This is a genomic window from uncultured Campylobacter sp. (assembly GCF_937980635.1).
Lineage (GTDB): Bacteria > Campylobacterota > Campylobacteria > Campylobacterales > Campylobacteraceae > Campylobacter_B.
Genome location: NZ_CALJPG010000009.1, coordinates 1 through 115,343, shown reverse-complemented (window position 1 = coordinate 115,343; position 115,343 = coordinate 1). Strand labels below are relative to the sequence as shown.

Annotated in this window: 109 protein-coding genes, 1 tRNA gene and 1 pseudogene (1 of these 111 running past the window's edge); 46 read left to right on the top strand and 65 right to left on the bottom strand. The window is 47.0% G+C overall.

Going from position 1 to position 115,343, the window contains the following annotated elements; all coding sequences use genetic code 11:
* The 7 genes and pseudogenes from Q0460_RS01930 to der all read right to left on the bottom strand — a co-directional run.
* A protein-coding gene (locus Q0460_RS01930) for a PFL family protein (protein ID WP_299084179.1) crosses the window boundary here: on the bottom strand, positions 1–1,116 show its 5' portion. Its footprint begins 222 nt before the window's first position; the window shows 1,116 of its 1,338 coding nt (coding positions 1–1,116); its start codon is at positions 1,114–1,116; the stop codon falls past the left edge of the window.
* Positions 1,117–1,125: 9 nt separating this feature from the next.
* Complete coding sequence (locus Q0460_RS01925; RefSeq protein ID WP_005871308.1) at positions 1,126–1,392, bottom strand: ACT domain-containing protein; 267 nt, start codon at positions 1,390–1,392, stop codon at positions 1,126–1,128.
* A 54-nt stretch (positions 1,393–1,446) separates the two neighbouring features.
* Positions 1,447–1,650 carry a hypothetical protein gene (locus Q0460_RS01920; protein ID WP_299084176.1) on the bottom strand — a complete coding sequence of 68 codons (204 nt, stop codon included), beginning with the start codon at positions 1,648–1,650 and terminating at the stop codon, positions 1,447–1,449.
* Between the two features lie 19 nt (positions 1,651–1,669).
* Positions 1,670–1,948 (bottom strand): hypothetical protein, encoded by a 279-nt coding sequence (locus Q0460_RS01915; RefSeq protein WP_299084173.1) that lies wholly within the window; start codon positions 1,946–1,948, stop codon positions 1,670–1,672.
* Between the two features lie 10 nt (positions 1,949–1,958).
* Positions 1,959–2,927, bottom strand: coding sequence for a tryptophan--tRNA ligase (trpS, locus tag Q0460_RS01910; protein WP_299084170.1), 969 nt, complete (start codon positions 2,925–2,927; stop codon positions 1,959–1,961).
* Between the two features lie 487 nt (positions 2,928–3,414).
* Positions 3,415–3,909 (bottom strand): annotated as a pseudogene (locus Q0460_RS01905) (shikimate kinase); the annotation flags it as partial.
* Positions 3,896–5,281 carry a ribosome biogenesis GTPase Der gene (gene der, locus Q0460_RS01900; protein ID WP_299084167.1) on the bottom strand — a complete coding sequence of 462 codons (1,386 nt, stop codon included), beginning with the start codon at positions 5,279–5,281 and terminating at the stop codon, positions 3,896–3,898. The pseudogene Q0460_RS01905 and the gene der, both read right to left, overlap by 14 nt.
* Positions 5,282–5,912: 631 nt before the next feature.
* Between der and Q0460_RS01895 the strand changes: the two genes are divergently transcribed.
* The 18 genes from Q0460_RS01895 (at position 5,913) to Q0460_RS01810 (ending at position 23,228) form a co-directional block, all read left to right on the top strand.
* A complete protein-coding gene (locus Q0460_RS01895; protein WP_299084164.1) occupies positions 5,913–6,818 on the top strand; it encodes a DMT family transporter in 906 nt (301 codons plus the stop codon).
* 6 nt (positions 6,819–6,824) lie between these two features.
* Complete coding sequence (locus tag Q0460_RS01890; RefSeq protein ID WP_299084161.1) at positions 6,825–7,757, top strand: DMT family transporter; 933 nt, start codon at positions 6,825–6,827, stop codon at positions 7,755–7,757.
* Positions 7,758–7,919: 162 nt separating this feature from the next.
* Positions 7,920–8,696: an acyl-CoA dehydratase activase gene (locus Q0460_RS01885; RefSeq protein ID WP_299084158.1), complete on the top strand. Its 777-nt coding sequence runs from the start codon at positions 7,920–7,922 to the stop codon at positions 8,694–8,696.
* Complete coding sequence (locus tag Q0460_RS01880; RefSeq protein WP_299084155.1) at positions 8,693–9,802, top strand: double-cubane-cluster-containing anaerobic reductase; 1,110 nt, start codon at positions 8,693–8,695, stop codon at positions 9,800–9,802. Before Q0460_RS01885 ends, Q0460_RS01880 begins: the two co-directional genes overlap by 4 nt.
* 72 nt (positions 9,803–9,874) lie before the next feature.
* The gene (locus Q0460_RS01875) at positions 9,875–10,735 is read left to right on the top strand and encodes a substrate-binding domain-containing protein (RefSeq protein ID WP_299084152.1); all 861 of its coding nucleotides are present in this window, start codon (positions 9,875–9,877) and stop codon (positions 10,733–10,735) included.
* Positions 10,728–11,504, top strand: coding sequence for a 4Fe-4S binding protein (locus tag Q0460_RS01870; protein ID WP_298954786.1), 777 nt, complete (start codon positions 10,728–10,730; stop codon positions 11,502–11,504). Before Q0460_RS01875 ends, Q0460_RS01870 begins: the two co-directional genes overlap by 8 nt.
* Positions 11,504–12,331 (top strand): radical SAM protein, encoded by an 828-nt coding sequence (locus Q0460_RS01865; protein WP_299084233.1) that lies wholly within the window; start codon positions 11,504–11,506, stop codon positions 12,329–12,331. Before Q0460_RS01870 ends, Q0460_RS01865 begins: the two co-directional genes overlap by 1 nt.
* Before the next feature lie 260 nt (positions 12,332–12,591).
* Positions 12,592–14,142: a flavocytochrome c gene (locus Q0460_RS01860; RefSeq protein ID WP_299084150.1), complete on the top strand. Its 1,551-nt coding sequence runs from the start codon at positions 12,592–12,594 to the stop codon at positions 14,140–14,142.
* 226 nt (positions 14,143–14,368) lie between these two features.
* Positions 14,369–14,809: a cytochrome c3 family protein gene (locus Q0460_RS01855; protein ID WP_002952455.1), complete on the top strand. Its 441-nt coding sequence runs from the start codon at positions 14,369–14,371 to the stop codon at positions 14,807–14,809.
* The gene (locus Q0460_RS01850) at positions 14,806–15,477 is read left to right on the top strand and encodes a NapC/NirT family cytochrome c (RefSeq protein WP_299084148.1); all 672 of its coding nucleotides are present in this window, start codon (positions 14,806–14,808) and stop codon (positions 15,475–15,477) included. The genes Q0460_RS01855 and Q0460_RS01850 overlap by 4 nt, the downstream gene beginning before the upstream one ends.
* Positions 15,478–15,759: 282 nt before the next feature.
* Entirely contained in the window at positions 15,760–16,881 is a 1,122-nt protein-coding gene (gene proB / locus Q0460_RS01845; RefSeq protein ID WP_299084145.1) for a glutamate 5-kinase, read from the top strand.
* A 48-nt stretch (positions 16,882–16,929) separates the two neighbouring features.
* Complete coding sequence (locus Q0460_RS01840; protein ID WP_299084143.1) at positions 16,930–17,193, top strand: EF-hand domain-containing protein; 264 nt, start codon at positions 16,930–16,932, stop codon at positions 17,191–17,193.
* 242 nt (positions 17,194–17,435) lie between these two features.
* The gene (locus Q0460_RS01835; protein WP_299084140.1) at positions 17,436–18,695 is read left to right on the top strand and encodes a glutamate-5-semialdehyde dehydrogenase; all 1,260 of its coding nucleotides are present in this window, start codon (positions 17,436–17,438) and stop codon (positions 18,693–18,695) included.
* A gap of 385 nt (positions 18,696–19,080) precedes the next feature.
* The gene (locus Q0460_RS01830) at positions 19,081–19,824 is read left to right on the top strand and encodes an amino acid ABC transporter substrate-binding protein (protein WP_299084137.1); all 744 of its coding nucleotides are present in this window, start codon (positions 19,081–19,083) and stop codon (positions 19,822–19,824) included.
* Positions 19,825–19,917: 93 nt separating this feature from the next.
* A complete protein-coding gene (locus Q0460_RS01825) occupies positions 19,918–20,667 on the top strand; it encodes an amino acid ABC transporter substrate-binding protein (protein ID WP_297905416.1) in 750 nt (249 codons plus the stop codon).
* Positions 20,664–21,332 (top strand): amino acid ABC transporter permease, encoded by a 669-nt coding sequence (locus Q0460_RS01820; RefSeq protein ID WP_299084134.1) that lies wholly within the window; start codon positions 20,664–20,666, stop codon positions 21,330–21,332. Before Q0460_RS01825 ends, Q0460_RS01820 begins: the two co-directional genes overlap by 4 nt.
* On the top strand, positions 21,332–22,066 hold the full coding sequence (locus tag Q0460_RS01815) for an amino acid ABC transporter ATP-binding protein (RefSeq protein WP_299084131.1): 735 nt from the start codon (positions 21,332–21,334) through the stop codon (positions 22,064–22,066). The genes Q0460_RS01820 and Q0460_RS01815 overlap by 1 nt, the downstream gene beginning before the upstream one ends.
* 25 nt (positions 22,067–22,091) lie before the next feature.
* Positions 22,092–23,228: a PLP-dependent aspartate aminotransferase family protein gene (locus tag Q0460_RS01810; RefSeq protein ID WP_299084128.1), complete on the top strand. Its 1,137-nt coding sequence runs from the start codon at positions 22,092–22,094 to the stop codon at positions 23,226–23,228.
* A 356-nt stretch (positions 23,229–23,584) separates the two neighbouring features.
* Here Q0460_RS01810 and Q0460_RS01805 read toward each other — a convergent pair whose 3' ends face one another.
* From Q0460_RS01805 to polA, 4 genes are all read right to left on the bottom strand, one after another.
* On the bottom strand, positions 23,585–24,574 hold the full coding sequence (locus tag Q0460_RS01805; protein ID WP_299084125.1) for a DNA adenine methylase: 990 nt from the start codon (positions 24,572–24,574) through the stop codon (positions 23,585–23,587).
* Positions 24,571–25,263 (bottom strand): restriction endonuclease, encoded by a 693-nt coding sequence (locus tag Q0460_RS01800; RefSeq protein WP_299084122.1) that lies wholly within the window; start codon positions 25,261–25,263, stop codon positions 24,571–24,573. Before Q0460_RS01800 ends, Q0460_RS01805 begins: the two co-directional genes overlap by 4 nt.
* The gene (locus Q0460_RS01795) at positions 25,263–26,054 is read right to left on the bottom strand and encodes a DNA methyltransferase (RefSeq protein ID WP_299084119.1); all 792 of its coding nucleotides are present in this window, start codon (positions 26,052–26,054) and stop codon (positions 25,263–25,265) included. Before Q0460_RS01795 ends, Q0460_RS01800 begins: the two co-directional genes overlap by 1 nt.
* Before the next feature lie 96 nt (positions 26,055–26,150).
* Complete coding sequence (gene polA / locus Q0460_RS01790; protein ID WP_299084117.1) at positions 26,151–28,967, bottom strand: DNA polymerase I; 2,817 nt, start codon at positions 28,965–28,967, stop codon at positions 26,151–26,153.
* 144 nt (positions 28,968–29,111) lie between these two features.
* Here polA and Q0460_RS01785 point away from each other — a divergent pair, with 144 nt between their 5' ends.
* The 5 genes from Q0460_RS01785 to Q0460_RS01765 all read left to right on the top strand — a co-directional run bounded on the left by Q0460_RS01785 (position 29,112) and on the right by Q0460_RS01765 (position 32,115).
* Positions 29,112–29,456, top strand: coding sequence for a hypothetical protein (locus Q0460_RS01785; RefSeq protein ID WP_299084115.1), 345 nt, complete (start codon positions 29,112–29,114; stop codon positions 29,454–29,456).
* 17 nt (positions 29,457–29,473) lie between these two features.
* A complete protein-coding gene (locus tag Q0460_RS01780) occupies positions 29,474–30,649 on the top strand; it encodes a peptidase M50 (protein ID WP_299084112.1) in 1,176 nt (391 codons plus the stop codon).
* Positions 30,646–30,951 carry a metal-sulfur cluster assembly factor gene (locus tag Q0460_RS01775; protein ID WP_299084109.1) on the top strand — a complete coding sequence of 102 codons (306 nt, stop codon included), beginning with the start codon at positions 30,646–30,648 and terminating at the stop codon, positions 30,949–30,951. The genes Q0460_RS01780 and Q0460_RS01775 overlap by 4 nt, the downstream gene beginning before the upstream one ends.
* A gap of 76 nt (positions 30,952–31,027) precedes the next feature.
* The gene (locus Q0460_RS01770; protein WP_299084106.1) at positions 31,028–31,444 is read left to right on the top strand and encodes a hypothetical protein; all 417 of its coding nucleotides are present in this window, start codon (positions 31,028–31,030) and stop codon (positions 31,442–31,444) included.
* The gene (locus Q0460_RS01765) at positions 31,444–32,115 is read left to right on the top strand and encodes a hypothetical protein (protein WP_299084103.1); all 672 of its coding nucleotides are present in this window, start codon (positions 31,444–31,446) and stop codon (positions 32,113–32,115) included. Before Q0460_RS01770 ends, Q0460_RS01765 begins: the two co-directional genes overlap by 1 nt.
* A 95-nt stretch (positions 32,116–32,210) precedes the next feature.
* Here Q0460_RS01765 and Q0460_RS01760 read toward each other — a convergent pair whose 3' ends face one another.
* The 7 genes from Q0460_RS01760 to Q0460_RS01730 all read right to left on the bottom strand — a co-directional run bounded on the left by Q0460_RS01760 (position 32,211) and on the right by Q0460_RS01730 (position 39,344).
* Positions 32,211–33,653, bottom strand: coding sequence for a Ppx/GppA phosphatase family protein (locus Q0460_RS01760; RefSeq protein WP_299084100.1), 1,443 nt, complete (start codon positions 33,651–33,653; stop codon positions 32,211–32,213).
* On the bottom strand, positions 33,654–33,899 hold the full coding sequence (locus tag Q0460_RS01755; RefSeq protein ID WP_005871264.1) for a YfhL family 4Fe-4S dicluster ferredoxin: 246 nt from the start codon (positions 33,897–33,899) through the stop codon (positions 33,654–33,656).
* Between the two features lie 49 nt (positions 33,900–33,948).
* Positions 33,949–35,196, bottom strand: coding sequence for a HAMP domain-containing sensor histidine kinase (locus Q0460_RS01750; RefSeq protein WP_299084097.1), 1,248 nt, complete (start codon positions 35,194–35,196; stop codon positions 33,949–33,951).
* 38 nt (positions 35,197–35,234) lie between these two features.
* On the bottom strand, positions 35,235–35,906 hold the full coding sequence (gene hsrA, locus Q0460_RS01745) for a homeostatic response regulator transcription factor HsrA (protein ID WP_005871260.1): 672 nt from the start codon (positions 35,904–35,906) through the stop codon (positions 35,235–35,237).
* A gap of 76 nt (positions 35,907–35,982) precedes the next feature.
* Positions 35,983–36,300 (bottom strand): dihydroneopterin aldolase, encoded by a 318-nt coding sequence (locus tag Q0460_RS01740; RefSeq protein ID WP_297942626.1) that lies wholly within the window; start codon positions 36,298–36,300, stop codon positions 35,983–35,985.
* Complete coding sequence (gene plsY / locus Q0460_RS01735) at positions 36,297–37,040, bottom strand: glycerol-3-phosphate 1-O-acyltransferase PlsY (RefSeq protein WP_299084095.1); 744 nt, start codon at positions 37,038–37,040, stop codon at positions 36,297–36,299. Before plsY ends, Q0460_RS01740 begins: the two co-directional genes overlap by 4 nt.
* A 12-nt stretch (positions 37,041–37,052) precedes the next feature.
* The gene (locus Q0460_RS01730) at positions 37,053–39,344 is read right to left on the bottom strand and encodes a DUF87 domain-containing protein (protein ID WP_299084092.1); all 2,292 of its coding nucleotides are present in this window, start codon (positions 39,342–39,344) and stop codon (positions 37,053–37,055) included.
* Between the two features lie 94 nt (positions 39,345–39,438).
* Here Q0460_RS01730 and Q0460_RS01725 point away from each other — a divergent pair, with 94 nt between their 5' ends.
* On the top strand, positions 39,439–40,362 hold the full coding sequence (locus tag Q0460_RS01725) for a methylenetetrahydrofolate reductase (protein ID WP_299084089.1): 924 nt from the start codon (positions 39,439–39,441) through the stop codon (positions 40,360–40,362).
* A 948-nt stretch (positions 40,363–41,310) separates the two neighbouring features.
* On the opposite strand, the gene Q0460_RS01720 is transcribed toward Q0460_RS01725, so the two are convergent.
* The 6 genes from Q0460_RS01720 to Q0460_RS01695 all read right to left on the bottom strand — a co-directional run bounded on the left by Q0460_RS01720 (position 41,311) and on the right by Q0460_RS01695 (position 44,642).
* Positions 41,311–42,309, bottom strand: a complete 999-nt coding sequence (locus Q0460_RS01720) for a beta-ketoacyl-ACP synthase III (protein WP_299084086.1) — start codon at positions 42,307–42,309, stop codon at positions 41,311–41,313.
* Positions 42,306–43,304, bottom strand: a complete 999-nt coding sequence (gene plsX, locus Q0460_RS01715; protein WP_299084083.1) for a phosphate acyltransferase PlsX — start codon at positions 43,302–43,304, stop codon at positions 42,306–42,308. Before plsX ends, Q0460_RS01720 begins: the two co-directional genes overlap by 4 nt.
* A 4-nt stretch (positions 43,305–43,308) precedes the next feature.
* Complete coding sequence (gene rpmF / locus Q0460_RS01710) at positions 43,309–43,455, bottom strand: 50S ribosomal protein L32 (RefSeq protein ID WP_005871250.1); 147 nt, start codon at positions 43,453–43,455, stop codon at positions 43,309–43,311.
* 18 nt (positions 43,456–43,473) lie between these two features.
* Positions 43,474–43,827 (bottom strand): hypothetical protein, encoded by a 354-nt coding sequence (locus tag Q0460_RS01705; protein WP_299084081.1) that lies wholly within the window; start codon positions 43,825–43,827, stop codon positions 43,474–43,476.
* 9 nt (positions 43,828–43,836) lie between these two features.
* Positions 43,837–44,250 (bottom strand): nucleoside-diphosphate kinase, encoded by a 414-nt coding sequence (gene ndk / locus Q0460_RS01700; RefSeq protein WP_177388469.1) that lies wholly within the window; start codon positions 44,248–44,250, stop codon positions 43,837–43,839.
* 107 nt (positions 44,251–44,357) lie between these two features.
* The gene (locus tag Q0460_RS01695; protein ID WP_005871245.1) at positions 44,358–44,642 is read right to left on the bottom strand and encodes a DUF362 domain-containing protein; all 285 of its coding nucleotides are present in this window, start codon (positions 44,640–44,642) and stop codon (positions 44,358–44,360) included.
* Positions 44,643–44,822: 180 nt separating this feature from the next.
* Here Q0460_RS01695 and Q0460_RS01690 point away from each other — a divergent pair, with 180 nt between their 5' ends.
* The 3 genes from Q0460_RS01690 (at position 44,823) to Q0460_RS01680 (ending at position 49,451) form a co-directional block, all read left to right on the top strand.
* On the top strand, positions 44,823–45,419 hold the full coding sequence (locus Q0460_RS01690; RefSeq protein WP_297961236.1) for a peroxiredoxin: 597 nt from the start codon (positions 44,823–44,825) through the stop codon (positions 45,417–45,419).
* Between the two features lie 331 nt (positions 45,420–45,750).
* On the top strand, positions 45,751–48,483 hold the full coding sequence (locus tag Q0460_RS01685) for a pitrilysin family protein (RefSeq protein ID WP_299084077.1): 2,733 nt from the start codon (positions 45,751–45,753) through the stop codon (positions 48,481–48,483).
* The gene (locus Q0460_RS01680) at positions 48,483–49,451 is read left to right on the top strand and encodes a putative transporter (RefSeq protein ID WP_299084074.1); all 969 of its coding nucleotides are present in this window, start codon (positions 48,483–48,485) and stop codon (positions 49,449–49,451) included. The genes Q0460_RS01685 and Q0460_RS01680 overlap by 1 nt, the downstream gene beginning before the upstream one ends.
* Positions 49,452–49,797: 346 nt before the next feature.
* Here Q0460_RS01680 and Q0460_RS01675 read toward each other — a convergent pair whose 3' ends face one another.
* The 11 genes from Q0460_RS01675 to gatC form a co-directional block, all read right to left on the bottom strand.
* A complete protein-coding gene (locus Q0460_RS01675) occupies positions 49,798–50,904 on the bottom strand; it encodes a cytochrome d ubiquinol oxidase subunit II (RefSeq protein WP_299084071.1) in 1,107 nt (368 codons plus the stop codon).
* Position 50,905: 1 nt separating this feature from the next.
* Positions 50,906–52,429 (bottom strand): cytochrome ubiquinol oxidase subunit I, encoded by a 1,524-nt coding sequence (locus Q0460_RS01670; protein WP_299084068.1) that lies wholly within the window; start codon positions 52,427–52,429, stop codon positions 50,906–50,908.
* Between the two features lie 2 nt (positions 52,430–52,431).
* A complete protein-coding gene (locus tag Q0460_RS01665) occupies positions 52,432–52,638 on the bottom strand; it encodes a DUF4492 domain-containing protein (RefSeq protein WP_005871229.1) in 207 nt (68 codons plus the stop codon).
* Between the two features lie 323 nt (positions 52,639–52,961).
* Positions 52,962–53,747, bottom strand: coding sequence for a shikimate dehydrogenase (locus tag Q0460_RS01660; protein ID WP_299084065.1), 786 nt, complete (start codon positions 53,745–53,747; stop codon positions 52,962–52,964).
* Positions 53,747–54,778, bottom strand: a complete 1,032-nt coding sequence (locus Q0460_RS01655; RefSeq protein WP_299084063.1) for a hypothetical protein — start codon at positions 54,776–54,778, stop codon at positions 53,747–53,749. The genes Q0460_RS01660 and Q0460_RS01655 overlap by 1 nt, the downstream gene beginning before the upstream one ends.
* Positions 54,779–54,872: 94 nt before the next feature.
* Complete coding sequence (locus tag Q0460_RS01650) at positions 54,873–56,120, bottom strand: serine hydroxymethyltransferase (protein ID WP_299084061.1); 1,248 nt, start codon at positions 56,118–56,120, stop codon at positions 54,873–54,875.
* A gap of 2 nt (positions 56,121–56,122) precedes the next feature.
* Positions 56,123–57,616, bottom strand: a complete 1,494-nt coding sequence (gene lysS, locus Q0460_RS01645; RefSeq protein WP_299084057.1) for a lysine--tRNA ligase — start codon at positions 57,614–57,616, stop codon at positions 56,123–56,125.
* A 1-nt stretch (position 57,617) separates the two neighbouring features.
* The gene (locus tag Q0460_RS01640) at positions 57,618–58,085 is read right to left on the bottom strand and encodes a Fur family transcriptional regulator (RefSeq protein WP_005871221.1); all 468 of its coding nucleotides are present in this window, start codon (positions 58,083–58,085) and stop codon (positions 57,618–57,620) included.
* Positions 58,082–58,759: a CvpA family protein gene (locus Q0460_RS01635; RefSeq protein ID WP_100067315.1), complete on the bottom strand. Its 678-nt coding sequence runs from the start codon at positions 58,757–58,759 to the stop codon at positions 58,082–58,084. Before Q0460_RS01635 ends, Q0460_RS01640 begins: the two co-directional genes overlap by 4 nt.
* The gene (locus Q0460_RS01630; RefSeq protein ID WP_005871218.1) at positions 58,759–59,841 is read right to left on the bottom strand and encodes a type IV pilus twitching motility protein PilT; all 1,083 of its coding nucleotides are present in this window, start codon (positions 59,839–59,841) and stop codon (positions 58,759–58,761) included. Before Q0460_RS01630 ends, Q0460_RS01635 begins: the two co-directional genes overlap by 1 nt.
* A gap of 10 nt (positions 59,842–59,851) precedes the next feature.
* Positions 59,852–60,139 (bottom strand): Asp-tRNA(Asn)/Glu-tRNA(Gln) amidotransferase subunit GatC, encoded by a 288-nt coding sequence (gene gatC, locus Q0460_RS01625; RefSeq protein ID WP_291939991.1) that lies wholly within the window; start codon positions 60,137–60,139, stop codon positions 59,852–59,854.
* A gap of 116 nt (positions 60,140–60,255) precedes the next feature.
* Here gatC and Q0460_RS01620 point away from each other — a divergent pair, with 116 nt between their 5' ends.
* From Q0460_RS01620 to hisG, 5 genes are read left to right on the top strand one after another with little or no spacing between them, the layout of a single operon-like run.
* Positions 60,256–60,807, top strand: coding sequence for a hypothetical protein (locus Q0460_RS01620; protein ID WP_299084054.1), 552 nt, complete (start codon positions 60,256–60,258; stop codon positions 60,805–60,807).
* Positions 60,807–61,820 (top strand): L-seryl-tRNA selenium transferase, encoded by a 1,014-nt coding sequence (locus tag Q0460_RS01615; RefSeq protein ID WP_299084051.1) that lies wholly within the window; start codon positions 60,807–60,809, stop codon positions 61,818–61,820. Before Q0460_RS01620 ends, Q0460_RS01615 begins: the two co-directional genes overlap by 1 nt.
* A 49-nt stretch (positions 61,821–61,869) precedes the next feature.
* Positions 61,870–62,142 carry a hypothetical protein gene (locus tag Q0460_RS01610; RefSeq protein ID WP_299084048.1) on the top strand — a complete coding sequence of 91 codons (273 nt, stop codon included), beginning with the start codon at positions 61,870–61,872 and terminating at the stop codon, positions 62,140–62,142.
* Entirely contained in the window at positions 62,129–62,749 is a 621-nt protein-coding gene (locus Q0460_RS01605) for a type III pantothenate kinase (RefSeq protein WP_299084044.1), read from the top strand. Before Q0460_RS01610 ends, Q0460_RS01605 begins: the two co-directional genes overlap by 14 nt.
* The gene (hisG, locus tag Q0460_RS01600; protein ID WP_297924251.1) at positions 62,746–63,357 is read left to right on the top strand and encodes an ATP phosphoribosyltransferase; all 612 of its coding nucleotides are present in this window, start codon (positions 62,746–62,748) and stop codon (positions 63,355–63,357) included. The genes Q0460_RS01605 and hisG overlap by 4 nt, the downstream gene beginning before the upstream one ends.
* An 805-nt stretch (positions 63,358–64,162) precedes the next feature.
* On the opposite strand, the gene dnaE is transcribed toward hisG, so the two are convergent.
* From dnaE to putP, 8 genes are all read right to left on the bottom strand, one after another.
* Complete coding sequence (dnaE, locus tag Q0460_RS01595; protein WP_299084039.1) at positions 64,163–68,296, bottom strand: DNA polymerase III subunit alpha; 4,134 nt, start codon at positions 68,294–68,296, stop codon at positions 64,163–64,165.
* A gap of 95 nt (positions 68,297–68,391) precedes the next feature.
* The gene (locus Q0460_RS01590) at positions 68,392–68,538 is read right to left on the bottom strand and encodes a hypothetical protein (protein ID WP_299084036.1); all 147 of its coding nucleotides are present in this window, start codon (positions 68,536–68,538) and stop codon (positions 68,392–68,394) included.
* Between the two features lie 79 nt (positions 68,539–68,617).
* Positions 68,618–69,298, bottom strand: a complete 681-nt coding sequence (locus Q0460_RS01585; RefSeq protein WP_295151179.1) for an amino acid racemase — start codon at positions 69,296–69,298, stop codon at positions 68,618–68,620.
* Between the two features lie 28 nt (positions 69,299–69,326).
* Positions 69,327–70,637: a dicarboxylate/amino acid:cation symporter gene (locus Q0460_RS01580; RefSeq protein ID WP_299084031.1), complete on the bottom strand. Its 1,311-nt coding sequence runs from the start codon at positions 70,635–70,637 to the stop codon at positions 69,327–69,329.
* Positions 70,638–70,886: 249 nt separating this feature from the next.
* Positions 70,887–70,963: transfer RNA gene (locus Q0460_RS01575), tRNA-Ile, on the bottom strand.
* A gap of 254 nt (positions 70,964–71,217) precedes the next feature.
* Entirely contained in the window at positions 71,218–71,874 is a 657-nt protein-coding gene (locus Q0460_RS01570) for a YccF domain-containing protein (RefSeq protein ID WP_299084028.1), read from the bottom strand.
* Between the two features lie 714 nt (positions 71,875–72,588).
* The gene (locus Q0460_RS01565) at positions 72,589–73,932 is read right to left on the bottom strand and encodes a DUF2130 domain-containing protein (RefSeq protein ID WP_299084025.1); all 1,344 of its coding nucleotides are present in this window, start codon (positions 73,930–73,932) and stop codon (positions 72,589–72,591) included.
* Entirely contained in the window at positions 73,925–75,433 is a 1,509-nt protein-coding gene (gene putP / locus Q0460_RS01560) for a sodium/proline symporter PutP (protein WP_299084022.1), read from the bottom strand. The genes Q0460_RS01565 and putP overlap by 8 nt, the downstream gene beginning before the upstream one ends.
* 169 nt (positions 75,434–75,602) lie before the next feature.
* Between putP and Q0460_RS01555 the strand changes: the two genes are divergently transcribed.
* The 8 genes from Q0460_RS01555 to Q0460_RS01520 all read left to right on the top strand — a co-directional run bounded on the left by Q0460_RS01555 (position 75,603) and on the right by Q0460_RS01520 (position 82,084).
* Positions 75,603–76,265, top strand: a complete 663-nt coding sequence (locus Q0460_RS01555) for an amino acid ABC transporter permease (protein ID WP_291940149.1) — start codon at positions 75,603–75,605, stop codon at positions 76,263–76,265.
* Positions 76,258–76,986 (top strand): amino acid ABC transporter ATP-binding protein, encoded by a 729-nt coding sequence (locus Q0460_RS01550; protein ID WP_299084020.1) that lies wholly within the window; start codon positions 76,258–76,260, stop codon positions 76,984–76,986. The genes Q0460_RS01555 and Q0460_RS01550 overlap by 8 nt, the downstream gene beginning before the upstream one ends.
* A gap of 11 nt (positions 76,987–76,997) precedes the next feature.
* Positions 76,998–77,738 (top strand): basic amino acid ABC transporter substrate-binding protein, encoded by a 741-nt coding sequence (locus Q0460_RS01545; RefSeq protein WP_299084017.1) that lies wholly within the window; start codon positions 76,998–77,000, stop codon positions 77,736–77,738.
* Between the two features lie 59 nt (positions 77,739–77,797).
* Entirely contained in the window at positions 77,798–78,331 is a 534-nt protein-coding gene (locus Q0460_RS01540) for a hypothetical protein (RefSeq protein WP_299084015.1), read from the top strand.
* The gene (gene thiE, locus Q0460_RS01535) at positions 78,328–78,942 is read left to right on the top strand and encodes a thiamine phosphate synthase (RefSeq protein WP_299084012.1); all 615 of its coding nucleotides are present in this window, start codon (positions 78,328–78,330) and stop codon (positions 78,940–78,942) included. The genes Q0460_RS01540 and thiE overlap by 4 nt, the downstream gene beginning before the upstream one ends.
* Positions 78,929–79,705, top strand: coding sequence for an undecaprenyl-diphosphate phosphatase (locus Q0460_RS01530; protein WP_299084009.1), 777 nt, complete (start codon positions 78,929–78,931; stop codon positions 79,703–79,705). Before thiE ends, Q0460_RS01530 begins: the two co-directional genes overlap by 14 nt.
* Positions 79,706–79,727: 22 nt before the next feature.
* The gene (locus tag Q0460_RS01525; protein ID WP_299084006.1) at positions 79,728–81,551 is read left to right on the top strand and encodes a phosphoethanolamine transferase; all 1,824 of its coding nucleotides are present in this window, start codon (positions 79,728–79,730) and stop codon (positions 81,549–81,551) included.
* Between the two features lie 290 nt (positions 81,552–81,841).
* Positions 81,842–82,084, top strand: coding sequence for a hypothetical protein (locus tag Q0460_RS01520; protein WP_299084003.1), 243 nt, complete (start codon positions 81,842–81,844; stop codon positions 82,082–82,084).
* 37 nt (positions 82,085–82,121) lie between these two features.
* On the opposite strand, the gene Q0460_RS01515 is transcribed toward Q0460_RS01520, so the two are convergent.
* The gene (locus Q0460_RS01515) at positions 82,122–83,462 is read right to left on the bottom strand and encodes an aminotransferase class V-fold PLP-dependent enzyme (RefSeq protein ID WP_299084001.1); all 1,341 of its coding nucleotides are present in this window, start codon (positions 83,460–83,462) and stop codon (positions 82,122–82,124) included.
* Positions 83,463–83,536: 74 nt separating this feature from the next.
* Between Q0460_RS01515 and Q0460_RS01510 the strand changes: the two genes are divergently transcribed.
* Entirely contained in the window at positions 83,537–84,373 is an 837-nt protein-coding gene (locus Q0460_RS01510; RefSeq protein ID WP_299083998.1) for a DUF234 domain-containing protein, read from the top strand.
* On the top strand, positions 84,370–84,768 hold the full coding sequence (locus Q0460_RS01505; protein ID WP_299083996.1) for a hypothetical protein: 399 nt from the start codon (positions 84,370–84,372) through the stop codon (positions 84,766–84,768). The genes Q0460_RS01510 and Q0460_RS01505 overlap by 4 nt, the downstream gene beginning before the upstream one ends.
* On the opposite strand, the gene Q0460_RS01500 is transcribed toward Q0460_RS01505, so the two are convergent.
* The gene (locus Q0460_RS01500; RefSeq protein WP_299083994.1) at positions 84,736–85,476 is read right to left on the bottom strand and encodes a hypothetical protein; all 741 of its coding nucleotides are present in this window, start codon (positions 85,474–85,476) and stop codon (positions 84,736–84,738) included. The genes Q0460_RS01505 and Q0460_RS01500 overlap by 33 nt on opposite strands.
* An 88-nt stretch (positions 85,477–85,564) precedes the next feature.
* Here Q0460_RS01500 and efp point away from each other — a divergent pair, with 88 nt between their 5' ends.
* On the top strand, positions 85,565–86,131 hold the full coding sequence (efp, locus tag Q0460_RS01495; protein ID WP_005871146.1) for an elongation factor P: 567 nt from the start codon (positions 85,565–85,567) through the stop codon (positions 86,129–86,131).
* Between the two features lie 277 nt (positions 86,132–86,408).
* Here efp and Q0460_RS01490 read toward each other — a convergent pair whose 3' ends face one another.
* Complete coding sequence (locus tag Q0460_RS01490; protein ID WP_255349569.1) at positions 86,409–86,642, bottom strand: SelT/SelW/SelH family (seleno)protein; 234 nt, start codon at positions 86,640–86,642, stop codon at positions 86,409–86,411.
* Positions 86,643–86,787: 145 nt separating this feature from the next.
* A complete protein-coding gene (locus tag Q0460_RS01485) occupies positions 86,788–87,498 on the bottom strand; it encodes a metallophosphoesterase (protein WP_299083991.1) in 711 nt (236 codons plus the stop codon).
* On the opposite strand from Q0460_RS01485, the gene Q0460_RS01480 reads away from it, so the two are divergent.
* Positions 87,467–87,811, top strand: a complete 345-nt coding sequence (locus tag Q0460_RS01480; protein WP_299083988.1) for a hypothetical protein — start codon at positions 87,467–87,469, stop codon at positions 87,809–87,811. The two genes, Q0460_RS01485 and Q0460_RS01480, sit on opposite strands and share 32 nt — an antisense overlap.
* A gap of 107 nt (positions 87,812–87,918) precedes the next feature.
* On the opposite strand, the gene Q0460_RS01475 is transcribed toward Q0460_RS01480, so the two are convergent.
* The 18 genes from Q0460_RS01475 to Q0460_RS01390 all read right to left on the bottom strand — a co-directional run bounded on the left by Q0460_RS01475 (position 87,919) and on the right by Q0460_RS01390 (position 113,348).
* Entirely contained in the window at positions 87,919–88,971 is a 1,053-nt protein-coding gene (locus Q0460_RS01475) for a GDSL-type esterase/lipase family protein (protein WP_299083986.1), read from the bottom strand.
* Positions 88,964–90,274 (bottom strand): DUF459 domain-containing protein, encoded by a 1,311-nt coding sequence (locus Q0460_RS01470; protein WP_299083983.1) that lies wholly within the window; start codon positions 90,272–90,274, stop codon positions 88,964–88,966. The genes Q0460_RS01475 and Q0460_RS01470 overlap by 8 nt, the downstream gene beginning before the upstream one ends.
* A complete protein-coding gene (locus tag Q0460_RS01465) occupies positions 90,275–91,834 on the bottom strand; it encodes an MBOAT family O-acyltransferase (RefSeq protein ID WP_299083980.1) in 1,560 nt (519 codons plus the stop codon). It lies immediately after the preceding gene.
* A 1,458-nt stretch (positions 91,835–93,292) separates the two neighbouring features.
* Positions 93,293–95,575, bottom strand: a complete 2,283-nt coding sequence (metE, locus tag Q0460_RS01460) for a 5-methyltetrahydropteroyltriglutamate--homocysteine S-methyltransferase (protein ID WP_299083977.1) — start codon at positions 95,573–95,575, stop codon at positions 93,293–93,295.
* Positions 95,576–95,931: 356 nt separating this feature from the next.
* Positions 95,932–96,516: a hypothetical protein gene (locus tag Q0460_RS01455; protein ID WP_297881510.1), complete on the bottom strand. Its 585-nt coding sequence runs from the start codon at positions 96,514–96,516 to the stop codon at positions 95,932–95,934.
* A gap of 251 nt (positions 96,517–96,767) precedes the next feature.
* The gene (locus Q0460_RS01450; RefSeq protein WP_299083974.1) at positions 96,768–98,948 is read right to left on the bottom strand and encodes an STT3 domain-containing protein; all 2,181 of its coding nucleotides are present in this window, start codon (positions 98,946–98,948) and stop codon (positions 96,768–96,770) included.
* A 534-nt stretch (positions 98,949–99,482) separates the two neighbouring features.
* Positions 99,483–99,857, bottom strand: a complete 375-nt coding sequence (locus Q0460_RS01445; protein WP_299083971.1) for a hypothetical protein — start codon at positions 99,855–99,857, stop codon at positions 99,483–99,485.
* 161 nt (positions 99,858–100,018) lie between these two features.
* A complete protein-coding gene (locus Q0460_RS01440) occupies positions 100,019–101,047 on the bottom strand; it encodes a multidrug effflux MFS transporter (RefSeq protein WP_299084230.1) in 1,029 nt (342 codons plus the stop codon).
* Positions 101,048–101,637: 590 nt separating this feature from the next.
* A complete protein-coding gene (locus Q0460_RS01435) occupies positions 101,638–102,849 on the bottom strand; it encodes a saccharopine dehydrogenase family protein (protein WP_299083968.1) in 1,212 nt (403 codons plus the stop codon).
* Between the two features lie 1,057 nt (positions 102,850–103,906).
* Positions 103,907–104,392 (bottom strand): hypothetical protein, encoded by a 486-nt coding sequence (locus tag Q0460_RS01430; RefSeq protein ID WP_295151131.1) that lies wholly within the window; start codon positions 104,390–104,392, stop codon positions 103,907–103,909.
* A 42-nt stretch (positions 104,393–104,434) separates the two neighbouring features.
* Positions 104,435–105,064, bottom strand: a complete 630-nt coding sequence (locus tag Q0460_RS01425) for a LysE/ArgO family amino acid transporter (RefSeq protein WP_299083965.1) — start codon at positions 105,062–105,064, stop codon at positions 104,435–104,437.
* Between the two features lie 12 nt (positions 105,065–105,076).
* A complete protein-coding gene (locus Q0460_RS01420; RefSeq protein ID WP_299083962.1) occupies positions 105,077–106,015 on the bottom strand; it encodes a hypothetical protein in 939 nt (312 codons plus the stop codon).
* Positions 106,012–106,629 (bottom strand): hypothetical protein, encoded by a 618-nt coding sequence (locus Q0460_RS01415; RefSeq protein ID WP_299083959.1) that lies wholly within the window; start codon positions 106,627–106,629, stop codon positions 106,012–106,014. The genes Q0460_RS01420 and Q0460_RS01415 overlap by 4 nt, the downstream gene beginning before the upstream one ends.
* Before the next feature lie 239 nt (positions 106,630–106,868).
* The gene (gene fdh3B / locus Q0460_RS01410; protein ID WP_299083956.1) at positions 106,869–107,426 is read right to left on the bottom strand and encodes a formate dehydrogenase FDH3 subunit beta; all 558 of its coding nucleotides are present in this window, start codon (positions 107,424–107,426) and stop codon (positions 106,869–106,871) included.
* Between the two features lie 9 nt (positions 107,427–107,435).
* Positions 107,436–110,357: a formate dehydrogenase subunit alpha gene (locus tag Q0460_RS01405; protein ID WP_299083953.1), complete on the bottom strand. Its 2,922-nt coding sequence runs from the start codon at positions 110,355–110,357 to the stop codon at positions 107,436–107,438.
* Between the two features lie 10 nt (positions 110,358–110,367).
* A complete protein-coding gene (locus tag Q0460_RS01400; RefSeq protein ID WP_297882827.1) occupies positions 110,368–110,565 on the bottom strand; it encodes a twin-arginine translocation signal domain-containing protein in 198 nt (65 codons plus the stop codon).
* A 252-nt stretch (positions 110,566–110,817) separates the two neighbouring features.
* Positions 110,818–111,666, bottom strand: coding sequence for a hypothetical protein (locus tag Q0460_RS01395; RefSeq protein ID WP_299083951.1), 849 nt, complete (start codon positions 111,664–111,666; stop codon positions 110,818–110,820).
* Positions 111,666–113,348, bottom strand: a complete 1,683-nt coding sequence (locus Q0460_RS01390; RefSeq protein WP_299083948.1) for a 4Fe-4S dicluster domain-containing protein — start codon at positions 113,346–113,348, stop codon at positions 111,666–111,668. Before Q0460_RS01390 ends, Q0460_RS01395 begins: the two co-directional genes overlap by 1 nt.
* A 166-nt stretch (positions 113,349–113,514) precedes the next feature.
* Between Q0460_RS01390 and selA the strand changes: the two genes are divergently transcribed.
* On the top strand, positions 113,515–115,125 hold the full coding sequence (gene selA, locus Q0460_RS01385) for an L-seryl-tRNA(Sec) selenium transferase (RefSeq protein ID WP_299083945.1): 1,611 nt from the start codon (positions 113,515–113,517) through the stop codon (positions 115,123–115,125).
* The coding region (locus Q0460_RS01380) for a GTP-binding protein (RefSeq protein WP_299083943.1) at positions 115,118–115,343 on the top strand (226 nt) is incomplete at its 3' end. The genes selA and Q0460_RS01380, both read left to right, overlap by 8 nt.

Sequence of the window (115,343 nt, the reverse complement as noted above, 5' to 3'; positions counted from 1 at the left end):
CTCGGGCGTATCCTGCGGGATCGCGATCATATCAAGCCCCACCGAGCAGATCGCGGTCATCGCTTCGAGCTTTTCTAAATTTAACGAGCCTGCGCGCACCGCGGCGATCATGCCCTCATCTTCGGAGACAGGGATAAACGCGCCGCTAAGCCCGCCTACTTGGTTGCACGCCATGACGCCGCCTTTTTTAACCGCGTCGTTTAGCAGCGCAAGCGCAGCCGTTGTGCCGTGCGTGCCGACGCGCTCTAGGCCCATCTCCTCAAGCACGCGCGCGACCGAATCGCCCACGGCAGGAGTAGGAGCTAGCGAGAGATCGACGATGCCAAATTTCACACCCAGGCGCTCGGATGCCATTTGACCGACGAGCTGTCCGATGCGCGTGATCTTAAACGCAGTCTTTTTCACGGTCTCGGCGACCATGTCAAAGCTCGCCCCGCGCACCTTCTCAAGCGCGCGCTTAACGACGCCTGGGCCGCTAACGCCCACATTTATGACGACTTCGGCCTCGCCCACGCCGTGAAATGCGCCAGCCATAAAGGGATTGTCCTCGACGGCGTTGGCAAATACGACTAGCTTTGCGGCACCAAGACCCGAAAGCCGCGCGGTTTCTTTAATCACGCGCCCCATATCGGCGACCGCGCTCATATTTATGCCGGTTTTGGTCGAGCCGATATTAACGGACGCACAGACTTTCTGCGTCGCGGCGAGCGCGGCGGGAATGGAGTCGATTAAAATTTTATCGCCCTTTGCGTAGCCCTTTTGCACGAGCGCCGAAAAGCCGCCGATAAAGTCGATACCGACCTTTTTGGCAGCTTCGTCCATCGCTTTAGCAAGCGGCACGTAGTCTGCGGCGTTTGTCGCAGCGCCGATGATAGCGATAGGCGTTACGCAAACGCGCTTATTTACGATCGGGATGCCAAGCTCGGCTGAAATTTCATTGCCGACCTTTACTAGATCGCGCGCTTTATCGGTGATTTTTGCGTAAATTTTCTCCGCCGCTTTGTCGATATCTGGATCGATGCAGTCAAGCAGACTGATGCCCATCGTGATCGTGCGGATGTCGAAATTTTGCTCCTCGATCATCGCGATCGTTTCGGTTACGTTTTTGATGTCCATCTGCGCGCCTTAGATGTTGTGCATGGCGTCAAATATCGCCGAGCTTTGGATGTTGATTTTAACTTTTAGCTTTTCGCCTAGCTCGTTTAGCTCCTCTCTTAGAGCTGTGAAGTCCTGCTTTTCCTCGCTGGAAACCACCGCCATCATCGTAAAAAACTCGTCCAAAACCGTCTGGCTGATGTCGTCTATGTTTAGCCCAAGCTGCGCGAGCTTAGCCGAAACGCCCGCTACAATGCCAACCTTGTCCTTGCCGATCACCGTTACGATCGCTTTCATTCTTACTCCTTTTTAAAATTTATTTAGCTATTTTGAGCGCGGAAGCCGTTAAAACTACTGAATTTTGCCGCCGTTTGAAATTATCAGCGCAAACACGATTGCGACCAAAGCGTAAAATACTACCGCGAGCCATATCGCCCATCTATTCACGCCGCCGCCCTTTCTTAGGGCTTCGTCGTCCTGTTTATCCAATAGCGCGACAAATCTATAGCAAACGAAATATTTCGCCATAGTTCCACTACTGACACTAACCGCCATTCCTATACTTCTATCATATTCATCCAAAAACGGAACGAAGCAGGTAGTCACCACAACGGCAAATAGGGCTGCGGCAATTTTGTACTCCTTGCGGTACAGAAAAAAGAACAGCGTGCCGAAAAAAGGCCCACCAACTCCACGTGCTTACGTAAGTTAGTTCGCGCTGCTTGCCGGCGGCGAAAAATTTCTCGCAGGCGCGTGCGTAAATTTCAACCTTACTCGGGGTTTGCAAGAAAATTTCCAGTTTCTGCCGAAGCAGCTTACCGTCAGATAAAATTTCTCTAGCGTAATCCGTCATCTCACCCTCCTTAGCGATAAATCCCCACGGCGGCGCGAACCTTTTGCATCAATGAAGCAGCCGTCGCGGCCGCTCTTTGCGCGCCCTGTCTTAGCATCTCGTCTAAAATTTCGCGGTGACTTTGATAGTATTCGAATTTATCTCGCGCGTCTTTGAAGTAGCCCTGCACGAGCTCGTTTAGATACGCCTTGAAGTGCCCGTGCCCCTCGCCTCCGCGCTCGTAGCGAGCCCGCAACTCCGCCTGCTCCGCTTCGTTTAAAAATAGCTTCGCGATGTTATAGACATTACATCCGCGCCACTGCTTAGGTGCTTCTAGCGGCTCGGAGGTCGTTACGATACTTGAAATTTGCTTCTTTAGCGTCGCGGCATCTGCAAAAATATCGATCGTATTGCCGTAGCTCTTGCTCATCTTCGCGCCGTCCGTGCCCGGCACGATCGCCACTTCATCATTTACGCGCGCTTGCGGAATAGTTAAAATTTCGCCGTGGGCGTTGTTAAATTTAAGCGCGATGTCGCGGGCGATCTCGACGTGTTGGATCTGATCCTTGCCCACGGGCACGACCTCCGCGCTGTATAGCAGGATGTCCGCTGCCATCAGCACGGGGTAGCTGAACAGATCGTGCTTGCTCTCAAAGCCCTTGGCGATCTTGTCTTTGTATGCGTGCGCTCGCTCGAGTAGCCCCATCGGCGTATATCCGCTTAAAATCCAGTAAAGCTCCAACACCTCTTTTACGTCGCTTTGCACCCAAAACACCGTCTTTTTCGGATCGATCCCCAGAGACAAAAACGCCGCGGCGGCCTCGTAGGTGGAATTTTTTAGCTTTGCGCCGTCGCTTACGGACGTGAGCGCATGGTAGTTTGCGATAAACATAAACATCTGTTCTCCCGCGTTTTGCGCGTCTACCATCTGCTTGATGCTCGCGAAGTAGTTACCCAAATGCAGCTTGCCGCTGGGCTGAAGACCCGTTAAAATTCTCATCGTTGCTCCTTTAAATCAAAATCAAATCACCGTCTACGAAGCCCGCGGCAACGTGCTTGCACTTAAAAATTTTTGCATCTGGCATCTGCTCTCGTAGCTCGCGCAAAGCCTGCACGAGCATTTTTAAAACCTGCCGCCACGAAAGCTCGCTTAAAAATTCAAGCTGCAAGCGCGAGCTTTGCGGATAAAACTCATCCTCGTCCTCGCACGCCCAGTCGTCGTCATCCGCGTCATAACTGCTCGATCCCGCCAGCTCAAGCGCGTAAGGCTCGTAAAGATCGAAATGCCACGCGATTACGCGCTTTGGAATTTGCTCGCGCTCTAAGCCCTCGATCAATTCGCGCAGCTTTTGCTTTAGCGCCTCTTTCTTTTCAAGCTTATCGCCTTTGCCCTCTTTGCCGTGCGGCTTGGAATTTTTGCCGCCGCCCGGGCACTTTTGTTTAGACATCTTTTTCCCCTTTAAATTTAGCCCATCGCAGGCGGAGCAAATTTCTTTTACGATCTTTTTTACGCTTTTATTTTCGACATCAATTACTATGTCGGCCTTTTTTTCATACGCCCCGTCTCTTTGGGCGTGCAGCGCTGCGGCCTTTTGCAGATCCGCTAACAGCGGGCGCTTGGCAAATTTTTTCTCCGCGTTCTCGCTGTTTTTTAAGCGCTCGATTATCCCCTCAAAGCTTGATTTCAGATACACGACGGTGCCGATTTTGTTTAAATTTTTCACGGCGTAAAAACCGCCGCCCGTAGATATCACGGCGCAGTGGACGGACTTTTCTAAAAATTTCGCAAGGCTCGCTTCCATCTTTCTAAAGCTCTGCTCGCCCTGCTCTTTAAAAATTTGCCCGATCTTTTTATTGGCGTAGCTTTCGATCATATCGTCGCAATCAAGCGCGAACATCCCGCTTTGCACAGCCAGCGCCCGTGCTACCGTGCCCTTACCGACCCCCATAAAACCGATGAGCACGATGTTACCTCTCTTCATCGCCCTCACCTTTTTTGCGCGGTAGCAGTACTAGCGGACTACCCGAAAGAGCAAAGCTCGCGCGCAGTCTGTTCATCAAATAGCGCTTGTAGCTAAAATGTAGCGCACTTGGGCGGTTCATTACAAGAGCGATCTTCGGCGGCGCAAAGCCGATCTGCGCGGCGTAGTAAATTTTAACCGATTTGCCCCGCTCGCGAGGTATCGGATGCGCCTTTATCGCGGCTTCTACCGCTTCATTGATCCTTGCGGTGCCGAGCTTGCGCGTGAAATTTGAATAAACCTCCAAAATGAGCGGGTAAATTTTATGGATCCGCTTCCTGTCTGTCGCGCTGACGCTGATGATCGGCGCATAGGAAAGAAATTTAAACCTATCGCGCAGATCGCGGCAAAACTCGTCGTAATCGCGCTCGCAAAGATCCCATTTGTTTAAAATTATGATGAGCCCGAGTTCAAATTTAGCCGCAAGCCCCGCTATGCGCTCGTCCAGCTCGTTTAGCGGCTCGCTTGCGTCAAGCACCAAAAGCGCGATGTCGGAGTTTTGTAAAATTTTTTCGGTACGATTTAGCGCGAAACGCTCGATGCCTTCAATCTTACCGCGACGGCGAATGCCCGCTGTGTCGATAAACTCTAGCGTGCGTCCCTCAAATTCTGTGCTTTCGTTCACCGGATCGATCGTCGTGCCCGCATAATCGCTCACGACCGAGCGCTGCGAGCCCACAAGCGCGTTTAGAAGGCTTGATTTACCGACGTTTACCCGCCCGATGATACCCACGCCGATGGTTTTACTAGCATAAAATTCCTCGTCGCGCGCCTCTTTCGGCTCGCCCTCGTCGTTAAAGCCCTCTATAAAATCATCAAAAATTTCATCCTCGTCCTGCTGCGCGGGCGCAGGGTCCAAGAAGCCATAGATCCACTCTTTCAGCTCGTCGATGCCGCTGTTGTGCGAGACGGAGATCGGGAAAAATTTAACGCCGAATTCGTTAAACTCCCAGCTGCGCTCCTCGTCGCGCTTGCCGTCGATCTTATTGACCGCTAGGGCGATGGGCTTACCGAGCTTTTGCAGTGAGAAAAATATCCGCCGCTCATCATCGCTCGGAAGCAGCTTGCCGTCCGTCATAAAGATTATCAAATCCGCGCTCTTTGCCTCGCTTAGCGTCTTAGTCTGCACGCGCGCAAACAGCTCGGAGGTGTCGTCCAAGCCGCCCGAATCGATCACGCGCACGCGGCGATCGAAAATTTCGGCTTCGGCTCTATTGGTATCGCGCGTCGTGCCCGCAACGTCGCTGGTAATAGCGATGCGAGCGCCCACTAAGCGGTTAAAAAGGCTCGACTTGCCGACGTTGGGGCGCCCGATGATGATCAAACTTTTCACGTTCGTCCTTGTAGTTTTTGGCGCGATTATAACCAAAAATAGATTAAAGCCAAATTCTACGCGCTCGCTCGCGTAAAGGAGCGCCTAAATTTAGCGAAATTTTATCGCGGCACTAGCGTAACGCCGCTTAAATAAAAGGCCTCAAGGCTTGCGATCCGTCGCCGCAGACGATGCGGAGCTGGGGCGATGCGTAAATTTTATAAAATTTTAAAACCGAAGTCTGAGCGCGAAAAACTAGCAACTGAGGCGCGGAACGAGCACAACCGCGAGAAAACATAAAAACCCGCAGCTGCGCAAATTTTACTACTTTGCTCAAGCAAGCGGCGGCGCGCAGAGCAGAGGGTCGGTAAAAATCGCAAAAGCAGCGCCCAATATCCAAGCGCGAACTAGCGCCTGTGAGTGAGAAACGCAAATGCAAGTGTCAATGTGCAAAAAAACTAGCCGTCGTACTCAAACATGCAAAACCGGACGATCACACCCAAGCGCGCAAAAGTAGGCGGCGCGGCAAGATTAAAAGTGATGGCGCAGCGAGAAATAGAAGCAACGGAGCGGCGAGGGCGAGATTAAAAACGGCGAAATATTAAAATTTAATCATTATGCGTGTATAATTCCGCAAATTTAAAGGGTCGCGATGAAATACAACAACTTCTTGCTGCACCATCTAAGCGTGTATTATATGCTGATGGCGTGCTTTTACAACTCTCTTACGGGCGTTTTCGCCAAGATTTTGGGTGCGCAAATTTCATCGCTTGAGGTCGTGCTCTTTCGCAATCTGCCCGGACTTCTGATCCTGCTTTATAAAATCAAGGCTCGTCCCCGCGCGGCGTGCTTCGCAAACAAAGGGGGTCATCCTTTTACGCTCGCGTTTCGCGGCATTATCGGGATTTTGGGGCTAATGGTGTTTTTTTATAACATCGCTAACATCAGCCTCGGCGAGGCATTTACCTTTCAAAAAACGGCGCCCATTTGGACGGCGATCATCGCGTATTTTACCCTCGGCGAAAAATTCGGCGCGATGGGATGGTTCTCGGTCTGCCTCGGATTTGCGGGGATCGTTTTGGTGATTCAGCCGCAGTTTGGCTTGCAGCCGAGCGATATTTTTGGAATTTTAAGCGGATTATTCGCCGCGATGGCGCTTACCTCCGTGCGCGGGCTACGTAAATACTATAGCTCCGATACGATCATCCTCTCGGCGCTTCTTGCCGGCACGCTGATGCCCGCAGCGCTTATGATCGCGGCGGAATTTATAGATGCGCCCGCGCTGAGTTTTATGCTTTGCAAATTTAAAATTCCAAACGCGCAGGGCTGGCTCTTTGCCGTGCTTTTGGGGCTGCTGGGGCTATTTTATCAAACCTACGTCACCAAGGCCTACGCCGCGACGCGCAAAGCGGGCATAGTAGCTACGATCAGCTACACAGACATCATCTTTTCGACGCTATTTGGGCTGCTGCTAGGCGACGCCCTGCCCGGTTTCATGGCGCTTTCGGGCATGGCACTCATCATCGTCGCGGGCACACTTGTGGCGAACCGAAAGTAGGACGGCGTGAAGCAGAAATTTTACTCCGCGTTTTGGTTGAAACATCTGGGCGTTTATTATATGCTAGTAGCGAGCTTTTATTTCGCGCTAAACGGCGCTTTAGCCAAGGTCATGGCGGAGCATATGAGTAGCGCCGAGATCGTGTTTTTTCGCAACGTCGTAGGCATCGGCATCGTGCTGTTTTCGCTAAGGCGGGTAAAAAATCTGGGCCCGGGCGGCAAGCCGTGGCTACTCGCGTTTCGCGGCTTTATCGGCAGCTGCGGTATCTTAGCGACCTTCTACAATATCGCCCACATCGATCTTGGCACCGCTTTTACCTTCCAAAAAACGGCGCCCATTTTCACCGCGCTATTTTCGGCGTTTTTCTTAGGCGAAAAGCTAAGCTCGCGTGGCTGGTTTGCGATACTGCTGGGCTTTGGCGGAATTTTACTCGTCGTGCGCCCGCACATCGGCATCAGCGTAACCGACGCAGTGGGAATTTTCGGCGGCATGTGCGCAGGGCTTGCATACACGAGCGTGCGCGAGCTCCGCAAACACTACGCCACAAACCTCATCGTGCTGGTTTTCGTCTCGTCCGCTACCTTTCTGAGTGCTACGATGATGATAACGGGCTGGGTGCTTGAGGGTAGCGAGGCTAAAATTTTAGGGCTTTTCAGCGGGGCGGATTTGGCGAGGCTTGCTTACTTCAACCCGCCAAGCCTTTTTGACTGGGTGCTCGTGGCGCTTCTGGGTGTCAGCGGTATCTACTTTCAAATTTACATGACGCGCGCCTACGCCGCTTCACGCAAAGCGGGCATAGTCGCCGCGATCAGCTACAGCGACATCCTATTTAGCATGGCACTCGGCATTATGCTAGGCGATCATCTGCCCGGTCCGATCGTGCTAGCAGGCATTGCGGTGGTGATTTTAAGCGGAATTTTAATCGCCCGCGAGCGCTAAATTTAAATCTAAATTTAAAACCAATTCAAATGCGGCGCAAAGCTAAATTTTATCCGCGTCGCAAGCCTACGCTAAATTTCAGCAGTCTAAAAGCTTAAAAAGACTAACATTCAAATCAAAGTTCTACGGCGTAGAAATATTTTTCGACGGATTTAAAATTTTATGCATTTTATCGGTATCGACATCGGCTCTACCTCGTCAAAGGTCGCCGTTATGGACGAACGCGGCGAATTTTGCGAGCTATTTTTGCTGCCAAGCGGCTTTAGCGCGGTCAAGGTCGCGCGCCAGATCAAGCAAGCCTTAGAGCAAAAAGGCTACGCAGGGGGCTTCGTGACGGCTACGGGCTACGGGCGCGTGAGCGTAGAGTACGCAAATTTGAGCATGAGCGAAATTTTATGCCACGGGCTTGGGGCACACTTTTTATTTGAGCAAGACTGCACCGTCATCGATGTGGGCGGGCAAGACACCAAAGCGATCAAAATAGAAAACGGCAAACCAGCGGATTTTATCATGAATGACAAATGCTCGGCGGGCACGGGCAAATTTTTAGAGATCAGCGCGGGTCGCTTAGGGCTTGAGCTAAGCGAAATTTACAAAACCGCTCGAAAAAATCCCGCGATTAAAATTAGCTCAACGTGCACTGTTTTTGCAGAAAGCGAGATCGTCTCGCTAAGCGCAAATGGGGCTGAAACTAGCGAGATCGCCTACGCTATCGTGGATTCCTCCGCGCACAAGGTCGCCTCACTCATCAAACGGCTGGAAAATCAAATTTACTTTTTAAGCGGCGGGCTTAGCAACGTGCCGCTCTTTAAACAGCTTCTAGGCGAGCATCTGGGGGCTGAAATTTTTACTCACGAAAACGCAATCTACTGCGGCGCGATGGGCGCTTCGCTTATCGGCGCACGCAAAGCAAACGAAATTTCAAAGGAGACGAGATGAAGATGGATTTTGACGCGCTTAAAAAGCGTAACGCAATGGCTCTGCACGATCTAAAAGAGCAAGGCAAACACGTAGTTGGGATGTTTTGCACCTATTCGCCGAAGGAGCTTATTTACGCCGCGGGCGCCGTGCCGGTTGGGCTTTGCGCCTATGACGAAAGCCCGATAGATGCCGCTCATGCCGAGCTTCCGCGCAATCTTTGCCCGCTAATCAAAGCAAGCTACGGCTACGCGGTTACGAAAAAATGCCCCTATATGAACGCTAGCGATCTCGTCATAGGTGAAACGACCTGCGACGGCAAGAAAAAGATGTATGAGCTGCTTGCAAAGCATAAGGACGTCCACGTACTGCAACTGCCGAATATGACTGGCGGCAAGAGTTTGGAGCTTTTTACCGATGAGCTTAGGAAATTTCGCAAAGTTTTGGAGCAAAAATTTAATACGAAAATCACGGATGAAGCGCTGCTAGATGCGGTGCAAATTTATAACGAAGAGCGCGATGTTATGTTGGAGCTTTTAGAGCTTGGCAAACTAAATCCTATGCCGGTAGCGGGCAGCGAAATTCATCAAATTTCATTTGCGAGCGACTTCATATACGACAAGCAGGAGAAGCTTAAAATGATACGCGCCTACATAGCCGCCGCAAAGGAGATGATCCCGCCGAAAACTCGCAAAAAGCGGATCATTATCACAGGCTGTCCAAGCGGAGGCGTGTATGAAAAGGTTATCAAGCAGATCGAAGATCTTGGCGCGGACGTAGTGGCATTTGAAAACTGCTCCGGCACCAAAGGCTATCAAAACCAAGTGCAAACGAAGGGCGATCTGGTAGCAAATATCGCCGAGCGCTACCTCAAAATCCCATGCTCGGTGATGTATCAAAACAACGCTAGAAGCGATATTATCAAGGAATTTATCCGCGAATATCAAGCAGACGGCGTCATCGACGTCGTGCTAAGCGGCTGCCACACCTACGCGATCGAAACGAATAAAATAAAGGAGGCGAGCCGCGAAGCGGGAGCGAACTATATGTCGCTAGAGACTGATTATTCAAAACAAGACGTCGGGCAAATTCGTACGCGCTTAGAAGCCTTTATAGAGCTACTTTAATCGATGCTGTTTGAAATTTCAAAATGAAGAATTTTCTAAATTTAAAAACAAACCAAAGAAAGGAGAGATTGCATGAAATTTAAGGAGATAGACGAATCTCGTCGCGGCTTTTTAAAAGGAGCTTTGGCGGCAGCCGCCATCGCCGGACCGGAAACGATGCTCGCTGGCTATACGCCGTTTAAGCCAGATTCGCTGCAGGTTTGGTCGTGCGGAGGACTGTCCGAAGCATTTAACGAGCTAAACGCCATTTATGAGTCAAGAACGGGACATAATATCCAGTACACGGGCGCCTTTGCGGGCGCGCTCGGAAAGTCGTTGCTAGCCTTGCAAAGCAAGACGGAGGTATTCGGCGCTCGCGTTTTGGAGCTGTCTCAAAAACTGCGTAAGGCTGGGCTTAGCCTCCGCTTTAGACCGCTATGTTTTACCAACTACGTTTTAGTAGTGCCAAAAGGCAATCCCGCGGGCATTCGCGATCTGAAGGATTTGGCAGAGCCAGGCGTAAGGGTGATGCTGCCGCTAAGGGCATCGCCTCCTGGTAGCGGACCGGTAAAGGGAATTTTAAAAAATTCAGGTCTTACCGAGTCTGTTATGAAAAATATGGTCGCCAACGGCTCATGCGTCATCCAGATGATGTGCGATCTCGTAGATGGCAAGGGCGATGCGTCCATAATCGAAAAGCGCCTAACGACGCACGATAGATTTAAAGACAAAATCGAATATATGCCGATCGACGAGAAACTCATCCCGCCGGGGCCGCTTACCTTTACGCTAAATATTATGAAATACGTAAAAGACGAGAAGCTGGCCGACGACTTCTCGGACTTCGTCTGCTCCGTGGAGGGGCAGGAAATTTTCGAGCGACACGGCTTTACCTCCATCCATTCGGCGCGTGGGCTTGAACTCATAGAAAGGTTTGGTGTAAAAGATGTTTAGTATAGTAAATATGGCAAAGATGAAAAAAGTCTCTAGGCTAACTAAAATTCGTCGCTTAGTGCAGCTGATTTTTATCGGCGCGATCGGGCAATGGGCTTATTACGGGATTTTTAGATGCCCTTTTATAGTGCCTTTCGTAAACTGCCAATCCTGTCCGATCGTCACGTGCTGGGGGCGGATCGCGACCGTGTTTTTCGGCTTTTGGCTATTTATCCCCGTGCTGGTTATTTTCCTCGGGCGCGCGTTTTGCGGCTGGCTTTGCCCGGGCGGATTCGTAAATCAAATGCTCGGCAAATTTGCCGCTTTTAAGCTTAAGCTAAAAAATAACAGGAAGCTAAGATATGCGCAGATAGGCATGGTTTTAGCTGTTTTGCTTAGCGCGGGCGTGTATTTTATCTACGGCAACCCCCGCGTTATGATCCCTATCCGCACCAGCGACGAGTATCTCAACGCCGTTATCATGTCCTTTAAATTTTCCGACTGGTACTGGGCGGTTCGCACTGCCGTAGTCGTAGCCCTCATCGCCGCGTCCTTGATCGTCGCAAATTTATGGTGTCGCTTCGCCTGTCCTAGCGGCGGCATAATGGAGCTGCTGCGTAAAATTTCAATATTTCGCGTTTATAAAACGAGTGCCTGCGATAACTGCAACGCTTGTTTGCGCAAATGCGAAATGGGCACGAGACCGGACGAGATGAACTGCACGAACTGCGGAGATTGTATGGACGTTTGCCACGCGGACGCCATAAAATTCGGAAGGAAAAAAGATTGATGAATTTTTTCGCCAAACCCTCCTTCGATAACCACCCCTGCTTTAGCAAAAAAGCATCCGCCGCCTACGGGCGCGTGCACCTTCCAGTAGCGCCGCATTGCAATATCCAATGCAATTTTTGCAACCGCATCTACGACTGCGCAAACGAAAATCGCCCCGGCGTAACGGCAAAGGTGCAGAGCCCGGATGAGGCCGTAAGATACGTGGAAAATCTATTTAAATTTAGACAAGATATCTCAGTCATCGGTATCGCAGGGCCCGGAGATCCTATGTGCGATGCCGACAAAACTTTGTCTACCTTTGAAAAATGCAAAGCCCGCTTCCCTCACGCCCTGCTTTGTCTATCCACAAACGGCCTAGCTCTGCCCGAGCACGTGGATGATATCGTGCGCATCGGCGTGAGCCACGTGACGGTAACGGTCAATGCCGTAACGCCCGAAGTGGGCGGCAAAATTTATGACTGGGTACGCCACGGAAATAGAATTTACCGCGGCGAAGAGGGCGCTAGAATTCTTCAGGCGCGCCAAGAGGAAGGGATCCGCAAGCTAAAAGAAGCCCGCATGATCGTCAAAATCAATACGGTCGTAATCCCCGGCGTAAATATGGCTCACGTACCCGAAATCGCGAAAAAAGCCAAGGAGTGGCAGGCCGATATCATGAACTGCATGGCGATGATCCCCGTGCATGATACCCCTTTTGCAAATATCAAATCGCCCTCGAATGAAGAAATTCGCGGCATGCGCAAGCTAATCGGCGGCTCTATGGCGCAGATGACTCACTGCAGCAGATGCCGTGCCGACGCATGCGGTAAGCTTTGCGAGAAATAAAGACCTGCTTTTGCGGGTCTTTTATCCAGCGCAGGATACACGCTCTCATAGCGCATAAATTTTATGTAGAGATTTAAATTTAAAATTTGTCTAAATTTAGAGCTAGTAGGCAGCCGATAAGCGGCTTTTTAGCGGCGGCGATTTTAAAATTTAAAAACAATTTTTAAATAATATTATTTTGCTTTTATTTAACTTTTGGTACAATAACTCCAAAATTAGGCATCAAAAAAACCGTATAACGGTAAAATAAAGGAGACATCATGGAAAACGTTTCAAGACGTGATCTGCTCAAAATGAGCCTAGTTGGCGCGAGTGCTTTAGCGCTCGGCTCCGTAAACGCAAATGCTGCGGTTAACGCTAAAGACGTCAAATTTGACGAGGAGTGGGACGTAGTTATCGTTGGTTCCGGTTTTGCAGGACTTGCGGCCGGTATCACCGCAGCCGAAAAGGGCAATAAAGTCCTAATCCTAGAAAAGATGGGACGCGTCGGCGGTAACTCCGTAATTAACGGCGGTATATTTGCCGTTCCAAATAGCGACAAACAAAAAGCCGAAGGTATCAAAGATAGCAACGAGCTATTTATCAAAGACTGCCTAAAAGCCGGTCGCGGCCTAAACCACGTAGATCTAATCGACACCATCGCTACTCGCGCGCAAGACGCATATAAACTAACTCTAAAATGCGGCGCTAAATACATAGATAAAGTTACTCACGCAGGCGGGCACAGCGTACCTAGATCGCTTCAGACCGCTAACGGCTCGGGTTCGGGTATCGTTCAGCCGATGGTAGAATACTTTAAAAACCTACAAGGCTGCGAGCTAAGACAAAGAGCTAAATTTGACGAATTCGTCCTAGGCGAAGATGGCGGCGTAGACGGCGTGATCATCAGAGAGGATTATAAATTTGATCCAAAGAGCCAAAAAGACGACGCCGAAAACACTACCGGAACTAAAAAAGTTATAAAAGCTAAAAAAGGCGTAGTACTAGCAGCAGGCGGATTCTGCCGCGACGTATTTTTTAGACAGGTACAAGATCCGTCTATCTTGCCTACTACGGATAGCACCAACCACCCGGGCGCAACCGCAGGCGCTATGAAAGAGGCGTTTAGGATCGGCGCAACTCCAGTGCAACTTAGCTGGATACAATTTGGTCCATGGGCATGCCCTGACGAAAAAGGCTTTGGCGTAGGCTCTATGTTTAACGTAAACGGAAGTTTCCGCTACGGAATTTCAGTTGATCCAAGAACCGGCAAACGCTATATGAACGAGCTAGCAGACCGCCGCACGCGCTCTCAAGCTATGTTTAAAGTAATAGACGCAAAAGCCGATATCTATCCTATCAACTTCTGCGATTCTGAGGGCGTAAAAAACATGGTCATACCTGAGCACTACACCAAACCGCTGGAATCTGGCGTACTAAAGAAATTTGAAACCCTAGACGAACTAGCGGCTTTTTATAAAATCCCTGCCGCAGAGCTAAAAAAGACCGTCGAGAGATATAATAGCTTCGTCAAATCAGGCAAAGACGAAGACTTCGGTAAGCCTATGGATAAAACCACTACAAACGGCGTAGATATCTCTAAACCGCCTTTCTACGCTATGCGCGGTACGCCAAAACTTCACCACACTATGGGCGGTATCGATATCAATACCAAAGCTCAGGTTATCTCGCTACAAACCGAGATGCCTATCCCAAGACTATTTGCCGCAGGCGAGATCACCGGCGGCGTACACGGAGCTAGCCGCTTAGGTAGCGTGGCGATCGCAGATTGTCTAACGTTTGGTATGATAGCCGGTGAGAATATAGGCTAATTTGCGGCGTCTTTCGGACGCTTTTTGCGGAGCTTGCTAAAATTTTGCTTGGCAGACTATTTTGTCTAGCCTGCGCAAAATTTTAGCCGCGCAACCCCAAAAATCGCCTCGAAATACTTGCAAATCTTATTTCGTATCGCAGGTCAAATTCGGCTTGCGGTACTTTTAAATTTGAAGCCGAATTTGTAGTTAAATTTGCAAACTAGGCATCCGAAAGGAAATTCGCATGAAACATAAAGCGTTTCTCGCCTTGTGCGCATCTATGCTGCTATGCTCTTTTGCATTTAGCGCAGGCGCACCAAGCGCAAAGATAACGTCTTTAGTAGATCTTAACGTCACCGATGAACTGCGAGCCAAACACCCTTTAAAACCTCACCACGAAAAGCTAAGCTTCACCTGTCTTGATTGTCACGAAGGACAAGGAAACGACGCTAGTAAATTTAAATCTATCGGCGATAAAGGCTGTATATCCTGTCACGGCGACAAGAAAAAGATAGCTAAAAGACTAGAATACATGGATCTGCTAAAAGCAAATCCCCACAACTCGGTTCACGACGGCCCTACGCTATACTGCGACGAGTGCCACAACGAGCATAAAAAATCAACCAATATGTGCACGGAGTGCCACGAACACGAAGTTCCACAATGGATGGGGGTAACGCCATGAAAATTTCAAAGAAAGTACTAGCGCTTATTATATTAGTAAGCGGCATTATAGGGTTTTTAGTCGTACTGCCCGTACATTACGCCCTAGAAGAAACTAGCGGAGAGAAGTTTTGCGTAGTGTGCCACGAGATGGATCCTATGGTTATAGCTTATAGTAACGACGTTCACAGCGGCAAAGGCAAAAGCGGAGTAAGGGCTAAATGCGTAGACTGCCACATACCTCACGACAACCTAGCCAAATACGTCCTAGTTAAAGCTAAAAACGGATTGATGGAGGGATATATTCATTTCTTCAAAGACCCGGAGGCTATAGACTGGCATAAAAATAGAGAGAAAAGAGAGCACTTCGTATTTGATAACGGTTGCGTTAGTTGCCATACGAATTTGGTGGATAATAAGCTAACCTCAGCCCAGGCTCAAAAGATGCACGCTCACTATCAAAGCTTGCTAAATACCGATAAGCAACTAACCTGCGCTAGCTGTCACGCCGAGGTAGGCCACAGCGGGCTAAACAATATGCTAAACTACTGGAAGCCTGAATACAAAATCTACGAAAAGAAAGCCGCAATCAAAAAAGAAGAGATAAAGAAGGCATATTTCGGGGAGGATTATGTGGGGCCGAAAGAGGTGAAGACTGAAGATAAAGAAGGCAATGCCACCAAAAAGTAGGCTAAAATGAAGAAAATTTTGCTCGTTAGCGACGACGTGGAGATGCAACTAAGTCTCAACGCCGCGCTTTAGCAAGGATCCGGTAAATTTTAAATCAGTAAAATTTCGCGCGATAACGGGAGTTTATCTCCCGTTACGATCTTCGTAGACGGACTATCTCTACGCTTTATTAGAATTACTCGGGAATAAATTTAAACCAAAAGCTCGCATCTACTCAGCTCAAAACATAAAATTTAAAATAAGCCGTTTTCGATATAATTTTCAAAAATTTCGGAGCGGAAAATGGGTAGAAAAGAGCTTCTGGGCGGCGCAAAACGTATCGTCGTAAAAATCGGTACTTCGACGCTTACCAATGCGGACGGTTCGCTAAATGAGCGGCTCATCAAAAGTCTAGTCGCGCAAATTTGCAAGCTAAAAGATGCGGGCTTTTGCGTGGCTTTGGTAAGCTCGGGCGCCGTGGGCGCGGGCATGGGGCTGCTAGGCATCGCGCAAAGACCTAAAATTTTAAGCCGCAAGCAGGCTCTGGCGGCGGTCGGGCAGGTCGCGCTGATGCATCTTTACGAGCGGCTGTTTTGGGCGCATGACCGCATTATCGCGCAGCTGCTGTTAAGCCGAGGCGATTTTAGCGACAGGGCGCGCTATCTTAGCGTGCGAAACGTCTGCGCGGAGCTGCTCTCGCGCGGCATCGTACCGATCATAAATGAAAACGACCCCGTCGTAGCAGATGAACTCAAAGTGGGCGATAACGACACGCTAAGCGCGCTAGTAGCGGGGCTAATCGATGCTGATCTGCTCGTGATTTTAAGCGATATCGACGGGCTGTACGACAAAAATCCGAGCGAGCACGCGGACGCAAAACTTTTAAGCTTTATTGAAGAAATCGACGAGCGCGTCGTCAAAATGGCAGGCGGCGAGGGCAGTAAATTCGGCACGGGCGGCATGGCGACCAAGATCGCGGCGGCGCAAATGGCAAATCAGATCGGCACTAGCCTGATCATCGCAAACGGGCGTACGGACGGAATTTTGCTTAAAATAGCGGCGGGCGACGAGGTCGGCACCCTCTTTAGCGCGGGCGCGGCGCGGCTTAGTTCGCGTAAATACTGGCTCGCATACGGCGCGATTAGCAAAGGCGCGGTGATTATCGACGCAGGGGCGGCAGAGGCGATAAAATCGGGCAAAAGCCTGCTTGCGGTCGGGATTGCCGAGGTGCGCGGTGAGTTTGAGCGCGGCGAGATCGTAAACGTCTGCGCGACTGACGGCAAGCTGCTGGCACACGGTATTAGCAACTATTCAAGCTGCGAGCTTGCGCGCATAGCGGGCGTAAAAAGCGATGAGATAGAGCAGGCTTTAGGCTACAAAAGCGACGATGACGCGATCCACGCGGATAATATCGCGCTGCAATGAAATTTTAGCCGTGTTCTGTGCGTTTAAAATTTCAAACGGAAGGCGAAGATGAAAAAGATTATATTTTTTGCGCTACTTTTGACGGGCGCGGCGTGGGCGTGCAAAGAGGCAAATCCCTCTATAATTTTTATAGCGGCTAACGACGAGGATCAAGGCGGCACGCTAAACCGCGCCGAGTGGGAGAAAGCGGTAGCCCCAAAGAATATTAAGTTTAAATTTTCGGCGCAAGGCGCGGCGTGGGCGGCGAAATTTAACGAACTGGACGCCGATAAAAACGGCGAGCTAGACGTTCTTGAACTGTGCGGATATTAGCCGGCGGATTATGTAAAAGCGCCCTGCGCGAATTGGAACGAGAAGGTTGGGCATAATGCCGGGCGAGTAAGCGAAATTTTGACGCAAGAAAATCCGAAATAAAATGGCCTAAAGCGCGCTAAATTTAAGCCGTCGCGCGCGGATAAAAATAAGACGCGCAGGAATTTTGGACGCGATACAAGCGACGCTCGCGGCATTTTTATACGCAGCATGCGATTTGATTTATAGAGTAAGGAGCAAAAATGAACGAAATTTTAGAGATCTGTAAGCGCGCAAAAGACGCTTGCGGCGAGCTTTTGAGGCTTGGTAGCAAGGCTAAATTTGAAATTTTAAACGCCGTGGCGGATGAGCTGCTCGCGCAAAAGGACGCGATAAAAGCGGCAAACGCCAAAGACCTTGCAAACGGCGAGAAATCGGGCTTGAGTGCGGCGTTGCTGGACCGCCTAAGGCTAACCGACGCCCGCATCGAGGCTATGGCGCAGGGCGTGCGCGAGGTGGCGGGCTTCGCCGAAGTCGTGGGCGAGAATCTAGGCGGCTGGAGCCATCCAAACGGCATGCAAATCAGCCGCGTGCGCGTGCCGCTGGGGGTGCTTGGTATCATCTATGAGAGCCGTCCAAACGTCAGCATCGACGCGGCGGCTCTGGCGCTAAAAAGCGGCAATGCAGCGATCCTGCGAGGCAGTGCTAGTGCGCTAAATTCAAACATCTTTTTAGTAAATTTATTTAACGAGGCGGGGGCGAAATTCGGCTTACCGACGGGTGCAGTGCAGCTCGTGGAGAGCGCCGAACGCGAAGTCGTAGCGCACATGGCGAAAATGAGCGAGTATATCGACGTTTTGATACCGCGCGGCGGCAAGAGCTTAAAAGATTTTATCGCGCAAAACGCGACCGTACCGATCATCATGACGGGTGAGGGAGTTTGCCACATCTTTGTCGATGAGAGCGCAAATTTGAGCGAGGCGGCAAAGATAATCAAAAACGCCAAAACCCAGCGTCCAAGCGTTTGTAACGCCGTTGAGTGCGTGCTTTTGCATGAGCGCGTGGCGGGCGAAATTTTGCCTGAGCTTGTGCGCGAAATGCCAGAGGTCGAGTTTCGCGTGAGTTCGGAGCTTTTTAATGCGTGCGAGTCGGAGCTGCGAGGTGCTAAAAACGTCAAACTTGCAGGAGAGAGCGACTTTGGTGCCGAGTTTTTGGATCTCGTGCTAGCCGTACGCGCCGTGCGGGATACGAACGAGGCGATCAGCTTTATAAACGCGCATTCCAGCGGACATTCGGACGCAATTTTGAGTGAAAACTACGCAAACATCGAGCGGTTTTTAAACGAAGTCGGCAGCGCGATCGTCTACGCCAATGCCTCGACGCGCTTTAGCGACGGCAGCGAGTTTGGATTCGGCGGCGAGATCGGCATCAGCACGCAAAAGCTGCACGCCAGAGGGCCGATGGGGGTGAGAGAGCTCACGACCTATAAATACGTCGTCCGCGGAGGCGGGCAAATTCGCTAGCGGCTCGTCTTTTTCAAAAGGATCATCTTGCGAGCGCTTTTGAGAGAAATTTTGCTTCTCTTGCGCTCGCAACTGCAAGCAGAAGTCTAGCTTGCGCAAAATTTTAGCTTCTAACTCAAAAAATCGCCTCAAAATACTTGCAAATTTTATCTTATATCGCAGGCTGAATTCCCTCTGTGATACTTTTACCTAATAAACTTGAAATTTTATAAATCACCTCTGTCAAAATTTTAAAAATATATGAGCTAAAGTTTTGTCATGCAGGCGAAATTTTGTATCACGTCTTACTAAAATTTAAAATTTTTAATAAAAATTATATATTCCGCACGATATAATCGCGCATCTGCTCGCAGCGCGAGCGATAGCTAAATTTCAAGGAGATTCAATGAAAATATTTAAAGCCCTGCTCGCAACAGCGCTGATCACCGCTACCTTAGGCGCTAAGACGCTTAAAGAGGGCACGCTCGTAATAGCCACGGAGGGGACTTACTCGCCGTATTCTTTCTATGACGAGAAAAATAATCTTACCGGCTTTGATGTCGATATCGCTCGCGCACTAGCAAAAGAGCTAGGGCTAAAGGCGGAATTTTTAACCGCGCCGTGGGATGCGATGCTCGCGGCATTTGACGCAGGCAAAGCGGACATAGCGATGAATCAAGTAAGCATCACGCAGGAGCGCAAGAAAAAATATAATTTCAGCGAGCCTTATACCGTAGCTTACGCTGCGCTGGTAGTGCGAGCTGATAACGAGGAGATTAAGAGTTTTGCGGATCTTAAAGGCAAAAAAAGCGTCCACTCCGCTACCAGTAACTGGGCTGACATGGCGCGCAGCTATGGCGCCGAGGTCGTTACGGCAGACGGATTTAGCAAGGGAGTGGAGCTCATCATAGCTCGTCGCGCAGACGCTACGATCAACGACAATATCACATTTTTCGACTATATGAAGCAGCGCCCAAACGCCCCACTAAAAATCGCAGCTCAAGGCAATGAGCCGATCTATTCAGCTGTGCTGCTTAAAAAGGACGACGAGCTGACGGCGCAGATAAATTCCGCGCTAAAATCGCTAAAGCAAAAAGGCGTGCTGAAAGAAATTTCACTTAAATATTTCGGCAAAGACATTACGGAGTAAATTCTACGACCGCTTAGTTGAAGCGTGGAATTTTAAACTTGGTTGGGCGGGATTTCGTATTTTAAATTTCGCTCATAAAATTTTGGAGGAATTATGAAAAATTTAATAAAAACTTTGCTTGCGTGCGCGCTTTTAATATGCGGTGCAAACTCTAAAACGCTACGCGAAGGTACGCTTAAAGTAGCTACCGAAGGCACCTTTTCGCCATTTTCGTATTATAACGACAAAAATGAGCTCGTAGGATACGACGTAGATGTCGCGCGCGCAGTCGCCGAAAAGCTTGGTCTAAAAATAGAATTTCTAACCGCGCCTTGGGATGCGATGCTTGCAGCATTTGATGCAGGCAAGGCAGACGCTGTGTTTAATCAAGTAAGCATCACTGATGAGCGCAAGAAAAAATATGAGTATTCTGTGCCCTACACCGTCGTTTACGGCGCTATCATCGTGCATAAAGATAACAACGACATTAAAAGCTTCGAGGATTTAAAAGGCAAGAAAAATGCAGACTCCGCTACCAGCAACTGGGCGCAAGTCGCTAAGAAATACGGCGCGCAAAACGTAACCGTCGATAGTTTCGCTAAAAGTATGGAGCTACTGATCGCTCGCCGCGTAGATACCGTCGTACGCGATAATACCGTATTTTACGACTTTTTAAAGCAGCGCCCGGACGCTCCGATTAAGATCGCTGCAAAGCTAAAAGACGTCGATTATAGCGCTGCAATCGTGCAAAAGGGCAATAAAGAGCTCGCAGATCAAATCAGCAAAGCCTTAAACGAACTCAAAGCCGAAGGCAAGCTAAAAGAAATTTCGCTTAAATATTTCGGCAAAGATGTGAGTGAATGAACGAAACAAGCAGAATTTTAGAGCTTGTTAGCAGCTCGCTAGAGCCGATGGCGCTAGCCCTGCTGCAAGTTACGATCCCGCTTACGATAATCTCATTTCTGCTCGGGCTCGTGCTTGCGGTGCTGACGGCGGTCTCGCGCATCGCAAATTTTAAAATTTTAAAGCAGCTAAGCGAAATTTATATTTGGATTTTTCGCGGCACTCCGCTTTTGGTACAGCTTTTTATCGTGTATTTCGGGCTTCCAATCATCGGGATCACTCTTGATGTTTGGGCTGCTGCGATCATTACCTTTAGCCTAAATATCGGCGCTTACGCTTCAGAAGCGGTGCGAGCTGCGATCCTATCGGTGCCAAAGGGGCAATGGGAAGCGGCTACCTCGCTAGGCATGAGCTACGCTCAAATTCTGCGTCGCATTATCGCTCCGCAAGCAGCGCGCATATCGCTGCCGCCGCTATCAAATATATTTATCTCTACGCTTAAAGACACTTCGCTCGTAGCCTCGATTACGATGGTCGATATGTTTATGGTCGCTCAACGTATCGCCGCACGGGCATTCGATCCGCTTACGTTATACGTGCTGGCGGCGCTATTTTATCTAGCAGTTTGCACCCTTCTTACGTTCTTACAATCCAAGTTAGAGCGACGATTTTCAAGGTTCGTGTGATGATAAAATTTACGAACTTAACTAAGCGCTTCGGCGATCACGTCGTGCTAAATGGGCTAAGCTTAGAATTTCGCGACGGGCAAACGACGGTGATTTTAGGAAGCTCCGGCTCCGGCAAATCCACGATGCTGCGCTGCATAAATCTGCTCGAAATTCCAAGCGGCGGCGAGCTACAGCTAGGCGAGTTTAAGATAAATTTCGACGCTCCGCATAAAACAAGCGAGTATCATCCGTTCCGCGCTCATACGGGCATGGTTTTTCAAAGCTTCAATCTCTTTCCGCACCTCAATGTCTTGCAAAACGTCATCGAAGCACCCGTACACGTGCTAAAACAGCCACGCGAGCTTGCCGAGGCAAATGCAATGGCGCTGCTAAAAAAAGTCGGTATGGCAGATAAAGCTGGCGCGTATCCGGCTCGCCTCTCCGGCGGTCAGAGCCAGCGTGTAGCGATCGCGCGGGCGCTTGCTATGCAGCCTGAGTTTTTGCTGCTGGATGAGCCTACGAGCGCGCTTGATCCCGAGCTTGAGGCGCAGGTGCTAAAGACTATTGCAGAGCTTGCCGCAGAGGATCGCTCGCTTATCATCGTCACGCACAATATGGGCTTTGCACGCAAGATCGCAGATAGAATTTTATTCTTAGACAGCGGAGTTATCGCATTCGACGGCGACGCAGAGGAATTCTTCGGTAGCAACGACGAGCGCATAGCTAAATTTATCGGAGCGATGAGCTTTTAAATCCATTAAATTTTAAGGAGAAAATATGAAAATAGATACCCTAATCGTAAAGGGCATAGAGGCCAAGTCCAACCCCCACAATGCGGTAATTCCGCCGATATATCTAGCCAGCACCTTCGTGCAAGAAAGCCTGGATGATTTCGGCAAATACGCTTATTCGCGCGGCGCAAATCCTACGCGCAACGCCTTTGAAGAGCTTTTTGCAAAATTTGAAGGCAGTAAATACGCCTTCGCGCTAGCCTCGGGTATGGCGGCTACGAGCGCTGCCTTTGCGCTGCTTAAAAGCGGAGATCGCGTGCTGTTAAATAACAACGTCTACGGCGGCACCTATCGCTACGTAAGCGGGATTTTTAAAAATCAAGGGATCAATTACGACTTGGTGGATGATCTAAATTTGATCACCGAAATTCCAAGCGACGTTAAAATGGTCTTCATCGAAACGCCCTCAAATCCGCTTTTGCGCGTAACCGACATTGAGCGCATCAGCGAGCTCGCGCATAAAAACGGCGCGCTTGTGGTGATGGATAATACCTTTTTAACCCCGTATTATCAGCGCCCGCTAGAGCACGGCGCAGACGTCGTAGTTTATAGCGCGACCAAATACATAGGCGGACATGCCGATCTGATCGCCGGCATCGTTACAACGAACGACGATGAGCTTGCTGCAAGAATTCAGTTTATGAAAAACACTCTGGGCGCGACGCTATCGCCTACCGATGCGTATTCGCTAATACGCGGACTTAAAACGCTAAGCGTGCGCTTCGACCGTCAGAGCGAAAATACGCTAAAGATAATAGAATTTTTACGCAGCAATCCCGCGGTAGAGGCGGTGAATTTCGCAGGCTCACATTCTACGAGCGAAAAAAAGATACAAGATCGCCAAGCTAGCGGCATCGGAGCGGTCATCTCGCTGGTGCTTAAGCCGCAATACGACTATAAAACCTTTGCGCGCAGCCTTGAGCTATTCGATCTGGCGGTTAGTCTGGGCGGCGTAGAAAGCCTGATCTGCCATCCTGCGTCGATGACGCACGAGAGCTATCCGCGCGAGCTGCAAGAGCGCATCGGCATCAGTCAAAATTTGCTGCGCCTAGCCATAGGCATCGAAAACGCGGACGATCTCATAGCGGACCTTGCCGCCGCGTTAGAAAAATCTAAAAAATAGGCGGCGCGAAATTTTCGTAAGCTCGCGGAATTTGCGCTAGCGCGAGCTTGATATTCTTTGTCTAGAATTTTACTTAGTAAGGATTTTTTGGATGCATAAGCCAAAAACCGTGAGCTTGTAATTTTAAAATTTCGATTTTGAGCTTGCGGCAAGTAAAATTCTAGGCTTTTCACCTATCGTGAATGGAAATTGTAATTTATAAAGCTCGCTAAATTTTTATAAAAACATAAAAATTTTATAACTTTGCCTAGTCTTTAAAATTTTAGAGTAAGTAAAATTTCATACAAATTCTCCTTGGAGGCAGAATTCTACTATTAAAATTTACCGAACTTATAAAACCTTGTCGTCCCAAAATTTTAAAATTTCTCTAAAATATGTAGGTATTCTAGAGTAGAGTTCGCCTTATGATTGCGATTTTGCTCCTTATCGGCACGAAACCTTTGGTACTGCCTCTTTACTAAATCATATCTGCCATATCTGCTTAAAATTTCTCGAATCTGCACCTCGCTCATAAGACCTTCATTGTTGTAGCTTAAAAAAATATATTTAAAATTTGCTTTTTTGATCAAATCCTCAAATACCATCATCACCGTTCGCTTCTTACACCAAAGCGATTTTTTATACTCTCTTAGCCCTGTTTTACCGCGCGGCACGAAGTCGTCGTAGAGCGTAATCGTATTTAGCAAATGGTAATTTGCTCCGTATTCGCGATGATTATACGGCGGGTCAAGATATAAAATATCACCAGAAATTTTCTCGATTAGTTTATTTACATCTGCCATATACACTTCATTTTGCCGCAATGACGGCGTAAATTTCGCCAAACTAAAATTTAGAGGTTTTATAGCTGCTTTTTTAAAAATTTTTAAAAAAGCACCGTAAACGGATGCTGTATTCGCCACCATATCGGCACTTTCAAGCAAGCTCGCAATCATAGCGAAATACTCATTTGAGTCAGGCTTAAGCTCTGAAATTCCTTGTCTAATTGCATCGATTCTGCATGCGTTTTCATCACTAAAATATTGTCGTCCATTGCCGCCACCAGGTGCATAAAATTCAAAAATTTTACCTTTTTTAGGTGGTAAATTAGTGTATTTATTCACTAAATTTTCTAAGTTGTTTTCGTCTAAGTCATTTTTTATATAGTGGTTATTTAAAGCGTAGCTATAAGGCTCTATATCGTTTGCGATTAACTTTTTAACACAATTTTTAAAGTATGTACCGACTACGCCCGTACCCGCGAACATATCGCAAAACGTTAAATTAGATAAATCGCCACCCACGACCGAGCTTATACTCTCATCCAAAAAACCGAGCAATGAAAATTTTGAGCCAATATAGTTCATTGCTCGTCTTGATATAGCTTGGTAAAAATAAACTCACTAGTATGCCTGGCTGCTTCATCTGCGATTTTTCTCACGCACTCTTTACGATATGCCACTGGATCATACTGATAACAGCCTACACAACCTAGATCATCCGTATAATCTTCACTTCCCGCATAAAAGTCATAAGGATTACCAAGCAAATTTTTAGCCCTCCAACGTTTATTTGTTTCTCTACACTTTTTACAAATTTGACGCTTTATATCATTTGCAGCTTTACAAAGTGGCTGAAAATCATCTAATCTTTGCGTAGCGGTATCGCTTACTCGCCAATCGTTTTTTCTGCCGTCTTTGTGGTCTATCTCTATTTTTGTATTTTCGCTAGTGCCATTTATACCTAGCATCACGCAATTTCTTGTCTTGTAAAAATTCTTTATATCTTGCCTAATATTTTGATTAAAATTTTGGGCTAAATTTAGCCCATTTAATCTAATAGCATCAATTGAGTTACCTCTTGTTCGACTTTTATCAAATTCAACGATATAATTTTTAGCTAATGTTGAATTCGCCCTACACCAGCTACCACCATTTCCAAGCTGCAATTCTTTATAAATTCCTATGAACTCGCCTACGCTCACCCATCTAGAAACACCATTTTTATTTGGCCTTGCAAGTTCTAAGAAAAGCTCTGTTTTAGTAGTTTTACTCATCAAAACTCCTTTTTAAAAATCAAAATATACTCATGCTTAAAAATATAATAGTCATTTTTTAATGCACGATACCGCCAAATTCCGCCCGCTCCGAGTTTACCGCGATTACCTTCGATATTTTTTACGATTACACCTTTTAATCTAGTTTTAAAATTTCTCTTTATCATATCAAGGCATAAAAACGATAGCAGTACAACCTCGCTATTTTTATAAATATCACCGATAATGACGGCAAAATATCTGTCTTTAGCTAGAAAATTTAAAGAATTTTCGCAACTTTTCCTAAATCCAATCAAAAACTCATCTATGCTTTTGCAGTTTGATAAGTCCGCCGGATTTTGGGTAAATCTGACAATATCATGATACGGCGGATGAAAAATCGCGAATGCCACTTGCTTTTGCCCTAAGAAATCAAGCGAATTTTGTATATAGATTTTAGCTGAGGTACTGGCATTGTCGCATAAATTTAAAGCAAAAAAATCTTGCGAACTACCGCTCATTTTAGCCTTTACATAGTTTAAAATTTGCTCATTTATATCAAGTCCGATGAACTTTCGTCCTAACTTTTCGCATTCAAAAAGACTTGTTCCACTACCGCAAAACGGATCCAGAACCGTTTCGCCTTTTTTAGTATAACGAGAAATCAACTGATACGCTACTTGCGGCACAAAATTTCCATGATAGACATTTTCGTGTTTTCCGCTTTTTTCGCGGCTTTGGATTAGCCACAAATCATCCGTCCAAACATCGCTTTCGTGCCAGTTTGATAAATCAATATCGTTAAATTTCATCTTTTACCTTAAATTTTTCACAATATACCTAAATCGCGCTGAAATTTTTACTAATCATCCAGGGTAAAATTTCTCTGCGCTTTAAATTTAGCGGAGCTACTTCAGCTCGCCCCAGCGCTTTGCGATGTTTAGGCTCGTCTTAAGCGGCACGTTCAGGCTCGCCGCGCTTTGCATTATCTCCTGCGCGCGCTCGCCGAAGCTCTGCGCCAAATCGTCCCGCACCTCGAAGATCAGCTCATCGTGGATCTGCAAAATTAGCCGCACCTCATCGTTTAGCAGCGGCGAAATCTCAACCATCGCCTTTTTGATGATGTCGGCGGCGGAGCCTTGAAATTTCGTATTCACCGCCTCGCGCTCGTAGCTCGCATAGACCATGTTGTTACGCGCGTTTGCGAAATCGAAGTAGCGCCTGCGCCCAAAAAGCGTGCTTACATAGCCGCTTTCTTTCGCGTCCGATTTTATGCTTTGCAAAAACTCCTTGATCGTGGAAAACGCCGCGAAATAGCGCTCGATATAGCCTTTCGCCTCGGCGCGCGCGATACCTAGGCTATCGCTTAGCTTACCCGCGCCCATGCCGTAGATAAGGCCGAAATTTATGCTCTTTGCGATCGTGCGGTGCGTGGGCTGTGCGTCGCCGAAGATGCTGATCGCCGTGCGCGCGTGAATGTCCTCATCCGCCCTAAACGCCGCCAAAAGCGCAGGATCGCGCGAGAAGTGCGCTAGTAGGCGCAGCTCAATCTGCGAGTAATCAAGCGAGATCAGCGAGTAGCCTTCGTCTGCTAGAAAGCAGTCTCGCACGTCCTTCGCAAACGTACCGCGCGCGGGGATATTTTGAAGGTTCGGATTTTTGCTCGCTAGCCGCCCGGTGGCCGTGCCGGTCTGCAAGAAATTCGATCTGACGCGGTTTTGCGCATCGGCCAGGGCAAGCTGCAGCAGCGGCTCGCAGTAGGTGCTTTGCAGCTTAAACAGCTCGCGGTAGTCTAAAATTTTACCCACCGCGGGATGCAGCGCCGTAAGATCCTTCAGCACGCTTTCATCGGTGCTATAGCCCGTCTTCGTGCGCTTCGCCGCAGGAAGCCCAAGCCGCTCGAAAAGCACGGCACCGAGCTGAGCGGGAGAGTTTATATTAAACTGCTCGCCGCAAAGCTCATAAATTTCATCCGTGAGCGCTCGCAGGGACTTTTCGTTACGCACGATAAGGCGCTTTATCATCTCTACGTCGATCTTGATGCCGCATCTTTGCATCTGCCAAAGCACCCGCACGAATGGGAACTCAAGCTCCTGCGCGAGCTTAAAAAGCGCGTGCTCTAACAGCTCCTTTAGCTTAAAATACAGCCTCAGCGTCACCCACGCATCCTCGCTAGCATAGATTGTAGCGGCGTCCAGCTCTACAGAGGCGAAGGTCTCGCCCTTTTTGACGACGTCGCCGAAATGCACGGTCTCATAGCCTAGATAGCGCGGCGAGATAGAGTCCATCCCCACAGCGTTTGCGGGATCGAGCAGCCACGCCAGCACCATCGTATCGGCAAAGCGCGCAGGCGGCTCAATGTTAAAATTATTTTTCACGATCTCAAAATCGTATTTTAAATTTTGCCCCACGACATATCCGCGAAACAGCGAGCCGATCGCAGCCTTTGCCGCGTCCGAAGAAATTTGAGCAGGAGCGCCCAAATAGCTATGCGCGAGCGGAACGTAGTAGGCGCACTCCTCGTTAAACGCAAACGAAAACCCCACGATCTTGGCGCTTTTGCTGTCGATGCTAGTAGTTTCCGTATCGAAGCTCACTAAGGTCTCGGCGTCCACTCCCTCGCACAGCCTTGCAAGCTCCGCGGCATCGGTGATACAAATAGACTCAAAGGGCGTTTTAAAAGCGCTCTCACAGCTTTGTCCGCCGCAAACAGAGCCGCCCGGGATAGAATTTTGCCCGTCTAGCCCCCCTACGGCAGCGCCCAAGATAGAGCCACCGCGAGACAGCTCTGCGCCCGCGCCTTCTCTACCCGCGCTTAAAACGGAGCTTTTTGTGCTTGTGCCTTTGCCCTCGCCCCAAAGATCAAGTCCGTTCTGCTCTTGCAAGCTTAATGCCGAAAGAAGCCTATTTAGCGCGTAATCTTTTAAAATTTCGCGAATTTTAAAAAGCGGATTTTGCTGCGGAAATTTCGCGTCCTCCAAAGGCGGGATTTCCAGCTCGTCGTAAAGCGTGGCCAGGCGCTTGCTTATGTAAGCGCTCTGCCTACCTTCTATCAGATACTCGCGCTGTTTGTTTTGCGGCAGGCGGTCTAAATTTGAATAGATCTCATCGAGCGAGCCCCATTCGTCTAAAAGCTTCTTCGCCCCCTTATCGCCGATGCCGCGCACGCCCGGGATATTATCGGCGCTGTCGCCGCAGATCGCTAAAAAATCCACGATCTGCTCGGGATAGACGCCGTAGCGCTGCAAACACTCATCCCTTCCGTAAAGCATCTTTTTGCCGTGACTGTAAATTTTAACGTTTTCGCCGATGAGCTGATACAGGTCCTTGTCGGAGGTAACGATGTTGATTTTATGCGTGGCGCCGTGCTTTTTAACGACGCTTGCGATGAGATCGTCCGCCTCGTAGCCCTCGCGCCCGAGCGAGTAAAGCCCCATCTTTTCGATCATCTCGATGCAGACGGGCAGCTGCTGCAAAAGCGCAGGCGGCGGGGCTTGGCGGTTAGTTTTGTAGTTCGGATCGATATCCGAGCGAAAGGTCTTGCCCTTGCTATCCAGAGCGAAAATTATATAATCGCTCTTAAATTCCTTCGAAAGATTTGCGATAAAGCTCGCAAACCCGCTCACCATGCCGCTGGGTTTGCCGTCTTTGGTTTTAAGCCCGCTCATAGCGTAGTAGAGCCTGAAAAAAAAGCCGAACGTATCGATGATCGTGATGGTCTGCATAATGGTCCTCGGATTTAAAATTTTAACGCGTAGTGTATTAAAATTCGGCTAAATTTACAAATTCCAAATAGGACTTGACCTACCTCATTTCAAAATTTTAAAATTTGCTATATAATCGCGCGAAATTTTAAAAAAGGATCAAGTATGGATTTTTTCACAGACTGGCAGGAGTTTGACGCAGCGGGCGCTACGGTGAAATTTTATAAAAAATCGCAAGACGGCGTGGAGTACATCGGCTTTGATTCGCGCAAATGCGTCCCGCCCGAGCCGATGGTAAATGCGCTGGTGGCGCTAAATTTCGTAAAAGACGAAACCAAAAAGGTTATCATGGTCAATCATAAATTTCCGATGGGGCTAATCCCGAAGATCGAGTCTAAATTTGACATTGCCCGCGAGGATCTGGACGGCGACGCGGTCAAGCTCACCATCAGTCTAAAGCCCGGCGCGGTCAATGAGGGCTTCGACACCGACGCGAAGTGCCACGGCTAAAGGGCTTTAAAATTTAGATGAATATCACAACCTTTTCGCCGCCGTTTCGCATCGTAGGCGGCTATTTCATCTGCGGCTTTATCTTTTTGCTGCTAAGCGCGGCGAGCTTTTTAAAGGCCGATTTCGGCGCGATCCAGGCGCCGCAGACGGCGAGCTTTTTTCACGTATTTTTGCTGGGATTTGTAATCAGCATAATCATCGGAGCGCTCTATCAGCTCACCTCCGTCATCATCCAAAAGGAATTTTTCACCGTCAAATTTGCGTTTTTAAATCTCCTCGCCTACGGCGTGGGCGTGGCTCTGCTAAGCGCGGGATTGCTGCTTTCAAGCATCCCTTTGATGCACGCAGGCGGCGCCGTTTTGCTGCTTAGTCTATTTTATTTTACGATCTGCTACGCGCTAAGCTTCATCGGCACGCCCAAATGGAGCTTCCCCGCCGTAGCACTTGCGATCTCGGCTGCGTTTTTGGCGGTAGGGATCAGCCTTGGCTTTGCGCTCGTGCTAGCGCTTAGCGGCGTGGAGATTTTCGGAGTGTATTTTTCAGAAATTTTATCCTATCACATATACTTCGTGCTGGGCTTTGTGTTTTTCGTCATCGTAGGCGCTGCGTGCGTGCTGCTGCCGATGTTTAGCCTGGCGCACGATCTAAGCTTCGCACTAGCAAAAGCTTCGCTGGCGCTGTATCTGCTCGCGGGGCTGTTTTTGCTAAAAGACTTTGGAATTTTCATCGCATTTGCCGCGCTTGCGAGCTTTGCAGCTCAGGCGATCTACATCCTAGCCAGGCGAGTGCGAAAAGCGATCGATTATTGGAATTTAAACGTCTACATCTCGCTGGCGGCTTTGGGATTTAGCGCGGCATTTTGGCTCATGGGTCGCGCAGATGCGGCGGCGTTTGGGCTGCTATACGGCTTTTTATTCGCCTTCATCGTCGCGCACCTTTATAAAATCGCGCCTTTTCTCATCTGGTACCACTACGTCTCGCCCTTCGTCGGCAAGCGCAAAATCCCTATGCTGGAGGATATGATAATCAAAAAGATCGCCTACGCAGCCTGCGTGCCGAACGTCTTAGCGCTTGCGTGCGCGGGCTTTGGAGCGCTAACGCCTGCGGTTATCTTGCAAGCGGCAAGTATAATTTTGGTGCTAATCAACATCGTAAATATCTTTAACTACATAAAATTCGGAGAGGAAAAATGAAAGTAACGAAGGAGAAAATTTACGAGGCGCTTCGCGCCGTGGTGGACCCCGAGGTGGGCTTTGACGTCGTGTCGCTAGGGCTCATCTACGATGTAGCGGTAGATGAGGCGAACAACGTCAAAGTCACGATGACGCTATCGACTCAGTCGTGCCCGCTGCATGAGATGATGGTGGAATGGGTGCGCGCAGGTGCCGAGAGCGTGGATGGCATCGGTGAGGTGGAGATTGATCTCGTCTTTGAGCCGATGTGGAATATCGACATGGCGGAGGATCACGTCAAAGAAGCGCTCGGTAGATTTTAAACAGCTTTGCCGCGCCCCGTAGTTTAAGCTTTGAGATTCTAAAATTAGACTTCAAATTTATACTTAGGGGGCTGCTATGAAAAAATTTACCGACGGCGAGAAAGAGATCCTGCTTCAAACGCACGGGCTTAGTTTGATTTCAAAGACTCTACAAAACGGCAAAGAAAGGCTGAGCTCTAAAGAATTCGCAAATTGCGATGCCTTGCAAAAAGCTTTCGTAAAAAAGCAAGTTGATGTCCTAAAAAAGGGCTTCATCTACGAAAACAAAAAAGCAAAATTCGGCGAAGCAATAGCGCATGCCTATATCGGCGGCGGATACAGCGGGGCGCTTGGATTTGCCGAGTTTGAGGATAAATTCTACGTTTATAAATGTAATTTTGACGAGCATGGCTGCGATTATTTAATCGTGCTGGACGGCGAACTAAAAACTCTTGCGCAAATTAAGCTACCAAAAATTTTAGCGTGGAAAATGACCGCTACCAAAAAGCTTTAGTGCTTGATTTGGACCACGAATTCTTTCTTTTTGACGGAGAAAAATTCAGCAGGCTTTTTGAAGCCTGGGGTATCACAGGAGGAGGCTTTAGCTCTGCTCTAAGCGGCAATGGCGAAATTCTAGCCTGTAGCACGAACGGAATTTTAGCTTTCGGAAGCGACAAGAAGCTAAATTTTAAAACGGATTTTTCGGTAAAAACGATAGGCTTCGGCAATAAAATTTGCGCAGCCTGTGGGGGTGAAGGTGGCAAAAATATCGCCAGGCTCTACCGCCTAAAAGACTTCGCCGAGCTTTGCCGTATCGAATGCGACGTGGGCTATATCCACTCCCTAAACGTGGGGCTCATCAAGAATGATGCGATTTTAGTCATAAATAACGGCTTTGATGAGCTGTATTTTTGGGACGTCGCAAGCAAAAAGCGTCTAAGCGTACCAAAAACCTTGCCAAGAAGCGTGATGAGGTTTGCCGCAAACGATCAAATTTTTCTTACGTATTTTTACGGTGGATTTAAAGCATTCAGCTTGGAGGATTTTCGCCTCTTAGGCGAGTTTGAGTGCGAGCACTGCGTCAAAACTGCCGCTATTGAAATCTCGAGCGAGCGCCTTTACGTTCGCACCGACTACGGATTTTTTAGCGTCTATTCTTTAGCCAAGAATGGAATTAAAATTTAAAAAGCGCTATTGATAGGGATTTATCGCCCGCTTCAAGCTCCTAAAATTAAACAAACTCCGCCCGCCTTAAACTTACGCGACAAGCAGGGCGCCATTTAAAAGAATTTTATCGCAAAAATTGCGGGTTTTGCGAGCTTTTTAAGGCTTCCTTTAAGCATTATCAAATTATCCGCGCCGGAGATTTTAAGAGTGGAATTTTCAAAGCTAAATTCTAAATTTTTTAGCGCGTTTTCGCTTAAGAGGCGCGCAAGCTCCAAAATATAGCTCAGCCAGGCGAGCTTGCCGGCATCGGGCAAAATCGCGCTCAAAGGCGCGAACGTAGCTCCCAGCTCGCGCTTTCCGTGCATCGAGATGATCGCGGCTATGAGCGCTTTTTCTTTGTGCGTCGTGCGGTAGTTCAGCCCGCCGAGCACCATATCCGCGCTGGTTTCGTGCTTGGCATAAAAGCCGATCGCCCGCCCGATCTCGCAAAGCGATGCTGCGGTTTGTAGAATTTTAATATATTTTTCGCCCAAGCCGTGTAGAGGCAATAGCGCGCAAAACAGTGCTTTCGCAAACTTCGGAGCCTCGCTCGGCTCGGAAGCGAAGCGATCTTTAAGGCTTCTTAGGCTCGGATTAAAGCCTCTAGGCAGGTTTGCGCCGCGCAGAATCGAGCTTAAAAACGCCCCCTCGCGCACTCCTACGCCGCTGGTGATGATCTTTTTCGCCCCTAGGCGCCTTACGATCTTATCAAAGATAATGGCGCCCTCTCTTATCGTGTCGTAGCGGTCTTTTTTGATCGGGAATTTCGCCAGATCAAGCGTCTTTGCGCTCATCAGCTTGGCAAAAAACGGCGCGTATTTTTCGTAATCGTAGCTGAAATTATGCACGATCTTTAGCGGATGGTTTTGTAGGCTCATCACGGCGCCCGAGAGCGCTCGCGCGGAGCCGCCCATTACGATTAAATTTTGCGTGCGAAATTCGGCACCTACCTGCGAGATCGCGCTGTTTATGTATTTCTCCAGCCCCTTTGTGTCGCCGCGGTCGAAAAACAGCTCCTTTAGCCGCACCGTGCCTAAATTTAGAGAAATTTTATTTTCTATCCTGCCGTTTTTGATGTAAGCAAGCTCGGTCGAGCCGCCGCCGATATCTAACGTAACGCCCTCGGAAAAGTCGCTAAGCAAATTTTGCGCCGCATAGGCGCCTAGATACGCCTCCATCTGCCCGTCTATCTTGCGGATCGCAATGCCAGTTTGCTTGCGGACGAGATTTATAAACTCGCTCCCATTCGGTGCATCGCGAAGCGCGGATGTACCGATGCAAAGCACGCGTTTGGCTTTGTAATTGCATACCAGGGTTTTAAATTTTTTAAACGCCAGCAGGCATTTTTGCATCGCTTCGGGAGTTAAAATTCCGCCGTTTTCGTAAGCGCCTTCGCCTAGGCGGATCTTGATCTTGTGCTCGGCCAAAATGAAAAATCCGAGCCTACTCGTGCGCTCGAAAATCACGGCTCTGGCGGAATTTGAGCCCAGATCTATGACTGCGACGCGCTTGGGCATTTAAATTTCCATATGGACGTGTTTGTATTTCAGCTCGTCCGCCGTCTCGATATTATCGGGATCGGTGATGATACACTCGACGGGACAAACCACGATACAAGCGGGCTCGGAGTAATCATCTACGCACTCACAGCATCGATCGGCGTCTATGATGTATATCGGCTCATCCTCAAAAATAGCTTCATTAGGGCATTCCTCGCGGCAAGCGTCGCAACTGATGCATTCTTTTGTAATCAACAATGACATATAATTTTACCTTACGAAAAAATTTATGGCGTTTATACCATAAAAAGCTTCATTTTGTTTTAAAATAGCGGAATTTCGGGCTATTTCTTAAATTTTTTAGCGGAAGTTTGAAAATCGCGACAATTAGCGAGCGCCCTTTGTCGTTTTTAAGATCCACTTGCGCACCCATCGCTTGAGCAGCATTTTTGGCTAAAAATAACCCAAGCCCAGCTCCCGGTTTGCCGCCGTAGCGCTTAAAAGGCGCGAAATAATCGATCTCTTCGTTAAGCGGCTCGCCTTTGTTTGCAACTTGCACGATGAAATTTCCGTTCGAAATTTCGCTCTCGATCAGTACTTTTTCGCCGTCCGGAGAAAATTTTATGGCGTTTTGGATAAAATTTTGAATCACGTGCATAAAGAGACTTTTCTGCACCGAAATTTCAAGCTGTTCAGGCTTAAGATCCATCGTCAAGTCCTTGCCTGCCGTACGCGCTAAAATCGTGAAATTTACGCACAGCTCCTTGAGATAGGCGATCATATCGATCTGCTCGGGCGCCTCAAACTGCGCCCCCTCCTGTCGCCCGATCTCTAGGATGGAGCTGATCATCTTATTCATACTATCGATCGAGTCGTTATTGTTTTTAAGCGCCTCGATATATTTCTCACTCTCGCGCGGCTTAATTAGCGTAACTTCGTTTTTGGTTTTCATCACCGCAAGCGGAGTTTTAAGCTCATGCGCGATGCCGATAAAAAGCTCTTTTTGATACAAAATGAAGGTCTCGATGCGCTCAAGCAGGCGGTTTATGCTGTTTGAAAGCGGGCTAAATTCACTTGGAATTTCCGCTGCGTCGATCGGCTTTAGAAATTTCTCATCCACCGAAGCAAGCCTTTGGCTAATCAGCTTAATCGGCATCAGCAGCATGCGCGAGAGAAACATCGCGTAAAACACCACCAAAAATATCATAGTCAAATTTACTAAAATTATGTCGATGAGTATTTGATTTACGATGTTTGCATAGACGCTCACGTCTGCTTTAATGCTTAAAATTTTATCCTTACCATAAGGATAGTGCAGCTGTAAATAGCTCCTGCCATCCTCGAAGCTTTCGATAAATTTAGGTTTATTGATACTTTCGTTTTCGATGATTTTGCTTTCGTATTCACCGGATGCGTCTTGTAAAAAAGATGAAATTTTCTCAGACGGCACGGAGGCGTCTACGATTTTTTGCGCTCTTTGGATTAAATTTTGAACGGGAGTTTCAAAGATGGTAATTCTCATATAATTATAGAGCATTACCGAAAAAATGACAATTAGCATCAACGAAGCGGATGCTAATTGTATTACAAAGCGGACTCTTAGGCTTTTTGTGGAAAGCAAAATCTATATCCGCGTCTGCGAACGGTCTCGATCGTAGAGATATTTAGAGGCTTATCCATTTTCTGCCGAATTTGATTGATCGCTACTTCAATGACATTTGGCGTAACGAGCTCGGGCTCCTCCCAGATAGCGTCTAGCAGCTGCTCTTTGCTTACGATCTGATCGCTGTGGCGCGCCAAGTGAGTTAGCACCTCAAACGGCTTGCCCTTAAGCTCGATCTCTTGACCCAAGTAAGTAATTTTTTCCTCATCAGGATCAATGATAAGATCGTCGATCTTGATGATATTTGAGCCACCGAAGCGAAGTCTAGCCTCAAGGCGTGCTACTAAAACATCAAAGTCGAAAGGTTTTTTGATAAAATCGTCCGCACCCGCGCGAAGCGCTTTGATCTCACTTTCTTTATCGTCTTTTGCAGATAACACGACGACGGAGGTGCGCGCGGATTTTTGCTTAACTAATGCGATGAGATCGATGCCGTTGCCGTCAGCTAGCATCCAATCGGTTAGCACCAAATCATAATTTCTAATGCCGATATAATACTCTGCGTCCTTAAAACTCTCGGAAGTATCCGTCTGATAGCCGAACTCCATCAAGCCCTCCGCTATCGTCTTGTTTAAAGTCACCTCGTCCTCGACTATTAAAATTCTCATTTAATTTCCTTGCCTTAAAATTTTGCGGCGATTTTAACATATTTTAAGCAAAATTTCAAGATTTTTTAAAGAAATTTTAAAATTTTATCTCTATTTCCGCGCCGACGCTCGCATCTTGTAAAATTTCAGGTTTTAAAATTTTCATATAAAAATAATCCATCGATCGAAATTTTGAGTGAAACTCCTGCGCGAAGTATCTTAGCGCGTCCTCCACGAGGCGAAATTTTTTCTCGCGAAGCTCCGCTTTGATATATTCGCAAACCCGCGCGTAGTCAATAAATTCCTCCGCCCCGAGCTTTGCCCACACCCACACGCGCTGCTCACGTTTGCGCTCAAAATCCAGCGTCCCGATTATCGCGCCGAATTCCAGCTTTTCGATTAAAATTTTAATCATACTACGCGCTTTTCCTCGCCCTTAAGCAGCCTGGCGATATTCGGCGCGTGCTTGTAAAATACGATGAAAACTATCAGAAAGATCGGCGCATGAGTGTTGATCGCCGGCATCTGCGGATGGATCACGTAGCTTGCGATAACTAGTGCAAGCGCCGCTGCGAGCGAGGCTACGGATGAAATTTTAACAGTCTTGCCGACTATAAACCAAACGGCAAGCGCGATGATAAGCTCGATAGGAATGAAGCAAGCAAGCACGCCGGCTCCCGTCGCAATGCCCTTGCCGCCGTTAAATTTCAGATACGGGCTAAAGCAGTGCCCAAGCACCGCAAAGACCGCCATGCTCCACAGCACGTTTTCATCAAAGCCTAAAGCTCGCGCGATCAGTATCGGCAGGACGCCCTTTAGCGCGTCGCAGGCGACCGTGAGGATCGCGAGTTTTTTTGCTTTTTGCGGATCGCGAGTTTTTAAGACGCGAAGGACGTTGGTGGCGCCTATGGAGCCGCTGCCCTCGCTTTTGATATCCACGCCGCCTAGGTATCTGCCGATCAAAAGCCCAAAGGGGATCGCAGCGATCAGATACGCAGCAAAGTAGCACCAAAAATTCGGCGCCGTAAATGTCCTATATAAAATTCCAAGAATTCCGCTTCCTAGAATTCCATGCTCATCTCCTAGAAAATATTTTGAGCTAGGATCGCAGAGTGCGGCGTATACGATATTTAAAATTTCACTAAGTTTATCCATAAAATTCTCCCTTTAACTCTTCCAAAGTAGCGAAATTTTCTCGTCGTAGATGTCGGTTTTCTTCGGCGAAATTTCTTTCGTTTCGAGTTTAATATTTTTTAGATCCAGGCTCTGTTTTAGCGCGTCCACTTCAGCCTCAAATTTCTGCGTAAGCACTTCCAGCTCCTCTTGTAGCGCGCTTAGGCTATTTTCGGCATTTTTAGCTTCGCTTCGTTCGTTTAAAATTTTATGCGCGCTCTTGGCGCCACTGATCGCTTTAGAGATATTGCTAGCGCTGCGCGAGCGGCCTAAAAACGCGCCTAAGATCGCGCCGCCTATGTTTAGCGCGGCATCCACGCCGCGACTTAGCACGTCACCCTTTTCCTTCTCATACTTTTCGCTAGCACGCGAAATTTTATCCTCAAGGCGCGCCTTTTCCTTTTCAAATTTAGCCGTGATCTCATCGGTTTTGACCTCTAAAGCTTCGTTCGCCTTATCGCCTAGGCGCACGAAAAATTCCTCCCTGCTCTCGCCCGGTTTTGAGAGCAGATCAAGCGCGCTAAAAAGCTCGAGCTTTTCGTTGCGGTAGATCCACTCCTTAAAGCTTTTAAGCTGAGCGTTTAAATTTTTTGCTCCCGCGATAAAGCTAGGAAGCGCGCCGTAGAGCGAGCCCGCCTGCTCCTGTCCGCTTAAATTTGCAACTTCTCGCGTGCTCGCCTCGCTCCAATCTATTTCGCTTGCGTCCGAAAGCGCGAGTAGATAGGTGCGCTGCTGCGTAAAATCGACTCCTTTATCGCAAAATCGCATCTTTGCGCTTGCATACAGATACGGGCTTAGCTCAAGGCTCGCGCCGTAGCTGTAAAGCTGTGAAATTTCAGTAGAAACTACGGGTTTGGCGGCGCCGGCGGATTTGACGCCTTGCATGGCGCCCGACACGGACGAAATTTCAGCCTTTTTGTCTTTCATTAAATTTGAAATTTGCTCGTTACTTAAAGGGCCTTTTAGATAGCTTAGCGCAAAGCGCGTCTCGATCACTCGCAGCACGTCCTCGTTGATGTTTTTTACCAAAAAGCTTCGCTTTTTGAGATTTGAAATTTTCTCCATCAGAACGCTTTTGTCGATCGGATTTGAGCCGATGCCGCTTAGACCGCTGATGACGCGCTCCTTATCCTGTGCGGTTTGCAAGCGCCCGATAAACCATGTACCGATGTTGCTAAGCCCCTTATAATCGAGATCGACCGGGTTTTGCGTCGATAGAACGCAACCAAGACCGAACGCGCGAGCCTGCTTTAGCAGCGTAAGCATCGGGGTTTTGCTCGGCGGATTACCGTTTGGCGGGAAGAAGCCGTAAATTTCATCCATATAAAGTACTGCGCGCAGCGAGCTGGTGCCGCTGGTGGTGCGCATCCATTTGATCATCTCGCCCAAAAGCAGCGTGACGAAAAACATCCTCTCATCGTCGTTTAGATGCGCGATGGAAAATATATTCGCCCTCGCCCTGCCGTTTTCATCAAAGAGCATCTTGGCGATATTTAGCCGCTCGCCCTCGCACCAAAGCTTAAAGCTCGGGCTTGCGATGAGCGCGTTAATCTTCATCGCAAGCGCCATTCGCTTATCACTCGGAAAGAAGGTATTAACATCGAAAACGCCGATCTTATCGAAAGGTGGGTTGCCGATCTGCGCGATGAGATCCACCACGCTCACCTCCTCGCCCCTGCTGAAATGATAGGTTAAAATTTGGCTGATTAGTAAAAATTCCGGCGAGCTAAGATTATCGCTACTAATCCCCGCAAGGCTTAGCACGCTAGTGGCGATGCCGCCTACGTAGTTGTTCAAATCCTCTTCGTTTAAGCCCTGCGGCGCTTCAAAGTCGCTTAGCAGGCTAACGCCGAGCCCTGCGCTTGATTTGGGTGTATAAATTCTAAAATCGGCGCTGTTTTTCAAAAGCTCCACCCGCGCCAGATCTTGATATGAGCCCTCGATCCCCTCGCGCCAAGTATTTGCAGTCTGTTCGGCGTACTCGCGCACGCTAAGACCTTTGTTTTGCGCCTCGGCCTCGTCGATATAAGGCTCAAAATCCTCAGCCCTCATCTGCGGAAAGGTAAGAGCTAAATTTGCCAGATCGCCCTTTGGATCGATGATGATGGACGGGATATTATCGATCGCGGCTTCCTCTAGCAGCGTGATGCCAAGTCCCGTTTTACCGCTGCCGGTCATTCCGATGATAAGCGCGTGCGTCGTCAGATCCTTGTTTTTATAAAAAAACGGCTCGCCGTTTTCAAGCCCTAGATAAAAAAGCTTTAAATTTTCTTGAAGCGTTTTCATTGCGTTCCTTAAATTTGCAATTTGCTCGGCATTATATCATTTAAATTTTTAAATTTAAATTTGCTAAAATGCGCGAAAAATCAAGGAATGGCAAGTGTTAAAAGAAAAAATTAGAAACGGAAAAAGCGGAATTCTACTCTATGGTATCGTCCCGCCTAAAATCACGTCCTCTCAAGACGAGCTCGAGCACCTAGGTACGGCGTGGTCGCAACGCCTAGGTGAATGTGAATGCGACGGCATCGTCATCTACGATCTACAAGATGAAAGCGCGCGCACGAAAGATGAGCGGACCTTCCCTTTTGTGCATACGATCGATCCTGCGCGCTACTACACGCAGTATCTACACACCGATAAAGAAGCGATCATCTACCGCGCGGTAGGCAAATACGACGAGGCAGAATTTTGCGAAATTCTAAGACATGCCGCAAGCGGGCTGGGTGTTTTCGTGGGGGCGAGCTCTAAAAACGAAGAATGCAAACTGCATCTAAGCCACGCCTATGAGCTCAAGCGACTCGTGGCGCCGCATCTTTGTCTAGGCGGCATCTGCATTCCTGAACGCCATGAAAAGAGCCGCGACGAGCACCTAAAAATCGCGGAGAAGACTGCGGACGGGTGCGAATTTTTTATCACCCAGGCGGTTTATAATGTGCAAAACGCCAAAGATTTTATCGATGATTACGCCGCTTTGGAGTGCAAAAAAGTGCCTATAATCTTTACTTTCACGCCGTGCGGCAGCCTAAAGACACTTGAGTTTATGAAGTGGCTTGGTATCTCGGTGCCAGATTTTTTGCAGCAACGGCTGCAAAGTAGCGTCGATATCTTGCAAAGTTCAACAGCGCTGTGCGCGGAGATGTTTGATTTCATCTACAAATACGCCCTCGCAAAAGGGGTGAGCGTAGGCGCGAACATCGAGAGCGTAAGCACCCGCCGCGTCGAAATCGAAGCCTCGCTCAGCCTACTAAAAGAGATCAGAAAAATTATCCTTAAACACGAGAATTTGGGATTTTACGTTATTTAAAATTTAAATCGGGTACACGAGCAACACTCTAGATAGTCCAAGCTAACGGAGGAATTTTAAATAATTTCGGATCGCTTTCTAAAAAATAAATCTAAATTTTATCCGAATGGAATTTGAACTTAAAATTTATAAAAAATTGCCCCAATAATATACTTTAATAACTGTCGTCCATAATTGTGAGATGATATTTTGTGCGAAATTTTTCAATGCTTACAATGGCATTGAACTAGACCTACCATCAAAACCTATAAACTGCTGTAGCTTTCGCAATAAAGCTAAGTTCATTGACCGCTTCAGTCTGTAGCTATAGCGTGGCTGCGCCCTCCTGCTCGCCGCTATCTATATAGAGATAATATATATTTGTATAACGGGAGATAGCTGGAGATTTTTAACGCCCTATAGATATTAGAGATACGACGCTTCTTCACTCATGGCATAGCGATCCTTTATCGCCTCGTTCGCGGTATTTAATTAAATTTACTAGCATTTATGCTAAATTTCAAATCTAAGGCAATTTGATGCTTGCTGTTGTGAGCGTTTTGGTATTTGAATTTTATTCTACAGCCTATGTGTAGGTCACTCAAAAGATCCACCATACGCCGCCGTAAAAATACTTGTCGAGCTTTGTAGCCAATTAAAAGCCGTTAATGCAGAATCGGCTGAAATTAACACCCATTTAAGCTATCGCATATTTGATTTCTTTTATATTCTACAAGCCCGCCACCAAAAAGCAGCAGACCTAAGACTAACGTCGTTTTACTATCTCACGCAGAAGCCGATATGCAAACTGCACAAGATTATAATATGCTTTTAATCGCAAACACTTCATTTTAAAATTTTGAAACCCGACTCGGAATAAATATAAATTTGAAATTAGTTTTGTAAATAAGCTTGGAATTTTAACTCTTAAATATAGCGAAATTCAAAGATAATAAAATTTAAAAAGCGCTAGTTTGTGCTCTTACCGCCAAATTTCAAAAGCGCGCTGCCCCACGTAAAGCCGCCACCGAACGCATCAAGTAGCATGAGCGAGCCGTTTTTGAGTCTGCCGCTCTCGTAAGCGTCATTTATCGCCATCGGGATCGACGCCGAGCTCGTATTGCCGTACTTGCCGATCGTAAGCACGCACTGTTCGTCGCTAAATTCTAATCTCGCCTTTACTGCCTCGATAATGCGCAAATTAGCCTGATGCGGGATGAAAAGATCAACCTGCTCGGGCGAAATTTTATTTTTCTCCAAAATCTCCACGACGTCGTTACTAAGCGTCGGTACCGCAATTTTAAAGACCTCGCGCCCCGCCATCTGCATGAAGCCTAGTTTTTCGTCGATGATTTTTTGGCTGAGCGGATTGACGCTGCCTGGGGCTGCGGTGATGAGAAGATCGCCCTTGCTGCCGTCGCTAGCAGTATGAATGTCGATGATTTCGTTATCGTCACACGCCGCGATAACCGCAGCGCCTGCGCCGTCGCCGAAAAGTATGCACGTAGCGCGGTCGCTCCAATCGACTATCGAACTTAACTTTTCCGTGCCGATTATCAACACGTGTTTTTTGGCGCCGCTTTCGATGAGGGATTTTGCAAGCTCTAAAAGATAGATGAAGCCGGTACAGGCGGCATTTATATCAAACGCCGTGATGCCGAAGTTCAAACCCAGTTTATTTGCGATGACGCACGCGGTCGAGGGCATACAGAAATAATCGGGTGAGATCGTGGCGCATATTATTGCATCAATCGCGTTTTTTTGCAAGCCGCTACGCTCGATCGCAAGCGCTGCAGCCTTCATGCCCAGATCGCTAGTAGTCTCGCCCTTCGCGATGCGGCGCTCATGAATGCCTGTGCGCTTGACGATCCATTCATCAGTCGTTTCAACCATTTTTTCAAGATCGAAATTAGTTAAAATTTGACTCGGCGCGTATGCTGCGATCGAGATCATCGAGGCTTTTTTCATTTTTGCTCGTTTGTAGAAATTTCGCTTTCTATCGCGGAGTTGATTTTAGAATCTGCAAATTTAAGCGCTTGAAAGATCGCGTTTTTAACGGCTTTCGGGGTGCTTTTGCCGTGGCTTATGATGACGCATTCTTTGACGCCTAAAAGTGGCGCGCCGCCGTATTCGTCATAATCCGTACTTTTTTTGATAATTTTAAAGACACGCTTCATCAAGATGGAGCCTGCGATGGCGATAGGGGATTTTTTAGTTTCGTTTTTAATAAGTTTGCCGATAGCGCTTGCGACACCTTCGCTGGATTTTAGCATAATGTTGCCGATAAATCCGTCGCACACGACCACGTCTACCGAGCCGTCAAAAATTTGATTGCCTTCTACATTACCGATAAAATTTTGCATCTTCTTAAGCATATGAAAGGTTTCTTTTGTTACCTCGTTGCCTTTACTATCCTCCTCACCGTTGGATAATAAGCCGATGCGTGGCGCATTTAAACCCATAATCTCCTTGGCATATGCTTCGCCCATAATCGCGAATTGAAACAAATTCTCTGGCTTACAATCCACATAAGCGCCCACATCAAGCACCAACGTGCGTCCACCTATGGAATTTGGCATCAGCGTAGCAATCGCCGGGCGCAAGATACCTTTGAGCCTTCCTATGCGAAGCGTCGCAAGGCTCATCGTAGCGCCGCTATGTCCTGCTGATACCACGGCTTTGCAAGTGCCGTCTTTTACTAGATCGACCGCTTTAAAGATGCTGCTTTCTTTGCGTTTGAGAGCGTCGGTTGCGCCCTCTTTCATCTCGAAAACTTCGCTTGCAGCTACGTAAGTGATATATTTCTCAAGACCTTGATCTTGTGGAATAAAAGGCTTGATTTGCGCTTCGTCGCCTACCAAAAACGCATTAAATTTACGCTCTCGCAGCGCATCTACAACTCCGTTTATTATCGGCTCGCAGCCGAAATCACCGCCCATCGCGTCTATAGCAACGGAAATCATCGGATTAATATTCGCCCGTAGTTTTGTTTATTCTATGCGGAATTTTCCAGCTTCCGTCTTTATCTTTGACGGGAATCGGAAGGGTCACTTTGTAGTGAGTGCGTCTTTTTGCCGCACGAGTTTTACTAACTCTTCGCTTTGGAACTGCCATTTTTTCTCCTTTATAAATTTAGTTCTTGCATTCTTCGCAATAAAAATAGTCGCTTTTGAAAGCTTCCGTTTCGCTTCTTAAAATTTCATCCAGATCAACTTCGGCGCCGAAAAACTCCATAACGTCCAAGCTTTCGTGCCTTTCGTCGTTAAAAACGCCCTCGCTTAAAAGCAAATTTACGCTCTCGTTTACGTCAAGATCAAATTCTTTGCCGCAGCGGTCGCAAATGTATGGAATTTTGCCCTTAATTTCGCCCTTACACTCGATAAACTTAGAGTCTTTTCGTTTTAAATTTCCGCTAAGCTTAAGCCCGTCCCTCGAAATTTCAAACGGCACGGGCGATGCGGAAATTTTAGCAAAAGAGATCTTCACGCGGCACTCTTAACAAATTTCTCTTTTTGCAAAGAAAAATGCGATCTCGGTTTTTGCGTTTTCTAGGCTGTCACTACCGTGAACGGCGTTAGCGTCGATGCTGTCCGCAAAGTCTGCTCTGATCGTGCCTTTATCCGCTTTTTTCGGATCGGTAGCGCCCATTAGCGCGCGATTTTTAGCTACAGCATCATCGCCTTCTAGCACCATTACGACCACCGGACCGCTAGTCATAAACTCAATCAGATCCTTATAAAAAGGGCGATCCTTGTGAATTTCATAAAATTTACCCGCATCTTCGGCGCTTAGGCATAATTTTTTAGCCGCTGCGATTCTTAGTCCGTGGCTTTCGAAACGATCAATAATTTTGCCGATAACGCCCTTTTTAACGGCATCAGGCTTAATAATAGAAAGCGTTTGCTGCATATAATCTCCTTAAAGTGAAAGGCGGATTGTATCGAAAAATAGGTTAAAATTTATTTAAGGATTGAATGAATTAAAATTCCGCGCATTTGATCGCGGAATTTTACCTGCTAAGCAAATACCGGGGTATCTCCGCTGCGTAGATCCGCACCTATACTATCCCTGCTAGGTTGGCCCGCTACGATGTCGCTCCAGACGATACAGCCGTCGGTCGGACAGGCGCTAGCGCAAGCCGGCTCGTCGTTGTAGCCTACACACTCGACGCATTTATCGGCATATACGTAGTAGCTATCCTCGCCGCTTGGGTTATCGCTATCGTCCACGATCGCATTTACCGGGCACTCGTCAATGCATGAGCCGCAGCTAATGCAAATATCGGTAATTTTTACAGCCATTTTTTCTCCTTTATCAAAAAATGAAGTGTGATGATAACATACTAAATTTAAAAAATGATAAAATTTAATATTATCAAGCAAATAAATTTTATTATATAAAAATTTTCATCAAATTTCAGCAAATCTAAAGTTTTAAAATGTATAATCGCCATCATAAATTTTATTAACAAGGAGAAACAAATGATAGTAACCAACAAAGCCGTTGATTTTACGGCAACTGCGGTTTTAGGCAACAACGAAATAGTCGAGGATTTCAACCTCTATAAAAATATCGGCGAAAAAGGCGCGGTCGTATTCTTTTATCCAAAAGATTTTACCTTCGTCTGCCCGAGCGAGATCATCGCATTCGATCACAGATATCAAGATTTCAAATCCAAGGGCATAGAAGTTATCGGCGTTAGCTGCGATAGCGAGTTCACCCATCTTGCGTGGAAAAATACTCCCGTAAACGCAGGCGGTATCGGCAAAGTGCAGTTCCCGCTCGTCTCAGACATCACGAAGGACATCGCGCGCAGCTTCGACGTGCTGTTCGGCAACGCCGTAGCGCTTCGCGGCAGCTTTCTACTTGACAAAGACGGTACCGTCCGCCACGCCGTGATCAACGACCTACCGCTCGGCCGCAATATCGATGAGATGCTTCGCATGGTCGATACTATGCTATTTACAAACGAGTACGGCGAGGTTTGCCCTGCAGGCTGGCACAAGGGCGATGCAGGGATGAAAGCGGATCCTAAGGGCGTCGCAGAGTATCTAGACAAAAACGCGAGCAAACTATAATTTGTGAAATTCTTCGCGCTGGCGTACAAATTCTAACCGCGTAAAGTTTAAGCTTAGCCTTACGCGGGCTATTAAAGCTCTCAAAGCTTTCTAAATTCCGCTGCCAAAATTTTAAGTCGCGGCGGAATTCCAAAAATTCCAAAAATTCCAAAAATTCCAAAAATTCCAAAAATTCCAAAAATTCCGTTTCTTGAAAATCTGCAAGTAAAATTTCAAAACCGCAAGTAAAATCCCAAATCCTTGGTAAAATTTTACCCATAACAAAGCTCGCAAAATCATACTTTAAACTAGCTTTTGTTACAATCGCGCGTTTTTAAATTCAAGGACAATTATGAAAAAGCTTATATTTTTTATCTCCGCCCTGCTTTGCTCTTTGAGCCTTTACTCCGCAGACGCTAACCCGGACGCGCCGCTTAAGCTCGATCCTAGCGTCGTGCACGGCGAGCTGGCAAACGGCGTGAAATTTTATATCCTCAAAAATGATGTGCCGAAAAATAGCGCTCTTTTTTACCTCAACGTAGCCGCGGGTAGTGTCGATGAAAATGACGACGAGCAGGGCTTGGCGCATTTCGTCGAGCATATGGCATTCAACGGCAGTGAGCACTTCGATAAAAACGAGCTAGTCCATACCTTGCAGCGTCTGGGAGTAAAATTCGGCGCCGATCTCAATGCGCAAACAGGCTTTGAAAACACCACCTACAACATCCAAGCCCAAGTAAGCGACAAGACGCTAAAAGACGTATTTTTAGTGCTGCGCGACTACGCAGGCGGCGTGAAATTCGACGAGAACGAAACGCAAAAGGAAAAAGGCGTCATCTTAGAAGAAGCAAAAAAAGGCTTTGAGAGGCGCTTTTACGAAAAGCGCGCCACATATTTATACCCTAATTCCATATTTTCAAGACGCTTTCCGATCGGACAAAATGAAATCATCAAAGGCGCCACCGGCGAGCAACTAAAAAAATTCTATGCGCGCAACTACCTTCCTAGCGCCATTAGCATCATAGTCGTAGGCGACGTAAACATTGAGCAGATTAAAAACCTAATCAAGCAAAATTTTAGCTCTCTTTCTGCGCACGGCGAAAAAATCCCGCGCGATCTTAGCCTACGCCCATTTGAAGGCGGGCTAGCAAGCACCGTAGAGCCCGAGCTCGGCGTCAATGTCGCTAGCGTGCTTTACGCAGGCAAATATGAGCCGCTAAGAAGCTACGGTGCGCTTAAAAATGAGTGGCTGCAAGCCTACGTATCGAGGCTGATGGAGCTTGGATACGATGCGATGAATGTGAATGCCAAAATTCCGCTTAAAGCCTATTTCGGCTCGGACGATCTGTTTAAAAACCGCAGACTATACAGCATAAGCGCAAATATTTTTAATTTCGACGCCAACGCCACGCTAAGTAGTCTTTTTAGCGCGATCAAAGGGGTACGCGAACACGGATTTAACAATGACGATTTTGATAGCGTTAAGGCGGAATTTAAACATCAAGTGCAAGCCGATCTACTTAAGAACGATACACAAAGTGCGCAAATAGAGGCACTACTTGATTTCGTACAAAACGGCAATGTAAAGCTTAGCAAGCAAGACGAGCACGATCTAAGCCTCAAGGCCTTAGAAGAAATAACGCTAGCAGATGTTAATAAATTTTTCTCAAAGATAACGGATGGAGCGAGATTTACGGAGATTATCTCAGCAAAGGATTTGGGCATTAGCCAAAAAGATGCGGAGCTGCTCTACGAAAAAGCGGTGCCGTTTAATTTCGCTGCTTCGAAGCTTGCTTCCAAGCAGCTTGCGGGAGCAGATCTAAAAGAGACAGAATTTAAAGCACAAAAAGGCGCTAGCGGCACTGAAATTTTGGTGTTTAAAAACGGCGCGAAGGTAATTTTAAAGCCTCTTAAAAGCGAGAAAAATAAAATTGCCCTCGCAGCCGTTAAAAAAGGTGGCTACGCGCATTTCGGCAAAGCTCGTGGCGAAATTCTAACCGCGCTGCTAAACTCGGGCACCATAGGTGAGCTAAACGAATACGAAGCGGGACGCTTGACCTCAAAATTTGATTATAAGCTAAGATTTAGGATGGATGACGCGGACTGCGGTTTTAGAGGCGCAGGAGCGGATCTGGAGGCGATGGCACGCGAGCTTTACGCAAGATTTAGCGAGCCGCTAATTCATGCAAGCTCACTTACAAAATACAAAACCGACGCGCTTTCGGCGATCGCGCTGCGCGACGAGACGGTGGAATTTAAATTCGGCGAGCAAATTTTAAAATCTCTATATTCGGGAGATACGGCTCGCAAGCAGCCGCTTAGCGCAGATGACGTAAAGAGCGCAAATCTTGCCGATTTACAGCGCGATGCGGATGAAATTTTTTCAGGTGCTGGAAATTTTATCTTTGTGCTTAGTGGCGATTTTGAGCCTGCACGCGCAAAACAAATCCTAGCCAAATATATCGGCAATCTAAAGTCCGGCACAAGCAGCGCTACACCTAAAACTTTGATGCTAAATACTTCTAGCGGCGAGATTGTGCAAGATTACGGCGATAGTGATAAAAGCGAAGTTCGGATGATTTTTTCAAACTATGAGCTGCAAAATTTTGACTTTTCAGACACTTATAAATTTCAAGCGTTAAAAAGCGTGCTAAGCAATCGCATCGTCGAGCAGATCCGCGAGGCGCGCGGACAAATTTACTCGGCGATGGTGCATAGCGCCTATGTGCGTGAGCCACAAATCGCAGCGAGCTTGAACGTATCGTTTTCTACCGAGCCGAAAGATGCCCGTGCCGTTGCAGCAAGCGTGAGTGAAATTTTAAAACAGATCGAAAGCTCCGGTGCGAAAGATAGCGAGCTGGCAAATTTCAAAAAAGCACAAATTTTATCGACCAAAAGAGCTGCGCAGACGAATGATTTTTGGCTTGCTAATATCACTGCACACGAGCTTTACGGCTATCCGCTCTATGACGAAAAAAGCTATGCGGCAAGCATAAACGCAGTAAAAAGCGCGGATGTGCAAGAAGCGGCGCAGATGCTTCGCGAGCATCTATTTACGGCAATCTTAAATCCAAAGGAGCATTGATGTTTGCTTCGTTTTTTAAAAGCAAAAAATGGGCATTTTGGGCATATTCCGGAATATTTTTTCTAATTGCAATCAATTGGTATCAAACTACTTTAAATGTGCGAATAAACGAATGGTATCGCGCGTTTTATGATATGTGCCAAAACATAGATCGTCATACACTAAATGATTTCTATACACAGATGAAAGTTTTTTTATGGATAGCGATGCCCTACGTAGTCTCTGCGATTTCAGAACGATATGCAGCTCGTATTTGGACATTTAAATGGCGGGAAGCGATGACCTTTTCTTATTTTTCATACTGGAAAAAGGTAGGTAAAGATATCGAGGGAAGCTCGCAACGTATCCAAGAAGATATCTTTCGCTTCTCAAGAACTATCGAGGAAATGGGTACGAGAGTGCTTTCGGCAGCTATGACACTGTTTGCATTCATACCTGTGCTATGGGGGCTTAGTAGCAACGTTCCTTTTGAATTTCTAAAAAAAATTCCGGGCTCACTTGTTTGGATTGCACTTGCAATCAGCATCGGTGGGCTAATAATTTCTTGGCTGGTTGGCTGGTATCTACCGAGACTGGAATACAACAATCAAAAGGTCGAGGCGGCCTTTAGAAAAGAACTTGTTTTTGCGGAGGAGGATAAGATAAATTACGCAAGCGAGGAAAAAATTCTTTTATTATTTGATAAGATCAAATATAACTATTTTAAACTGTATCTGCATTACTGCTATTTTGATATGTGGTTCAACTCATTTTCGCAGTTTCTAATGATCGTACCTTACTTGATAATGGGTCCTGGGTTATTTACTAAGGTAATTACGCTTGGAGTTATGGTGCAGGTAAGTAACGCTTTTAATCAAGTGCGCGGAAGTTTTAGTATTTTTATGAATAACTGGACGACGATCACGGAGCTCCGCTCAATCCATATGCGACTTAAAGAGTTTGAAAAAAATATCGACTACAAGGGCTAGATAAAATTTCGCCCGCACCTTGCGGCCCTAGATTTCGCTTTTTAAATTTAAAGCGAAATTCCGGGCCGCAAGCTTTTAAAATTTCTACGCTTTTACTGCTCTCTTTTTTCTTGATGAGTAATGTTTAGCTTTATAAATTTATAGCTCGCGATTAGCAAGATCATCCAAATCGCGATGAAAACTAAAGATTTGACCATTTTTAATCCTTAAAATTTTTTATAAATGCGGCGCGTAAAAAGCGCCACCGATATGAAATTTAACCAAGCGCAAAAGCACGCAGTGCCGCGCACGCAAGCAGCTTCTCGCCGCCACACGGCGCGCGGAAGCCGCGCTAGAGCGGGCGCGCCTAATAATGCTCGTTTATAAGCTCCTCTTTATCAAGCTTCTTCGCATCCATTGCGCGCCAAACATAGCTGATATAACCCAGCACGAAAGGCACTAGAAACGATACGTAAAACATCGTCTTAAGCGTATAGAGGCTCGAGCTTGCGTTGCTTATCGAAAGCGAGCTTTGCAGGTCGAAATTTGACGGGTAAAACGCCGTGTGATTTAGTCCTAGGATCAAAAATACGCTCGTTACAGCGCATACGACGCCCATGCCGTAGAAAAATACTCCGCGCACGCTGCTTGTAAATGCGCCTTTTACGATGCCCGCCAGCACCAGCACGACGCCCAGCAGCAGCAAGACTAGCGCCGCAGGCAGGCTTAGGTAGTTATGCAGATACTTAAAGCTCTCAAGGCTTACTACGCCGTCGGCGCCGACTGCATAGCCCTGCTTTAGCAAGACCCATACCAAAAACGCGATGAAAAAAACCAAAAACGCGCTAGCGTTAAATTTAAGCGAGGCTTTGAGCTTGGCGATCATTTCAGGCTCGGCAATATTATTCATCAAATATAAGCTCGCTCCCGTCCTAGCGCAGAAAAATAGCGCAATTCCCAAGATGTAATTAAACGGATTTGCTAGCGCTTCAAGCCCGCGAGCGGAGTTTTTCCACTGCACGAAATTATTCTGCCCCAGCGCAAACTCGCTGCCGCTAAAAAGCGTCGAGACGATGATACCAAGCAGGATCGTGCCCAGCGAGCCGTTTATGAAAAGAAAGGCTTCATAAGTTTTAGCACCCAAGAAATTATCGGGCTTTTTTCTGTATTCGTAGGCGACGGCTTGGATTATGAAGCAAAAAAGCAGAGCCATCCACGCCCAATACGCCCCGCCGAAGCTGGTCGCATAAAACAGCGGAAACGCCGCAAAGCACGCTCCGCCGAACATCACGAGCGTAGTAAACGTAAGCTCCCATTTTTTGCCGATGGAATTTATTATAAAATCTTTCTCGGTCTCATTCTTCGCCAGCGTAAAAAGCAGCGTCTGACCGCCCTGCACGAAGAGCATAAAAACCAAAATTCCGCCCAGAAGCGAAACCACGCACCACCAATAAATTTGAAAAATTTCGTGCATCTTAAAATCCTATCTTTATCTGTTTTAGCATGATCTTTATCTCGGCTATGAATAAAACCGTAAATAAAACCGCAAAGAGCATAAACGAGATCATTATGTTCGTCCCCGCCAGGCTAGTAGCCGCGATGCCCACCGGCATAAGATCCTGTATAGCCCACGGCTGGCGTCCTACTTCGGCTACTATCCAGCCCGCCTCGCACGCGACGTATCCCAGAGGGATGCTAAATACGCAAAGCCATAAAATTTTCTTGTATTCGGCGAGATTCTTTCGCATCGCCAAAAATAGCGTCACGAAAAATAGCAAGATAAAATAGCTTCCCAGAGCCACCATCACGTGAAAGCTATAAAAGGTAAGCGCCACGGGAGGGACGATCTGCTTCGCGTCGTCAAGGTAACCGTAGCCTAGGTTTTGCATATTTTGGTTGCCGAATAAAATTTCGTGCGCCTGCTGCATCGCCGCGGTGTCATTCGCGTCTTTGGCGAGCTTGTAATCCTTCAGTGCTTGCAGGGCGATTTTGCCTTTTTCGATCTTTTTATCCGCGCCCTCAATGCCAAATTTTTCGTTTCCAAATACCAAATCATCGATGCCCGGAGTGAAATTATCAAGTCCTCTCGTAGCCATCAGTCCTAGCGCGTAAGGCGCCTTGATCTCAAATAAAAACGGCTCCTTGTCGTCTCCGGGAAGTTTGTTCGGATTTAAAACTCCCGCCGCGACGATACCTGCATTTACTTCGCCCTTATACAGACCCTCCATCGCCGCAAGCTTCATCGGCTGCTTTTGCGCGACCTGATAGGCGCTCTCGTCGCCGCTAAATAGCACAAAAAGCGAGCTTAGCATACCGAAGCTTGCCGCCACGATGAAGCTTTTTTTAGCAAGCGCGAAGTCTTTGTTTTTTAGCATATAAAACGCCGAAATTCCAAGCACGAATAGCGCCGCGGTAATGTAGCCGCCGCCGACGGTATGTAAAAATTTAGCCACTCCGAAGTGAGATAGCGCGATATCTAAAAAATTGCTCATCTCGTTACGCACCGTATCGGGATTAAAGCTCGTGCCTACCGGGTTTTGCATCCAGGCGTTCGCTATTAGAATCCAATATGCGCTTAAATTTGATCCGATCGCCACGAGCCAGGTCGAGAGAAGGTGAAATTTCTTACTCACGCGGTCCCAGCCGAAGAACATTACGGCAAAAAAGGTAGCCTCCAAGAAAAACGCGAGCAAGCCCTCGATCGCAAGCGGCGCACCGAAGATGTCGCCCACGAACCAGCTATAATTCGCCCAGTTGGTGCCGAACTCAAACTCCATTATGATGCCCGTCGCGACGCCGATGGCGAAATTTATACCGAAAAGGCGAAGCCAAAATTTAGTGATCTTGAGCCACTCCTGCTTACCGGTCGCGACATATAGGCTCTCCATAAACGCCACGATAAAGCTAAGCCCCAGCGTTAGGGGCACGAAAAGAAAGTGATAAAGCGCCGTGAGCGCAAACTGCGCCCTCGACCAATCCACGCTAGCAAGCTCTTGCATTCCTACTCCTTAGTCAAATTTTTATAGATGAAATCGATTTTTTCTTGATCGGTTTTAAATTTAGAATCCAAGTTTTCGTCGAAAATGAAAAATTTAAGTAGCACAAAAATTATAAATAGCTTGATCAAAATCACTGCCCATAGCGTTTTGCCAAGCTTCATAGAAGCAAATCCGTGCGCGTAAAATTTTAAAATTTTGCCGAAAAACATTAAATTTTAACCTTTAGCAATTATTAGTTTATATTTTTTATTATATAGTAATTAATTAAAATCTAACTTTAAATTTTAAAAATTTCGCGCTGATTTTATCCTATTTCGGAAAAAATTCCAAACTCTGCCGCGACGCGCCATAGCGCGCGTTTTCAAAAACCGAGCGGTCTCGCCGCTTTTTAGATTAAAATTTTGCTTCGTTTCAGGCGGCGTAAAAGATAAAGCTAGCGGTGTCATCCCGCTTTATGCGGTAAATTTAAAGCAAGGCAAAAATTTTAATCGTTTGAGCGATATAAAATTTAGCGCCGCATCCGGCTCTAAATTTAGCGAAGATTTGCGGCGTAACTCATAAGCTTAATTATCTCTTGGAGATCAAATTTGCCGCCGAAAAAGAGATTGAAAGCAAGCGCGCCCTGATTTATAAGCATCTCCTTACCGTCTTTTGCTGGTAGATTTTTTGCGCGCGCGGCTTGTAAAAACGGAGTCTGCTTGCCGTAGATGGCGTCAAAAGCAAATTTAGCGCGGGATAAGATTTCATCTATTACCCCCTCGGGCGCAGGCAGCGCGTCATCTTTGAGCCCCGCGCCGGTGGCATTGACGATCAGATCGTAGTCTTTGTATTTGAAATTTTCATAGGTAAAAAACTCCTCGCAGCCGAAGTCAAAATCTTTTGCGCTGCGGTTTAGGATGTCAAATTTCACGCCGTTTTCGCCTAGCGCGTAGCCGATCGCTCGCGTCGTGCCGCCCGCACCTAAAATAAGTGCATTGCGAATCTCGCCAAAGCCCAAGATCGCGCAGAAAAAGCCTTGCGCGTCGGTGTTAAAGCCGTGCAGCGCGTTGCCTTTTAGCACTAGCGTGTTTACCGAGCCGATCTTCTGCGCCGCCTCGCTTAGGATGTCGCATGCTTTAAATGCGTCAAGTTTAAAAGGGACAGTCACGTTCGCGCCCGTAAGCTCTAAAGCTTCAAATTTAGCTCGCAGCTCCTCGCCGCGTTGCAGCAAAACTCGCCCATAGTAGGCGTCCAGCTCCAAAAATTTTATCGCGTAATTATGAAGTAGCGGCGAGAGAGAGTGGGCGATCGGGTTGCCGAAAACCGCGAATCTGTCCACTATTTCACTCGGTAAATATACGCGCCGCTGTTGATTGAGCGCATATCGCTAAGCGCCTTTTGTAGCGTCTCGCCCTCAAAAGGTCCGACTAAAATTTTAGTCACACTCTTGCTGCCGACGTGAGTTTGCAGAGCGATCGGATTATAGCCTTTTTTAGTGATTTTTTTGGTATCAGATCCATTTGGATCGTAGGCATTGGATGCGAAAACCTGCACATAACTGCCGTTTGCCACGCTGGTGCTGGTGCTCTTTGCTGCAACGCCAGCCTTTACGCTCTCACTTTTAGACTCTGGTTTGCTAGCTTCTTTTTTAGGCTCGGGCTTAGCGGGCTCTTTCTTGGTCTCAGCTTTAGCATGTTCCTTTTTAGCTTCCGTTTTTGAAAGCTCTTTTTTTACTTCTGCTTTTGCTTGTTTTTCAGGTTCTTTTTTAGGCTCCACTTTCTGCTCGACTTTTCTAATTTCGGTTTTAGAAGGTTCTTTTTTTATCTCGTCTTTTGCAGACTCTTTTTTAGGCTCGGACTTTTTTACGTCTGTTTTTTCAGACTTTTTGGCTTCGTCTTTAGGCTCAATCTTTTTACTTTCTATTTTAACTTCGGATTTTTTTGGCTCTTCTTTGATTTCGGGCTTTTGGATTTCTACTTTCTGCGCTTCAGGCTGAGCGCTTGCGACGACCTTACTTTCGGAATTAGGTTCCTGGGTTTTTATCTCTACTTTGGTTGGAGCTGCAGATGCTGCATTGGGTTCTGATTTTACCTCTACAGGCTCAGGCTGCGAAGGCTCAGGCTTTTGAACTTGTACGGCAGGCTTTTGCTCCGCTTTGGCAAGCTCTTCTTCACTAGGCATAGTAAGACCTGCGTTGGTATCAATATCGTCTTTATTAATAGCCTTCATTATGATTAAAATGATTAAGAATAAAACTACGACGCCGGCTGCGACGGTAAGACCTTTTTTTAAATTCGCGTTCTTATCGACATTGCCGCTATTGATCACTATGTCGTCTATGCTGCTCATATCGAAATTTTTGTCGTTCATACTCTCTCCTAAGATTATTATTTGCTTTGTAAATTCTACCACGCAAAATTTACGAAATAAATAATTCGGGTAAGCTTACCCGAATTTATTAAATTTAATACATCGCGCGGTCGTAGATGATAAAGCGGTGCGCCAAATCCCGCACCTCCTCTTTAACCTGCGCCTGAAGCTTGGAATTTGAGATGTCGCTTAGTACGTCAGCGATTTTATTTCCGATAAACTCAAATTCTTTCTCCTTCATACCGCGCGCCGTAAGTGCGGGGCTGCCGACGCGGATGCCGCTGGTGACGAACGGGCTGCGCGTCTCGCCCGGCACGGTGTTTTTATTCGTCGTAATACCTGCGTTTTCAAGCGCGGCGCTAGCGTCCTTGCCGCTAAAATCTCTATTTAAAAAGCTCATTAAAATCAGATGGTTATCGGTGCCGCCGCTAACGAGATCAAAGCCGCGCCCGACCAGCGTTTCGCCCAAAACTCTAGCGTTTGCCTTGACCTGCTTGGCGTAGACCTTCCACTCAGGGCTTAGATTGTGTTTAAAGCCCACCGCCTTTGCAGCGATTACGTGCATTAGCGGGCCGCCTTGGATACCTGGAAAGATCGCCGAGTTGATCTTTTTAGCAAATTCCTCGTCGTTGGTCATTATGATGCCGCCTCGCGGACCGCGAAGCGTCTTGTGCGTGGTCGAGCTTACGACGTGGCAGTGCGGAAACGGATTAGTATGTTCGCCCGCGACGACGAGCCCTGCGACATGCGCTACGTCGGCGAAAAGAAACGCGTCCACGCTATCAGCGATCTGTCTAAATTTAGCAAAATCTATCTCGCGCGTATAGGCGCTTGCGCCGCAAACGATCATCTTTGGTTTTACGATCTGAGCGATCTCAAGCACCTTATCGTAGTTTATGCGACCGTCAAGCTCCACGCCGTACTCGAAGCTCTCATACATCTTTCCGCTGCTTGAGACCTTCGCGCCGTGCGTCAAATGCCCGCCGTGGCTAAGAGCCATGCCTAAAATTTTATCGCCCGGTTTCAAAAACGCGGCATATACGCCTTGATTGGCTTGGCTGCCACTGTTTGGCTGGACGTTTGCAAACTCACAGCCGAAGAGCTTTTTGCAGCGATCGATCGCGATCTGTTCGATCTCGTCTACAAACTCGCAGCCGCCGTAGTAGCGCTTGCCGGGATAGCCCTCGGCGTATTTGTTCGTTAGCACCGAGCCCATCGCCTCCATTACCTCGGGATAGGTAAAATTTTCGCTCGCAATCATCTCCAAATAATCGCACTGGCGGGCAAGCTCTTTGTTGGTTAAACTAAAAATTTCATTATCGAATTTTTCTAAATTTGACACATTCACTCCTTCTCTAAATTTAACGGCCTCATCGCAGGGAATAAAATCACGTCGCGGATCGATTTTTTATTCAGCAAAATCATCGCCAAGCGATCGATGCCGAGCCCCCAGCCGGTAGTCGGCGGCATCGCGTAGCTAAGCGCGCGAACGTAATCCTCGTCCATCTCGTGCGCCTCGTCGTCGCCAGCATTTTTAGCGTCGATTTGAGCCTTAAATCTGGCGTATTGATCGATCGGATCATTCAGCTCATTAAAGGCGTTGGCTAGCTCTTTGCCTGCGATGTAAAGCTCAAATCTCTCGGCTATCTGCGGATTTTCATCGCTTCTGCGCGAAAGTGGGCTGATCGAGATCGGAAAATCTACGATGAAGGTCGGATTTATGAGCTTAGCTTCTACGTAATTATCAAAAAGTTCGCTCTGCAGGTGGCCTAGATCGAGCTTTTCACTGACTTCAAATTTATCCTCTTTGAGCTTTGCGATGATCTTTTCGCGATCATTTACGATCTGCGGCTCGATGCCGCCTATCTGAGTAAGCGCGTCAATATACTTTATGCGCGCAAAAGGCTTTGAAAAATCTATCTCGCGCTCATCGTAGGTTAAAATTTCACCCAGCCCGAGCCTCTTAAACAGCGCTTTAAATAGCTCCTCGGTTAGGTTCATCGCGTCGTTATAATCATGCCACGCCCAGTAGAATTCTATGCTGGTAAATTCCGGATTGTGCGTCAGATCCATGCCCTCGTTGCGGAAATTTCGGTTGATCTCAAAGACCGCCTCCATGCCGCCTACGACGAGGCGCTTAAGATACAGCTCCGGCGCGATACGCAGGTAGCGATCGACGTCGAGGGCGTTGTGGTGCGTGATGAAAGGCTTAGCGTTCGCGCCGCCCGCGATTGGGTGCATCATCGGCGTTTCGACCTCTAAAAATCCATGCTTTTCAAAAAAGCTGCGAATCTCGCTAACGATGATCGAGCGCTTAATAAAATCCGCGCGGATCTCGGGGTTCATTATCATATCGAGGTATCTTTGGCGGTAGCGCATCTCGATATCGACAAGGCCATGAAATTTCTCCGGAAGCGGGCAGATCGCTTTAGACGCGAGCGTTATTTTGCTGGCATGGATCGAAAACTCGCCTGTTTGGGTGACGAAAGCGTATCCGCGCACTAAAATTATATCGCCTACTTCGAGATTTTTCTTAAATTTAGAGTAATCCTCCTCGCCGATACTGTCGCGAGAGTAATAAATTTGAATATTACCGCTTTGATCTTCTATGTTTGCAAAGGTGGATTTGCCCGCGACGCGCTTTAGCTTTAACCTTCCGGCAAGGCTTATCTCCTCGCTCGCTTTTTTATCCTCGGTATCTTTTATGTAGCCGAATTTTTCTTTAAACTCGGCTATGCTCATATCTTTTTTTAGAAAGTGTGGATAAGGATTAGCCCCTAAATTCCGAAGTTCCGATGCCTTATCTATCCTTTGGATTTCTAACTGGCTATCAAACAATCTACTTCCTTTTCGCCGCGCATTCAGGGCAAATTCCATACAGCTGCATCATGTGCCCCGTAAGCGTAAATCCGTGCTCTTTGGCGACGGCAAGCTGTTTGCGCTCGATAGTGGCGTCTTGAAATTCTATGATCTTGTTGCAGCTTTTGCAGATTAAGTGGTCGTGGTGAGGCTTGTTGGCAAGCTCAAATTTCTTGCCCTGTGCGCCAAATGAGATCGACGTCGCCATCCCCGAATCCTCTAATAAATTTAAGGTGCGATACACCGTCGCTATGCCTACGTTTAGCTCCGGAAATTTCGCTTTGATCTCGTTGTGAAGCGCCTCAGGTGTGAAGTGTTTGTTATTGTTATAAAGCGTGCGGAGCAAAACCTCGCGCTGCTTAGTATATTTTAAACCGCTAGCGGCAAGCGCCTTTTTAAACTCAACAATTAGAGCGTCAAACTCTAAATTTTCGATTTTTGCATTCATAATTTTGTCCTTTCTGTAGAATTTACTTCTGAACTGGCGTTAAAATCGCTAGGTTCAGTGCTTTGATTTTGATCCGAGTTCATACGGGCGGTAGAATTCTGATCTTTTAAGAGCTTATCATCCATCTTAGAACCGATAGAATCCAAGCTTTGTTTGATCTTCGGATCGTCTTTGAGATTTAAAATCCAATTTCCTATTTTTAAAAAAATCGGCGCAGTTTTGCTGCTTTCAAAATACTTTTTGGTCTGTTCATTCATCGACATAGGACCGCTTGCAAGCGTAACGATAACGGCAAAAATCAAGAAAATTTTACTTACGCTAAACACGAAACCGCCGATCTTATCGACAAATCCGAGTCCGCTCCATTTAAAGAATTTTGAAATAATTTCGCCTATAATCAGACACGAGATCCATACGCCAAAAAGCACAGCGATAAAGCCGATTAGAACCTGCGTCGTATCACCTGAAAGCACGCCGTTTGCATTCTGTAAAGCGGGAATTTTGGCTGCAATCCACTCGCCTGCCATAGTTTTATAACGCATCGCGGCAAAAAGACCGCCGATGAGACCCAAAATTCCAAAAATTTCTTTTACAATGCCGTTGGTGATACCGCGCAGTCCGAAGAGCACTACGAGTACTAAACAGCCGACGTCGAACCAATTAATACCTTCCATCAAGCACCCACCACGCCTATTAACTCTTGCAGGTTAGTCGAGTACCTAAACGCCGTATCTTTTGAAATTTGATTTGCACGGATCGCTTTAACCATCGCTTGAGTTTGAGTTATCATACCGGTAGATTGCTGATTTAGCTGCATTTGAGAGTAAATTTGATGCACCTTGTTTTCGCGGATTAGATTTGCTACGGCATTGTTATTGAGCAAAATTTCATGGATCGCGATACGTCCGCCGCCAAGCTTTGGCAAAAGCGATTGCGAAATGACCGCGGTAAGTGATACGGAGAGCATATTTCGCACTTGGAGCTGCTCGCCGCCATCAAAGCTATCGATAATACGGTTGATCGTCTGCATCGCGGAGTTGGTGTGCAGCGTACCAAATACCAAGTGACCGGTCTCAGCCGCGGTAATGGCAATCGAGATAGTCTCTCTATCGCGCATCTCACCCACGAGGATAATATCCGGGTCCTCACGCAAGGCAAATTTTAACGCATTAGCGTAGGAATGGGTATCAGTGCCGATATTTCTGTGAGAGAAAAGTGCTTTTTTATTGGTATGGACGAACTCAACCGGATCTTCAACGGTGATGATGTGTTTGCGCTCTTTTTCGTTGATCTCGTTTAGCATCGCGGCAAGAGTAGTTGATTTACCGCTACCAGTAGGCCCGGTAACCAAAATCATACCTTTTTCGTGCTTAACTACCTCTTTAAAAATCGTAGGGGCTTTTAAATCGTCCAGACTAGGAATATCGATAGGAATAATACGAAATGCAGCAGCCAAATCGCCGTTCATAGTGTAATAGTAATTGCCACGGAAGCGTCCGATATTAGGAAGCTCAATCGCAAAGTCGAGCTCTTTATTTTCCTCGAGCGCACTTTTTTGAGCATCGGTAATGAGCGCGTAGCAGATATACTCGATATCCGTGCCCTTAAGCGGGTCCATGGCAAGTGGGCGCAATGTTCCGTCGATACGTATTTGAGGCGCCGAGCGCGAAACTAAGTGGAGGTCGCTCGCTTTGTTAAAAACGACGGTTTTTAGTAGAGTTTCGATATCTACTAAATTTCTTTGAACTTCTTCCATAAAATTCCTTTCAATCTATGATTTTCGGTACTACGAAGTAGCCGCCTTCGGACTGCGGAGCATGCTTTAAGACGCTTTCTGCAACGTCGCTTTTGCGTGGAATATCTTTGCGAAACGGAGTACCGCCTTTCAGCGTAGTGATAGCCGCCTCGCCGCTTTGTAAATCCAGCTCATTTAAAATTTCTACAAAATCTACGATATTATTTAATTGCCCTTTAAATTCTTCTCGCTTAGCATCCGGAATTTTAAGAGCAGATAGCCTTTCCAGCTTACTTAGCAAGGCGTCGTCTATTATCATAACTTTCCTTTTTCTGATAAATGCGACATTATATCATAAAAATTCTTTATCTTAGGCGGTATTTAAAATTTTTTATGCTACAATTACGCCGATTTTCTCAAATAAAGGACTAAATTTTGGCTTTAAAAGACGACATCGAAGGCGTGAAAAAAGAGATTGGCACAGAAGAGCAGTTTCTAGAAAGCGTCATAAAAAGCGAAATTTTCGTAAAAAAATACAAAAAGCCGCTGATATTTTTGGCTGCGGTTTTGATCGTAGCGTTTATCGGATATTACGCAAATGAATTTCTAAGTGATCGCCGCATAGCAAGTGCTAACGCGATCTATGACGAGCTGCTTAACAAGCGCGATGACGCTAAGCTAGCCGAGCTTAAGCAAAAAGATATAAATCTATACGCTCTTTATATTTTGCAAAACGGCTCTGCAGACGAGCGAGTGGCGCTAGAAAATACCCAAGGCATCGATGTTATGCTAAAAGAGATAATAAATCTACAAAACGGCAAACAAGGCGGAGTGCTACTCGCCGATTACGATTCTTTGCTCAAAGGCTACGACCTGCTAAAAGAAGGCAAAATCGAGCAAGCTCACGCAGAGCTAGATAAAATTCCGCTCAACTCGCCCGTTCGTCAAATCGCACTTGCTTTGAAACACTATGGAGGCAATAAATAATGAAAAAAACGCTGATATTTACGCTTTTACTATCGTTTTTATTTTTAGGCTGCTCGACGAAGCGCCAGTATTTCGAACCTAGCGACGAAAACATCACAGGTGATATGAAATTTAATGGCTCACTGCCATCGGAAATCGTAGCGGTTAGTAAAGATGGTGCGACGCTAAAAGACGGCGAAGTCATCTCTAAAAACGGATTGGTGAAAAATTTCAAAGTCTTAAAAAGTGAGAAATTTTTAGGCGAATATGACGGAAATTTCGTCGTAACCGATATCAATGGCACGCTTAAAGTAGTTAGTGGCACAGGCGCCGTAAAATTTGAAAAAGCCCTAGGCAGACAAGCGCTCAGTGCAAATATACGCGGCGATGATTTGGCTTTAGTGATGAGCGATGATTCGATCATGCTTATCAAGCTAAGCTCGGGCGCAGTGGTACTTGATCATAAAGTAGGCGATGCATTCGCAATCGATTCGCGCGTGGCGTCACCAATATTTATCAACCAACTTATCGCTTATCCTGCGTTAGATGGACTAGTCAGCATCGCAGAAAACGTAGGTGGGCGCTCGGCACGCGATTTTGTCGTAAGCAACCAGCCGTTTTTTAACAACATTATCGCCTTAGAAAACAAGGGCGATAACCTTTATGCTGTGACCGCCACTAGGCTAATGCTGGTAAGTCCTGCGGGCAATAAAAATCATAACGTAGACATCAAAGACGTGATTTTTAGCGGCGATAGAATTTATCTTTTCTTAAAAGACGGCAGAGTCGAGCTACTTGATCGCGGACTAAATTTGATCAAATCACGCAAATTCACCTTCGCACAGTTTAGCGGCGCACTGCTTAGCGGCGGCTATCTGTATATCATCGAGCGCAACGGCTACGTCATCCGCGTGGACGAAAATTTAGAGGGACAAGCGATCTACGAGCTAAATGGCGAGTTTGAGGATAAGTCTTTTATCGCAGGCAGCTCATTTTACTACGACGATAAAATTTTAAATTTTGATGCTAGATAAAATTTCAAAACTTTGCGTTCGCGAAGACCTTTTGCTTCAAAAATTCCAAATGCTAGATATCGCTAGCTTCACGCGCTCACGATCATACGGCGCGTATTTTGGCGTGGATCTGAAAAGCTACAACGTCCTTTTGTTTATGCGCGACGCAAAATCTCGCTTTGTAATGCGCGATGCGGAATTTCTACTCTCGCTCGCAAGCGACATTAGCGCAAGCCTAGGCAAGGTCGTGAAAAAGCGCGTGCTGTTTTACAACTCGCAGATGTGCTCTAAAAGCGCGAAATTTTTAAAAGAAAACGGATTTAGCCTCTATGCTTTTGTGTGACGTAGGAAATTCCAGGGTTAAATTTTATAAAGGCGGCGTAACGCAAAGTATGCCTGTAGCGGAGTTTATGAGGTACGAGCCGAGGGAGCAAATTTTTTTCATTAGCGTCAATGATAGTGTGAAAAAAAAGCTAAAAAACCCTCTGCTTGTTGATCTGGCACCGCACTTTGAGCTAAAAACCGCCTACCGTGGGCTTGGGATCGACCGCATAGCGGCGTGCTCGGCGGTGACGACGGGCGTCGTCGTCGATGCGGGCAGCGCAATCACCGTGGATTTGATGTTTAAAGGCTCGCACCTAGGCGGATTTATAATGCCCGGTATCGGCACACTTTTAAAATCTTTCGCGAGCATCGCGCCCGTGCTGGATGTCACGCTTTCAACCAATATCGATCTGGACCCGCTACCGCAAAAGACCGTAAACGCCGTAAACTACGGGATTTTAAAGCCTATCGTGCTTACGATCGAAAACATCGCGGGCAATAATAAAATTTACTTCACGGGCGGCGACGGAGCCTATCTAATGCGGTATTTTCGCAACTCGATCTTTGAAAAGGATCTGATCTTTAAATCGATGGTAAGCTTGATCGCAAAAAAGGGGCTCGCATGATAACCATAGCGCTACCGAAAGGCCGTATAGCCGACGATACACTTAAAATTTTCAAAACCATCTTCGGGCTTGATTTTGCCTTTGAGGATCGCAAACTCATAATGCAAGAGGGCGATTTTAAATTCCTCTACGTCCGCAACCAAGATATCCCTACTTACGTTATGGGCGGTGCGGCGGATATCGGCGTAGTGGGGCTTGACGTGCTTGAGGAGCATCGCCCCGACGTACTTACGCTGCTCGATCTTAAAATCGGAAAATGCCGCGTCTGTGTGGGCGTACATGCGGGCACTCAGCTAAACTACGGCGCTCCGAGCCTTAAGATCGCTACGAAAATGCCCAACATCACTCGCGAATACTTCGCCTCCAAGGCCGTCGCCGTAAATATCATCAAACTCTACGGCTCGATCGAGCTAGCCCCGCTCATAGGGCTTGCCGACGCTATCGTCGATGTCGTGGAGACCGGCGCTACGATGAAGCAAAACGGGCTGCAACCCGCAGAAACCATAATGCAAAGCTCGGCGCACCTCATCGCCAACAAAAACAGCTTCGTGCTAAAGCGCGATGAAATTTTAAATTTAAGAGATAAACTAGCCCGCACGATCGCGTAAATGCTCGCTTGCCCTGCCACGCAGTGCTTGCGGCAGGCGCGGCATATTTTGCGTGAGAATCATCACCACTTTGGCGCGCTGTCGTTTAAAAAACCGCTGCTGCGTATAGAATTTTACGGCAGCAACCAACCGCACCGATTAAATTTAAACAATTGATTTATCAAGAAGCGTAGGCACTTTACCTAGCCATACAGCGTAAAATTTTAAAATTCTGTCGCTACAAATTTTAAAATTTAGCCTAAATTTACAGCTCGCGAAATTTCAAAACACAAACCTCCGCAGCGTAGAATTTTAAAATTCCAAAATCCCACTCTGTATTTCGCGCGGTAAAATTTTACGCTACGCGCAGAGATATGCCAAAGCAAAACTTCGCAAAATTTTAGCTTTAAATTTGAAAGCGCGCATACCGTTTGTCGAACCGACAGCAAACTACCGCGACGACAAACTACGCTCTGCTGAAGCATGAAAGCGAGCTGTCATTACGGAAATACAAGCGGCATATCACAAGCCTTACCAACGCAATGAAGCAGAGGCAGTCTATATTTTTGTAAATTGAGAGCACAATAAAATTCCGCCGCTATAAACGCAATAAATTTATATATCACGGACGATCTGCGTGGTTTTAGTTCTTGCGTGCAGCACAATAGAATTTTATGCTAAGCAAGCCTGGGTTGTCGAAAACCACCTTACTTTATTATCTCGGCCGCGCCAAAAAACTATGACTGTTTGCGATGCCAAAAGCTACTTACGTGCAGAGCGGACAAGAATAAAATTTAACCGATCCAGCGCGACGAAAGAGCCGCACCTACGCCGCGATGATTTCGCGCACCTTTTCGGTGAAATTATCGCTCACGATGTATTCGGTCGGATAAACTAGCACCTCGCTGCCGTTGCGGATCCGTAAAATCAGCCGCTTGGTGTTTTTTAGCGCCGTGTCGCAAAAGGCGAGGTGGTAAATTTTATAAATTTTCTCGCGACTAAGCTCGCCCAAGCTTAGCTCAAACTCGAAATCCTGCGCGTTTTTGCGCTGTGCCTCGCGCTCTTTGCGCGCCTTAAAAGCGGGATCTTCCGCAGCAAAACCGCCCCTTCGCTCCGCGAAATTTCCTCCGCCGAAGCCTCCAGCTCGTTCGCCGCCGAAGCCGGAATTACCGCCATTAAAGCCTCCGCGCTCCCTACCACCGAAGCCTCGCACCTTACTAGGCACGTAGCCATCGATATTTTGCGCGGCATCTAGGGTTAAAATTTCATCCAAATAAATTTGAAATTTCCCGCCGTAAGGGGATGTATTTTTGCTAAGCCGCGCCCAAAACGCCATCGGGCGCTCCAGCTCCGCATCCGTTAGCGCAGTGACCGCATCACAAATATCGCCGAATACGCTCATCTCGAAGCTACCCGCAAGATCGAGCACCGTGAGATTTGCCATCTGCTTGCCCGATTTGGTCGTGCGGGTGTGGACGTTTTCGATCTTGCCGACGCATAAAATTTTAACGCTTGCGTCCTCGTCGCCCGCCAGTTCGTCAAATTCGTTCGATTTGGTATGCGCGATCGCGCCAAGCTGCGCGGCGTAGGCTTTGAGTGGATTCTCGCTCAAAAATACTCCCGCGTGCGGACGGAAGCTCGCATCTCGAGCGTTTTGCAGGCTCATCATCGAAAGAAACGACAGCTGATACGCTGCACCGCCAACCGCGCTTTTTGAAATTTTAATCATAAAGGCGTACGGGCGCTCCCGCTCCTGTGAGCTTAAGTTTTCGATCGCCTTTAGCGCGTTATCAAACACCGCAAGCTCGAAGCTGCCGTGCAGATCAAGCACGTTTAAAATCCCCATTTTTTTGCCCGTTTTCGTCATGCGCGTTGACAGATCCTCGATCCGCCCCACGCTAAGAACCTCGGCGCTATCGCCCTCGATCTCGCTAAACGCCGAGGATAGCGTATAGTCGATGCCCTCCATCTCCTCTTTATAATCATCCAACGGATGCCCCGAGAGATACACGCCCACGGTCTGCTGCTCAAATTTCAAAATTTCGCCCTGCGGAAATTCCTTATCGGTATCGACGAAGCTTACGCTCATGCCGCTCGTCATATCCTCATCCTCGCCAAAAAGCGAGCTTGCGGCGTCCTTTTTAATCTCGGTGATCTTTTTCATCACGTCTAGGATATTTTCCATATTTTGAATCATCGCCAGGCGACTCTTACCCAGACAATCCATCGCGCCTGCGTAGATCAGCGACTCGATGACCTTTTTATTGACGCGGAAATTATCCACTCGCGAAGCAAAATCGTCGATGCTTTGAAATTTAGCCTCGCTTTGAAGCTCTAAGATATTCTCGATCGCGGCGCCGCCCACCCCCTTGATCGCGCCGAGGCCGTAGATGATCGAGGTGCCAGATTTGGAATTTTCATCATCCACGACGCTAAAGCCCCTTAAGCTTTGATTGATCGACGGCGGCAAAAGCCCGATACCTAGGCGGCTAGCCTCGTCGATATATTTTGAAATTTTATCGGTGTTGCCCTCTTCTGAAGTAAGCAGCGCCGCCATAAACTCCGCCGGATAGTAGGTCTTAAGATAGGCCGTTTGAAAGGTGATCATCGAATACGCCGCGGCGTGAGATTTGTTAAAGCCGTAGGAGGCAAATTTCATAATCAGATCAAATAGCTCATCCGCTTTCGCTACGTCAAAGCCCAGCTCTTTGGCGCCGCTTAGATACTGCTCGCGCATGTGAGCGAGCTTCTTCTCATCCTTTTTACCCATAGCGCGGCGCACCAGATCAGCATCGCCCAAGCTAAAGCCGCCTACCTTCTGCACGATCTGCATAACCTGCTCTTGATAGACGATGATGCCGTATGTTGGCTCTAAAATTTCTTTTATCTCCGGAAAGATGTAGCTTGCTTTTAGCTCGCCGTGTTTGATCCTGATAAAATCGGGGATTAGATCCATCGGCCCAGGGCGGTAGAGCGAGATCATCGCGATGATATCCTCGAAGCGGTCCGGGCGCAGGTTCATCGCCAAATCCTGCATGCCCGCGCCCTCGATTTGAAAAATCCCCAGCGTGTTGCCGCTTTGAATCGTTTTGTAAGTTTGCGGATCGTTAAAATCGATCTCCTCCCAAACTATGTCGCGATTATAGCGGCGCTTGACGAGCTTGATGGCGTTATTGATCACATCGAGATTTTTTAGACCCAGGAAGTCAAATTTTATCAGATCGACGTCCTCAAGATAATTTTTGGTGTATTGCGTTACTAGGCGCGCATCCTCGCCCTTATCCTGCTTAAATAGCGGCGCTTTATTCCACAGCGGCTCGTTTGAGATCACTACGCCCGCAGCGTGCATGCCTGCGTTGCGATTTAGCCCTTCAAGGCCCAGCGCAAACTCCCAAACCTGCTGTGCGATCGGATCTGCGTCGATAAATTCTTTCAGCTTCGGCTCGGCGTCGTAAGCCTGCGTAAGCGTGATGCCGAGCTTATCGGGGATCAGCTTCGCCATCTTATCGGCCTGCGAAAGCGGCATATCGCAGACGCGAGCCACGTCCCGAATAACGCCGCGCGCGAGCAGCTTACCGAAGGTCGCAACCTGCGCGACGTTGTATTTGCCGTACTGATCGATGACGTAGTCGATCACCTCGCCTCTGCGCGCCTGGCAAAAGTCCACGTCGATGTCGGGCATTGAGATACGCGACGGATTTAAAAATCGCTCGAAAAGCAGATTATACGGGATCGGATCGAGGTCGGTAATGCGAAGCGCATACGCACAGATGCTGCCCGCCGCAGAGCCGCGACCTGGGCCAACCGGGATGTCGTGATCCTTCGCCCAGTTGATGAAATCCTGCACGATGACCATATAGCCCGAAAAATGCATGTTTTTGATGATGGCAAGCTCCTTTTCCAGGCGCTCGCGATAAATTTCGTGTTTCTGTGGGTCGATAAATTTAAGACGTTCTTTAAGCCCCTCGCGGCACAGATAATCGAATAAAAAATCATCGTTTGCAAAGCTATAACGCTCATCGGGCTGGGGCAGCGAAAGCCCGAGCCTGGCGGCGTATTCGATCGTAAATTTAAAATTCGGCGGTGTGGGCGCATAGTCCTTCTCGTCGAAGGCAAATTTCAAATTGCACTTTTGCACGATCTCGGCGGTATTTTCGATCACTTCGGGGATGTCGGCAAAAAGCCGTCTCATCTCCTCGTCGCTTTTTACGTAAAATTCCGAAACGACATGTTTTAGGCGGTCGCCGTCGTTGATCGTCTTGCCCATCGAGATGCACTGATAGACGTCGTGGGCCTTGGCGCGATCCTTGCGCGAGTAGTGAGCGTCGTTCGTGGCGATGATCTTGACGCCGATTTCGCGCGAGAGGCGGATGAGGTCTTTATCAACGTTTAATTGCTCGCCGATGCCGTGACGCATGATCTCGAGATAAAAATCCTCGCCGAAAATTTCCTTATACTCAAGCGCCGCTTTTTTCGCCGCTTCGTAGCCGCCCGCGCCGCGTTTTAAATTTCGCTCGCTTCTATTTAGATGAAATTCCACCTCGCCCGCTAGGCACGCCGAGGAGCAGATGAGACCCTCGCTGTGCTCTTTTAAAATTTTTTTGTTAATCCTCGGGTAGTAGTAAAATCCGTCCAAAAACGCGCGCGAGCTAAGATACATTAAATTTTTATAGCCCGTCTCGTTTTTGGCAAGCAGTATCAAGTGGTAGCGCTGGCGGTCGCTTTTATCGCCGATGTCGTCGTGGTTGTGCAGGTAGGTCTCGATGCCGATGATCGGCTTGATGCCGTGCTTTTTCATCGTCTGATAAAAGTCTATCGCGCCGAACATATTGCCGTGATCGGTGATCGCGCACGCCTTGGTGCCGCGGCTTTGCAAAAGCTCGGCGAGCTCGCTTACTTTATTCGCGCCGTCTAGCAGCGAATACTCGGTGTGAAGGTGTAGGTGGGTATAGTCGCTCATTTTGATCCTTTTTCTGTTGGAGCGATTATATTAAATTCGGGCTTTAGAAACGGTCAAATTTAATGGAATTTTAGCTTAAATTTCAGCGTGAAATTTTACGAGTAAATTTTGTTAGGGAATTTTACTTCGGAGGTTTTACATTCTGGATCTTGCGGATTAAATTTTGACCAAATTTTAAGCTTAAAATGCTGTGATGAAATTTTGCTATCGTAAAATTTCACCTCGATGAAATTTTGGTTCAATATAATTCCGCAAAATTCCACGACTTAAGTCATCATAAAATTTTGCGGTTTAGAATTCCGCCTGCAAAGCCTTACAGCTCTATGATCTTGAGAATTCCACGATCGCTTTAGCAAGCTCTCTAGTAGGATCGACGAAAATTTTATCGCTTTTGATTAACGGCAAAAATAGCGGCAGCTCGGTGCAGGCAACGACGTAAATATCAGCATCGATTTTGCCTAACAAATTCTCAAAAGCCCCCACGTATTCGGCAGTCTTGCCCGCCTTAACGCCTTTGTAGATACAATCCATCAAAACCGCTTGATTTTCTTCGCCAAGCTCCACGCTGATTAGCCCCGCTTCTTTGAGCGGATCGTCGTAAATTTTAGCTTTTTTTGTACCGATAGTGGCTAGTACAGCGATTTTATGGGCATTTGGATAATTTTTACGGATCGCTTTTACGGTAACCTCGGCGATATGAATTAGCGGGATTTCCGCCGCAGCTTCTACATCGTCTGCAAAAAAATGCGCCGTGTTGCACGCCATCGCAAACGCCTTGCAGCCTGCATTTTTGAGTCTAACAGCGCTCTCGCTTAGGCGCGGAAGCGGATTTTCACCTTTGCCTAAGATAAATGCCGTGCGATCTTCGATCTGCGGATAGCTATCGATTACAAGCGGAATATTTTCTTGATCGCTGCCCGCAGCAGTCTCTTCTATGATCTTCATATACAGATCCGCACTTGCCAAAGGTCCCATTCCGCCGATAATCCCAACTCTTTTCATAGCTCGTCCTTTCTAAATTTTACTTTGGCTAATTTTCCCACTTACTCATATCCATTTCGTTTTCGCTCTTTGCGACGTAGATCGAGGCTACGACATCGCCCGTTACGTTCATCGAAGTTCGCCCCATATCCAAAATTGCGTCAATGCCTAAAATCATTCCGTAAGCGATCGCTACATTACCGCTTACCTTGACGCCGATAGATTCGAGCACTAAAAGCAGCATCAGCGCACCAGCTCCCGGAACTCCGGCAGTTCCGATCGCCGCGAGCATCGAAGTGATGATGATCGTGAGGTAGTGGCTGCTGTTTAGATCGATACCGCAAGCATTAGCGATAAAGAGCGTGCACACGCCCAAATATACGGTCGTACCGTTCATATTCACCGTAGCACCCACGGGTAAAACAAAGCCGTAGATCGCCTTTGGAATTCCCATATCTTCGGCGGTCTGCATCGTAATAGGAAGCGTACCGTTGGAGCTGCGGGTAACAAAAGCCGTAAGCATCGGCGGGCGCACTTTTTTAAGGAATTTAATCGGGCTAACTCCGATAAGCATACAAATAACGCAATAAACCGCAAATACTTGGATCGCAAGTCCCACGTATAGGGTAATCGTGACGTTTAGCAGCGAGCTGAAAGCCTCGATACCGCTTTTATTAAACACTACAAACATTAGCGCAAAAACGCCGATTGGTGCGTATTGCATTACCCAGTGCACGACTTTAAACATAATCTCGCTCATTCCGTCGAAAAAATTATAAACCGTATCAGCGGAATTTTTAATACGTGCGTCGCTACTATCGCGGCAAAACGCAAGCCCTACGCCAAAAAATAAGCAAAACGCTATGATCGGCAAAATTTCGCCTTTGGCTATGGAATCAAAAGGATTCGTAGGAATTATATTAAGCAAAATTTTACTCATACTAGGCGCGTTTGCTGCCTTCTCGACGGCCTTGGACGCATCGCTTAGATCAAGCCCGCTACCTGGAGAAAATATAAACGCACACGCTAGGCCGATGATGATCGCAAAAAGCGTCGTTATAGCGTAAAATATGATCGCCTTAACGCCTACTTTGCCAAGGTGCGCGGGCGAGATGCTGCTCGTGCCTACGATGAGCGAGCAGATGATGATCGGCACCATAATCATCTTTAAAAGTCTCACAAAAAGATCTCCCAAAGGCGTTAAAATCGCCACCCACGTGGTATCACCCACCGGCATATTTTTAGGTAGTAACATACCGATCGCAGAGCCCAACACTAAAGCGATAATGATGCGCCAAAGCAAGCTTGAGTTAAAATAAAAAGCTAAAATTCCGCCTTTTTTCGTTTGATTTTCTGACATGGACATCCCCCTGCACTAAGAATTTTAACGGAATTCTACCGCAACTTGCCATAAAATAAAATTTAATCAGTCGCCAAATGAAAGTTAAATTTGAAAATTCGATCACAAGCTTAACTGCATTTTAAAGCTGAAATTATGCGACAGGCTTTGTCTTTTGAAGTTATGAAGCAGAATTTCAAAGGAAAAACGACGCATGAAATTTATAGAATTTTGCGGATTTTGATGTAGTGAAAAGCCGAAATTTTGTGGTGGTGGGCTCACTAGGACTTGAACCTAGGACCATCCGGTTATGAGCCGGATGCTCTAACCAACTGAGCTATGAGCCCGCCAGCGGTAAAAAAGAAATGTGATTTTACAAAAATAATCTTAAAACGGCGTTAAAATTCTAACCGCGTAATTTTATGGAACTTAGGCCCACTTAAATCGTGGCTAAATTTCACACCAAAGCGCGCAACTTTATCTGATTTCCGATTAGATCACTTTCGTGCGCACAAGGCGGCGTAAATTTAAGACAAAATTTATATAAATTCCGGCTCTTAAATCCGCCATGATAATCTAATCCACTCTTAAATCGCGTAAATTAATAACTCTTTTTTACGCTAATAGGCTCCGATAGCATTTTAGGGATGCCCGGTAATTCATACGCTCCCCGGCAGATATTATTTTCGGCATCGGGGCCTTTTTCTATGATGATGGTTTTCTTTTTGGCATCCAAGCTGATTATGAAGCATTTGTGGATATTCGCGCCCATTAGATACGCCGAATTTGCTCCGTTAGGCTCTAATGGAACGTTAGTCATAGCTGAAAAATTATCAAATTTACCAGTAGCTGTATAGTAAGAACTTATATCGCTTTCAACGGTCATTAAATTTGTCGCCAACTTAGAAATCTCCGCATCATCTCTAGTAGCTACCCCAGGTAGCGCAGCCGCTACTGCAGGTAAAGCGATCGCTACGATGCATACTGTAGCTATTACCTTCGATACGGACACTTTTTGGGGCGCTACGTCATATTCGCAGTTTTGTAGCGACTTTGCGGCGACGGTAAGCGAGCTTTTATTTTTGCGCGCCATGTCGTTGATGAAGGGCAAAAATAGAAATTTGCCGTATTCCATAAAACCTAATCCCGCAGGAGCAGTCCGACTCAAACGGTTAAGGATTAAACCCGACAAATAGGTCAAGATAGCAAGGATCCAACCTCCCACAAAAAACCAAATAATGTTGCCTAGAATACGCATATTTTACCTCTTTATAAATTTATGTAAATCAAGCAAACCGCCCGTTACAGACGTTGCACAGCCTACCATTGCTTTTGCGGCGATTTGATGCGGCCTGCACGCTATGCCGCACGAAACGAGTCTTGTGCGCACAAAATTTCCCATGCGCAAAACAACTACGGAATGATAAGGGGTGGGGTTTAACGATTGGCAACAAACGCTTTTCATCGATAAAATTTTAGTATGCAAATAACTGCGGCAAGAGTGTTTACAAAATTTAAAATTTATTTTGAAAAGGTTAGGAATTTTAAAATTTTGATGATAAAATTTTATAAATTTTTATGAATTTTGCGAACCAAAATTTTAAAATTTTTACGGTACAACAAAGTGAATTCTTAAAATTTTGCTATAGCTTTTAGTGTAAAATCTTCCTAATTGAGATACAAGATAGAAATTCCAAATCAAATTTTCGCGACGTGAAGCACTTCCTTAATTATGAATTTAAAATTTTACACGCTACACAGTGCGGCATATTTCTGCCGAGATAAAATTCGCAAGCAAAATTCCAACCTCGCAAACTCAAAAGCATACGGCAATTACTTCTTGAAATTTCGCACCGCTTGCCCGTAGACAAATATCACGCCACTTTACGAAATTTCGGCCTCACGACGCAAGCTCCTCGCACTGCAAACTCGCTTCGTGCTCTCGCCATAGCCGCGATCTGTCCGCATGCTGCTATGGCGTCTCGTCGCCGTCTTGGCCTTGAAGCGCGTCCGCTTCGCCCTCTGCCGCAATCGCCTCGAGGCTTAAAATTTCATCGACATCCTCCAGCTGTGCTACACCGTTTCCTGCGATGCTTCTGATGCTTGCGTGCATCGCGATCGCGCCGTCTCGAGCACGCGCGATCTGTTTTTCGCGCTGTTTCCAGATGCGCTCCATCGCGTTGCGCTCCTTATTTAGGCTCTCTTGCATGCCGACGAATGCCGAAACGATCGTCTTTATCTGGTTTGCAAACTCGGGCGAGGTCAGATAGTCGTAGAGCATCGCCGTTTTGCTATCTTGATTTTGCCCCGATCTTTTGGCAAACGCAAGCGCCACGACGTGTTCGCGCAAGACGGCGCAAAGCCCCTTAAATTCCTCAAACGAACAGATCCAGATGCTAGCATCGCTCGGCGCTTGATGCAGCCTAGGGCTGTGAGGCGGCATCTGCTCGGTGACGATAACGCCGATCTGCGCGCCCTCGCCTATCATATCGTCTTTGAGTTTGTCGATCCATTTAGGCTCGAAGCTTTTCGTGCGCTTGCTCTCGTATAAAATTTTACCGCAGCCCGCAAACTCCCTCGTATGCACCATCTGCACGCAGTCTGCGCCGCGTGCGCCCTTTTTGACCTCATCTATCTCGTCTAAAGGAAAGTTTAGTCGCAGATACTCCTGCAGCGCGAGCTCCTGCACCTCGCCCTGAAGCTGCTGCGAGCCCACTTCCGAGCGACGCTTAAGCTCGTTTATTTGGCCGATTAGGCTTTGGATCTGCTCATCTTTTTGGCGGAATTTCAGCTCGTTTTCCTGCGAAATTTGCTTCGAAAGCCGCTCGCGCTCTTGGTTTACGCGGTTGGTTAGCTCGATCTCGGATTTGGCCTTATTCTCGGCTTCAAGCTCACTAAATTTACGCTTTTGCGCCTCCATTTCGGCCTTGATTAAATTTAGCTCGGAAATTCTTTGCGATTTTTCTTGCAGCTCCTTTTGTAAAATTTCAAATTTCGCCGCGTTTTCGCTCTCGATCTGAGATTTCGCAAGCGCTAAAATTTTCTCCCGCTCGCTGTTTAGCGCGGAATCGGTCGCCGCTTTTACGCGCTGCTCAAAGGCATTTTCCTTTGCTTGTAGTTGCGCCAGATGCTTCGCGTACTCCTCGCGCTTAGCGGCGATCTCGGCTTCAAATTTAAGCGTAGCTTCGTTTTGCTGCTGTTGCCACTTTCGCTTCTGCTGCAAAATTTCATCTTCAAATTTAGCCTTGATATCGCGTTGCAGCGCCTCGTCTATATCGACCTGAGAGCCGCAGTGCGGGCACTTTACGTTAGCCATTTTTGTTTCCTAAACTCTGCTCTTTCATCTTTTCAAATTCTTGCGAAATTTGCGCGGCATTGGGCTCATCCGCCATCTTATCGAGCACGGAGTTGTAGCGATTTACGAGCAGTATCGCAAGCGCCGAAAAGCAAAAGCCCGGCAGCAGCTCGTAAACGATCGCCGAAAGCCCCGATAATATCCAGCAAATGACCGTGATACCACCTACGAGCATACCTACTAAAGCAGAGAGCGCGCTCATTTTTTTAGAATACAGGCTGAAAAGCAGCACCGCTCCAAAGCTCGCGCCAAATCCCGCCCAAGCGTTTCCGACGACGTTTAGCACCGTATCGTTTGAGCCGAATGCCAAGATCGCGGCGAGCGCGGCGATGATCACGACGGCGATACGGCTGCTTAGCGTCTGCGTGCGCTCGCTCACCTCTTTTTTATAAAACGCAAAGATAAAATCCTTCGTAACCGCGCTCGCGCTTACCAAAAGCTGGCTTGAGATGGTGCTCATAATCGCCGCCAGCACCGCAGAGATTATGACGCCTAGAATGAATGGATGAAAGAAAATTTTACCGAGCTCAAGGAAGATTTTTTCGGGATCGTCTATGCTAAGACCTTTTTGCGAAAAATACACAAAGCCGATCAGACCGCTAAGCATCGCGCCTACTAGCCCTAGCACCATCCACGAAATTCCGATGCGGCGCGCGCTATCAAGCTTACGCGAGCTTCTAATCGCCATAAAGCGCACTATGATGTGCGGCTGCCCGAAGTATCCGAGCCCCCAAGCAAGCAGACCTAAAACGCCCAAGAAGCTTTGATTGTAAAATAGATCGAGGTGGCTCGCGCCGTATAGCCGCACCTGCGCTAAAAAGGAGCTGTCCGCAGGGATCTGTAGCCCGCGGTAAGAGAACAGAGGGATCAAAATAAGCACCGCAAACATCAGCGCGCCCTGAAATGCGTCCGTGATCGCGACGGCCTTAAATCCGCCGAAAAAGGTATAAAACACTACGATTAAGATCGTAGCGACCGCGCCGTAGGTGAAATTTAGCCCGAAAAAGCTCTCAAAGGTCTTGCCGCCCGCGATGATGCCGCTGCTAACATAGAGCGTAAAAAATATGATGATCAAAAGCCCCGAGATGATGCGAAGCGTCTTGGTGCGGTCTTTAAAGCGGTTTTCTAAAAAATCGGGGATCGTGACGCTGTCGCTTGCTACCTCGGTGTAAATTCTAAGCCTTTTTGCAAGAAATTTATAATTGCACCACGCGCCCACGCAAAGTCCTAGGGCGATCCAGATATTGCAAATTCCCGTCGCGAACATCGCGCCCGGCACCCCCAAAAGCATCCAGCCGCTCATATCGCTAGCGCCCGCGCTAAGTGCCGTTACAAATGGGCCTAGGCGGCGATTATCGAGCAGATATTCGCTTAAGCTCGCATTCTTGTCATAATAATACCTACCTATAAAAATAAGCGCGCCGAAATATATCGCGATTGCAAAATAGGTCCAAAAGCTCATCGTTGCCTCCTTTTAAAAAAGCTAATTTTACTCTATTTCAAATAAAATTTTACTTTCGGAATTTAGCCAGATTTTAACGAAATTTTAGTATTCTTGCCATTTAAATTTTAAGAAAAAGGCGCCTTGGTTGAACGAGAAAATTTTAAAGGTCGTATTTGTTTTGACTGTAATCGCCGTGGGACTTTATTTCACCTATCCCGAACTGAGCGAAGCGCAAAAAATTTCATACGCCAAAAGCTACGGCATTACTCTTATTTTGACCTCCGGCGGCATTGTGATCGGTATCGCATTAGGATTTATGCTGGCATTTTTAAAATTTCTGAACAATAAATTTTTAAGCTTCATTATCGACGAATACGTAGACATCATCCGCGGAACTCCGATCGTTATCCAGCTGATGGTGTTTGTGTTTATTATCTTTGCTACGTGGAGCAATAATATCGCAGCTGCGATCTTTGCGCTGGGGCTTAATAGCTCCGCCTACGTCGCAGAGATCGTGCGAAGCGGCATAAATAGCGTTGATCGCGGCCAGATGGAAGCAGCGCGCGCGATGGGTCTAGGCTACGGCACGGCGATGAAGGAGATCGTCTTTCCGCAGGCGATAAAAAACATTTTGCCCGCGCTTGCAAATGAGTTTATAAGTCTTTTTAAAGAGACCTCGGTCGTAGGTCTCGTAGCAATTACCGATCTTACGTTTTTTTCAAAAAGTATGCAGGCGGCGCTTTATACCGTCCAGCCGATACTTTTTGCCGCAGTGCTTTACTATGCAAGCGTGAAATTTTTCTCGTTTTTAGTAAAAATGCTAGAAAGTAGGTTAAACCGCAATGATTGAAATATCAAATTTAACCAAATCCTACGGCAATTTATCGGTGCTAAAAGGAATTTCAAAGACCATAAATAAAGGCGACATCGTAGCGATCATCGGTCCAAGTGGCGGCGGTAAATCAACCTTTTTGCGCTGCTTAAATCTGCTTGAAATTCCAAGCGGCGGCACTATTAAAATAGACGGCGAGGATATTACTGATAAGCACACTGATATTAATAAAATTCGCCGCAAAGTTAGTATGGTCTTTCAGCATTTCAACCTCTTTGCAAATAAAAGCGTGCTGGAAAATTTAACTCTAGCACCCATAAAAGCGGGCATTTATACTAAAGAACAAGCCTTAGCAAAAGCGGAGGAACTGTTAGCTAAAGTAGGTCTTAGCGACAAAGCCTACGCCTATCCGCACAAGCTTAGCGGCGGACAAAAGCAACGCATCGCAATCGCTAGAAGTTTGGCGGTAAATCCGGACGTGATTTTATTCGACGAGCCCACTTCGGCGCTAGATCCCGAGATGATAGGCGAGGTGTTAGGCATAATGAAAGAGGTCGCCAAAGAGGGCATTACGATGCTTGTGGTAACGCATGAGATGGGCTTTGCACGCAATGTCGCAAATAGGATTTTTTTTATGGAGGGCGGCAAGATCGCTGTGGACGATACGCCTAAAAACGTATTTGAAAATCCGCAAAATCCGAGATTGAAAGAATTTTTAAATAAAATTTTAAACCACTAAAGGAGAGGGAAATGAAAAAATTTATGAGATTTTTAGTTGCGGGCGCTTTGCTTTGCGGCTCGCTAGTCGCTAAAGACATCACCAAAGATACGCTCATCGTAGGTACAAACGCCGAGTATCCGCCGTTTGAGTTCGTGGATGAAAACTCCAAGGTTACCGGCTTTGATATGGATCTGGTAGCCGAGCTTGCAAAGCGAGCGGGCGTGAAATATGAAATTTTAAATATGAGCTTTGACGGGCTGATCCCTGCGATTAAAAGCGGCAAAATCGATATGATCGCCTCGGGAATGAGCGCGACGCCGGCTCGCAAAAAGGCGATCGATTTTACTAATCCTTACTACAAGGTCGAAAATTTATACGTCAAGCGCAAGGACGATAACTCGTTAAATTCTAAGGCGGATCTACAGGGTAAGCGTCTTGCTGCGCAGCTAGGCACTATTCAGGAGCTTGCGATCAGAGACATCAAAGGCGCCGAGGTCAGCGCTACGGAGAACGTCTTTGTAGCCGTTATGTCGCTGAAGAACAAAAAGATTGATGCGCTTTGCGTGGATTCATCCGTGGGCTACGAGTATCTTAAGAAAAATGACGATCTAGTAGCGTTTTTTAAAGAATCCGACGGCAGCGAGGGCTTTTCGATCGCATTTGATAAGGGCAAATATCCCGAGCTGCTAGCTAAATTTAACGCAGCGCTTGAGGAGATGAAAAAGGATGGAAGCTACGAAAAGCTCTTGGAGAAGTATAATTTAAAATAATCCGCAAAATTTAGGCGCAAATTCTGCAATAGAAATTTGCGCCACCTAAGAGGAATCCTATGAAAAAGATATTTTTAGCACTTGCGATTTTGCTCTGCACGCAGAGCTTTGCGGAGCAAAAAGACAGATACGGCATCGCTGCGTTTGCAGGTCTTGGCAATGACGGTAGAAGCTTCGTTTTTACTTTCAGAAAGGCTCAAAAAGATCGTTTCTTTCCCTGCGACTTAAAAAATTTAAACATAATCGCCGCGGGCGCTTCTAGGTGCATAACGGACGCCAAGGAGCTAAGGAAATTCGACAAAGAATATAAAAAAGCTCTCGAGTCCGTGATAAAACCCGGCAAGCGCTACTACGTAAATTTAATCGATCGTGGCAATGACGCCTATGTTTGCGACGCAAGCGATCCTAAAAGTAATCTGCGATTAGATCTGGTAGCGGCGGGATTTGCCGTGCCGACAACCGACGATAGCGAACTTCTTTTAAAAGCCGCCGAGGAGGCCAAAGAGGCTAAGCGCGGAATGTATAGCGCAAAATTTTGGGATGTTACTAACTGCATTCTAAACGGCGCGCCGATGCCGAAAAAAGATAGATGAGTGAAATTTACGCACTTAGCGACGATGTCTTAACGCCGCCGCAAACTATCTTTTCGCAGATAGATGAGATTTTGCGCTGCGGCGTAAAGCTCGTGCAGTACCGCAGCAAGCTCGCCGCGCAGGATGAAGCTTTAATCCGCTCTCTCATCGGTCTTTGCGAAGATTACAGCGCCAAACTCATCATCAACGATGATGCGGCGCTTGCCAAAAAGCTTGGCGCGCACGGCGTGCATATCGGCAAGGACGACGGTGAGGCGGCGCAGGTGCGCGAGTTTTTAGGCGCGGATAAGATCGTCGGCGTTAGCTGCTATGCTGATCTTGCTCGCGCGCAAAAGGCTGAAGCGCAGGGCGCTAGCTACGTAGCCTTCGGCTCGCTAAGGCGCAGCAAGACAAAGCCTGATGCGCCGCTTTGCCCCGATGCGCTCGTGCAAGAGGCGCGAAAATCTTTAAACCTCCCAATCGCCGTAATCGGCGGGATAAGCTTAGAAAATCTGAATGAAATTTTAGCCCTGAAGCCCGATTATATCGCGATGGTAGAGGCGATCTACAGGCCCGCTTCAATCACTCAGAATTTAACAAATTTAAAGGAAAAAATGGATGAATATATTTGACGCCGTGATTTTAGGCATCGTCGAGGGGCTGACGGAGTTTCTGCCCGTAAGCTCGACCGGGCACATGATCCTGGCCGCAAAACTGATGGGTTTGCAGCAGACCGACACGCTTAAATGCTTCGAGGTCGTTATCCAGCTAGGCTCTATCCTAGCGGTCGTCGCGATGTTTTACAAGCGGCTTTTGGTCGATTTTAAGCTCTGGTGCAAACTTATCGTGGGTTTCATCCCCACTGCAGCGATCGGCTTTTTACTGTATAAAAGCATCAAATCGCTCTTCGCGCCGCAGACCGTCGCCTACGCGCTAATCGGTTGGGGCGTTATTTTTATCGCGGTAGAGCTCTTTCGCAAGGCGCGCCCTAGAGAAGGTGAGCTAGAACATCTAGATCAAATTTCATACGTTCAGGCCTTCATCATCGGGCTTTCGCAATGTTTTGCGATGGTGCCGGGCACTTCGCGCAGCGGCGCTACCATCATCGCAGGGCTTTTGTGCGGGCTAAGCAGAAACCTAGCCGCGCGCTTTAGCTTCCTGCTCGCGATCCCTACGATGTTTGCGGCGACTTTTTACGACACCTATAAAAATTTAGACACCTTCGTGCAAAACTCCGACAATATCACGACCTTTCTCATAGGCGGCGCAGTGGCGTTTATAGTGGCGCTTGCGGCGATCAAGCTATTTTTAAGCTTCGTTTCGAAGTTTGATTTTATCCCGTTTGGAATTTATAGAATTCTAATCGGCGCCATCTTTTTCATCTTCGTTTTTTAAACGCAATCATCAAAGGAATTTCATGAGCCTAGCAAAAAATATCGGCGCATTTTTAAAAGACAGATTCAGCCTCCTATCGGTATTTGATGGCGCGGTACTAAACGCATACGCGCTAGTTTTAGCATTAAATTTAGCGCTCGGGCTGCTTCTTATCGCGCGCGGCGGCGAGCTGCTCTCTGCGCAGGCGCTGTTTTTCGCAGCGTCTGCGATCTGCGGCGTGACGATACTTTTTTTCACGCTTTATGCGCTCAGCTTTTACAGCGCCAGGCTATATAAAATTCTCGCCTTTGCACTTCTGGCGCTAAACGTAGCCTTCGCGATCGCTCAGATTTTTTTGATCTTTAGCCTGGAGCTTACCTACTCGCACGGCACGCTGGACGCGCTAGTGCAAACGACGCCCAAGGAGGCCTTTGAGTTCGCGCATGCGTTTTTAAATTTCAAGCTTATCGCGGCTTTTTTGGCGCTTTTGATCTTCGTCTTCGCTGCCCTTAGGCTTAGAGTGAGCCAGCGAGCGCGAATGAAGCTATGTCGCGCAATAAAGCTAATCTTTTTGCTTAGCTTGCTTGTTTTTATTGCGCATGCGGCGTTTAAAAGCTACGTAGCCAAAAGCTCGAAAATGCGCGCCAGCATCATAATCGCACTGAATAAAATTCCGATTTATAACTTTGCTTTCGTTACGAAGGATTATTTCGGCGCCGATTTTAAAAGCGTGCGCGAGCTGCAAGCCGGATACCAAAGCATTTACGCCTCGCACTCGCACAAAACCGCGCCAAATCGCATCTCAAACGTCGTTTTTATTATCGGAGAGAGCCTGCAGCGAAATTTTATGAGCCTATACGGCTACTATCTTCCCACTACACCGAATCTGCAAGCGCTTGAGCGAAGCGGAAATTTAATCGCTTTTAGCGACGTCGTCTCGCCTGGAGCTAAGACCAACGACGTGCTAAAATACGTGCTAAATTTCGGAAATTACGAGAGCGAAAAACAGCGCCCGTGGAGCGCCAACCTCGACATCGTAAATCTCGCACGGCTGGCAAACTACGAGACCTTTTGGATCAGTAACCAGGAGCGCTACGGACAGTGGGCGGTCGCAAGCGGCGCGAGTGCGCAGATGACGGATCATTCGGACTTTACGAATCAAATCCCGGTTTACAAATACGCCTACTCGCTCGACGAAGTTATGCTTCCGAGTATAAGAAATTTCAAATCCGGCGCGAAAAAATCGCCTCTTGCGCGCAAGGATGAAAGCTCCGCCGCAGAGGTAAATGATACGCAGAAAAAGGATAAATTTTTCATCCTTCATCTTATGGGCTCGCACCCGAGCTACGAGTTTCGCTATCCGAAAAGCTTTGCTAAATTTAGCGCCGCGGATATCTCGCGCGAGCCACTTGATGGAGGGCAGAAAAAAGAGCTCGCGCACTACCTAAATACCGTGGCTTACAACGATTTTATAGTAAGCGAAATTTATAAAATTTTTGCGAGCGACAACACGCTGATAGTCTATTTTAGCGACCACGCCCAGAGCCTTTATCAATACCGCGGCAAGCTGATCCACGGCGGCATCAACCGCTTCACGCTCGAAATCCCGCTGATTTTCATGGCGTCGGATAAGTTCAAAGAGCAAAATGCTGATCTTTGGGCTCGCATCGCAGCAGCTAAAAACAGGCCGTTTTTAAACGACGATCTCATCCACGCGATCGCGGAAATTTTAGAGATGACTGAGCTGCCCGAGTACGATCCCGCTCGCTCGGTGATAAACGCCGATTTTAACGCCTCGCGCCCGCGCATCATCGAGGGGGTCGATTACGATAAGGTTTACAAGCTGCAGAAGGAATTCGGCGAGTAAATTCGGTGAAATTTTGCGCCTTTTAGTAGCGCAGAATTTCACCTCTTAAAAATTTGCGCTCTTATCGCAAGCCGCTCGCGCCCTAATTTAAGCTTTCAGATGAGCGCGGTTGCGTCAATTTATGCTGCGCAAAGCTCTGCAGTAAAATTTTTCGCCGCGAAAGTCTACCGAGTAAAATTCGGCTTTGTAAAATTTCAAAATTTTGCGGCTAAAATTCCACGGCGCAGAATTTTACACGTCTACGAAATACAAAAATTGCGAAGCTCATTCAAATAGCGAAATTTTGAAATTTGGCAGCGTTAAAATTTATCCGCACGGCACAAAATTTACCGCCAGAATTCAGCCCGCAATTTAAAATTTCAAAATTCCAAGCCACAAAATTTTATACCGAAGAATTTCACGTCCCAATCGGCACGGAGTATCTGCTACCCGAGCCGCGCATAAAATTATGCGCTTTAAAATTCCAAGCCATAAAATTTTACGCTACGAAATTTCACCGACAAAATTTTATGTCGCAAAACCCCGCGCCGTGAAATTTAAAAGCGGCTCTTGTTATAAGATTTCGCGAGCTCAATTTATGCTGCCGCAGCGATATTTACCCGCTACGAAGGTGATTTTATCGCGGATCTGAGCGATCTGTCTTAGCGCCTCCGCCAAGAAATCCACGTCGCTTTCGTCGTGGATGAACGAGAAGCTAGCCCGCACCCAAGCGGGTTTGCGTGACATTTCGGTATCGGGTTGCAAGCCGAGCAGATCAAAGCCGTAAGGTGCTGCACAGTCGCAGCCTGCGCGGGTCTGAATCTCAAATTTCTGCCCGAGCACCCCGGCTAGCGCGTCTGCGCCGAGACCTCGCATATTGAAAGCAAAGATCGGCACGCGCGGCGCAGTGAGATTGCCGTAAATTTCAATCTCGGGGATTTTTGAAATTTCGCTTATGAAGCGTCTGCAGATCGCCTCTTCGCGCGACTTGATCGCCTCTAGCCCCGCGCTTTTGCGAAGCTTTAGAGCAAGATAAGCTCGCACCAGCGCGATGATACCAGGCGTGCCTGCTTCCTCCAAGCGCTCCTTGTCGATTATAAAGCGCTGCATTAGGGCATCTGCGTATTTGATCGTGCCGCCTCCCGCGAACGTCGGCTCCTCGCCGCACAGAAGCTCCTTTCGCACCGCTAAAATCCCGCTAGCGCCCACGCCGCCCAAGAGCTTGTGCGCGCCGAAAAACATACCATCGCAAAAGCCAAGATCTACGTTTTCGTGCGCGATGAGCGCGCTAGCGTCCACGAACAGCCGCCCGCCGTGCGCTTTTAGCATCAAGTAAGCGCGCTTGTAATCGAGCTTAAGCCCCGTCACATTCGATGCCGCAGTAAGCACGCCATAAATTTCGCGCCCTTTGTTTGCGGATAAAATTTCGCCCAGCCGCGAAAAATCCATCAGCCCGCTTGGATCCAGTGGCACGCGCACTACCTCGCAAAGCCCCTGCCTTAGGCTAATTTCAACGGAGTGATGCTCAAAAGGCGAGATGATGAAAAGCGGCAGCTCTTTTATGCTCTCGCGCCGCAAGCCGAGCCTATCTCGCGTCGCGGGCGGCAGGTAGATGCCTAGAATTTCCCAAAGCTTCTTAATCGCCGCAGTCGCGCCAAATCCGCACGAGATCAGGTAATAGCGCTCTTCGCAGCCCAGAAGCTCTTTGATTTTGGCTCTTGCGTTTTCGTAGTAATCGCTCGTGATCTCGGCGCTCGCTCCGCCTGCGGAGTGGACGTTGGCATATGTTGCAAGCACGCGCTCGATCTCCGCTTCTATAGGGCGATACGCGAGCCCCGAAGCGGCGCAATCGAAGTATTTGACCCCCTCTTTTAAGATGATATTTTCTTTGATCGTTTCAAAATCCAAAGCGCGACTCCAAAATTTTTGCAAATTATATCCAAACTCGCTAAAATTACGCCCGCAAGGAGGGCGAAATTTACGAGTTAAAAGATACGGCGCGAAATTTGGGCGATGCTGGTATCGACGCGATTTTGCAGTTTCATTTCGTATTTGATGAGATAGGCTGCATAAGCGGCTACGCGGACGTTTTCGAAGCGATCGAAAATGAAATTTTGCTCTGCTTCGAGCAACTCGGCGAGCGCTTTAAATTTGGCGGCGAGCACGAAGAGCAGATCAAAAAGGCGCTGATGAAATTCGCTAGAAGCGACCGCAAAAAAATAGGAATTTCAAAAATCTTGCCGCGATTTACGGCGCAAAAAATTACCGCAGATCTCATAAACGCGAAGTTTTTAATCACCGAAAAATCAAGCGAGCAAAGGGCGCAAAAAGAGCGCAAAAACGACCGCCTACCGCGCGCGCTGCGCCGCTACCATATCACGGACAAGGTCCATTTCAGCAGCAACTTTGCAAGATTTTGGTTTAGATTTATCGAGCCGAACCTGCCCGCGCTGCGGCGCGGCGAGATAGAGCGCGTGCTAAGCCTAATCAAAGCGGATTTCAACGCTTATGCGGGGCTCGGGTTTGAAATTTTAAGCAAAGAACTGCTCGCAAAGTATCTAAATTTAGAGATTTCGCAAATTTCAAGCTTCTGGAACAAAGAGGTCGAGATCGACATCTACGCGAAATTTGAGAGCTTTTGCGTCGCGGGCGAGTGCAAATACAAGGAGCGAAAAATTTCAAAAAACGTGCTAAACGAGCTAATGCTCAAATGCGAAAAAGCGCACCTCGCGCCCGATCTGCTCGCGCTGTTTTCTAAAAGCGGCTTTAGCGGCGAGCTACAAAACCTAAAAAGCGATAAAATTTTACTCTTTTCGCTCGAGGATTTTAAAATTTTACTTTGAACTGCGCGCCAAAAAAGCCTAGAATATGGCGCGAGCGAGCGGTACCGTGCGCGTACGGTATGCCGCAAGAAATAAGTGGGGTGCTATCGACGGATACGCTATCTACGGGCGGCATAGGCAGAGCATGGGTAAGCGCAAGGCATGGCAGACGCGCTATCGATAGGCGGTATGAAGGTGTGTTGAGCGGACGGCGGGCGCTATGGATAGGCAGACAGCACGCTATCTGCACGCAAGCTTGCGCCTCTCGCAAACAAATCGCGAAAAGTTTATCTTTGCATATCGGAGCGGCTCTCGTCGCAAAGGCGCAAATTGACGGCACCTTTCGCACACAAACCTCGCGCTTTAAATTCCTAAAATTTAGACTATTTTTTCACCTTGATCACGTATGGGACTGATTTGATCACGCCTTTTGAAAATAGCGTCTTGGTGTCCGCATACACGGCGTCAAGCTCGGCTTTTGAGACGTCCGCATCGTTTACCTGCATGTCCTTGTCGTAGTATTTCTCAATCACGTCGATCGCGCCCTTTTGATCGCTCGGAGAGAGAGCCTTCAGCTGCTTTAAAATCAGTGCCGATTTGATAAACGCGCTCTTGCCGTGCACCGGCGCAAAGATTAATTTTACGTTGCTGTTGCGAAGATGCTTCGTGATCCTTTTCATCTCCTCGGCGCAATACGGACATTCCGGATCGCCCACGATGTAGGTCACATAGGGATTATTTTTATCAAACGACTCGATATAGGCAAATCTCGCGGGATTTATGCTCTTTAGCAGCTTAAGTGCGGCAGCATCGTTGGCGTCTTTTAAAGTTTGCATTCTCGCCTTAAATAGCGCCGCGTCTGCCGCGTCTGCAAGCTTAGGCTCCTCAGTTGCTGCCACTAGACTTTTGCCGTCGTCGCTAGCCAAAAACGCCTCCTTTTTATCGCCCGAGCGGACGATTAGTAAATTTAGCCCGTTTAGCGAGTTTAGTTTGTCGATCGAGATGAGCTGAGCGTTTTTATCATTTAGACTTTGCTTTAGGTTTTTCACTAACTCCGCTTCGTTCGCATTCGCGCCAAGCGCAAAAGCCGCACATACAGCCAAAACGTAGATGATTTTTTTCATAGCTTCCCTCCCCTTAAAATTTCGCCAATTATATCAATTTAAAATAAAATTTGTTATAATCGCGCCTCATTAATTTAAGGAGAAATTTATGGCTTATTCAATGGGCGATCTAAAAAAAGGTCTAAAAATCGAGGTGGACGGAATTCCGTTTAAAATCATAGAATACCAACACGTAAAACCGGGCAAAGGACCTGCTTTCGTGCGCGTTAAAATAAAATCTTTTATAGATGGCAAGGTGCTTGAAAAGACCTTCCACGCGGGCGATAAATGCGAGGCGCCGAATCTTGAGGAAAAAGAGATGCAGTATCTCTACGACGATGGCGAGGCGTGTCAGTTCATGGATACCGATAGCTACGAACAGATCGCGATCAGCGACGAGGATGTGGGCGAGGCGAAAAAATGGATGCTAGATGGTATGATGGTAAATATAATGTTTTACAACGGCAAAGCGATCGGCGTAGATGTGCCGCAGGTGGTGGAGCTTAAGATCGTAGAAACTGCGCCGAATTTCCGCGGCGATACGCAGGGCAGCAACAAAAAGCCTGCCACGCTTGAGACCGGCGCCGTGGTACAGATCCCATTTCACGTGCTAGAAGGCGAGGTCATCCGCGTTGACACCGTCCGCGGCGAGTATATCGAGCGCGCAAATAAATAATCTCCCCCTGTTTTTGCGAAATTTTGATTTCGCAAAAATTCCTCTTTCTTTTGAAATTTATAAACTCCGAGCGATAAATTTAAACCGCGATCTTCGCATAAATTTTGATTAAAATAGCTTTTCAAATTTGCCAAAATGTGGGATAATTTAGTATAGCTTTACGCAACGCTGATTTTTGCAAAATTTAGAATAGTTTTACGATTAAATTTACGGATATGAAATTTGAGTATAAAAAACGCCCGAAAGCAAATCTTACGACCCGCTTTCGGGCTTTGAGCTAGGCTGCAACTTTAATTAGATTTAAAATTTCACCTTCACTTGGGAAACGAGGCTTAGCAAAATCTTTATTAAAGAAAAGCTTTCTGCCGTCAACTTCTACTAGAAAGTCTCCGCTGCCACCAGGGACCAACTCGACAACTGCATCCTTATAGACGCCTGTTATTTCATCTCTCACACGGAGAGCTTGCGGTCTATAAGATCAAGAATTACAATAAGTAATTACAACCTTCATCTTTTATTCCTTTCTAAAAAAGTGCCACATTGTAGCCAAACTAGCTTAAATTTTAATATAAAGGCCCAATTTCACGCGCCTCAGCATTTAAAATTTACGAGCGAAATTTCGCCGTTTGCAAAGCTTTGCTGCCGCGAGCCCAAGACTAGTCCTCAAATTTTAAAATTTCATCGTAGCAGAGATAAAAATCGCAGCCGTGCGTATGGAATTTCTTATCGCCGTGAAAGTGTCCGAAATACCACCGCGCGGGCCTTACGAGCTCAAAGATCCGCTCCAAATACTCAGACGTTTTATCGGGGGTACTTTTGCCGCACCAAAGATATTCTTTTAAAAATTTCATCGCAAACCACGGCGCCGTGTGGCTCAGCACCGCATCAATCCGTCCGCCCGTAGCGATGAAATCGCGCGCATTTCGTATCGCACAAGCAAACTCCTCCTCACTTGGAATCTCGCGCGCCCACCAGCTAAGCCCCGGTATCCGATGTGCCTTATCGACGCTAAGCGCGCCGCCGAAACACAAAAAATGTCGCCCAGCAATCTCGTAAATTTCGCCGCGCCGCAGCCAAAAAATATTCTCGCCACCCACGCTCACGGTGCCGCCAAATTTCCGCTCGCGCGGCAGCTCGTCCAACATATCGAAATTTTCATGGTTGCCGTCGATAAAAAGAAGTGTGGCTGGGAAATATCTTTCTATATTTTTGCGCGCCATAAACTCATCTATCCGCTCGCTCCAAAACAGACCGAAATCTCCGAGCACGATGACGAAATCATCGGCGCTAAGCCCGCCCGCAAAGGCCTTGTTCGTTATTTTGCCGATCTCGTTTATGCCGTGCGTATCTCCGCAAAGATATATCATCTGCCTCTCCTTTAAATTTAGCTCGCCGCGCTTTGCCGCAGCCCGTGAGAATGAAATTTTAAGCGCTAAATTTTACGCAGCGCACGCGTTGCAAAACACGACTAGCATTCCGATCCGCAACCACGCAAATTTAATCCAAATTAAAATCGTAAATTTAGGCGACGAAATTCTAAAAGCGCGGGCATCAAACCTGTCGCCGCACAAATTTAAAGCCGCGGCCTCTGATCTTAAATTTCGCGGCGCGGATCTAAGCGGCAAAATCCAAGCAAACGCGACCCCTTTGCTACTGCTAAATTTTAAATTTAGCAACTAACTGCGTAAATTTTGCGGCGGATTGTGCAATTTCCACAAAGAGCTTTGTAAATTTCACAACGAACTTTATAAATTCCACGGCGAGGCGCCTAAATTTAAAGATTAAATTTAAAACCTGCCGCGCAATTTCGTCGCCAGCGCTGCGCCGATTTTTTCGTAGCCCTCTTTTTGTAAGTGGATCTCGTCGGGGCGGATAAGCCCGCGCTCGCGCCAGCCGCGCCAGCCGCCATCCTCATCCATAAGACCAGCTATGTCGTAAAACATCGCCCCTTCGTCTCGCGCTAGATGCGCTAGCACCTCCGCAGCGCGTGAGGCGTTTGGCACTTTAGGGCTTCGCGGCGGCGCTACGAGCAAGATTTTTGCACCGGGAGCTGCGGAGCGGACGGAGCGAAGCAGCCCACGGACGCTTTGGTAGAATTTTTGCTCGTCGAATTTCGGATCCATCGCATCGTTTGTGCCGTAAGCGATGACTACGAGATCGTATCTAAGTCCCGAAAAATCTCTACCAAAGGCATCTGCACCCCATTTTTCGTAGAGGTTGCTAAACGCGCCGTTGCTCGCACAAGAGTCTGCAAAGCGCGCGTTTTTACGATAAATTTTATATCCTCCAAGCTCTGCTCCGTCACGCAGCGATCGAATTTCGATCGGAAATCTAAGTCGTAGCTTAGAATACTCCCATTTCTGCGGCACTTCTTGCGAAATATACGCGCTTAGCCCACTTGCATCGCGCACGCGAAAAATCTCGCCACTCTGATCCGATTTATGCAAAATTTCGACGTAAAAATCTCCGCTAAGCTGCTTTAGCTCCAGTCGCACATTAGCGCCCTTTTTGCCGGTAGCGATCACTCCGCATAGTGGGAAATCGGGGTCTTGCTCGGTGCGGGATGAGATTACATTAAAGCCGCTTTGCTTAAATTCTATATTTTCGCTTTTGTGATATTTAGGCATCATTGCAGGCACGAAGCCGACGCTGTTTTGCACAAAAAAGCCGTGTCTGAAAGCATCTATCAGCGCGTCGCTTCCTAAATGCGAATCGCCAAAAAATTTCACTCCAAAGCCCGCAGAACTTTTTGTATTTGCAGAATTTATGCCACGAACGCCTGCGTTTGCTGCGCATCCGCCTAATAAAGCGGCAAATAAAATCGCTATAAATTTACTCAACTTCAATCCTTGATAAAATTTCTTTCGCTACCGCTTCGCAACCCTCTTTGCTCATATGAATGCCGTCGTCTTGGCGCACGCGCACGAGCTTGGAGCCGCTTTGCAGATATGTTTTATAGACGCCTTTTTCGCACACCAGCGGGGTTGTTTGCATAAAATACCCGCCAAGCGCCATGCTGGCGTCGGCATATATTTGATTTAGCAACTGCGTTTTCTCCTCAAAATCTGGCTTTTGCATACACGGCATCGCAAGCCACAGCACTCCCGCACCGTGCGAGTGCGCCGTATCGTAGATCTCGCGTACCCTTGAGGCATAAAACTCTCGCCAGCGCGGCGTTTTAATGCCATAAGTTTTACCTCCTGCGCGGTACTCCCAGACGTCATTGGCGCCTAGAAGCACGACTACGAGCTTAACGCCGCCGTTCTCGCGAAGCGCGGTATCGAGCGTCTTTTGCCAGTCGAAAGATTTCTTGCTCGCAAGCCCCGTAGATTGCTTGCTAAGATCGATCACCCTCAGGCTTCGCTTCGGGAAAAATTTCTTAGCATTCATCCCCACGTATTGCATCAGACTATCGCCCATAAAAAGCACCTCATCGCCTGCATTTAGGCGGATTTTGCCATCGTCGCTAAGCGAAATTTTAGCATCAACCTCCACGGAGCTTTGCGTCGTTGAATTCTGCTCCAAAGCCTGTGGAGCGGGAAGTTGCGAAGCGTAATTTTCGCCGCTTTGCAAGGTTGCGCTTGCCGTGACGGGATTTTGCGACGCAGCGGAGCTGCGCGGCACAGAGCTTGTTGTAGCCAGGCTTTGTGACACGGAATTTTGCGAAGTAGAATTTTGAGGGATGGAATTTTGTGCATAAGGCTCCTGCGCCGAATCGCGCGTCTTGAAATGATGCGTAGAATTATTTAAAGCCGAATTCTTTGCAGCATGGGCTTGCGGCTTGCTATCTTGCGGTTTAACGCTTTGCGAAGTATCGTGATCTCGCGCCCTCGTGCTTTGCAAAGCTTGATTTTCCGCCATACGATCTTGCGCAGATTTTTTAAAATTTTCGCCTCCGCCATGCGAACTCTCGTCCTCATCCTTGCTAATATCCTCGCCTTTGATACGCTGCTCAAGCTTATCTGCGCCATTTGCAATCTTTTCGTAGATCTCTCCGCCTACGCGAAACGGCGAGCGGCGCAGCCATTCTTCCAGCCCAAAGTCATCGTGAAATCGCTGCTCCAAATAATAAAGCAGCGAGCCTTGCATAAAAAATGCCGAGAAAAGCAGCGCAAAAAGCAGAGTTGAAACAAACTTAAGCATCTAAAATCCTGCGTAGATGAAATTTGGAATTCCGCTTGGCATCAGCGCGAAAATCAGCGTGAAAATCACGCCGAGCGCGAGAGCTTTAGGCAAAAACGGCAGCTCGGCAAAAAGCGCGATCAAAGTATCTTTAAGAGCTGAAATTTTAGGATAAACAAAAATCCCCGCTAAAATCACCGCAAGTACCGCTAGCTCACCAATATCTCCGAAAGCTCGTGCGCGGGTAAAAGCGCCCAAAATCGCCGCCGCATCTGGAAGGGAATTGGCGAAAAAAATCCAAGCGAAACTTACAAAAATATAGGTGCAAAATAGCGCTAAATGTGGATTTAGCGGCTTTACGCCCACTTTGGCAAGACATTTTAAAAATACAAGCGCCGCCCCGTGCAAAAGTCCCCAAATCAAAAAATTTAATCCCGCGCCGTGCCAGATGCCCGAGAGCGCAAATGCGATTAGCAAATTTACGCAGGTGCGCGCAAAGCCATTGCGCGAGCCACCAAGCGGGATATAAATATAATCGCGTATAAACGTGGATAAACTGATATGCCAGCGATCCCAAAACTCGCCTAAATTCTTAGCCGCGTAGGGCATATTAAAATTCTGCGGCAGCTTAAAGCCCATCGCAAGCCCAAGCGCTCGCGCCATATCGATAAAGCCGCTAAAATTCGTATAAAGCACCACGCCGTAAAGCAGCAGTGCAGCTAGAATTTGCGCCGCGGAGGACTCAGGCTCGTCGCCGTAAACGCCTGAAATCACATCGCTATAATACGCGCCCAAATAGCCGCTAATAAGCAGCAGCTTAACTAAGGCAAAAATTATAAGCACATAAATTTCATCGGCATTGCCAAAGTGCTTGAAGCGATCAAACTGTGGCAGTACTGGCTCTACGCCTTTGGCAGCGCTAGCGCGCCCGATAGGACCCATTACGACGCTAGGGAAAAACGCTAAAAAGCACGCCAAGCTCAAAAAGCCCTGCTCACCGCATTCGCGCCTATAAACCGAGACGAAATAGGTGATCGACATGAAAACATAATATGAAATTCCAAGCGGAAACGCCACGCTATCGACGGCACCTAGGTGCAGCGCGGCAAGCGCGGCATTGAAAAACTCCCTGACGTAGCCGTAATATTTGAAAAACGCGAGAAAAAATAAGCCGCCAGCAACTGCCGCAAGCATCACCGCACGCGCTTTCGCAGTTGGTAACGGAATTTGCTTCGCTAGCCCCGCTTTTTGCATCTGCTTTGCTATGCCAGCTTGTTTTGTTGCGCTCATCTGCTTGGCTGCCGCTTTACGCGATAGCTTTTTCTTGTGCGAAGACTGCTTTGCAGGCGGTATGGCTTTCGCGACTACGCGATTGGCGCGCGCGATACACGCACCTGCAAAATATACGAAGGCACTATAGGCTGCAAGCACCAGCGCAAAGCGCGGATTTATGGAGCACATAAAGCCGTAGCTTGCCAGCAGGATCAGGATTTTTTGCGCGAAAATATAATTTTTGAGCGTCCAATAAACGATTAAAAACGCTAAAAAAGCAAGGACAAACTCTGGCGAAAAAAATGTCATTCAATCTTTCCAATTTAAATTTTTAAAGCTCTTGCGGGCTTTTAGACGCTTGCGGCGTAAGATTTATATGAAGCGAAAAAGCTTTTTTTAAATCGCTTGCAACGCGAGATTTTATGCGCAGGCATGGCGGTAGTCACGGTGTTGCGTCGCTAAACACGCTAATAAATTTAGCGTCCAAATCCTTAGATTTCATGGACAGCTTACATGCAAGCTCTTGCCACGTGAGCAAAATTCCGCCACAATGGCAAAATTTGAAACGCAAATGAGAGCTCTACACACGAATAAAATTTTTAAACGCGTTGAGCGCTTTGCCATCAAATTCTTACAAAACCTCGCAAACGCAGTCTCATAGGTTCTACCCGCAGGATTTCAAAATAAGCACCTTGGAATCATGCCATATAAATTAAACGCGATGCCGCTAAAATCCTACAAAATAAAATCTAAAAACCTAAATTTTGCAGCGATGATAAAATTCCGCCCGTTAAAATCTATAGCGCAAAATTACTAAGTAAATCTCACTTTAAGGCGTGATAGAAACCATCTAAAAGCTGCGCCTGCGCCTTATAAGCCAAAATCATGGCTTTTAATTTTTACTGCAAATTGCAGATCTGCGCCTCCATAAAGGCTCTTTTAATTTTATGGTAACGCAAACGCGCCTTGCGCTAGCTTCGCTCTTTCTTGCAAAAAACACAAGTTAAAATCAATGAGTTTCGCGTAGTAAAATTTTGGCTCTAGACTTGGTTTTAGCGCGACGCAACTTCAGGCTCGCCAGGCGAAATTAGTCGTAAATTTAATGCGCTACATAAAGTTTAGTTTGAGCTGAAATTTAACGTAGCAGAGTCGAATCTCGCTTCGCAATTTAGCCATTCTAACGAGATAATGTAAATTTTAATTTGCAATTTAAAATTTCTAGCGCAACGATACCGGCTTTGGCTCGCGTTTTGCAATTCTAATCTAGCGGCGCGAAGTTCATAAAGCGCCGCGTAAAATTGCAAATTTCAGCGTTTTTTATTCGGCTGGCGAGGTTTGTGCGCGCAAGAACTGATTTGCGAAAATTTTAAAATTTTATCGCTTGCCCCAGCCCGCCTTTAGGGCAATCGCGATAAAATTTACGCTCCGCGTCTCAATCAAACGAGCAGTTACGATTAAATTTCAAACTAGCAGTCGAGATGAAATTTTACGCCGCATTTTCAAGAAATGCCCGTCTCTGTGCGTCTGTAAAAGCCGTAAAGCCTGCACTAAATTTCATATTGCTGCATTACTTAGCGGCTATCAAATATGCTTGCCAAGCAGACGCGTAGAAATCTCGCACCGCCATTTAATACTCGTTCGAAGTAAAATTTCGCCCAGATGTTTTAACGGTCTATATTCGAAATAAACGCTCTGCATAATTCTATCGCGAAATAGGGCTGCCGGGTGGAATTTTGCCCGACAGCAAAGTCTTTTTCTGCGCGAAATTTACGCCTCTGTGCGGATGATTCTTACCGCTTCGACCATATTTTTTAGGCTAGGGCGAACTTCTTCCCATTTGCGGGTTTTTAGGCCGCAGTCCGGGTTGATCCACAGCTGCTCTTTAGGAAGCACCTCAAGCAGCGCGCGGATCTGGCTTACGAGCTCCTGCACACTAGGAATTCGCGGGCTATGGATGTCGTAAACGCCCGGACCGACCTCTTGCTTATAGCCGACTGATTTGAAAACTCGAAGCAGCTCGTTGCCGCTGCGAGCGGTCTCGATGCTGATGACGTCGGCGTCCATCGCCTCGATCGTTTTGATGATGTCGTTAAACTCCGAATAGCACATATGCGTGTGGATCTGCGTCTGCGCTTTGGCTGCGCTAACGGCGAGTTTAAAGGCGTCTACGGCAAATTTTTCATACGCAGGGATGTTTTCGGATCTAAGCGGGTAACCCTCTTTAAACGCAGCTTCGTCCACCTGAACGATCTTGATACCCGCGTCTTGCAGATCCGAAATTTCATCAAAAATCGCGAGCGCAAGCTGCTTTACTATTTGCTCGCGAGGCTTATCATCGCGCACGAAACTCCAATTCATCATCGTAACAGGTCCCGTTAGCATGCCCTTCATAATCTTTTTAGTACGGCTTTGGGCGTATTTGATCCACTCCACGGTCATCGGCTTTGGACGGCTCACATCGCCGAAAAGTAGCGGAGGCTTCACGCAGCGGCTACCGTAGCTCTGCACCCAGCCATTGGCGCTAAACGCGTATCCGCTCATCTGCTCACCGAAATACTCGACCATATCGTTACGCTCCGGCTCGCCGTGAACCAGTACGTCTAGGCCAATCTCATCTTGAAATTTAACGCAGTCGTCGATGTAGGCTTTGATGTCACGCTCGTAGGCTTCGCGGTTGATTAAGCCCTTTTTATAGGCGTTGCGAACCTGGCGAAGCTCGGCAGTCTGAGGGAAGGAGCCGATCGTAGTGGTAGGTAAAATTCCATAGCCTAGCTCCTTTTTCTGCACCTTGATGCGATCCTCGTAGCGATCGGCGCGCTCGAATTTATTTAAATTTGCGGCGCGGCTTTGCACTCGCTCGTCGTGAATTAGAGGCGAGCTAGCGCGAGTTTTAGCGGATTTTTGATTTTCCTCGTATGCCTTCATGCCGTGTTCGCACATCGGAATTTCAAAGAAAAGATGGGTCAAAATCGAAATTTCGCTTAGTTTTTCGACCGCGAAACTTAGCCAGGATCTGATCTCGGTGCTTAGCTTGTCCTCGTATTTTAGCGTAAAAGGCACGTGCAAAAGCGAGCAGGAGGTGCCCACATAGATACGCTCCTTAGGAACGTAGGCTTCGATGGCTCTAAGCTGAGCGAGCTTTTTGTCGATGTCGCTCTTCCAGATATTGCGCCCGTCGATCACGCCTGCGAAAAGCACGGTCTTAGCGTCTTTTAAAGCCTCAAGCTCTTTTTTGATATTCTCTTCACTTGCGTAAACAAAATCAAGCCCGATCGCCCAAACATCGGTCTTTACTATCTCGCGCACGGCCTCGGTCGCATGCTCAAAATAGGTCATAAAGATGATTTTTACATTGCTTGCGGCCTTGCTTAGGCGCTGATAAATCGGCGTGATCTTTGGCGCTAACTCCGCTGCGCGATCCGTCACGAAGATAGGCTCGTCGATCTGAACTATAACCTCGCTATCAAGCTCGCTAAGAAGCTTTAGCAGCTCCTCGTATTTCGCGGCAAGGGCGCCCAGGTGCGCGAGCGGATCGCTTTTGTCGCTTGATTTGCTAAGCGCAAGATAGGTGATAGGTCCGATTAAATTTATCTTTAGCGCGCAGGAATCCTTAAAATCGTTATTCTTTGCGGCCTTGTACTCGCTTAAAATTTTACTAGGATTTAGGCTAAATTCCGTATACACAGAGATCTCAGGCACGATATAGTGGTAGTTTGTGTTAAACCACTTCGTCATCTCCATCGCGACTGCGTCCTTACTGCCGCGCGCCATCGCAAAATACTGCTCATGCGCCGAAAGAGCCGCAAAGCGCTGCGGGATCACGCCGAAAAGCACGCTGGTATCGAGCATCAGATCGTAGTATGAAAAGTCGTTTACGCTAATTAGGCCGCTCCAAGCATCCAGCTGATGTTTGATGTGGCGATCTTTTAGCTCTGTGGCGACTCGCTCTAGCGCGTCATAATCGCACTTGCCCGCCCAATAGCTCTCTAAAGCCTTCTTTAACTCGCGCTGCTCTCCGATACGTGGAAAGCCCGTAACGTAACTCTTCATCTCTATCCTTTGAGTAAAATTTTGGTATGAAAGTGTTGATTTTATCTAAAATTTCTTTTGCCGCCATTAAAATTTTAACCTAATCTCGAAAATGAACGAAATTTTATATAAAAGCGCAAGGGTGGAATTTCGTCGATAAAGCTCGAGATGGAATTTTATCGACGAAATTCTATGAGTTAAAATTTTAGGATTGAATTTAAAGGCGTTAAATTCATCATAATTTAAACCTTGTCGCAAGATTCTACTAAAACTTAGTAAAGCCTTGCGACGAAGCTAGCCGCACTCGACACACCGCGCAAAGCTACTGGCAATCAAGGCTATATGAAAGCAGTGCAATGCCTCAAATATGAAAATTCTTAAAATTTATAATTATATCCTGCGTAAACGCCGTATTTTTTACCGTCGTTATCTTCGATATAATCGCCGTCTTTGTACCACGCCTTGCTTGCTTTAAAGCCCATTTCAATCTCGCTATTGGAGCCAAACTCATACGCGGTACCTATCTTGCCACCCAAAATAAAGCCGCCCAGCGTATCGTCCGCTCTAACCCAGCCGCCATTGCTATAGTCTATTTTAACTTCAGTATCTAGCACCGAAAGCCCAGCGTAAGCGCCTAGGACAAGCTTAAATCTGCCGAAAAGCTCCGGCGTAAAATCCGCACCGGCTACGAAATCGTGCGTGCTCCATTTAACCTTTCTTTTCGAATTGGCATTCGAGCTGGAATCCTCGCCCTTAAATCCATAAAAATATCCGCCGTAAGCTCTAAACGTACCGAAGTCATATCCGGCCTTAACGCCGATTTGCGGCTGTCCGTCATCAAAACCTGCGGCTTGGTTTTTGAAATTATATCCGCCTTCGCCGCCTATGAAAAGCCCCTCCGCCATCGCGCTTACTGCAGCTAAAGAGCTAAGAAGCGCCACTTTTGCAACTAAATTTCTCATCTTTACTCCTTTTGGTGAAATTTCATCTCAATGATAGCAACACACTTCGAAATCTAGGCTAAATTTAAAGTAAATACATAACATTTACGATTTTTAGTGACGAAATTTTGAAGTATTTTCGTAACTTATTTATAGTATAAATTCTAAATCTCAACATATAGCTTGCATTATAAATTTTATCGCTTAATAACATACGCTTCGTAAAAGCACAATGCAATAAAAATTTACGCAATATTCCTCTGGATATAAATTTATCTTAATAACTTGTAAATCCGCGCATAATTACTTAAATAAACGGGCTCAAACAGATCTTTATCATAGTTTTCCAGCACAAAAAGTTGGATAAAGGCTGATTCAAAGACCTTTTTATCTAAGATTAAAATTCTTTGATAATTTGGCAAAAAAATAACGTAAATATTTGACTTTGTATCTATTTGCTTAGATATTTTTTTCAGCTCTCCATTTACTTCGCCTACTTGATAGTATGAGTTAATGCTTAATTTTTCCCCATTATGAACGACATATTCTGGTTTGACGCTTGGTAATTCAACGCCTTCGCCTAAAATTATGCTTTTACCATCCTTACCTATTTGTATATCATAGCCAACATAAGCTAGAGGTCCTGTAAATTTCTCTCCGCTAGCTATATCTATAGAAGTAAATTTCCAAATGTTTGGTAATATATCTATCATTTTAGGCACGAAATAATAATATATATCCCTAGTTTTCTGTGGAAGCTTGAAATTCTTATCACTCAAAGAACTTAAGAATTTATTGATATCCGCTTCGCCATAATCTTTTTGAATTTGATATAGATTTATTTTAAATTTATCTTCCAGTTTAGGATCAAATTTTTTACCTTGCAACTTTTGTATATATTCTACGTTAAGCCTTGCCATATTAGCAGAGCTTACCTCATCTTTATTAAAGGAAAACGCACTCATAAAAGTATATTCTCCCGCCTGTCTACCTCCAGGATCAGCTACTACTTTTACATCTGAGTAATATCTGATTAAATAACCGTAATCCCACCACGATAGCACGTAATCTTCTCTACTGGCTTTATTTTTTAGCTCTGCAAGAGGCTTTATGGAATCTTTCGTAAGCGTAGGCGCAACTCGGAATTCATAAATAAAATCTATGCTAGGCATTAGCGCCAAACAGGTTAAAATAGCCAACAAAGTACTTCTAAGCCAGGTGCGTATTTCAAAGTAATTCAGCGCAAAATATATAAAATAAGCAAATCCAAGCGCTATCATCGGTGTAGCGTACATTGTAAAGCGAGTTCCGCCGAAAAGTGCTAAAACTCCAAGCGCTATCATCGGCAGTGTTAAGATGAACGAACGGAATTTTATCAACAATAGAGCCAGTCCCCCTACTGCACATATGAATATAAATAGATGCCCACTAGATTCAAGCACAAATTTTATGAAATTAGCATTGGCAACCTCGTTAACCGTATTTCTAACACCATAAAAATGAAAAATATCCCCCTTGCCAGCATTTTTTAAAATATATACATTAATTTCTGTTATTATAGGTACGAGCCCACCGAATATGATAAACATAATTACGACGATCACACCCAAGATCCAAAGAGCCTTTTTACTTTTATGACTTGGAATTTTAATCATTAAAAAATATAGCAATGCAATCAGTGAGGTTTTGAACAATAAAATATAATTTACAATTATTGTCTCGCCTTCGTAATACGCGCCAAAATTTATAACTGCAACGACCATAAGAATAATCGCTTTGTAATTTTCCTCATTGTGTCTATTAAAAATCAAAGTATAGATTAAAAATATCACTATAATCGCCATATTTAGAGAATACGAGCTAGGATACCACCAATCATAAATCACCGTAAAAACGGCAGGTAAAGCAAAGCCGCTCTGCTCGCTTCGCCCTATGAGCCTAATCAAAGCCCATAGCGTTAGCAGCGGCAGAGTAACATTTAACATATCGCTATCGAAATACCCGCCCAAGGTTCTCATATAATATCCCGGCAATATGGTGGCAAGTAGTGCCGCGATGATGCCGGCGCCCAGGATCTTATACTCTCTTGCTATCAAAATAATCGGCACGGCCACCAGCGGCGCGAAAAACACGCTCATATAGATCGTAATGCTATTTAGACTGACGGGCAAAATTTTGCTAATTAAAAATGCTAGAGTTGGGATCGACGCGCCGTATGGGCTAAGATCGCCCGGCTGGTGAAAGCCCGCTATCATATCGCGCGCACCCTCGGCGTTCGCAAAGGCGTCGTTGGTGGTCATGATGAGCTCGCCGTCAAAAGAAAACTGCTCGATCCCGCTAGCCCAATATATCCAAAAAAACCTGCACGCCACGCCGAATATATAAACCAACGTCATGATCAAAAAGATATCCATGCGTGAACATTCGCCGTTTGTAATTCTAAATTTTTGCATTTTTTTCCTTGATTTGCCGTTTGAAGTACCGAGCGGCAGGGTTAAAATTTGCCTCTACAAATTTTACTCGCTTTATCACGCCCGCGTTACGTTTTTAACGGCATTGTTTAATTTACGTTTATTATAGCAGAATTTATCGATATTAAAAGTAAAATTTTAAAAACAACCAAGTCAAGCCATTTAGAATTTAAATTTGTAACATGCAATTTTGGCGACCATCAAAAAAAATACGATACGTAAAGATAGAGATTAAGATGTAAACTAAATATCCAATATAAGGCAGACACAAAACAATACTAAGCCAATAAATATGCGTATATATAGCATATTATAAATTCCATCTTCTGGGTGTGGAATGAACAAATATAGGACAATAAACATAACGAACGCTTTTAAAAAAATATATAACACAATGTTTTATTCATAGGCATATATTTAGCGATCTATGCTAGGGCTTGATAGCAGAAACAACCGGTCGTTGCAAGAAACTTACGCCGAGCCGGTGGATTTTTGTGGTTTAGACGAAATTCTCGCCTAATACGCGTCGCACATAAATTTACAGACGGTTTTCGTGCGGAGATTGAGCATGATCGAGCTTAGGCATCTGCCGTCCTTGTTGCCGCTTAGCAGGCGCACGGCATCGCCCTCTTTCCACTGCGTGCTGTCGCCCTCGATCGTCCTGTAATGCGCGCCGTTAATGACAAGCGACTCGCCACCTTTTAGCGTTTTATCGATCTTCAGGTCGCTTGCAATCTGGCTTAGATCGCCTTTTAAGGCATTTGCGATTAGTTTTTCTTCGGCCTGCTCATGCGTCTTCATCGAGCTTTTGGCAAAGTCCGGCACCTGCAAAGTTTCGGTCTGAGCCGAAGCAAAGGCGGCTAGCACGCAAGCGGCGTAAATTAGTTTCATATTTTCTCCTCGTTTTTTTCAAAATTGCGGCGATTATAGCAAAGTTTGCTTAAAAATTTCGGTCTAAATTTAGCTAGAGTTTAAATTTAAGAAACCGCTCGTCTGTTTAAAACAGAGCTGAACTCGATGGCAAATTATAAAATTTCGCCATAATTTAAAATTTACTTATTAAAATACGCCGCGAGTGCGCTTAGCCAAACAAACAGAGCTATGATCCAAGACATCGTCCACGGCGTACCCGCAGAAAACGCCGCAAGCATAGCCGAGGAGAGGATGCCGCTACCATATTGCAGCGAGCCGATGAGCGCAGCGGCCGAGCCCTTCATCTCCTGCGGCACGCTATCAAGAGCGGCGGCATTGGAGCAAGAAGCGATGATGCCGTTCATACTAAAAACGAAAAACATCGGGATTATCATGCCAAGAACTCCGCCCGTTTTGAAAAACGCAAACGCAAACAGCACGCTGGCAGCAAGCGCGGCAACGAGCGTGGAGACTATGAGCAGGTGATTTAGCGCATAGCGCTTCACCAGCTTTTTATTTACGAAACTTAGCGCCATGACGCCTACGATGTTTATGCCGAATAAAAATCCGTAGTATTTGCTAGGAATGCCGAAATAATCGATATATACAAACGATGAGCCCGTGATAAAGGCATAGGCGGCTACGTAGAAAAACGTCACGCTAAGAGTGTAGCGCATAAATTTGGCGTCTTGTAATAATCTTAGATAGTTTCTAAAAGACGATACGATGGGCTTTGTGGAGCGCTTTTGCGGCGGCAAGGTCTCCGGTAGAGAAAAAATCATCGCAAACATAACCGCGCTAGCTAGCGCCATCAGCCAAAATATCCCATGCCAAGAGCCAAATTCCAGTATCGCGCCGCCCAATAACGGACCCGCTATCGGCGCTATCGCCATGATAATAACTAGCGTAGAGAGCATCTGTGCGGCCTGCGAGCTACCGAAAAGATCGCTAATCATCGCCCTGCTTAGCATCGGTCCTACGCATGCGCCCAAAGCCTGAAACACGCGCCAGAACACTACGCTAGCCATATTGTCCGACATCGCGCATCCTACTGATCCGATCGCAAAGAGCGCCATACCGATAAAAAGCGGGATTTTACGCCCGATCCTATCGCTGATAGGCCCCCATACGAGCTGCGCTATAGCAAAGCCGATCAAAAAGCCCGTTATCGTGAGCTCCGCATCGCCATGCAGCTACCGCTCCATCGTAGGCATAGCGGGCAGATATACGTCCGTAGATAGCGACGTACACGCCATAAGCGCGCTTAGCACGACTAAAAAAGATAGCGAAGTTTTTGAAGAGTTCAAATTTTTCCTTTTGTTATTATTTGGGTGGGCGCAAGATTTGCGCGACTGGAGATTGGAAGCTTTAAATTTACTCAAATTTGTTTTGATAGATTCTGCATGATTATAACTAAATTTAAACGTTTTTCGGTATGGAAGCTTAAATTAAATTTGATGTAAAATTTGAATGCAAGCGAGGTAAAATTTAAACTAGAAATTTAAATGCAGTAGGGCAAGGCGCGGTATTTTTCGCTTAGACGAGGCGAAATTTCTACTTCGCTTTGTTCGTAGATGCAAGCAGAATATTTTTAAGCATAATCTAGACATTAAATTTGAATGTAATTAAAGATAAGGTGCGGTATTTTTTCGCTAGACGCGGCAAATTTTACCTTGCGAATGAGGCGGACTATATGTTCCGTCGCAGTGAAGCAAGGTAAAATTTAACAAAGTATAGCGGAAAAAGACAAGCCTTAAATTTAGACTTCGTACCTCTCGCCAGGCTTCATTTCGATTATTTCCCACGGCAATCCCTGCTTATTTAGCTCGTCCATGAAAGGCTTAGCGTCGAAATTTTCCATGTTAAATACGCCTTTTCCGCTCCAGATGCCTTTTGCTACCATCATCGAGCCGATCATCGCAGGCACGCCCGTCGTGTAGCTCACCGCCTGCGCGCCCGTCTCGGCGTAGCAAGCCTCGTGGTCGCAGACATTATAGATGTAGACTTGGCGCTCTTTGCTGTCTTTGAGCCCGCGGATCACGCAGCCGATGTTGGTTTTGCCCTTCGTGCGAGGGCCTAGCGACGCAGGATCAGGCAGCAAGGTCTTTAGAAACTGTATCGGCACGATTTTCACGCCGTTGTGTTCTACCTCGTCGATGCGTAGCATGCCGACGTTTTCTAGGCATTTCATATGCGTGAGGTAGCTCTGTCCGAAAGTCATAAAAAAGCGGATTCGCTTTAACCCTTTGATGTTTTTAACGAGGCTTTCTAGCTCCTCGTGGTAGAGCAGGTAGCTGTCCTTGACGCCGACTTTGGGGTAGTTCCACTTAAACATTATTTCCATCGGCTCGGTCTCTTTCCACTCGCCGCGCTCCCAGTAGCGACCTTTTGCGCTCACTTCGCGCAGGTTGATTTCGGGGTTGAAATTCGTCGCGAACGGATAGCCGTGATCGCCTGCGTTGCAGTCTAGGATGTCGATCTCGTGGATCTCGTCAAAGAGATTTTGCTGCGCGTAGGCGCAAAATACATTCGTCACGCCCGGATCAAAGCCGCTTCCCAGCAGCGCCATCGTGTTTGCGGCTTTAAACTCGCCGTCCTTCGCCCACTGCAGCTTATACTCAAATTTAGCGGTATCGGGGTGCTCGTAGTTTGCCGTGTCGATGTACGGGATGCCGGCGCGAGAGCACGCGTCCATGAGGGTTAGGTCCTGATACGGCAGCGCCACATTTAAAAGCAAATCGGCACCCGTTTTTTTGATGAGCGCGACCACGGCGCCCGTATCGTCCGCGTCGATCTGTGCGGTGTCGATAGCGACGCCCAAGCGGTCTTTGATAAGCTTAGCGATCGCGTCGCACTTGCTTTTGGTGCGGCTAGCAAGCGTGATCTTGCTAAAAACGTCCGCGTTCATCGCGCATTTTACGGTCGCGACTTGGCTCACGCCGCCTGCGCCTATGATTAAGATATTTGACATTTGGGCTCCTTTAAATTTTAAATTTTGCTGCAATTTTAGCAAATTTAAGATGAATTTTAAGAGGCGAGGTGTAATTAATCATAGAGTTTGGTTGTAACCGGGCGCGGAGCGCAAGCCCTATCTAGCAAGAGCGCTAAAAAGCGGCGGGCGCTAAAATTTTATATAGTTAGCAGCATGCCGATTGACGGCGGCACGAAATTAAATTCACCGCCTTGCATCGCGCGATAAAATTTTAGGCTTTAAAGGGCTAGTTTAAATTTAATATTCCGCAGCGAAGCGTGGAGAATTAAATTTAAATCTCGCTTGCTTCGCCGCTAAAATTTATCGCACCTCTTGCCCCAGGCACGTGATAAAACCGCATACCGCGGCTAAATTTAACGCTTTAGCGAACAGCGGTTTAAAAAGTAACAAGTGGGACAAAATCCCGTGATGCACACGATAAAGGGCACTAGTCCGACCAGCCCCCCACCAGCTGCCAAACAACTACTTTCGCGATCATTATTGCTAGTCCGATCAGTGCTTTTTATCCTAGCTTTCCTGCTTAGCATTGCGTTTTCACTTCTTTGTTTTTACATTTTGCACGGTATTAATGCTTAAAATTTTTAAAGTAAGCAATGGCAGCAAACCGCCACCTAGCGTATCATTTTTGAGCCCGCCTTCCTATATACGCGCCTTGGTTAAATTCGGCTTCGTTTAATTATCTTTTCTTTTGCATAAAAGTGCGATCCGACAAAAATTTGCGTGCCTGAGGAGTGAAATTTTATTCGAGCTCGACTTAAAAATTTCGACAAGCGTAAAACAAGGCAAACTCGAAGGCAGGCAGGCAGTAGGATAAAATTCGCATATCGAAGGATAAAAATTTACACGCAGCTTTAAATTTGAAATCGCGATAAATTTTAACCAGGTGAAATTGCCATCGTCGCAGAAAGTTCGTCTAAATTTAAACTTGCCATGTGTTTTAGAGTTTAAATTTATGCGTCCTCGCGGCAAAGAAGCATAATGCGGACGTAATATTTACGATCGAAGAGGCACCTGATCTTGCGCCGTACCGCTAAAATCAGATTTCGTAGCGATAAATTTTGCCGAAATTTTCATCCAGATTGTAGCTAAACTCACCGCCTGCGTAATAGATTGTCTCGCCGCTCTCCAGCTCGAAGCGCTGATACACGCGCAGCACGACCTCGTTTTCGCTGATGCCTTGGACATGGATAAAGATATCGCTCTTTCTGCCCGCAGTCATCGCCATTTGGTAGAGCTGATTAAATAGCGCGTATTCCGGATCCTTCTCGGCGTCCTCTTGAGATAAAAAGCCCTCCAGCACGCCCAGCATCTCCGCGCGAAATTCCGTCCTGGCGCGCGCATAGGCGTTTTGGATATTTTCGATCTGGTTGGTATCGAGTAAATTTAAAAGCGAATGTTTGCCCACGTAAAGCGTCGCGCTCGATGTGATTTTGCCGTCCTTGTCGGTCACTAGTCGCAGAGCTTTCTCTACGCGCCACAAGGCTTCTTTTAGCTCGAGCCCGCTTTCAATTTCAATTTTCATCATAGATCCTTTATCAAGAGTGCGGAATTTTAGCGTGAAATTTTAAATTTTAAAGACAAACTTAGCGATCAGATACGCCATATATAGCATCAAAACTCCCACGAGCGCGTCGATTATACGCCATGCTCTGCTGCTTGCGAAAAGCTTCGAAAGCGCCCCTGAGCCATATCCTAAGCCGAAAAACCATGCAAACGATACAAACATAACTCCCGCGTAAAACCACGACTTTTGCGGATCCGCAATCGTAGCGCCGAGCGAGCCCACGACCACAACGGTGTCTAAATACACGTGCGGATTTAGAAGCGTAACCGCAAGAGCTTTGGCTACGACGGGCGCTAGCGGGCTATTTGCCGAGTTTTGGATCTTGGCAAAATGCGAGCCTCTGTAGGCGCTGAAAAACGAGCTTAGCGCGTAGCAGAGCAGAAATACGATCCCGCCTATGCCTAAAATTTGGGTAAGAAGCGAGCCTTGCTTAAGGGCGCCGCCGATTAAAAATATCCCTATGCCCGTAAATACGGCATCGCTTAGCGCGCAAACCATGCAAACCGCTGCGACATGGTTTTTCGCAAGACCTTGGGAGATGACGAAGATGTTTTGCGCGCCGATCGCGACGATGAGCGAGAGCATCAGCGCGGCTCCCTGCAAGAAAATTCCGATCGGCAAGGAATTCAAGGCCGCGCCTGCCTACTTATTTTTACTTTCGCAGGCGGAGCTTTGCATCGCCGTATCGGTAGTATCGGAGCCATCTACCGCCGCACTTTCGGGCGCAGCGTCAGGCTCATTATCGCCTGCGAAAATTTTAGGTGCGGAATTCTCAGCGCCTATGAAATTTTCGCCTGCGGCGGCGCTATTTGAGGAAGCGGCATTATTCGGCGCGGCGGAGCTTTGTTCGTTTAAATTTGAAGCGCCCTCTAAATTCTGCGCGCTGTTTGAATTAGCGGCGCCATTAGAATTTTGCATGGCGGAATCCTGCGCGGCGCAGCAATTCTGTACGCCTGAATTTTCACCTAAATTTTGTGCGCCGCAGGAACTTTGCGTATCGAAATTTTTTGAAGCGGAATTCTCATCGCGAAAATTTTTAGCTTTAAAATTTTTAGCGCTACTCGCGCTTTTTTTAGAGCCCTTAGCGCACTTGCGAACTTTTGGAGCGGCTTGCTCTTCTTCAGAGCTTTGCGAAAGACCCGCTTTTTCGCGTAAAATTCTACTCAGCTCGTAGATCGAAATTTCAAACGAGCCCGGTAGCGTGGCCTCTGTGTCGCTGTAAAATCGCAAAAAGTTAAAGCGGTCCTGCGCCTGCGGCGTTTTTTTGAATACAAAATTTAAAAGCTCCGTTTTGTTTCTGCCCGCGGCGAAGGTTTTTGTGCCTAAATTTGTGATATCTTTGTATTCGAAGCTCTCGGAATTTGCCCCGCGCACGATCGTAAAAGCATCCTCGCCGATCTGCAAATAATTTTTAGCGCCGAGTCTAAGCGCGCAAAAAAACGCGCAAAATGCCGCTACTACGGAAGCAAAAAGCGCCGCACCGCCAAAGCCCGCGTGGTAGCAATATCCGCTAGCGAGCGCCAAAATCGTCGATCCCGCCAGCGTCATCGCTACGGGCTTTTTATTCTCTTTTACTATCATCTTCCCTGCTTAATCATCTGTCTTATATATTCGTAAATTTTAAAATTTAGCGCATCCATTACCGAGTCTTTAGAGCCCGGATTTTTGATGCTTTGGTAGTTGAGATTAGTTACGTAATCCTTCCAAGCGCCCTTGTTTTTGACGCTTATGTATAGACTAATCTGCGAATCGTAGAAGTAGTCTCTGTAATAATCGTCGTCGTCCCAAGGATCATAACCAAACGGCATCCCCCAGCCTACGCCCACGCCCGTATATCTATAATACCTGCCAAAGCCCATTCCGAAGCTGAATCTCGGATTATCCCACGATCTGCGCGAAAAATCCGCCTTGCGGAAGTAGTTGAGATTGCCGCCGATTTGGACATTTGCCACGCTTTTATTTACGACCTTAAATCCGTCCGCACGCAGATGCTGAATCACTACTTGGGTTAAATTTGAATCCGTCGTAGAGGTATTGGTGAAATTTACGCTTATGAGCTTATCCTGCGGAAATTCCATAATGTGAAGCGGCTCGGAAGTGCGTACTATGCCGCTATTTACGGGCACATTTTTAGAACAACCCGTAAAAATCAAAAACGCCGAAATGACCAAAAAAAGTGAAATTTTATTTTTCAAGACAGATCCTTTCGCTTAAGATTTCAAATCCTAAATTTGAGTGATTGTAGCATAAATTTAAAATTTTAATGTCAGCAAGAAGCGATTTTTTGAAATAATCTAACTACCGATACGCGGGAGCAGAGATTTTCAAATAAAATTTCACGCCGAGCGACCGCTAAATTTAAAGCCGTCGCTCGGTTGAAATTTCTGCGAAAAGAGGTGGAATTTTAAACCGGAGCGTTTAAAATTCCATAATCTTATAGGCTCACGCCGCGCGTAAGCACGCGCTTGCGATAGACGTCGGAAACTCTGCTCGCGTCGCCCACGATTAGAGCGTTCGTGCAGCAGATCGCCGCACATATCGGAACCTTGCCCTCCGCGATACGGTTTTGGCCGTATTTATGTAGCTCCTCGTGCGAAAACGTAGGCTCCGGCCCGCCCGCGCACATAGTGCATTTATCCATCGCACCCTTGATACCAAAAGCTCCTTCTCTTGGAAATTGCGGAGCGCCGAACGGACATGCATAGAGGCAGTATCCGCAGCCGATACATTTATCCTTGTCGTGTAAAACGACGCCGTCGGTTCTGATATAGAAGCATTGAACCGGGCAAACCTGCGCACAAGGCGCATCGGTGCAGTGTTGGCAAGCGATAGAGCTTGAAACCTCCTGCCCCTCTATGCCCTCGTTTAAAGTGATAACCTTGCGCCTATTGATCTGCACGGGAACCTCGTGAGCCGAGCTGCAGGCTACCTGGCAACCATAGCAAGCGATGCAACGCTCGACGTCGACGTAAAATTTTAATCTTGCCGGCATTTTATCTCCTTATGCTCTTTCTAGTCTGCAAAGACCGGCGTTAAATTCCGAAATTTGCGTATTTATGTCAAAGCCGTAGTTCGTAATCGTATTTGAGCTCTCGCCTCTGATATATGGCTTAGTACCCTCAGGATAGCGCTCGCTTAGATCCTCGCCTTGGAAAATTCCCGCGAAGTTATACGGCATAACAATACGATCGGGCGTTACGGCGTGCGAATATATGCACTTGACTTTGATCTTCGTGCCTTGCGGTGAATGAATCCACATCATCTCACCATCTTTGATACCTTTATCAGCGGCAAGCTTAGGATTTACGTGCGCAAACATCTCCGGAGTAATCGCCGAAAGATACTTGCTCGTGCGCTCGATCATACCTGCACCGCTTAAATTTACAAGCCTTAGCGAGCTTACGATAGTAGGGAAATCCTTACTCCAATCCTGCTTTTTCTGCTCGGAGATAAATCTCGTAAAGACGCGGAAATTTCGTTTTTGATCCGCAAAGGTCGGATATTTCTCGACCAAATCCCATCTAGGCGAGTGAAGCGGCTCTCTATGCTTTGGAATTTGATCCGCAAACTGCCAAACCTTGGCTCTTGCTCTTGCGTTTCCGCAAGGACAAATTCCAAACTCACGGCATTTTTTAGCGATAATGCCGCTATAATCTGTGCTCCATGAAGGCCCCATCTTGGCTTTTTCATCCTCGCTTAGCGTAATACCTAAAACCTGCTCTATATTTGCTTTGGTTATCTCTGCGTGTCCGCCTGAAATTTTTGATCCCGGAAGTGTAATGCTCTCATCGGCTAGCTGTGAAACGCCGTCGTGCTCTAAGCCGAAGCGGTTTCTAAATCCCATACCGCCGTCGGCATAAGGTCTGGTTACATCGTAAAGAATCGGCGTGCCCGGGTGTTTTTCATCCCAGCAAGGCCATGGAAGGCCGTAGTATTCGCCCTCGACCTCGCCGCCTATGCCGCGCAAAGTATCGGGATCAAATAGATGCCAGTTTTTCTGCTGTCTGCGAAATCTAGCTGCGGTGCGTCCGTTATTTCCAATACTTTGAGTATTGCGTGCGATCTCATCGGTAGCATCGTCAGGCCAAACAAAATCGTCCTTAACCTGCTTAAGCTCGCCATCAACGATGCCCATCTTCATGCCGCGAACGTATTCGTCGTAAAAGCCGAATTTTTTCGCAAATAAAAACATTACCTCCTGATCCTCTTTGCTCTCAAATAACGGCTTAACGATCTGAGTTCTCCACTGACCACTACGGTTTGTAGCGCTTAGATGACCTTCGCTCTCAAACTGCGTAGCTACCGGCAAAACATAAATTCCATCCGGTCTATCGTTTAGAATCGCCACTTCGTTTAAAAATGGCTCGGCGACTACCAGCATGTCGATCTTGCCTAGCGCTTCTTTAGTCTCGCGAACGTGAGCCATAGAAGTAATTCCTGTGCCTTGCACCCAAAGAACGCGGACATTGCCACTACTTAAAACGGGTTCGTTTTTCAAAACACCCTGCCACCATTTAGATAGTGAAAAGCCCTTTTCGTTGCGCCAATTTATCGTATCTTGCTCGATGCTCGGATCGTAGTGAAAATACTCGGTAAAATTCGTGCCAAGCACTTTTTCGCCCTGCTTTTCGTGTGGCTGCTTAGTAGAAACGGCAAATCTTTTAATAAACTGCTCATAATCTACGCCCCAGCCCTTGCAGAAGTGCTTCCAAGCATTATCGGCTAACCCGTAATACGCAGGTAAGCTATCGGAGAGATTGCACATATCGGTAGCGCCTTGAACATTATCGTGACCTCTAAGGATGTTGCAGCCGCCGCCTGGCTTGCCCATATTGCCTAGTATTAGCTGCAAAAGAGCCAAAATTCTAGTATTTGAACTACCGATTGAGTGCTGCGTAATGCCTAGAGCCCAGCATAAAGTGGCAGGCTTTGTGGTAGCGAACATCCTCGTAAATTCTATCAGTTCCTCTTCCTTGCATCCGGTGACATTGGCTACCTCTTTAGGATCCCACTTCTCAGCTTCCGCCTTGATCTCATCTACAGCGTAGGTTCTGGTTTTTATTAGCTCCTTATCTTCCCAGCCGTTTTTGAAGATTAGATGCAGCATTCCGTACACAAACGCTATATCGGTTCCCGGACGAATTCTAATATACATATCCGCCTTAGCCGCAGTTCTAGTAAAATTTGGATCGACGACGACGATTTTCGCGCCGTTTCTATCGCGAGCTTGAAGAGCATGCTTCATAGCTCCTACGGGATTTGCAACCGCGGAATTCGCACCTATAAAAAGGATCATTTTAGAATTTTTCGCCATATCGCCTACGTGATTTGTCATAGCTCCATAACCCCAAGTATTCGCCACACCGGCGACTGTTGCGCTATGTCAAATTCTGGCTACGTGGTCGTTGCTGTTTGTACCCCAAAAGGCTGCAAATTTTCTAAAATAATATGCCTGCTCGTTGCAAAATTTAGCCGAACCCAAAAATACTACACTATCGGGGCCGTCCTCTTTGCGGACTTGAAGCATTTTATCGCCGATTTCATTAACCGCTTGTTCCCAACTGATGCGCTCCCATTTACCGCCAACCTTTTTGAGCGGATATTTAAGACGCATTTTAGATTTGGTTAGATCGATTTGATCGATTCCCTTACAGCAGTGACTGCCCTGTGAGATCGGGTGATCTACTGCCATATCTTGGCGAATCCAGGTATTGGTGCTCTCATCCACTTGAGCCTCGATACCGCAGCCTACGGAACAGATCGAACATATCGTTCGCTTCATAACGGAACCTGGAAATGGGTTTTTGATCTCTTGCTCAGTAGCGGCTCTTAGCGTATTATTTTCGCCAAACGCGGCTACGCTACTCGCTCCTAAAGCGGCGAGTTTCAAAAACGATCTCCTTCCGATCGCATTCTCACTCATGAAAATTCTCCTAGTAAGCTACTTTATAGTATTTTTTCCACGCTTCACTCTCCCAGTAAAGCACCTCTTTTTTCGGTGATTTGCCACGAACGGTATCGCCATAATCCTGCTCGCTTTTCGCTAGAGCCTGAGATGCGGCAATGCCCACGGCACCTACTGCGCCGATTTTTAGAGATTTTTTAAGAAAATCTCTGCGTTTGTTCTCCATGGTTTTCCTTTGTGAAGAAATCGCTTTAAATCTTTTATTGTAGTAACGCCTGTTACAGGATTTAAGTCTAATGAATTATAACGAAAAGGCAGTGAGATGGAAATTAAATTTTAAGTTACTTTTTAAATTTTATTTAAAATTCAAAATATAAAGTTCTAACTAAAAAATTACTCGCAAAACTCGAGCTTGCGAGTTTAAAATTTAACCGAAATTCTGCTTTTGCGTTAAGATTTCCGTTAAAAATTTTATTTATCAATCCAGATTAAAAATATCTTCCGGATTGGTAAATTTATTTTGATAACCGCCTTTTTTGATCGCTTCTTTAACGACGCTGCGATCTTTCTTTTGCGGAGCAGCAAGCGCTAAAAGCGAGCGCTCAAGCGCAAAAAAGCTTCTCATTAGTGCGCCTAATGATTTGAAAAAATCCGCCCGCACATGCCCGCACAAAAGCTCGCTAAACTCATCCACAAAGCTGTTGGTGACATTCGTAAAAAGCTCTAAAGCCAGCGCTTCGCCGTCTTGCGCGCCGACGAAATTTTTAGCGCATTGCGCGTTCGCGGTATTTTTACCGTCCTGCGGACCTGTAAAATTTTTACTGTCCCGCGAATCTACAAAATTTTTTCCGTCTTGCACCGTCAAGCTCGCGTTATTTGTGGAATTTTGTCCATTTAAAACCGCGCTGTGTTTTGCAGCCGCGTCGCGCAGCAGAGTCGAATGCAGGTAAAAAATAAATCCCACATAGTCCTCGCACTCTTTGCAAAGCTCCATATTACGGCGAAATTTACTCTTTTTTAGCACGTCGATTACCGCGACACGCATACGCCCATCGTCGCGTCCTTCGTCGTAGAAGCTCGCACTCATCGGCACATTGGCGTATGAAAAATCAAAAAGCACGGAATTTTGCTCGCTTTTAAACGCAGAAAAGTCGAATTTCGCCAAATTTTGAAATTCCGCCTCATCGCTAGACACGATGGGCGAGCTACATAAAAACTCCAGTTGCTCCTTCCAGCGCTTAAATTTCGTATCCGTTTCATAGAAAAAAAACGGAATTGCAAAAAATTCGTAGTAGTAGCTTCTTGCTTGAAGTAGATTCGCATCCATTACATTGCCCCTTTTCTAGCATCTTCTATCTGCTTTTTTATCATTATTTTCGCCTTGCAATCGCCGCAGCAAAAAAGTGTCTTCATCTTTTCAGGCTCATTTGCAAAATGTGCGCCCATCATATCCGCGATCTTCATCACGGCTTTGCTCGTCGCAAATTCCTTACCGCACTCGATGCATTTGAAAAGCTCGTCTTTAGCTAGCATTTTGTAATTAAAAAATCCCGGCTCAAGCTCCACGCCGCAAGGCTGAAGCTCGATCGTATCCTTTTCGGCACAGCTTAGCACGCAGTAGTTGCACGTCGTGCAGAGTGAAGCGTTGAGCTTAATCGAATTGTCGCTGTTATCGGCATACAGCGCGCCGGTATTACAGGCGCCCACGCAGCTAAGGCAGAGCGTGCAGCTTGCTTCGTTTATGCTTACTTTGCCAAATTTTAGCAACTCTCCGCTTTTTACGGCGCCGAAGCTGCCCTCGCCAACCATCGCGCTTACGCGTTTGGAAAAAATTTCTTTCTTGCTAAGACCCTGCTCGTTTAAGCTAAACGCCCATGGCTGAGAGCTTTGCGCCCACTTTAGCGCTTCTTGCAGCTCGGTTAAATTTCGCGCTAAAAATACCGCGTCCTTGCCATAGATCGCGCTCGAAATTCCATTGATGAGCTCCGCCGCCTCTAGCGTGCCCTTGCCCACGTCTGCGCCGTAAACGATCACGCTCGAGCCGCTTTCTTGCATAGCGCTTAGCAAATTCACCTCATCTATTTGCCTGCTTCCAAAAATTCCAAACGGCAGCACGCCACACGGAAGCTGCGCTGCGGGTGCGGACGCGATTTCGTTCTCCGCGATAAGAAGCGGAATTTTGCCTGCATAGAGCTTTGCGATCTCGCCAAATACGCTTTGGGGCAGCTTGGCAAATTTTAGCGCGCCGCTAGGGCAGACGCTCACGCACGCGCCGCAACCGACGCAGTCGATGTGCGAAAATACTAGCTCGCGCTTTTCGTCGTTTTTCAAAATCGCCACTGTAGGGCAAACCTCCACGCACGGCGCGCGCAGCTCATTTCGCCTGCCGTGATATTGGCAGATCGCAGGATCGAAGATCGTGGAATTCTTATAATGATAAACCGGGCTTTTGGAATTTAAAATTTCTAAAATTTCATCGTCTTTTAGCCCCGAGATCTCGTAGCAGCCGCTTTGTCGTAGCTGATAGGGCGCTGCGCCGCTAATCAAGAAAAAATCCGCCTCGGTCTCAACCTCATCCCGCTCACTTAAAATCGTAACCGAAAGATCGCCAATCTCGCCGTAGACGAACTTAATCTCGGCCCTGCTTAACGCGATCACCTTAAATCCGTGCTGCCTAAGTAGCCCCACAAGCTCCTCTCGCGGCTCATCACAGGCGAGAATTACGTTTTTGCCGACGGGCTTTTGATAGTCGCTATCTAGCGCGCCGTCAAAGGCGATATCCTTGGCGCGATACAAAATATCTACGTTTTTAGCGATTTGCAGTGGCTCATCTGCGGAATTTTCTATATAAAAATTTATCTCGGGCGCATAAATTTGCGCTTTTAATTTCGGCGAATTAGCGACGATAAATTCCTCATTTTTCGCCCCCTCTTCATCGCCGCAAATTTCGATATCATCGCTTAAGACGACATCCTTTAGCCCCACGGCGTAAAATCCATGTTCTTTCATAATCTATCCTAAATTGATAATTAGGCGGGTTTTACTCTTATTTTCTAAACAGCTTTTAAATTCTGCACTTAAAGTAAATCGAATTTAAATTAATAATTTTATAGATAAAGCAAAATCAAAGCTTTAAATGATAAAATCGCCTAAATTTTAAGGCATCGGGGTCGCAATGCAACGAATCAAACTACCCAAAATCGATAAAATCGCAAACGCGCAGGAGTTTCAAAACTGCCTCCGCCCGCAAATCATCAAAATCGCGCAAGAGCTCATCGAAGAAGCACGCAGGGAGGCGCTGCAAGGAGGCGAGCTCGCAAGCGAAAGCGCGATCATCGCGCGCATCAAATCGCGCTACGAAAAATTTCAAAGCTTAAGTCTTAAGCCGCTCATCAACGCAACCGGCGTCGTGCTGCACACAAACCTCGGCCGCAGCGTCATCAGCGCCGAAATTTTAGCCCGCGCGCAAAAGATCATCACCTCGTATTCAAATTTAGAATACGACCTATCCGAGGGCGCGCGCGGCAACAGATACGACTACATAGCGCTTTTGTGCAGCGAGCTCTTCGGCGCGCAGGACGCGCTCGTGGTCAATAACAACGCTGCGGCGGTATTTTTGGTGCTAAATACCTTCGCGCGCGGACGCGAAGTCGTGGTAAGCCGCGGCGAGCTAGTCGAGATCGGCGGGAGCTTTCGGGTAAGCGAAGTGATGGCAAACTCGGGCGCAAAGCTCACAGAGATCGGCACTACAAATAAAACCAAGCTGGACGATTACGAAGAAGCGATCAATGAAAATACGGCGATCTTGATGAAGGTGCACCGCTCAAATTTTAAAATTTCAGGCTTTAGCTCTAGCGTAAGCGCTGCGGAAGTTGCGGCTTTAGCACGAAAGGCGACGCGTAAAAAAGAGGAATTTTTAACGCTTAGAGCGGCAAGCTTTAAAAATTTAGAAAATCTTTGCGGCAGCTCGTCGGATACGGCGGACGAAATTCTAAATTCCGCGCCGAATAGTTTAAACTTGGCGGATAGTTCTGCGAATGCTCTAAATTTAAATATCGGTGAGCCGTCCGCAAAAAAAAAGTGTTTTTATGAAGGCGATGGAAGCGAAATTCCCGCTAAAGTTTCTAAAATTTACCCTGCAAAATTTAGCATGAAAAAAGCAGAAAACTTTAACGAGATCATCGATTATTACGATCTTGGAAGCGGCTACGCGAGCGAACTGGGATTTGGGCTAGGCAAAAGCGAGCCATCCATTTTTGAGCTTTTAAAAAGCGGCGTTCGGCTGCTTAGCTTTAGCGGCGACAAGCTTTTCGGCTCCGTGCAGTGCGGCATCATCCTAGGGGATCGCAAGCTCATCGCGCGCTTGCGCAAAAACCAGCTACTGCGAATGCTGCGCGTGGATAAGATCACGCTAAGCCTGCTTGCCGAGACGATCAAGGCGTATATAAATAAAGAATTTCACCTCATCACGACGATAGATCAGATCCATCTGAGCCTGGACGAGCTGCGTGAGCGAGCGGAGCTAGTGCAATCGCGCATCAGCGTAAAATCGCAAATCGTGCCTACTACCACCTTCGTAGGCGGCGGCACGATGCCGAATGCATCTTATCCGAGCGTCGCGCTTGCGATCTTAGATGGCGCAGATCCGCAGAGCACGCAGGCAAAATTTCGCGCTGCGGGCATAATCGGGCGGATCGAGGATGATAAATTTTTGCTCGATTTCAGATCGATTTTAAAAAGCGACTTACAAGATTTAATAAAAAAGATCGGAGAAATTTATGAATAGCGTAATCATAGGCACCGCAGGCCATATCGATCACGGAAAGACCGCGTTAATCAAGGCGCTAAACGGCTTTGAAGGGGACCGAATGCCGAGCGAAAAGCAGCGTGGTATCACGATCGATCTTAGCTTTTCCCATCTGCGCTCTGGGGATACCAACGTCGCTTTCATCGACGTTCCGGGGCATGAAAATCTAGTAAAGACGATGATTAGCGGCGCGTATG

Excerpts from the sequence above, each read along its gene's own strand:
- Q0460_RS01925 (WP_005871308.1), bottom strand. The coding sequence starts at position 1,392 with ATGAAAGCGATCGTAACGGTGATCGGCAAGGACAAGGTTGGCATTGTA.
- Q0460_RS01920 (WP_299084176.1), bottom strand. The coding sequence starts at position 1,650 with ATGGCGGTTAGTGTCAGTAGTGGAACTATGGCGAAATATTTCGTTTGC.
- Q0460_RS01915 (WP_299084173.1), bottom strand. The coding sequence starts at position 1,948 with ATGACGGATTACGCTAGAGAAATTTTATCTGACGGTAAGCTGCTTCGG.
- trpS (WP_299084170.1), bottom strand. The coding sequence starts at position 2,927 with ATGAGAATTTTAACGGGTCTTCAGCCCAGCGGCAAGCTGCATTTGGGT.
- Q0460_RS01895 (WP_299084164.1), top strand. The coding sequence starts at position 5,913 with ATGAAATACAACAACTTCTTGCTGCACCATCTAAGCGTGTATTATATG.
- Q0460_RS01885 (WP_299084158.1), top strand. The coding sequence starts at position 7,920 with ATGCATTTTATCGGTATCGACATCGGCTCTACCTCGTCAAAGGTCGCC.
- Q0460_RS01880 (WP_299084155.1), top strand. The coding sequence starts at position 8,693 with ATGAAGATGGATTTTGACGCGCTTAAAAAGCGTAACGCAATGGCTCTG.
- Q0460_RS01875 (WP_299084152.1), top strand. The coding sequence starts at position 9,875 with ATGAAATTTAAGGAGATAGACGAATCTCGTCGCGGCTTTTTAAAAGGA.
- Q0460_RS01870 (WP_298954786.1), top strand. The coding sequence starts at position 10,728 with ATGTTTAGTATAGTAAATATGGCAAAGATGAAAAAAGTCTCTAGGCTA.
- Q0460_RS01865 (WP_299084233.1), top strand. The coding sequence starts at position 11,504 with ATGAATTTTTTCGCCAAACCCTCCTTCGATAACCACCCCTGCTTTAGC.
- Q0460_RS01860 (WP_299084150.1), top strand. The coding sequence starts at position 12,592 with ATGGAAAACGTTTCAAGACGTGATCTGCTCAAAATGAGCCTAGTTGGC.
- Q0460_RS01855 (WP_002952455.1), top strand. The coding sequence starts at position 14,369 with ATGAAACATAAAGCGTTTCTCGCCTTGTGCGCATCTATGCTGCTATGC.
- Q0460_RS01850 (WP_299084148.1), top strand. The coding sequence starts at position 14,806 with ATGAAAATTTCAAAGAAAGTACTAGCGCTTATTATATTAGTAAGCGGC.
- proB (WP_299084145.1), top strand. The coding sequence starts at position 15,760 with ATGGGTAGAAAAGAGCTTCTGGGCGGCGCAAAACGTATCGTCGTAAAA.
- Q0460_RS01840 (WP_299084143.1), top strand. The coding sequence starts at position 16,930 with ATGAAAAAGATTATATTTTTTGCGCTACTTTTGACGGGCGCGGCGTGG.
- Q0460_RS01835 (WP_299084140.1), top strand. The coding sequence starts at position 17,436 with ATGAACGAAATTTTAGAGATCTGTAAGCGCGCAAAAGACGCTTGCGGC.
- Q0460_RS01830 (WP_299084137.1), top strand. The coding sequence starts at position 19,081 with ATGAAAATATTTAAAGCCCTGCTCGCAACAGCGCTGATCACCGCTACC.
- Q0460_RS01825 (WP_297905416.1), top strand. The coding sequence starts at position 19,918 with ATGAAAAATTTAATAAAAACTTTGCTTGCGTGCGCGCTTTTAATATGC.
- Q0460_RS01820 (WP_299084134.1), top strand. The coding sequence starts at position 20,664 with ATGAACGAAACAAGCAGAATTTTAGAGCTTGTTAGCAGCTCGCTAGAG.
- Q0460_RS01815 (WP_299084131.1), top strand. The coding sequence starts at position 21,332 with ATGATAAAATTTACGAACTTAACTAAGCGCTTCGGCGATCACGTCGTG.
- Q0460_RS01810 (WP_299084128.1), top strand. The coding sequence starts at position 22,092 with ATGAAAATAGATACCCTAATCGTAAAGGGCATAGAGGCCAAGTCCAAC.
- Q0460_RS01805 (WP_299084125.1), bottom strand. The coding sequence starts at position 24,574 with ATGAACTATATTGGCTCAAAATTTTCATTGCTCGGTTTTTTGGATGAG.
- Q0460_RS01800 (WP_299084122.1), bottom strand. The coding sequence starts at position 25,263 with ATGAGTAAAACTACTAAAACAGAGCTTTTCTTAGAACTTGCAAGGCCA.
- Q0460_RS01795 (WP_299084119.1), bottom strand. The coding sequence starts at position 26,054 with ATGAAATTTAACGATATTGATTTATCAAACTGGCACGAAAGCGATGTT.
- polA (WP_299084117.1), bottom strand. The coding sequence starts at position 28,967 with ATGCAGACCATCACGATCATCGATACGTTCGGCTTTTTTTTCAGGCTC.
- Q0460_RS01785 (WP_299084115.1), top strand. The coding sequence starts at position 29,112 with ATGGATTTTTTCACAGACTGGCAGGAGTTTGACGCAGCGGGCGCTACG.
- Q0460_RS01780 (WP_299084112.1), top strand. The coding sequence starts at position 29,474 with ATGAATATCACAACCTTTTCGCCGCCGTTTCGCATCGTAGGCGGCTAT.
- Q0460_RS01775 (WP_299084109.1), top strand. The coding sequence starts at position 30,646 with ATGAAAGTAACGAAGGAGAAAATTTACGAGGCGCTTCGCGCCGTGGTG.
- Q0460_RS01770 (WP_299084106.1), top strand. The coding sequence starts at position 31,028 with ATGAAAAAATTTACCGACGGCGAGAAAGAGATCCTGCTTCAAACGCAC.
- Q0460_RS01760 (WP_299084100.1), bottom strand. The coding sequence starts at position 33,653 with ATGCCCAAGCGCGTCGCAGTCATAGATCTGGGCTCAAATTCCGCCAGA.
- Q0460_RS01755 (WP_005871264.1), bottom strand. The coding sequence starts at position 33,899 with ATGTCATTGTTGATTACAAAAGAATGCATCAGTTGCGACGCTTGCCGC.
- Q0460_RS01750 (WP_299084097.1), bottom strand. The coding sequence starts at position 35,196 with ATGCTAATTGTCATTTTTTCGGTAATGCTCTATAATTATATGAGAATT.
- hsrA (WP_005871260.1), bottom strand. The coding sequence starts at position 35,906 with ATGAGAATTTTAATAGTCGAGGACGAGGTGACTTTAAACAAGACGATA.
- Q0460_RS01740 (WP_297942626.1), bottom strand. The coding sequence starts at position 36,300 with ATGATTAAAATTTTAATCGAAAAGCTGGAATTCGGCGCGATAATCGGG.
- plsY (WP_299084095.1), bottom strand. The coding sequence starts at position 37,040 with ATGGATAAACTTAGTGAAATTTTAAATATCGTATACGCCGCACTCTGC.
- Q0460_RS01730 (WP_299084092.1), bottom strand. The coding sequence starts at position 39,344 with ATGAAAACGCTTCAAGAAAATTTAAAGCTTTTTTATCTAGGGCTTGAA.
- Q0460_RS01720 (WP_299084086.1), bottom strand. The coding sequence starts at position 42,309 with ATGAAAAAAGCCTCGATGATCTCGATCGCAGCATACGCGCCGAGTCAA.
- plsX (WP_299084083.1), bottom strand. The coding sequence starts at position 43,304 with ATGATTTCCGTTGCTATAGACGCGATGGGCGGTGATTTCGGCTGCGAG.
- rpmF (WP_005871250.1), bottom strand. The coding sequence starts at position 43,455 with ATGGCAGTTCCAAAGCGAAGAGTTAGTAAAACTCGTGCGGCAAAAAGA.
- ndk (WP_177388469.1), bottom strand. The coding sequence starts at position 44,250 with ATGCAGCAAACGCTTTCTATTATTAAGCCTGATGCCGTTAAAAAGGGC.
- Q0460_RS01695 (WP_005871245.1), bottom strand. The coding sequence starts at position 44,642 with ATGGCTGTAAAAATTACCGATATTTGCATTAGCTGCGGCTCATGCATT.
- Q0460_RS01690 (WP_297961236.1), top strand. The coding sequence starts at position 44,823 with ATGATAGTAACCAACAAAGCCGTTGATTTTACGGCAACTGCGGTTTTA.
- Q0460_RS01685 (WP_299084077.1), top strand. The coding sequence starts at position 45,751 with ATGAAAAAGCTTATATTTTTTATCTCCGCCCTGCTTTGCTCTTTGAGC.
- Q0460_RS01680 (WP_299084074.1), top strand. The coding sequence starts at position 48,483 with ATGTTTGCTTCGTTTTTTAAAAGCAAAAAATGGGCATTTTGGGCATAT.
- Q0460_RS01675 (WP_299084071.1), bottom strand. The coding sequence starts at position 50,904 with ATGCACGAAATTTTTCAAATTTATTGGTGGTGCGTGGTTTCGCTTCTG.
- Q0460_RS01670 (WP_299084068.1), bottom strand. The coding sequence starts at position 52,429 with ATGCAAGAGCTTGCTAGCGTGGATTGGTCGAGGGCGCAGTTTGCGCTC.
- Q0460_RS01665 (WP_005871229.1), bottom strand. The coding sequence starts at position 52,638 with ATGTTTTTCGGCAAAATTTTAAAATTTTACGCGCACGGATTTGCTTCT.
- Q0460_RS01655 (WP_299084063.1), bottom strand. The coding sequence starts at position 54,778 with ATGAACGACAAAAATTTCGATATGAGCAGCATAGACGACATAGTGATC.
- Q0460_RS01640 (WP_005871221.1), bottom strand. The coding sequence starts at position 58,085 with ATGAATGCAAAAATCGAAAATTTAGAGTTTGACGCTCTAATTGTTGAG.
- Q0460_RS01635 (WP_100067315.1), bottom strand. The coding sequence starts at position 58,759 with ATGGAAGGTATTAATTGGTTCGACGTCGGCTGTTTAGTACTCGTAGTG.
- Q0460_RS01630 (WP_005871218.1), bottom strand. The coding sequence starts at position 59,841 with ATGGAAGAAGTTCAAAGAAATTTAGTAGATATCGAAACTCTACTAAAA.
- gatC (WP_291939991.1), bottom strand. The coding sequence starts at position 60,139 with ATGATAATAGACGACGCCTTGCTAAGTAAGCTGGAAAGGCTATCTGCT.
- Q0460_RS01615 (WP_299084051.1), top strand. The coding sequence starts at position 60,807 with ATGAAAAAAACGCTGATATTTACGCTTTTACTATCGTTTTTATTTTTA.
- Q0460_RS01610 (WP_299084048.1), top strand. The coding sequence starts at position 61,870 with ATGCTAGATATCGCTAGCTTCACGCGCTCACGATCATACGGCGCGTAT.
- Q0460_RS01605 (WP_299084044.1), top strand. The coding sequence starts at position 62,129 with ATGCTTTTGTGTGACGTAGGAAATTCCAGGGTTAAATTTTATAAAGGC.
- hisG (WP_297924251.1), top strand. The coding sequence starts at position 62,746 with ATGATAACCATAGCGCTACCGAAAGGCCGTATAGCCGACGATACACTT.
- dnaE (WP_299084039.1), bottom strand. The coding sequence starts at position 68,296 with ATGAGCGACTATACCCACCTACACCTTCACACCGAGTATTCGCTGCTA.
- Q0460_RS01585 (WP_295151179.1), bottom strand. The coding sequence starts at position 69,298 with ATGAAAAGAGTTGGGATTATCGGCGGAATGGGACCTTTGGCAAGTGCG.
- Q0460_RS01580 (WP_299084031.1), bottom strand. The coding sequence starts at position 70,637 with ATGTCAGAAAATCAAACGAAAAAAGGCGGAATTTTAGCTTTTTATTTT.
- Q0460_RS01570 (WP_299084028.1), bottom strand. The coding sequence starts at position 71,874 with ATGCGTATTCTAGGCAACATTATTTGGTTTTTTGTGGGAGGTTGGATC.
- Q0460_RS01565 (WP_299084025.1), bottom strand. The coding sequence starts at position 73,932 with ATGGCTAACGTAAAGTGCCCGCACTGCGGCTCTCAGGTCGATATAGAC.
- putP (WP_299084022.1), bottom strand. The coding sequence starts at position 75,433 with ATGAGCTTTTGGACCTATTTTGCAATCGCGATATATTTCGGCGCGCTT.
- Q0460_RS01550 (WP_299084020.1), top strand. The coding sequence starts at position 76,258 with ATGATTGAAATATCAAATTTAACCAAATCCTACGGCAATTTATCGGTG.
- Q0460_RS01545 (WP_299084017.1), top strand. The coding sequence starts at position 76,998 with ATGAAAAAATTTATGAGATTTTTAGTTGCGGGCGCTTTGCTTTGCGGC.
- Q0460_RS01540 (WP_299084015.1), top strand. The coding sequence starts at position 77,798 with ATGAAAAAGATATTTTTAGCACTTGCGATTTTGCTCTGCACGCAGAGC.
- thiE (WP_299084012.1), top strand. The coding sequence starts at position 78,328 with ATGAGTGAAATTTACGCACTTAGCGACGATGTCTTAACGCCGCCGCAA.
- Q0460_RS01530 (WP_299084009.1), top strand. The coding sequence starts at position 78,929 with ATGAATATATTTGACGCCGTGATTTTAGGCATCGTCGAGGGGCTGACG.
- Q0460_RS01525 (WP_299084006.1), top strand. The coding sequence starts at position 79,728 with ATGAGCCTAGCAAAAAATATCGGCGCATTTTTAAAAGACAGATTCAGC.
- Q0460_RS01500 (WP_299083994.1), bottom strand. The coding sequence starts at position 85,476 with ATGAAAAAAATCATCTACGTTTTGGCTGTATGTGCGGCTTTTGCGCTT.
- efp (WP_005871146.1), top strand. The coding sequence starts at position 85,565 with ATGGCTTATTCAATGGGCGATCTAAAAAAAGGTCTAAAAATCGAGGTG.
- Q0460_RS01480 (WP_299083988.1), top strand. The coding sequence starts at position 87,467 with ATGCCGTGCGTATCTCCGCAAAGATATATCATCTGCCTCTCCTTTAAA.
- Q0460_RS01485 (WP_299083991.1), bottom strand. The coding sequence starts at position 87,498 with ATGATATATCTTTGCGGAGATACGCACGGCATAAACGAGATCGGCAAA.
- Q0460_RS01470 (WP_299083983.1), bottom strand. The coding sequence starts at position 90,274 with ATGCTTAAGTTTGTTTCAACTCTGCTTTTTGCGCTGCTTTTCTCGGCA.
- Q0460_RS01465 (WP_299083980.1), bottom strand. The coding sequence starts at position 91,834 with ATGACATTTTTTTCGCCAGAGTTTGTCCTTGCTTTTTTAGCGTTTTTA.
- metE (WP_299083977.1), bottom strand. The coding sequence starts at position 95,575 with ATGAAGAGTTACGTTACGGGCTTTCCACGTATCGGAGAGCAGCGCGAG.
- Q0460_RS01455 (WP_297881510.1), bottom strand. The coding sequence starts at position 96,516 with ATGAGAAATTTAGTTGCAAAAGTGGCGCTTCTTAGCTCTTTAGCTGCA.
- Q0460_RS01450 (WP_299083974.1), bottom strand. The coding sequence starts at position 98,948 with ATGCAAAAATTTAGAATTACAAACGGCGAATGTTCACGCATGGATATC.
- Q0460_RS01445 (WP_299083971.1), bottom strand. The coding sequence starts at position 99,857 with ATGAAACTAATTTACGCCGCTTGCGTGCTAGCCGCCTTTGCTTCGGCT.
- Q0460_RS01435 (WP_299083968.1), bottom strand. The coding sequence starts at position 102,849 with ATGTCAAATATCTTAATCATAGGCGCAGGCGGCGTGAGCCAAGTCGCG.
- Q0460_RS01430 (WP_295151131.1), bottom strand. The coding sequence starts at position 104,392 with ATGAAAATTGAAATTGAAAGCGGGCTCGAGCTAAAAGAAGCCTTGTGG.
- Q0460_RS01420 (WP_299083962.1), bottom strand. The coding sequence starts at position 106,015 with ATGATAGTAAAAGAGAATAAAAAGCCCGTAGCGATGACGCTGGCGGGA.
- fdh3B (WP_299083956.1), bottom strand. The coding sequence starts at position 107,426 with ATGCCGGCAAGATTAAAATTTTACGTCGACGTCGAGCGTTGCATCGCT.
- Q0460_RS01400 (WP_297882827.1), bottom strand. The coding sequence starts at position 110,565 with ATGGAGAACAAACGCAGAGATTTTCTTAAAAAATCTCTAAAAATCGGC.
- Q0460_RS01395 (WP_299083951.1), bottom strand. The coding sequence starts at position 111,666 with ATGGATGCGAATCTACTTCAAGCAAGAAGCTACTACTACGAATTTTTT.
- Q0460_RS01390 (WP_299083948.1), bottom strand. The coding sequence starts at position 113,348 with ATGAAAGAACATGGATTTTACGCCGTGGGGCTAAAGGATGTCGTCTTA.
- selA (WP_299083945.1), top strand. The coding sequence starts at position 113,515 with ATGCAACGAATCAAACTACCCAAAATCGATAAAATCGCAAACGCGCAG.